The sequence below is a fragment of the Citrobacter freundii complex sp. CFNIH2 genome (genome assembly GCF_002880615.1).
Classification (GTDB): Bacteria; Pseudomonadota; Gammaproteobacteria; order Enterobacterales; family Enterobacteriaceae; genus Citrobacter_A; species Citrobacter_A amalonaticus_F.
The window spans coordinates 288,358-402,100 of record NZ_CP025757.1; the positions used below are offsets into that span (position 1 = coordinate 288,358).

113 protein-coding genes, 1 tRNA gene and 3 pseudogenes (2 of these 117 running past the window's edge) are annotated in these 113,743 nt (G+C 54.6%); 81 read left to right on the plus strand and 36 right to left on the minus strand.

All coding sequences use genetic code 11. The features are described from left to right. Positions 1-355: the 5' portion of a cyanase gene (cynS, locus tag WM46_RS01380; protein ID WP_061074868.1), read on the minus strand. Its footprint begins 116 nt before the window's first position; only the first 355 of its 471 coding nucleotides appear in the window; its start codon is at positions 353-355; its stop codon lies beyond the left edge, outside the window. A 32-nt stretch (positions 356-387) separates the two neighbouring features. Next, entirely contained in the window at positions 388-1,047 is a 660-nt protein-coding gene (locus tag WM46_RS01385) for a carbonic anhydrase (protein ID WP_102601230.1), read from the minus strand. A 110-nt stretch (positions 1,048-1,157) separates the two neighbouring features. Here WM46_RS01385 and cynR point away from each other — a divergent pair, with 110 nt between their 5' ends. The 4 genes from cynR to WM46_RS01405 all read left to right on the plus strand — a co-directional run bounded on the left by cynR (position 1,158) and on the right by WM46_RS01405 (position 4,465). Beyond that, positions 1,158-2,051, plus strand: a complete 894-nt coding sequence (gene cynR / locus WM46_RS01390; RefSeq protein WP_102601231.1) for a transcriptional regulator CynR — start codon at positions 1,158-1,160, stop codon at positions 2,049-2,051. A gap of 106 nt (positions 2,052-2,157) precedes the next feature. Then, a complete protein-coding gene (locus tag WM46_RS01395) occupies positions 2,158-2,925 on the plus strand; it encodes a basic amino acid ABC transporter substrate-binding protein (RefSeq protein WP_102601232.1) in 768 nt (255 codons plus the stop codon). Positions 2,926-2,991: 66 nt separating this feature from the next. After that, positions 2,992-3,756, plus strand: coding sequence for an amino acid ABC transporter permease (locus tag WM46_RS01400; protein ID WP_061074864.1), 765 nt, complete (start codon positions 2,992-2,994; stop codon positions 3,754-3,756). Beyond that, positions 3,743-4,465 carry an amino acid ABC transporter ATP-binding protein gene (locus WM46_RS01405; protein WP_061077914.1) on the plus strand — a complete coding sequence of 241 codons (723 nt, stop codon included), beginning with the start codon at positions 3,743-3,745 and terminating at the stop codon, positions 4,463-4,465. Before WM46_RS01400 ends, WM46_RS01405 begins: the two co-directional genes overlap by 14 nt. 48 nt (positions 4,466-4,513) lie before the next feature. Here WM46_RS01405 and WM46_RS01410 read toward each other — a convergent pair whose 3' ends face one another. After that, the gene (locus WM46_RS01410) at positions 4,514-4,846 is read right to left on the minus strand and encodes a YegP family protein (RefSeq protein WP_061074863.1); all 333 of its coding nucleotides are present in this window, start codon (positions 4,844-4,846) and stop codon (positions 4,514-4,516) included. Positions 4,847-4,973: 127 nt separating this feature from the next. Here WM46_RS01410 and WM46_RS01415 point away from each other — a divergent pair, with 127 nt between their 5' ends. Continuing rightward, positions 4,974-5,447, plus strand: coding sequence for a methyltransferase family protein (locus WM46_RS01415; protein WP_061074862.1), 474 nt, complete (start codon positions 4,974-4,976; stop codon positions 5,445-5,447). Positions 5,448-5,461: 14 nt separating this feature from the next. Here the strand turns inward: WM46_RS01415 and WM46_RS01420 are convergent, their stop codons facing one another. Then, the gene (locus WM46_RS01420) at positions 5,462-6,049 is read right to left on the minus strand and encodes a dienelactone hydrolase family protein (protein ID WP_102601233.1); all 588 of its coding nucleotides are present in this window, start codon (positions 6,047-6,049) and stop codon (positions 5,462-5,464) included. Positions 6,050-6,056: 7 nt separating this feature from the next. After that, the gene (locus WM46_RS01425; protein ID WP_102601234.1) at positions 6,057-6,308 is read right to left on the minus strand and encodes a zinc ribbon domain-containing protein; all 252 of its coding nucleotides are present in this window, start codon (positions 6,306-6,308) and stop codon (positions 6,057-6,059) included. A 292-nt stretch (positions 6,309-6,600) separates the two neighbouring features. Between WM46_RS01425 and WM46_RS01430 the strand changes: the two genes are divergently transcribed. Further along, positions 6,601-7,200, plus strand: a complete 600-nt coding sequence (locus WM46_RS01430; protein ID WP_102601235.1) for a DUF1062 domain-containing protein — start codon at positions 6,601-6,603, stop codon at positions 7,198-7,200. Between the two features lie 114 nt (positions 7,201-7,314). On the opposite strand, the gene WM46_RS01435 is transcribed toward WM46_RS01430, so the two are convergent. Continuing rightward, positions 7,315-8,193, minus strand: a complete 879-nt coding sequence (locus WM46_RS01435) for a nucleoside deaminase (RefSeq protein ID WP_061074859.1) — start codon at positions 8,191-8,193, stop codon at positions 7,315-7,317. A gap of 419 nt (positions 8,194-8,612) precedes the next feature. Between WM46_RS01435 and WM46_RS01440 the strand changes: the two genes are divergently transcribed. Continuing rightward, positions 8,613-9,845, plus strand: coding sequence for an NAD(P)-dependent oxidoreductase (locus tag WM46_RS01440; RefSeq protein ID WP_102601236.1), 1,233 nt, complete (start codon positions 8,613-8,615; stop codon positions 9,843-9,845). A gap of 2 nt (positions 9,846-9,847) precedes the next feature. Continuing rightward, positions 9,848-11,083: an NAD-dependent dihydropyrimidine dehydrogenase subunit PreA gene (gene preA, locus WM46_RS01445; RefSeq protein WP_102601237.1), complete on the plus strand. Its 1,236-nt coding sequence runs from the start codon at positions 9,848-9,850 to the stop codon at positions 11,081-11,083. A gap of 36 nt (positions 11,084-11,119) precedes the next feature. Here the strand turns inward: preA and WM46_RS01450 are convergent. Together WM46_RS01450 and WM46_RS01455 are read right to left on the minus strand one after the other, a co-directional pair. Continuing rightward, positions 11,120-11,194 (minus strand) — tRNA-Arg (locus WM46_RS01450). 75 nt (positions 11,195-11,269) lie between these two features. Continuing rightward, entirely contained in the window at positions 11,270-12,211 is a 942-nt protein-coding gene (locus WM46_RS01455; RefSeq protein WP_102603751.1) for a formate/nitrite transporter family protein, read from the minus strand. 291 nt (positions 12,212-12,502) lie between these two features. Here WM46_RS01455 and mlaA point away from each other — a divergent pair, with 291 nt between their 5' ends. Then, positions 12,503-13,258 (plus strand): phospholipid-binding lipoprotein MlaA, encoded by a 756-nt coding sequence (gene mlaA, locus WM46_RS01460; protein ID WP_042999958.1) that lies wholly within the window; start codon positions 12,503-12,505, stop codon positions 13,256-13,258. A gap of 61 nt (positions 13,259-13,319) precedes the next feature. Here the strand turns inward: mlaA and fadL are convergent, their stop codons facing one another. Next, complete coding sequence (gene fadL / locus WM46_RS01465; protein ID WP_061074856.1) at positions 13,320-14,660, minus strand: long-chain fatty acid transporter FadL; 1,341 nt, start codon at positions 14,658-14,660, stop codon at positions 13,320-13,322. 373 nt (positions 14,661-15,033) lie between these two features. On the opposite strand from fadL, the gene WM46_RS01475 reads away from it, so the two are divergent. The 4 genes from WM46_RS01475 (at position 15,034) to sixA (ending at position 19,642) form a co-directional block, all read left to right on the plus strand. Then, complete coding sequence (locus WM46_RS01475) at positions 15,034-15,318, plus strand: YfcZ/YiiS family protein (protein ID WP_042317736.1); 285 nt, start codon at positions 15,034-15,036, stop codon at positions 15,316-15,318. A gap of 179 nt (positions 15,319-15,497) precedes the next feature. Continuing rightward, entirely contained in the window at positions 15,498-16,808 is a 1,311-nt protein-coding gene (fadI, locus tag WM46_RS01480; RefSeq protein ID WP_102601238.1) for an acetyl-CoA C-acyltransferase FadI, read from the plus strand. Beyond that, positions 16,808-18,967, plus strand: coding sequence for a fatty acid oxidation complex subunit alpha FadJ (gene fadJ, locus WM46_RS01485; RefSeq protein WP_102601239.1), 2,160 nt, complete (start codon positions 16,808-16,810; stop codon positions 18,965-18,967). The genes fadI and fadJ overlap by 1 nt, the downstream gene beginning before the upstream one ends. Before the next feature lie 189 nt (positions 18,968-19,156). After that, the gene (sixA, locus tag WM46_RS01490; RefSeq protein ID WP_061074853.1) at positions 19,157-19,642 is read left to right on the plus strand and encodes a phosphohistidine phosphatase SixA; all 486 of its coding nucleotides are present in this window, start codon (positions 19,157-19,159) and stop codon (positions 19,640-19,642) included. A 53-nt stretch (positions 19,643-19,695) separates the two neighbouring features. Here sixA and smrB read toward each other — a convergent pair whose 3' ends face one another. Then, positions 19,696-20,247 carry an endonuclease SmrB gene (gene smrB, locus WM46_RS01495; protein ID WP_102601240.1) on the minus strand — a complete coding sequence of 184 codons (552 nt, stop codon included), beginning with the start codon at positions 20,245-20,247 and terminating at the stop codon, positions 19,696-19,698. 168 nt (positions 20,248-20,415) lie between these two features. On the opposite strand from smrB, the gene prmB reads away from it, so the two are divergent. The 6 genes from prmB to WM46_RS01525 are packed head-to-tail and all read left to right on the plus strand — an operon-like array spanning position 20,416 to position 24,952. Next, on the plus strand, positions 20,416-21,348 hold the full coding sequence (prmB, locus tag WM46_RS01500) for a 50S ribosomal protein L3 N(5)-glutamine methyltransferase (protein ID WP_061074851.1): 933 nt from the start codon (positions 20,416-20,418) through the stop codon (positions 21,346-21,348). 26 nt (positions 21,349-21,374) lie between these two features. After that, entirely contained in the window at positions 21,375-22,460 is a 1,086-nt protein-coding gene (gene aroC, locus WM46_RS01505) for a chorismate synthase (protein WP_061074850.1), read from the plus strand. A gap of 3 nt (positions 22,461-22,463) precedes the next feature. Further along, positions 22,464-23,288, plus strand: coding sequence for a penicillin-insensitive murein endopeptidase (gene mepA, locus WM46_RS01510; protein ID WP_102601241.1), 825 nt, complete (start codon positions 22,464-22,466; stop codon positions 23,286-23,288). Then, positions 23,288-24,097: a sulfite exporter TauE/SafE family protein gene (locus WM46_RS01515; protein WP_102601242.1), complete on the plus strand. Its 810-nt coding sequence runs from the start codon at positions 23,288-23,290 to the stop codon at positions 24,095-24,097. Before mepA ends, WM46_RS01515 begins: the two co-directional genes overlap by 1 nt. Next, complete coding sequence (locus WM46_RS01520; protein WP_061074847.1) at positions 24,097-24,645, plus strand: elongation factor P hydroxylase; 549 nt, start codon at positions 24,097-24,099, stop codon at positions 24,643-24,645. The genes WM46_RS01515 and WM46_RS01520 overlap by 1 nt, the downstream gene beginning before the upstream one ends. 31 nt (positions 24,646-24,676) lie before the next feature. After that, positions 24,677-24,952 carry a YfcL family protein gene (locus WM46_RS01525; protein WP_061074846.1) on the plus strand — a complete coding sequence of 92 codons (276 nt, stop codon included), beginning with the start codon at positions 24,677-24,679 and terminating at the stop codon, positions 24,950-24,952. 47 nt (positions 24,953-24,999) lie between these two features. On the opposite strand, the gene mnmC is transcribed toward WM46_RS01525, so the two are convergent. Further along, positions 25,000-27,012, minus strand: a complete 2,013-nt coding sequence (gene mnmC / locus WM46_RS01530; RefSeq protein WP_102601243.1) for a bifunctional tRNA (5-methylaminomethyl-2-thiouridine)(34)-methyltransferase MnmD/FAD-dependent 5-carboxymethylaminomethyl-2-thiouridine(34) oxidoreductase MnmC — start codon at positions 27,010-27,012, stop codon at positions 25,000-25,002. Positions 27,013-27,169: 157 nt separating this feature from the next. Between mnmC and fabB the strand changes: the two genes are divergently transcribed. Beyond that, positions 27,170-28,387: a beta-ketoacyl-ACP synthase I gene (gene fabB / locus WM46_RS01535; RefSeq protein WP_042317749.1), complete on the plus strand. Its 1,218-nt coding sequence runs from the start codon at positions 27,170-27,172 to the stop codon at positions 28,385-28,387. Positions 28,388-28,516: 129 nt separating this feature from the next. On the opposite strand, the pseudogene WM46_RS26540 reads toward fabB, so the two are convergent. Continuing rightward, positions 28,517-28,645: pseudogene (locus WM46_RS26540) on the minus strand (hypothetical protein); the annotation flags it as partial. Positions 28,646-28,840: 195 nt separating this feature from the next. Beyond that, positions 28,841-29,101: a transcriptional regulator gene (locus WM46_RS01540; protein ID WP_102601244.1), complete on the minus strand. Its 261-nt coding sequence runs from the start codon at positions 29,099-29,101 to the stop codon at positions 28,841-28,843. Between the two features lie 55 nt (positions 29,102-29,156). Between WM46_RS01540 and WM46_RS26545 the strand changes: the two genes are divergently transcribed. From WM46_RS26545 to WM46_RS01550, 3 genes and pseudogenes are all read left to right on the plus strand, one after another. Then, entirely contained in the window at positions 29,157-29,279 is a 123-nt protein-coding gene (locus WM46_RS26545; RefSeq protein WP_262360439.1) for a hypothetical protein, read from the plus strand. After that, positions 29,272-29,646: pseudogene (locus WM46_RS01545) on the plus strand (hypothetical protein). The gene WM46_RS26545 and the pseudogene WM46_RS01545 overlap by 8 nt, the downstream one beginning before the upstream one ends. Before the next feature lie 176 nt (positions 29,647-29,822). Next, positions 29,823-31,001 (plus strand): MFS transporter, encoded by a 1,179-nt coding sequence (locus tag WM46_RS01550; RefSeq protein ID WP_102601245.1) that lies wholly within the window; start codon positions 29,823-29,825, stop codon positions 30,999-31,001. Here WM46_RS01550 and flk read toward each other — a convergent pair. Continuing rightward, complete coding sequence (gene flk, locus WM46_RS01555; RefSeq protein WP_102603752.1) at positions 30,998-31,999, minus strand: flagella biosynthesis regulator Flk; 1,002 nt, start codon at positions 31,997-31,999, stop codon at positions 30,998-31,000. The genes WM46_RS01550 and flk overlap by 4 nt on opposite strands. Positions 32,000-32,102: 103 nt before the next feature. Here flk and pdxB point away from each other — a divergent pair, with 103 nt between their 5' ends. The 16 genes from pdxB to WM46_RS01640 all read left to right on the plus strand — a co-directional run bounded on the left by pdxB (position 32,103) and on the right by WM46_RS01640 (position 47,430). After that, positions 32,103-33,239 carry a 4-phosphoerythronate dehydrogenase PdxB gene (gene pdxB / locus WM46_RS01560; RefSeq protein WP_102601246.1) on the plus strand — a complete coding sequence of 379 codons (1,137 nt, stop codon included), beginning with the start codon at positions 32,103-32,105 and terminating at the stop codon, positions 33,237-33,239. 66 nt (positions 33,240-33,305) lie between these two features. Beyond that, positions 33,306-34,319 carry an aspartate-semialdehyde dehydrogenase gene (locus tag WM46_RS01565; protein ID WP_102601247.1) on the plus strand — a complete coding sequence of 338 codons (1,014 nt, stop codon included), beginning with the start codon at positions 33,306-33,308 and terminating at the stop codon, positions 34,317-34,319. Continuing rightward, positions 34,319-35,131, plus strand: a complete 813-nt coding sequence (truA, locus tag WM46_RS01570; RefSeq protein ID WP_102601248.1) for a tRNA pseudouridine(38-40) synthase TruA — start codon at positions 34,319-34,321, stop codon at positions 35,129-35,131. Before WM46_RS01565 ends, truA begins: the two co-directional genes overlap by 1 nt. Before the next feature lie 28 nt (positions 35,132-35,159). Further along, positions 35,160-35,819 carry a DedA family protein gene (locus WM46_RS01575; protein WP_102601249.1) on the plus strand — a complete coding sequence of 220 codons (660 nt, stop codon included), beginning with the start codon at positions 35,160-35,162 and terminating at the stop codon, positions 35,817-35,819. Between the two features lie 153 nt (positions 35,820-35,972). Next, positions 35,973-36,887 (plus strand): acetyl-CoA carboxylase, carboxyltransferase subunit beta, encoded by a 915-nt coding sequence (gene accD / locus WM46_RS01580; RefSeq protein WP_061074837.1) that lies wholly within the window; start codon positions 35,973-35,975, stop codon positions 36,885-36,887. A gap of 69 nt (positions 36,888-36,956) precedes the next feature. Then, entirely contained in the window at positions 36,957-38,225 is a 1,269-nt protein-coding gene (folC, locus tag WM46_RS01585) for a bifunctional tetrahydrofolate synthase/dihydrofolate synthase (RefSeq protein WP_102601250.1), read from the plus strand. After that, positions 38,215-38,904, plus strand: coding sequence for a cell division protein DedD (dedD, locus tag WM46_RS01590; protein ID WP_061074835.1), 690 nt, complete (start codon positions 38,215-38,217; stop codon positions 38,902-38,904). The genes folC and dedD overlap by 11 nt, the downstream gene beginning before the upstream one ends. A 247-nt stretch (positions 38,905-39,151) precedes the next feature. Next, positions 39,152-39,640, plus strand: coding sequence for a colicin V production protein (gene cvpA, locus WM46_RS01595; RefSeq protein ID WP_046483084.1), 489 nt, complete (start codon positions 39,152-39,154; stop codon positions 39,638-39,640). A 34-nt stretch (positions 39,641-39,674) separates the two neighbouring features. Continuing rightward, entirely contained in the window at positions 39,675-41,192 is a 1,518-nt protein-coding gene (gene purF / locus WM46_RS01600; protein WP_061074834.1) for an amidophosphoribosyltransferase, read from the plus strand. A 96-nt stretch (positions 41,193-41,288) separates the two neighbouring features. Beyond that, positions 41,289-41,858 carry a UbiX family flavin prenyltransferase gene (locus WM46_RS01605; protein WP_102601251.1) on the plus strand — a complete coding sequence of 190 codons (570 nt, stop codon included), beginning with the start codon at positions 41,289-41,291 and terminating at the stop codon, positions 41,856-41,858. Between the two features lie 288 nt (positions 41,859-42,146). Then, positions 42,147-42,929 (plus strand): lysine/arginine/ornithine ABC transporter substrate-binding protein ArgT, encoded by a 783-nt coding sequence (argT, locus tag WM46_RS01615; protein ID WP_061074829.1) that lies wholly within the window; start codon positions 42,147-42,149, stop codon positions 42,927-42,929. Between the two features lie 247 nt (positions 42,930-43,176). Continuing rightward, on the plus strand, positions 43,177-43,959 hold the full coding sequence (gene hisJ, locus WM46_RS01620) for a histidine ABC transporter substrate-binding protein HisJ (RefSeq protein WP_061074828.1): 783 nt from the start codon (positions 43,177-43,179) through the stop codon (positions 43,957-43,959). A 185-nt stretch (positions 43,960-44,144) separates the two neighbouring features. After that, positions 44,145-44,831 carry a histidine ABC transporter permease HisQ gene (locus WM46_RS01625; RefSeq protein ID WP_061074827.1) on the plus strand — a complete coding sequence of 229 codons (687 nt, stop codon included), beginning with the start codon at positions 44,145-44,147 and terminating at the stop codon, positions 44,829-44,831. Continuing rightward, on the plus strand, positions 44,828-45,535 hold the full coding sequence (gene hisM, locus WM46_RS01630; protein ID WP_061074826.1) for a histidine ABC transporter permease HisM: 708 nt from the start codon (positions 44,828-44,830) through the stop codon (positions 45,533-45,535). The genes WM46_RS01625 and hisM overlap by 4 nt, the downstream gene beginning before the upstream one ends. 13 nt (positions 45,536-45,548) lie before the next feature. Continuing rightward, entirely contained in the window at positions 45,549-46,322 is a 774-nt protein-coding gene (gene hisP / locus WM46_RS01635; RefSeq protein ID WP_102603754.1) for a histidine ABC transporter ATP-binding protein HisP, read from the plus strand. A 208-nt stretch (positions 46,323-46,530) separates the two neighbouring features. Then, the gene (locus tag WM46_RS01640; protein WP_102601252.1) at positions 46,531-47,430 is read left to right on the plus strand and encodes an Rpn family recombination-promoting nuclease/putative transposase; all 900 of its coding nucleotides are present in this window, start codon (positions 46,531-46,533) and stop codon (positions 47,428-47,430) included. A 23-nt stretch (positions 47,431-47,453) separates the two neighbouring features. Here WM46_RS01640 and WM46_RS01645 read toward each other — a convergent pair whose 3' ends face one another. The 4 genes from WM46_RS01645 to yfcG all read right to left on the minus strand — a co-directional run bounded on the left by WM46_RS01645 (position 47,454) and on the right by yfcG (position 50,011). Beyond that, the gene (locus WM46_RS01645) at positions 47,454-47,963 is read right to left on the minus strand and encodes a GNAT family N-acetyltransferase (RefSeq protein WP_102601253.1); all 510 of its coding nucleotides are present in this window, start codon (positions 47,961-47,963) and stop codon (positions 47,454-47,456) included. Between the two features lie 69 nt (positions 47,964-48,032). Beyond that, complete coding sequence (locus tag WM46_RS01650; RefSeq protein WP_102601254.1) at positions 48,033-48,926, minus strand: TIGR01777 family oxidoreductase; 894 nt, start codon at positions 48,924-48,926, stop codon at positions 48,033-48,035. Between the two features lie 20 nt (positions 48,927-48,946). Next, on the minus strand, positions 48,947-49,309 hold the full coding sequence (gene folX / locus WM46_RS01655; RefSeq protein WP_043000007.1) for a dihydroneopterin triphosphate 2'-epimerase: 363 nt from the start codon (positions 49,307-49,309) through the stop codon (positions 48,947-48,949). Positions 49,310-49,363: 54 nt separating this feature from the next. Further along, positions 49,364-50,011, minus strand: coding sequence for a GSH-dependent disulfide bond oxidoreductase (yfcG, locus tag WM46_RS01660; RefSeq protein WP_102601255.1), 648 nt, complete (start codon positions 50,009-50,011; stop codon positions 49,364-49,366). 138 nt (positions 50,012-50,149) lie between these two features. Here yfcG and yfcF point away from each other — a divergent pair, with 138 nt between their 5' ends. Genes yfcF through yfcD form a run of 3 tightly spaced genes read left to right on the plus strand, consistent with a single transcriptional unit; the run spans position 50,150 to position 52,024 of the window. Continuing rightward, positions 50,150-50,794, plus strand: a complete 645-nt coding sequence (gene yfcF, locus WM46_RS01665) for a glutathione transferase (protein WP_102601256.1) — start codon at positions 50,150-50,152, stop codon at positions 50,792-50,794. A 55-nt stretch (positions 50,795-50,849) separates the two neighbouring features. Continuing rightward, a complete protein-coding gene (gene yfcE, locus WM46_RS01670) occupies positions 50,850-51,401 on the plus strand; it encodes a phosphodiesterase (protein WP_187394490.1) in 552 nt (183 codons plus the stop codon). Positions 51,402-51,457: 56 nt separating this feature from the next. Then, entirely contained in the window at positions 51,458-52,024 is a 567-nt protein-coding gene (yfcD, locus tag WM46_RS01675; protein WP_042317782.1) for an NUDIX hydrolase YfcD, read from the plus strand. 4 nt (positions 52,025-52,028) lie between these two features. Here yfcD and WM46_RS01680 read toward each other — a convergent pair whose 3' ends face one another. Further along, positions 52,029-53,048, minus strand: a complete 1,020-nt coding sequence (locus WM46_RS01680; protein WP_061077909.1) for a LacI family DNA-binding transcriptional regulator — start codon at positions 53,046-53,048, stop codon at positions 52,029-52,031. A 246-nt stretch (positions 53,049-53,294) separates the two neighbouring features. Here WM46_RS01680 and WM46_RS01685 point away from each other — a divergent pair, with 246 nt between their 5' ends. The 5 genes from WM46_RS01685 to WM46_RS01705 all read left to right on the plus strand — a co-directional run bounded on the left by WM46_RS01685 (position 53,295) and on the right by WM46_RS01705 (position 57,325). Further along, positions 53,295-53,738 carry a PTS sugar transporter subunit IIA gene (locus tag WM46_RS01685; protein WP_102601257.1) on the plus strand — a complete coding sequence of 148 codons (444 nt, stop codon included), beginning with the start codon at positions 53,295-53,297 and terminating at the stop codon, positions 53,736-53,738. A 78-nt stretch (positions 53,739-53,816) separates the two neighbouring features. After that, positions 53,817-54,089: a PTS sugar transporter subunit IIB gene (locus WM46_RS01690; RefSeq protein ID WP_061074817.1), complete on the plus strand. Its 273-nt coding sequence runs from the start codon at positions 53,817-53,819 to the stop codon at positions 54,087-54,089. 71 nt (positions 54,090-54,160) lie between these two features. Further along, positions 54,161-55,552, plus strand: coding sequence for a PTS ascorbate transporter subunit IIC (locus WM46_RS01695; RefSeq protein WP_061074816.1), 1,392 nt, complete (start codon positions 54,161-54,163; stop codon positions 55,550-55,552). Next, positions 55,549-56,379 (plus strand): transketolase, encoded by an 831-nt coding sequence (locus WM46_RS01700; RefSeq protein ID WP_102601258.1) that lies wholly within the window; start codon positions 55,549-55,551, stop codon positions 56,377-56,379. Before WM46_RS01695 ends, WM46_RS01700 begins: the two co-directional genes overlap by 4 nt. Further along, positions 56,372-57,325, plus strand: a complete 954-nt coding sequence (locus tag WM46_RS01705) for a transketolase family protein (RefSeq protein ID WP_102601259.1) — start codon at positions 56,372-56,374, stop codon at positions 57,323-57,325. The genes WM46_RS01700 and WM46_RS01705 overlap by 8 nt, the downstream gene beginning before the upstream one ends. Before the next feature lie 46 nt (positions 57,326-57,371). Here WM46_RS01705 and yfcC read toward each other — a convergent pair whose 3' ends face one another. From yfcC to ackA, 3 genes are all read right to left on the minus strand, one after another. Next, positions 57,372-58,892 carry a putative basic amino acid antiporter YfcC gene (gene yfcC / locus WM46_RS01710; protein ID WP_061074813.1) on the minus strand — a complete coding sequence of 507 codons (1,521 nt, stop codon included), beginning with the start codon at positions 58,890-58,892 and terminating at the stop codon, positions 57,372-57,374. A 186-nt stretch (positions 58,893-59,078) separates the two neighbouring features. Continuing rightward, positions 59,079-61,220 (minus strand): phosphate acetyltransferase, encoded by a 2,142-nt coding sequence (gene pta, locus WM46_RS01715; protein ID WP_061074812.1) that lies wholly within the window; start codon positions 61,218-61,220, stop codon positions 59,079-59,081. Positions 61,221-61,414: 194 nt separating this feature from the next. Next, positions 61,415-62,617, minus strand: a complete 1,203-nt coding sequence (ackA, locus tag WM46_RS01720; RefSeq protein WP_042317795.1) for an acetate kinase — start codon at positions 62,615-62,617, stop codon at positions 61,415-61,417. Between the two features lie 338 nt (positions 62,618-62,955). Between ackA and yfbV the strand changes: the two genes are divergently transcribed. The 4 genes from yfbV (at position 62,956) to WM46_RS01740 (ending at position 66,568) form a co-directional block, all read left to right on the plus strand. Further along, entirely contained in the window at positions 62,956-63,411 is a 456-nt protein-coding gene (gene yfbV, locus WM46_RS01725; protein WP_042317796.1) for a terminus macrodomain insulation protein YfbV, read from the plus strand. 83 nt (positions 63,412-63,494) lie between these two features. Next, positions 63,495-63,989, plus strand: a complete 495-nt coding sequence (locus WM46_RS01730) for a YfbU family protein (RefSeq protein ID WP_042290698.1) — start codon at positions 63,495-63,497, stop codon at positions 63,987-63,989. After that, entirely contained in the window at positions 63,982-64,659 is a 678-nt protein-coding gene (locus WM46_RS01735; RefSeq protein ID WP_071887570.1) for a sugar phosphatase, read from the plus strand. The genes WM46_RS01730 and WM46_RS01735 overlap by 8 nt, the downstream gene beginning before the upstream one ends. A 76-nt stretch (positions 64,660-64,735) precedes the next feature. Further along, the gene (locus WM46_RS01740; RefSeq protein ID WP_061074809.1) at positions 64,736-66,568 is read left to right on the plus strand and encodes an SLC13 family permease; all 1,833 of its coding nucleotides are present in this window, start codon (positions 64,736-64,738) and stop codon (positions 66,566-66,568) included. A 46-nt stretch (positions 66,569-66,614) separates the two neighbouring features. On the opposite strand, the gene yfbR is transcribed toward WM46_RS01740, so the two are convergent. Together yfbR and alaA are read right to left on the minus strand one after the other, a co-directional pair. Then, positions 66,615-67,214, minus strand: coding sequence for a 5'-deoxynucleotidase (yfbR, locus tag WM46_RS01745; RefSeq protein WP_061074808.1), 600 nt, complete (start codon positions 67,212-67,214; stop codon positions 66,615-66,617). A gap of 243 nt (positions 67,215-67,457) precedes the next feature. Then, entirely contained in the window at positions 67,458-68,675 is a 1,218-nt protein-coding gene (alaA, locus tag WM46_RS01750) for an alanine transaminase AlaA (RefSeq protein WP_061074807.1), read from the minus strand. A 929-nt stretch (positions 68,676-69,604) separates the two neighbouring features. On the opposite strand from alaA, the gene lrhA reads away from it, so the two are divergent. The 14 genes from lrhA to nuoN all read left to right on the plus strand — a co-directional run bounded on the left by lrhA (position 69,605) and on the right by nuoN (position 86,351). Continuing rightward, complete coding sequence (gene lrhA / locus WM46_RS01755) at positions 69,605-70,543, plus strand: transcriptional regulator LrhA (protein ID WP_061074806.1); 939 nt, start codon at positions 69,605-69,607, stop codon at positions 70,541-70,543. Between the two features lie 630 nt (positions 70,544-71,173). Then, a complete protein-coding gene (nuoA, locus tag WM46_RS01760; RefSeq protein WP_042317806.1) occupies positions 71,174-71,617 on the plus strand; it encodes an NADH-quinone oxidoreductase subunit NuoA in 444 nt (147 codons plus the stop codon). A gap of 15 nt (positions 71,618-71,632) precedes the next feature. Next, a complete protein-coding gene (gene nuoB / locus WM46_RS01765; protein WP_003028075.1) occupies positions 71,633-72,295 on the plus strand; it encodes an NADH-quinone oxidoreductase subunit NuoB in 663 nt (220 codons plus the stop codon). An 89-nt stretch (positions 72,296-72,384) separates the two neighbouring features. Next, on the plus strand, positions 72,385-74,187 hold the full coding sequence (gene nuoC, locus WM46_RS01770; RefSeq protein ID WP_102601260.1) for an NADH-quinone oxidoreductase subunit C/D: 1,803 nt from the start codon (positions 72,385-72,387) through the stop codon (positions 74,185-74,187). 2 nt (positions 74,188-74,189) lie between these two features. Further along, complete coding sequence (nuoE, locus tag WM46_RS01775) at positions 74,190-74,690, plus strand: NADH-quinone oxidoreductase subunit NuoE (RefSeq protein ID WP_042317807.1); 501 nt, start codon at positions 74,190-74,192, stop codon at positions 74,688-74,690. Further along, positions 74,687-76,024 (plus strand): NADH-quinone oxidoreductase subunit NuoF, encoded by a 1,338-nt coding sequence (gene nuoF, locus WM46_RS01780; RefSeq protein WP_042317808.1) that lies wholly within the window; start codon positions 74,687-74,689, stop codon positions 76,022-76,024. Before nuoE ends, nuoF begins: the two co-directional genes overlap by 4 nt. 83 nt (positions 76,025-76,107) lie before the next feature. Continuing rightward, the gene (nuoG, locus tag WM46_RS01785; protein ID WP_102603756.1) at positions 76,108-78,834 is read left to right on the plus strand and encodes an NADH-quinone oxidoreductase subunit NuoG; all 2,727 of its coding nucleotides are present in this window, start codon (positions 76,108-76,110) and stop codon (positions 78,832-78,834) included. Next, positions 78,831-79,808, plus strand: coding sequence for an NADH-quinone oxidoreductase subunit NuoH (gene nuoH / locus WM46_RS01790; RefSeq protein ID WP_061074804.1), 978 nt, complete (start codon positions 78,831-78,833; stop codon positions 79,806-79,808). Before nuoG ends, nuoH begins: the two co-directional genes overlap by 4 nt. 14 nt (positions 79,809-79,822) lie before the next feature. After that, entirely contained in the window at positions 79,823-80,365 is a 543-nt protein-coding gene (gene nuoI, locus WM46_RS01795; protein WP_005129470.1) for an NADH-quinone oxidoreductase subunit NuoI, read from the plus strand. Positions 80,366-80,376: 11 nt separating this feature from the next. Further along, positions 80,377-80,931: an NADH-quinone oxidoreductase subunit J gene (gene nuoJ / locus WM46_RS01800; protein ID WP_042317811.1), complete on the plus strand. Its 555-nt coding sequence runs from the start codon at positions 80,377-80,379 to the stop codon at positions 80,929-80,931. Then, the gene (nuoK, locus tag WM46_RS01805) at positions 80,928-81,230 is read left to right on the plus strand and encodes an NADH-quinone oxidoreductase subunit NuoK (protein ID WP_000612644.1); all 303 of its coding nucleotides are present in this window, start codon (positions 80,928-80,930) and stop codon (positions 81,228-81,230) included. Before nuoJ ends, nuoK begins: the two co-directional genes overlap by 4 nt. Next, the gene (nuoL, locus tag WM46_RS01810) at positions 81,227-83,068 is read left to right on the plus strand and encodes an NADH-quinone oxidoreductase subunit L (RefSeq protein ID WP_061074803.1); all 1,842 of its coding nucleotides are present in this window, start codon (positions 81,227-81,229) and stop codon (positions 83,066-83,068) included. The genes nuoK and nuoL overlap by 4 nt, the downstream gene beginning before the upstream one ends. Positions 83,069-83,357: 289 nt before the next feature. Next, entirely contained in the window at positions 83,358-84,887 is a 1,530-nt protein-coding gene (gene nuoM / locus WM46_RS01815) for an NADH-quinone oxidoreductase subunit M (RefSeq protein WP_043000021.1), read from the plus strand. A gap of 6 nt (positions 84,888-84,893) precedes the next feature. Then, positions 84,894-86,351: an NADH-quinone oxidoreductase subunit NuoN gene (gene nuoN / locus WM46_RS01820; RefSeq protein ID WP_042317815.1), complete on the plus strand. Its 1,458-nt coding sequence runs from the start codon at positions 84,894-84,896 to the stop codon at positions 86,349-86,351. Positions 86,352-86,409: 58 nt separating this feature from the next. Here nuoN and WM46_RS01825 read toward each other — a convergent pair whose 3' ends face one another. Both WM46_RS01825 and rbn read right to left on the minus strand, forming a co-directional pair. Continuing rightward, positions 86,410-87,414: a chemotaxis protein gene (locus WM46_RS01825; RefSeq protein ID WP_044258510.1), complete on the minus strand. Its 1,005-nt coding sequence runs from the start codon at positions 87,412-87,414 to the stop codon at positions 86,410-86,412. A 63-nt stretch (positions 87,415-87,477) separates the two neighbouring features. Then, the gene (rbn, locus tag WM46_RS01830) at positions 87,478-88,395 is read right to left on the minus strand and encodes a ribonuclease BN (protein WP_102601261.1); all 918 of its coding nucleotides are present in this window, start codon (positions 88,393-88,395) and stop codon (positions 87,478-87,480) included. Between the two features lie 66 nt (positions 88,396-88,461). On the opposite strand from rbn, the gene WM46_RS01835 reads away from it, so the two are divergent. The 9 genes from WM46_RS01835 (at position 88,462) to pmrD (ending at position 96,751) form a co-directional block, all read left to right on the plus strand. Further along, positions 88,462-88,929: a GNAT family N-acetyltransferase gene (locus WM46_RS01835; protein WP_102601262.1), complete on the plus strand. Its 468-nt coding sequence runs from the start codon at positions 88,462-88,464 to the stop codon at positions 88,927-88,929. Positions 88,930-88,976: 47 nt separating this feature from the next. Continuing rightward, positions 88,977-89,282: a stress response protein ElaB gene (elaB, locus tag WM46_RS01840; protein WP_061074800.1), complete on the plus strand. Its 306-nt coding sequence runs from the start codon at positions 88,977-88,979 to the stop codon at positions 89,280-89,282. A gap of 97 nt (positions 89,283-89,379) precedes the next feature. After that, complete coding sequence (gene menF, locus WM46_RS01845) at positions 89,380-90,678, plus strand: isochorismate synthase MenF (protein WP_102601263.1); 1,299 nt, start codon at positions 89,380-89,382, stop codon at positions 90,676-90,678. An 84-nt stretch (positions 90,679-90,762) separates the two neighbouring features. Next, complete coding sequence (gene menD, locus WM46_RS01850) at positions 90,763-92,433, plus strand: 2-succinyl-5-enolpyruvyl-6-hydroxy-3-cyclohexene-1-carboxylic-acid synthase (RefSeq protein ID WP_102601264.1); 1,671 nt, start codon at positions 90,763-90,765, stop codon at positions 92,431-92,433. Beyond that, on the plus strand, positions 92,430-93,188 hold the full coding sequence (menH, locus tag WM46_RS01855) for a 2-succinyl-6-hydroxy-2,4-cyclohexadiene-1-carboxylate synthase (RefSeq protein ID WP_102601265.1): 759 nt from the start codon (positions 92,430-92,432) through the stop codon (positions 93,186-93,188). Before menD ends, menH begins: the two co-directional genes overlap by 4 nt. A 14-nt stretch (positions 93,189-93,202) precedes the next feature. Next, positions 93,203-94,060: a 1,4-dihydroxy-2-naphthoyl-CoA synthase gene (menB, locus tag WM46_RS01860; protein WP_044258523.1), complete on the plus strand. Its 858-nt coding sequence runs from the start codon at positions 93,203-93,205 to the stop codon at positions 94,058-94,060. Then, on the plus strand, positions 94,060-95,022 hold the full coding sequence (gene menC, locus WM46_RS01865) for an o-succinylbenzoate synthase (protein WP_102601266.1): 963 nt from the start codon (positions 94,060-94,062) through the stop codon (positions 95,020-95,022). Before menB ends, menC begins: the two co-directional genes overlap by 1 nt. After that, positions 95,019-96,389: an o-succinylbenzoate--CoA ligase gene (gene menE / locus WM46_RS01870; RefSeq protein ID WP_102601267.1), complete on the plus strand. Its 1,371-nt coding sequence runs from the start codon at positions 95,019-95,021 to the stop codon at positions 96,387-96,389. Before menC ends, menE begins: the two co-directional genes overlap by 4 nt. 110 nt (positions 96,390-96,499) lie before the next feature. Continuing rightward, positions 96,500-96,751, plus strand: coding sequence for a signal transduction protein PmrD (pmrD, locus tag WM46_RS01875; RefSeq protein WP_404979084.1), 252 nt, complete (start codon positions 96,500-96,502; stop codon positions 96,749-96,751). A 3-nt stretch (positions 96,752-96,754) separates the two neighbouring features. Here pmrD and arnF read toward each other — a convergent pair whose 3' ends face one another. Genes arnF through arnB form a run of 7 tightly spaced genes read right to left on the minus strand, consistent with a single transcriptional unit; the run spans position 96,755 to position 104,128 of the window. Then, a complete protein-coding gene (gene arnF / locus WM46_RS01880) occupies positions 96,755-97,141 on the minus strand; it encodes a 4-amino-4-deoxy-L-arabinose-phosphoundecaprenol flippase subunit ArnF (RefSeq protein WP_102601268.1) in 387 nt (128 codons plus the stop codon). Beyond that, positions 97,141-97,476 carry a 4-amino-4-deoxy-L-arabinose-phosphoundecaprenol flippase subunit ArnE gene (gene arnE / locus WM46_RS01885; RefSeq protein WP_102601269.1) on the minus strand — a complete coding sequence of 112 codons (336 nt, stop codon included), beginning with the start codon at positions 97,474-97,476 and terminating at the stop codon, positions 97,141-97,143. Before arnE ends, arnF begins: the two co-directional genes overlap by 1 nt. Further along, positions 97,473-99,128, minus strand: a complete 1,656-nt coding sequence (gene arnT, locus WM46_RS01890) for a lipid IV(A) 4-amino-4-deoxy-L-arabinosyltransferase (RefSeq protein WP_102601270.1) — start codon at positions 99,126-99,128, stop codon at positions 97,473-97,475. Before arnT ends, arnE begins: the two co-directional genes overlap by 4 nt. After that, positions 99,125-100,027 (minus strand): 4-deoxy-4-formamido-L-arabinose-phosphoundecaprenol deformylase, encoded by a 903-nt coding sequence (gene arnD, locus WM46_RS01895; RefSeq protein ID WP_102601271.1) that lies wholly within the window; start codon positions 100,025-100,027, stop codon positions 99,125-99,127. The genes arnT and arnD overlap by 4 nt, the downstream gene beginning before the upstream one ends. Then, positions 100,024-102,006 carry a bifunctional UDP-4-amino-4-deoxy-L-arabinose formyltransferase/UDP-glucuronic acid oxidase ArnA gene (gene arnA, locus WM46_RS01900; RefSeq protein WP_061074789.1) on the minus strand — a complete coding sequence of 661 codons (1,983 nt, stop codon included), beginning with the start codon at positions 102,004-102,006 and terminating at the stop codon, positions 100,024-100,026. Before arnA ends, arnD begins: the two co-directional genes overlap by 4 nt. Next, complete coding sequence (arnC, locus tag WM46_RS01905; protein WP_061074788.1) at positions 102,003-102,986, minus strand: undecaprenyl-phosphate 4-deoxy-4-formamido-L-arabinose transferase; 984 nt, start codon at positions 102,984-102,986, stop codon at positions 102,003-102,005. Before arnC ends, arnA begins: the two co-directional genes overlap by 4 nt. A 2-nt stretch (positions 102,987-102,988) precedes the next feature. Continuing rightward, the gene (gene arnB, locus WM46_RS01910; RefSeq protein WP_102601272.1) at positions 102,989-104,128 is read right to left on the minus strand and encodes a UDP-4-amino-4-deoxy-L-arabinose aminotransferase; all 1,140 of its coding nucleotides are present in this window, start codon (positions 104,126-104,128) and stop codon (positions 102,989-102,991) included. A 280-nt stretch (positions 104,129-104,408) separates the two neighbouring features. On the opposite strand from arnB, the gene WM46_RS01915 reads away from it, so the two are divergent. Then, positions 104,409-105,014 carry a histidine phosphatase family protein gene (locus WM46_RS01915; RefSeq protein WP_102601273.1) on the plus strand — a complete coding sequence of 202 codons (606 nt, stop codon included), beginning with the start codon at positions 104,409-104,411 and terminating at the stop codon, positions 105,012-105,014. Between the two features lie 48 nt (positions 105,015-105,062). On the opposite strand, the gene nudI is transcribed toward WM46_RS01915, so the two are convergent. After that, complete coding sequence (gene nudI / locus WM46_RS01920; RefSeq protein WP_061074785.1) at positions 105,063-105,488, minus strand: nucleoside triphosphatase NudI; 426 nt, start codon at positions 105,486-105,488, stop codon at positions 105,063-105,065. Positions 105,489-105,799: 311 nt separating this feature from the next. Here nudI and WM46_RS01925 point away from each other — a divergent pair, with 311 nt between their 5' ends. The 6 genes from WM46_RS01925 to yfaU all read left to right on the plus strand — a co-directional run bounded on the left by WM46_RS01925 (position 105,800) and on the right by yfaU (position 112,043). Next, positions 105,800-106,342 carry a YfaZ family outer membrane protein gene (locus WM46_RS01925; RefSeq protein ID WP_061074784.1) on the plus strand — a complete coding sequence of 181 codons (543 nt, stop codon included), beginning with the start codon at positions 105,800-105,802 and terminating at the stop codon, positions 106,340-106,342. Between the two features lie 114 nt (positions 106,343-106,456). Beyond that, entirely contained in the window at positions 106,457-107,653 is a 1,197-nt protein-coding gene (locus WM46_RS01930) for a nicotinamide mononucleotide deamidase-related protein YfaY (protein WP_061074783.1), read from the plus strand. Between the two features lie 212 nt (positions 107,654-107,865). Beyond that, a complete protein-coding gene (locus tag WM46_RS01935; RefSeq protein ID WP_043000045.1) occupies positions 107,866-108,648 on the plus strand; it encodes an IclR family transcriptional regulator in 783 nt (260 codons plus the stop codon). 14 nt (positions 108,649-108,662) lie between these two features. Next, positions 108,663-109,868, plus strand: a complete 1,206-nt coding sequence (rhmD, locus tag WM46_RS01940) for an L-rhamnonate dehydratase (RefSeq protein ID WP_046401879.1) — start codon at positions 108,663-108,665, stop codon at positions 109,866-109,868. A gap of 56 nt (positions 109,869-109,924) precedes the next feature. Further along, positions 109,925-111,214: an MFS transporter gene (locus tag WM46_RS01945; RefSeq protein WP_102601274.1), complete on the plus strand. Its 1,290-nt coding sequence runs from the start codon at positions 109,925-109,927 to the stop codon at positions 111,212-111,214. Between the two features lie 25 nt (positions 111,215-111,239). Then, entirely contained in the window at positions 111,240-112,043 is an 804-nt protein-coding gene (gene yfaU / locus WM46_RS01950) for a 2-keto-3-deoxy-L-rhamnonate aldolase (protein WP_061074781.1), read from the plus strand. 45 nt (positions 112,044-112,088) lie between these two features. Here the strand turns inward: yfaU and WM46_RS01955 are convergent. Beyond that, positions 112,089-112,595: pseudogene (locus WM46_RS01955) on the minus strand (Rpn family recombination-promoting nuclease/putative transposase); the annotation flags it as partial. Positions 112,596-112,670: 75 nt separating this feature from the next. Continuing rightward, positions 112,671-113,743, minus strand: partial view of an anaerobic glycerol-3-phosphate dehydrogenase subunit GlpC gene (gene glpC / locus WM46_RS01960; RefSeq protein ID WP_061074780.1) — the 3' portion only. Its footprint extends 118 nt past the window's final position; 1,073 of the gene's 1,191 nt are visible here — the last part of the coding sequence; its start codon lies off the right edge, out of view — the gene reads right to left on this strand; it ends in the stop codon at positions 112,671-112,673.

A 113,743-nucleotide genomic window follows, 5' to 3' on the forward strand; every position in this document is an offset into this window, starting at 1 on the left:
CGTCGCCAAATTTTTCGTGGACCAGCGCTTTTAGCGTCGTGCCGTAAACCTGCAACATCTCATAGAAACGGTACATCGTCGGGTCTGTCGGTACGCGATCGTCGATACTGCCGCGCAGGGGGATGGTTTGTAACAACAGTACCGCGTCGCTGTCGAGGGCCAGCTTCTCGCCGACGAGACGCGCAGCATCGGCCGGGAGAGCATGTTGACCGAGCAGCGCTGCGGTGACAAAGGCTTCGGATAAGCCGGTGCCGTCCGCAAGCTGGGCAAATGTGAGATCTTTTTTGGCTTTGCTCAGCAGGATCTGGTCAGCCAGGGCCAGGCGAATGTCACGGTTGATTTGCGACTGAATCATGATGAAACCTCTTTGATACGTTAAAAAATAGCTCAGGCTGCGGATGGCTGGCGGTAAGGCATCGCGCAGGTGTCTGGGTTGTTCGCCAGAGAGACGAACTGTCTGCTGGCACCGTCGTAAGCGGCAATCTCTGCGCTTTCAATGTCGTAAACCCAGCCGTGGAGCGCAATGCGCCCCTCTTCGAGCGCGAGGCGCACGGAAGGATGGGTCTGGATATTAGCGAGTTGCGCAATGACGTTTTCACGCACCATCGAGGCCGTTTTCTCAGCCAAAGAGGTGTGCGTTCGTGACTCATTGACGACGCGAGCGGAGTCCGCATAACGCAGCCAGTGGTTGACGGCGGGCATGTGATCCAGACAGTGACAGCCGGCAATGGCGGTCATCGCACCGCAGTCCGAGTGTCCGCAGATCACAATGTCGGTGACGCGAAGCGCAGAGACGGCGTATTCCACCGAGGCGGTCACTCCGCCGGGCTCCGGACCGTATGACGGCACAATGTTACCGGCGTTGCGGATCACGAACAGATCGCCAGGCTCGCGCTGCGTGACCAGTTCGGGAACCAGACGGCTGTCCGAACAGGAGATGAATAACGCCCGGGGGTTTTGCTGGGTGGCAAGGCGTCTGAACAATTCCGCGCGTTCAGGAAATACTTTGCGCTGAAACTTCAGGAAGCCATCAATAATCTCTTTCACGAATAATCCTCTGTCTCGCGATGCGATGAACACAGGCTACGCGCTTCGTATCATAAGATAAAAGACTCATTTATAATGGAGTCTATTGGAAAATCTTATAGGTAAAAGCGATGCTGGATCGACACACCCACTATTTTCTTGCCGTCGCGGAACATCACGGATTCACTCGTGCAGCGGCGGCGCTGCACGTTTCGCAACCGGCGCTTTCACAGCAAATCAGGCAACTGGAGGAGGCGCTGGGCGTTCAGTTGTTCGATCGTAGCGGGCGTTCGACCCGGTTAACCGATGCGGGAGAGGTTTATCTGCGTTATGCGCGTAGCGCGCTACAGGCGCTGGAAGAGGGCAAACGCGCCATTCATGATGTGGAGGATCTGAGCCGCGGCGCCCTGCGCGTAGCGGTGACGCCGACCTTTACCGCCTGGTTTATCGGCCCGCTACTGGCCGAATTCTATACCCGCTATCCCAATGTGACTTTACAGTTGCAGGAGCTCTCGCAGGACAAAATCGAAGAGATGCTGGTTAACGATGAACTGGATGTCGGCATTGCCTTTGATGAGATTCACTCTGCGGATATCGATGCCTGGCCGTTGCTGACCGAAAACCTGGCTCTGGTTGTGGCGAATCATCATCCGCTGGCGGCGCAGGCGTCGGTGGATTTAAGCGTGCTCAATAATGAAAAGTTAATTTTATTGAGCGCAGAGTTTGCTACCCGGGAACAGATTGATCGTTACTGCCGCCAGGCTGGACTGCGACCGCAGATCCTCATGGAGGTCAATTCCATCAGCGCGGTGCTGGAACTGGTGCGGCGCACGGGATTATCCACGCTACTGCCTGCACCTATCGCGACGCAAAGCAACGATCTGCGGGCCATTTCACTGACTCCACAACTGCTCGAACGCACGGCCGTATTATTGCAGCGCAAAGGTGCCTGGCGAACCGCCGCCACCAGGGCGTTTGTCGCGATGGCGCAAGAAGGCGTTAAGGCTGTGAAAGCGACGCGCTAAGCGGCGATTCGGCCAGGCAAGCCGCGGATCAGATTGTGATTGCATAAGGAAATCAGTTTGGGTATTTTTATGCAGTAAATGTGCATAAAAATAACAGGAGAAGGGAATGTTCAGTCAGTGGATAAAAGCAGGATGTTTGATGATGGCGTTGACCGGGGCCGCTTTTGCCGAACAAGAAACCTACGTGGTCGGCGCGGGTGGCACCTATCGCCCATTTGAATTTGAAAATAGCCAGAAACAGCTGGAAGGCTTTGATATCGATATTATTAAAGCCATTGCTAAAGCAGAAAATTTTGATGTCAAACTGGTCAATACGCCGTGGGAAGGTATCTTCGCGACGCTGGGTTCCGGGGATCGTGACATCATTATCTCGGGGATCACCATCACGGATAAACGTAAGCAGATGGTGGATTTTTCTCTCCCTTACTTCCCGGCGGAGCAGTCCATTGTCGTTCCGGCTGATTCAAAAGTGAGTTCTCTGGACTCGCTGAAAACGGAAAAGGTTGGCGTCGTTAACTCCAGCACCGGCGACATAGTGGTTTCTGGTGTTCTCGGGAAAAACAGCACCGCGATTAAGCGTTTCGATAATACCCCGTTAATGCTGCAGGAGTTGTTTGAGGATGGCGTCAGCGCGGCGGTTGGCGATGTTGGCGTGGTGAAATACTACATCAAGCAGCATCCGGAAAAACAGTTCAAGCTTGTGCCGGATGCCAAGTTTGAACGCCAGTATTTTGGTATTGCAGTCGCCAAAGGGAATACCGAATTACAGCAAAAAATTAACGCGGGATTGAAGAAAATCATCGCTGACGGTACCTACGATAAAATTTATAAAACCTGGTTTGACAGTGAAGTCCCGACGCTTCCGTCAGAGTAATTTGCATTATTAATTTATTTTTAGGCTGACACGCGGTCTGTGTCAGCTTTTTTGCAGGGGAAAACCATGACGGGATTTCGTTGGGAAATCATCCAGGAGTATGCGCCATTATTTATGGAAGGCGCGTGGATGACCATAAAATGCACCATCATCTGTGTCTGTCTTGGCACACTCTGGGGGCTGACGCTGGGGCTGGGCCGCATGGCGAAAGCCGAGCACGGCTTCTGGAAATACGCGCTCCGCTATCTTGTTCAATATCCCGTTCGTTTCTACGTCAGCGCCTTTCGCGGAACGCCACTGTTTGTTCAGATCATGGTCGTCCATTTTGCGCTGGTGCCATTGTTCATCAATCCTCGTGACGGAATGCTGGTCACCAGCGGGCTGATGAGCGCCGATTTTGCCCGCGAATTGCGCTCGGGCTACGGGGCTTTCTTATCCTGTATTGTGGCGATCACGCTGAATGCCGGGGCTTATGTTTCCGAGATCTTCCGCGCGGGGATCCAGTCGATTGACCCCGGCCAGATGGAAGCCTCGCGAGCGCTGGGGATGCCATGGTGGAAAACCATGCGCAAAGTTATTCTGCCTCAGGCTTTTCGCCGTATTCTTCCACCGCTGGGCAATAACGCCATTGCGATTGTCAAAGATTCCTCACTCGCCTCGGCGATCGGTCTTGCTGATTTGGCCTACGCGGCGCGTACGGTGTCAGGTGCTTACGCAACCTACTGGGAACCCTACCTGACCATTTCACTGGTGTACTGGGTACTCACCTTCCTGCTGGCGCAGCTGGTTAACCGTCTGGAAAAAAGGTTTGGTAAAAGTGATCCACATTAAAAATTTACATAAACACTTTGGTGACAACCATGTTCTGCGCGGAATTGACTGTGATATCAAACCGCAGGAAGTGGTGTGCATCATTGGTCCGTCAGGGTCCGGGAAAAGCACCTTTTTACGCTGTATGAATGCGCTTGAGACCGTCACCGAAGGCGAAGTGATGGTGAATGGTTTTGCCGTTCACGATCGCAAAACCGATCTCAATAAAATGCGCGAAAGCGTAGGGATGGTGTTCCAGCGTTTTAATCTGTTTCCGCACATGACGGTGCTGGACAACCTGATGATGGCGCCGCAGATGCTGTTGGGTCTCTCCCGCAGTGATGCGGTCAGTCGGGCTGAAATGCTGTTGGAAAAAGTCGGATTAAGCGATAAACGCGACGCCTGGCCTTCGCGCCTGTCGGGCGGTCAACAGCAACGCGTGGCGATTGCCCGTGCGCTGGCAATGAACCCCTCGATCATGCTGTTCGACGAGCCAACGTCGGCGCTGGATCCAGAGTTAGTCGGGGATGTGCTGGAGGTCATGAAGAACCTGGCCAACGAAGGCATGACCATGGCGATTGTCACCCACGAAATGGGGTTTGCCCGTGAAGTGGCTGATCGGGTCATCTTTATCGATCACGGTATTATCCAGGAAGAGGGCTCGCCTGACGTGCTTTTTACATCGCCAGTGAATCCGCGAACGGCTGAATTTTTAAGTAAGGTTCTCTGATTTAAGAGGCCAGATCGGTATTTCTCGATCTGGCCCATTACGTCAAAATCAGATCTGTTCTTTTATCGTTTTGCTGCTGCCGTTTGTTTTAACTGAGGCGATGCCCACATCACGCGATTGCGCGGAGGCATACATCTGGCTGGTGCCAATGATCTGATGATTGCCTGCTTTTAAATTAAAGAAGAACTTACCGTTCGACGCTGTCTTCATGTCGTAGCGCTCGTCCAGCGAGCTATTCGACTGAACGGAGGCAATACCGTTTTCTGCCGCCGCCTTCGTGGTATACAGTTCGCTCGTGAGGATCACCTCACCATTACCTGCTTTCAATACAAAACGGAACTGATCGTTTGTACTCTTACTTAATTCGAACCAACCGGCCATAATTATCACCTTTTTGAAAAGAGAGGAATTACCGCACCGTATTGAGCATAGTTTATTAATAATTTATCAGGCAATATTCGAAGGGATCTGAAAAGTCTCAAAATAGTCGCGGTGCAGAAGGAGAGAAATGAAACAGATCAACGTGCGTCTCGCAAAGCTCAGGAGTCGGTTTCCGCCGCCGGTCATTTTATTAATCTTTGTGGTCGGGGATTGTCTGACCGCAAATCCACATTTTACCTTTGGCCTGGTCACCCAGGTGCTGAGTCTGGCGATTGCCGCAGTAAGCCTTGGCGTCATCCTGACGACCGCGTGGCACATGCACGTGAGTCACACCACGCTCAATCCACTACAGGCGGATAAAACGACGACGCTGGTCACGCACGGATGCTATGCCTGGAGTCGAAATCCTATTTATCTTGGACTGACCGGTGTGCAACTTGCCGTTGCGCTCTGGATGGGCAGTCTGCCAGGCCTGATTGCCGTACCGTTCTTTATGTTGGCGGTGGCCCGATTGCATATCGATTTTGAAGAGTTCCAGCTACATAAGCGCTTTGGCGCACAGTGGGAGCACTACGCTAAACAGGTTCGCCGCTGGCTATAAAGGCCGCATGTCGACTATCCGCAGACCGCGTCAACAAATGCGATGGCATCGGCGACAGCATGACGCGCCTGCCACGCAAGGTATCCGGGACTGTCCGCGTCACAAAAACCGTGCTGCGCATCGTACATATGGCATTGCACCAGGGGCAATGTTTCCAGCTTCTGTTGTAGCACCGCAGGGTCGAATGACGGCTCATGGCGAGCCATGATCATCAGCGCAGGACAGTGCGGTAACTCATCGCTGTACTGACGAATGCGAGAGCCATAATGACAGATCACCCCGTCGCACAAGCCGCTTCCTGCGACCCGCCATGCGAGCGTTGCCCCGGTGCTGTAGCCGATGACAATCAGTTTGCGATGTTGCGCGCGCAGTGTGGTAAGCAACGTTAAGAGGGGTTGTGGATCAAAACCAACGTGGTGTGAAAAATAGCGATACGCCTCATCCTGCTGAGCATAGCCGTACGGCGCGTCATGCGGAAAAAGTGCGGGGGCGTAGACATCGAAACCGCGCGCCCGCCACATTTCACGGGTACGCCGTATATGCGCATTGATGCCGTAGATTTCATGCAGGATAACGACGGCATCCGACCGTTGGGTTGGCATCGACAGTTTAGTCGTCTGCTTTGTGTGCCCAGGCGGGCATAGACGTCAGGTAACGGATTGCGCGTTTACGTGACTCCTCAGGGCCAACTTTTTGCCAGGAATCCAGAAATCCCGCCAGACCGGAAACGGCTTCACCCCAGGGCTTCAGATTGCCTTCGGCATCGCTGCAATACGCACAGTATTTATCGCTCGCCCCTTTGGCATCGGGTGCGGAAAGTGGCATTCCGCAGGCATGGCAAAACTGTTCTTGCTGTGACATTTAACGCTCCTTGTATCCTGTGGTTGATGAATAAATATACGGTTATTTTTCGAGAAGAATCCGATGCCAGATCAAATAACCATGATAGTTGTGTCACAAATATTGATTTGATTTATGTATTGAGAAACCAGGGGTCTGTTAGTCTTGCTGGCTTATCGATAACTCAAGGGATTGTTGTGCTGGAAATCTTTTCTTAACCCACTGAAAAATATCTTTAAATATTTTTCGCATAGCAAAATTCATGGTTCGTCCAGGACGAATCCGTTTTTGTATGGGTTAAAAAAGGGTCAACATGCACGTCACATGGACCGTCAGTCCCGTGGGATATCAGCGCATTGCGAAGCGCTGTCCTGCCTGCAATATCAAACGCGATTTCATCCCTTCCGGGGCTTTCAGAATGAATTCGCAAAAGAAGCTGCTGGATGTCTGGAGCATCTATAAGTGCCTTCATTGCGATTATACCTGGAATATCAGTCTGTTCTCGCGACTCCCTGTCAGCCGTATTGACCGCGACCTTTATGCGCGGATCGTTGCCAATGACGCAAGCGCGATCCTGCTTTTCGCTCACGATCGCCAGGTTCTGAAGCGAAATAATGCCGAGCTCTCCGGGAGCCCGGACTTTTCTGTTCGCGAACAGTGGCGGGTGACGCTTGCCCGGCATCAACAGGTGAAGGTCACGATCAGCTTAACGACCGCTTTTCAGGTCAGTCTGTTGTCGGTAATGAAAAAGCAGTTGCGACTCAGTACAGGGGAGATCGCGCGACGGATTGCCGAAGGGAAGATTCGCGGCATTACGCTGCGTGAACTTAAGAATCGCAAAAATCATGATACGACGCATGAGTTTTGGATGAGCCCCGACGCGTTCTACGCGACCCGGAAAATGAAGCGCTAAACGACGACGCCCGGCCAGTCAGGCGGGCGTCGAAGACTGATGAGTGAACACGGCGGGGATATCGCGTTTCCGTGATGATGTCTTTCTATCTCACGGACGATTTCCCCTGAAATATCAATCTTCAAGTGAGATAAACTCTTCGCAAAAAGACGTATAGGGACGCAGATTCGCGTAATTCCGTGAGAAACGAAGTCTGCGGTCAATGTTTTTTACCAGCCTGTTTGTGGAATCTTCATTCAGGAGTTTACACACGTGCCGTGTATCCAGACGTAATATTTTGCACGCCTCCAGCGTTGGACAGAAATTCATGGAATGGAATGTGATCTGTTTTTCACTTCTCGCCACTACAGGCATTTCATCCACCGTGGCGTGAAACCGGCTTACCAGCAAGCGATGGGCTGCTTCTAACAGATTGCTGTGTTCAGTACGCAGTATCGCACTATTCTCACAGAACCAGGCCGTTCGACGCGCAATGGAATCTGCATTCAGCGCCTTAAGATCGTCATCGGTCGCCGAACGTAGTCTATTGATTTCATTTCGAACATCCGCGCGATAAAGGGTTGAGCATTCCCGCTGAAGAATACCTTTATGTACGGTAATATCCATTCCTGCTTTCTCAAACGCCTCGGTACAGAGGAATAAAATTCGCCGCCGCCCCTGATCCAACGCATCCTGAATAGAATAGCCATAAGCTATCTCTTTGATACCTGACCACGCAATGGCGAAGGCACACATCGGACAGGGTTCACTGGTCGAGAGAAGAAGGCAACCGGATAAATCTTTGCCGATCTTTTTCCCGGCGAGTTTAATAGCATTAATTTCAGCGTGTGATGTCGGGTCTGATTCTGTTTCCTCACCATCATGCGCAGAGGCAATGATTTCCCCATCCTTGATGATGACTGCACCAAATCCTTTATTTCCTTCACGCAGACTTTCCTCGGCCTCACATATAGCATGACGCATATAATATTCAAGTTGAATAATATCATCCATAAGTTATTTATTCCGTGGCGTATAATTATGAATTATTACACCGACGTTATTCCGCTGACAAGGAGCAATAACAGAATTCTCTGCCGCACAAAAACACGTTATTTACGTAGGAATTCGTGACTGATTATTTATCTGAAAAGAGATATTCCCGCATAAACGTGCCGATTGCCAGTGCGTAGTGCTGACAATGCGAGTCTTTTCGCAACCGTTTTTTTCGCATAACACAAACTAATACGTTCTTATTACAAAAATAGTTTCTATTCGCATCTTATCTATTCTTGCGATCGCGGTAATTCCACAGTTTTTATCCGGTTAACTGTGAATGCTTTCACAACATCCATTCAGGCATAAGCCTAGCCTCATACGTAACTATTTGTACTCAGTTTGCCTTACGTAAACTTATTATTAAGGAATGGCATATGTCGCAACGAGACTACCTGGATGAACTGATTCCTGGCTTCACGCCCTTGTTGGCTATCAAAGAAGCTTCCCGCTGCCTGCTGTGTCACGACGCACCGTGCAGCCAGTCCTGCCCGGCGGAAACCGACCCGGGGAAATTTATCCGCTCTGTTTATTTCCGTAACTTTAAGGGCGCGGCCGAAACCATTAGAGAAAATAATGCGCTTGGCGCCGTCTGCGCCCGGGTATGTCCCACGGAAAAACTCTGCCAGCAGGGTTGTTCCCGTTCCGGGATTGATAAACCTATCGATATCGCCCGTCTGCAACGGTTTGTTACCGATTTCGAACGACAAACACAGATGCAGATTTATCAGCCTGGCCGGAAAGATAAGGGCAAAGTCGCCATCGTGGGGGCGGGCCCTGCCGGGTTGCAGGCCAGCGTCACGCTGTGCAATCTGGGCTATGACGTCACGGTGTTCGAGAAAACGGCCCAACCCGGCGGTTGGCTGCGCCACGGCATTCCTGAATTCCGTCTGCCGCAATCGGTGCTGGACGCTGAAATTGCGCGTATTACGGAAATGGGTGTGACAATCCGCTGTGGTTGCGAGATTGGAAATACCGTCACGCTGGAGGCGCTCAAAGGCGAATATCGCGCGGTCCTGCTGACGGTCGGCCTGTCAAAAGGCGCGTCGCTGCCGTTATTCAATAACGCGGGTTCGGCAGAAATCGCCGTCGACTTTTTACAACGCACGCGTGGCAAGGCGGGTGACATATCCGTGCCGCAAAGCGCGCTGGTGATTGGCGGCGGCGACGTCGCCATGGACGTGTCCAGTACGCTGAAAATTCTCGGCTGTGAATCGGTTACCTGCGTGGCGCGCGAAGAGCTTGCCGAGTTTCCGGCCAGTGAAAAAGAGTTCACCACCACCCAGGCGCTGGGCGTCTCTATCATTGATGGCTTTACGCCAACGGCTGTTGACGGAAATAAGGTCATCTTCAGACATGTGCGCCTACCTGGCGAGCTGTCTCTGACCGCAGAAAAAATTATCCTCGCCGTCGGCCAGCATGCCGAACTGGAAGCCTTCTCCGGTATTCGGGTACAACGCAATACCGTCGACACTCGACATTACCAGACTGTAGTTCCGGGACTGTTCGCCGCAGGCGATATCGTTCAGGGAGATAAAACCGTGGTGTATGCCGTTAAAACCGGGAAAGAAGCCGCTCAAGCCATTCATCACTATTTAGAGGAGGCGTAATCATGCTAACCAAAGATCTCTCTATTACCTTCTGCGGCGTGACGTTTCCCAATCCGTTCTGCCTCTCCTCTTCCCCGGTCGGCAATTGCTATGAGATGTGCGCTAAAGCCTACGATAGCGGCTGGGGCGGCATCGTTTTTAAAACCATCGGTTTCTTTATCGCCAACGAAGTTTCTCCACGCTTCGACCATCTGATTAAAGAAGACACCGGATTTATCGGCTTTAAAAACATGGAGCAGATTGCCGAGCACCCGCTGGCGGAAAACCTTGCGGCGATTCGTCGGCTCAAACAAGATTATCCGAATAAGGTGTTGATCGCCTCGATCATGGGGGAAAATGAGCAGCAGTGGCAGGATCTGGCGCATCTGGTCGAAGAGGCCGGCGCGGATATGATTGAGTGCAATTTCTCCTGCCCGCAGATGACCTCTCACGCCATGGGGAGCGATGTGGGGCAAAGCCCCGAACTGGTAGAGAAATATTGCCTGGCGGTGAAACGCGGCTCTTCTTTGCCGATGCTCGCTAAAATGACGCCGAATATCGGTGATATGTGCGAGGTTGCGCTGGCGGCGAAACGCGGTGGCGCCGATGGTATTGCCGCCATCAACACCGTCAAGTCAATTACCAATATTGACCTCAACCGTAAAATAGGTCTGCCAGTCGTCAACGGCAAGTCCAGTATTTCGGGCTATTCAGGTAAAGCGGTGAAACCGATTGCCCTGCGCTTCATTCAGCAGCTACGCACCCATCCTGAGCTGAAAGATTTTCCGATTAGCGGTATCGGTGGAATTGAAACCTGGGAAGATGCTGCCGAGTTCTTGCTGTTAGGCGCGGCAACGCTGCAGGTGACCACTGGCATCATGCAGTACGGCTATCGCATCGTTGAAGATATGATCAGCGGCCTGTCGCACTATCTTAATGATCAGGGTTTCGACTCGCTGGATGAGATGGTGGGGCTGGCGAATGCCAATATCGTTCCGGCAGAAGAGCTCGACCGCAGTTATATCGTCTACCCGCATATTAATCAGGAAAAATGCGTCGGCTGCGGTCGTTGCTACATTTCTTGCTTCGACGGCGGTCATCAGGCGATGGAGTGGAACGAACAGACGCGAACTCCGCACTGCAATACCGAAAAATGCGTCGGTTGTCTGCTGTGCGGCCATGTTTGCCCGGTCGCGTGCATCAGCCTCGGAGAGGTAGCGTTCAAAACAGGTGAAAAAGTGCACGCGGTCACCCTTTAACACCTGACAATTTCCGGCTCACCGCGGTGGGCCGGATGGTGTCCCCTGCAGGAATCGAACCTGCAACTAGCCCTTAGGAGGGGCTCGTTATATCCATTTAACTAAGGGGACGAGGCGGCACGAGTATACCGGTTTTTGTTTGCCCCGGTAAGTGAGTGGCCGCCTGACTGTTCAAACCGTCGCCATTCAGGACTGTTTTTCCTCTTTTTTCTGCGCATTGTCTCTTTTTTGCGCCGCGATTCTGGCTTCTTCTTTGCGTGCGTTGCTCATATCGTTGCGGATCTGCGCGTGGCTCATCAGGGCAAAGATAAAGGTGCCGCCGCAAATGTTTCCCGCAAGCGTCGGTAAGGCAAACGGCCAGAGGAAGTCACTCCAGTGCAGCGTGCCGTTAAATACCAGATAGAGAATTTCGACCGACCCGACCACGATGTGGGTGGTATCACCCAACGCTATCAGCCACGTCATCAGGATAATCACCACGATCTTCGCTGCACCCGCCGCCGGGAACATCCAGACCATGGTTGCAATCAGCCAGCCGGAAATAATGGCGTTGGCAAACATCTCCGTGGGGGAGTTTTTCATCACGTCCATGCCGATTTTCACGAACGCATCGCGGGTCTCTTCGTTGAAAATGGGCATGTATTCAAAGGCCCACGCCGCGACGCCGGTGCCCAGCACGTTTCCCAACAATACGATGCCCCACAGTCGCATCAACAGGCCCGCGTTACTGAGCGTCGGATTCTGCATGACGGGCAGCACGGCGGTGACGGTGTTTTCAGTGAACAACTGCTGGCGAGCCATGATGACGATGATAAAGCCAAAGGTATAGCCGAGATTCTCCAACAAGAAACTGCCGGGTACTCCCTCCAGTTCGACGTGGAAGATCCCTTTTGCCAGCAGCGAAGCCCCCATCGAAAGCCCGGCGGCGATGGCGGACCACAGCAGTGCCATCGCATCCCGTTCCAGTTCTTTCTCCCCGTCCTGACGAATATGCTCATGAATCGCCATCGCCCGCGAGGGGAGGCGATCCTCATCCAGTTCTATCTTCTTCCCACTCTGTTTTTCTTCACTTTCGACGGCAAGCTCGTCGCTGTGCTTATCTATCTTATCGTTTTCATGTTCGACCATCATTCGTCTCCGGTATGCGCACTGACACGTTAAAGCGTAGCGGTTTTTAGCCTGACCCCCGTCAGGACATGTTCTGAAAACGCAAAAATGGTAACGTTTGTTTTTCTTCATCCCGCTAAAATAGAAGCGCGACGATTCTGGTGTGACCAGGCTATGATCAAATCAACAAGTTCGGTGATATAGACATCGTTTGACGTACTGTTACAATCGCTCACACCTTTACAGGCGGATACGGTAGCGTTCCGTCATGGATGGCAATCAGCGATAGCCATAATTAACAGGGAGACATTTATGAAGCTTCGCCTGTCGGCGCTTGCGCTGGGAACCACACTGCTGGTGGGGTGTGCGAGTTCCGGCACAGAACAGCAGGGGCGTTCAGACCCGTTTGAAGGGTTCAACCGCACCATGTACAACTTCAACTTTAATGTGTTGGATCCGTATATCGTTCGACCGGTGGCCGTCGCCTGGCGTGATTATGTTCCGCAGCCTGCCCGTAATGGTCTGAGCAACTTCACCGGCAACCTGGAAGAGCCGGCGGTGATGGTGAACTATTTCCTGCAAGGCGATCCGTATCAGGGGATGGTGCATTTCACCCGTTTCTTCCTCAACACTATCCTGGGGATGGGCGGCTTTATTGATGTCGCCGGTATGGCGAACCCGAAACTGCAGCGCGTGGAACCCCATCGCTTCGGCAGCACCTTAGGTCACTATGGCGTAGGCTACGGTCCTTACGTGCAGTTACCGTTCTATGGTAGCTGGACGATCCGTGATGATGGCGGCGATATGGCGGATACGTTATATCCGGTGCTTTCCTGGCTGACCTGGCCGATGTCTATTGGTAAATGGACGGTTGAAGGGATTGAAACCCGCGCCCAGTTGCTGGACTCCGATGGTCTGCTGCGTCAGTCCTCCGATCCCTACATTATGGTTCGTGAAGCTTACTTCCAGCGTCATGATTTTATCGCTGATGGTGGCAAGCTCAAGCCACAGGAAAATCCGAACGCGCAGGCGATTCAGGACGAACTGAAAGAGATCGATTCCGAGTAAGCCTGATTGGGCAAATAAAAAGGTGAGCTAAAAAGCTCACCTTTTTTACATCTGCAAGAAATCAGAATGCGTAGTTGAAGTTGGTACCGAACAGCCAGGCTTTACCTTCAGACTCGAACTGATACGGACCTTCGTTAATTTTAACGCTCTGGCCGTGCATGTAAGAGACGCCAACGTCCACAGACGCATCTTTATTGAAGGCGTAGGTGGTACCGGCGCTCAGCCAGAAGCGGTCCTGATCCGGAATCGAGATAGAACGGTTTTGTGCCGGAACCGGGCTATCATCGAAGGCGATACCGGTACGGAACGTCCAGTTATCATCGTAGTAGTAGGTGGTACCCAGTGCGATGCGGTAGGCGTCTTTAAAGCCTTCATCTTTCTGGAACAGCGTCTCACCACCGGTGGATTTCGCTTTCAGCTCCTGGAACTGACTCCAGCTGGTATAGGCCAGGCTGTAGTGGATAGCCCACTGTGGCGCCACGCGGTTATAACCGGACACTTCCCACATTTCTGGCAGGTTCAGCGTCAGGTAACCTGACTGAGTTGCGCCGCCGGTAGCGGTCGGGATACCCAGGTTGTAGTTGTTGATCGCCGGTGGCAGATCGCTGCTGTAGTTACCTTTAAAGTCAATTTTGACTTCAGAACGGTAGGTCAACGCGTAGCGGTTGTTTTTATCCAGTTCATACAGGATCCCGGCGTTCCATCCGAAGCCCCATTGGTTGCCGTTCAGGTGGGCAATTTTGGTATCGCTTGGGATGCCGTTTGCGGTGGCAGCCAGTTGCTGACCCTGCGGCGTTTGTCCGGCAGGAGAGTTCATCACCTGACCGGCGACCAGTTGACCCAGGTCACCGGCGAAGCGTTCGATTTTCGCCCGCGCATAAACGGCGTTCAGACCGAGACCGAAGCTCCAGGCGTCATCTAAGCGATAGGCACCGCTTAAGTTGAGGTTCATGGTTTCGAGGTCGGTGGTACCGCCGACAGAACCGCCTGCGTAGGTATCGTTGAACTCTGTTGCCAGACCGTAGTTGGAGGTAATGGATGCCCCCCAACCGAACTGATCGTTAATCGGCGCAACAAAGTGTGCGTTCGGCACCCATGCCGTCGGCGCGATGTTATCGGCATCAAGGCTACGGCCAGACGGTGAGCGTCCGCTGATGTTGACGTCCGGATCGATATAGACCGCACCCGCAGAGAACGTCGGGCGATCGAACATCGTGATCAGCGCTGGGTTACGGCTGACGTTACCTGCATCATCTGCGATAGCGCCTTCACCCGAATAGGCCCGGCCGAGGCCAGAGGAAGAAAATTCGTTTAACTGAAAGCCTGCAGACCAGGCCTGGGTGGAGATAATTGCCACTGCGACTGCGAGAGCAGACTTTGTTAACAGGGTTTTCTGGCTCATGACCATAACCTCAATTGATTTATTTTTATACAAACTATGTTACATGGTGTAACAGGAGCGCGAAGTGTAGGGTCTGCGGTACGACTTAGAAATCAGACCAGTGGCGTGAGTATAGGTCTGACCAGCTGAAATGTTGCAAGTATGTTTATAACTTTTTTCAATTGTGATCTTAAAAACGCGATCCAGCTGGCAAAATTGCCGGTTTGCGCACTCACCCTTTTAGGTGAAATTTGTTTTAGATCATTTTTAATTGTGATTTCGGTCACTTATCTCATTTCGCACAATTAACAACTGGAGAGGTGAATGTGGGGAGCGTAAAATATCCCCATCGTTTATCTGGCACCCTGGGTGCGAAATACAGAGGAAATCTACAATGAGTAAATGCAGTGCTGATGAAACCCCGGTTTGCTGCTGTATGGATGTTGGTACCATCATGGACAACTCCGATTGCACCGCATCATACAGCCGCGTGTTCGCTAACCGCGCAGAGGCTGAAGAGACGCTGGCGGCGCTGACCGAAAAAGCGCGTAGCGTGGAATCTGAACCGTGCAAAATCACCTCGACCTTCACCGAAGAGTCTGACGGTGTGCGCCTGGATATCGATTTTGTCTTCGCCTGCGAAGCCGAAACCCTGATTTTCCAGCTGGGTCTGCGTTAATCCCACCTCGTTATTTCTGATGCCCCGGTGAGTTTTCCCGGGGCATTTTCATTTCAGACAGTGATTATTCACTGTGCCGTAGCTCTCACTTTCTTTGCGCTCCGCTTGGCTAAATGTAAAAAATTGGTTAAGACTATGATCAGGTCAGACCACTTATTTATTTTTTACAGGGGAGTGTTATGAGTCAGGCATTACCGCTGGTCACCCGTCAGGGCGATCGCATCGCCATCGTGAGCGGATTACGTACGCCTTTTGCCCGTCAGGCGACCGCTTATCATGGCATTCCCGCCGTCGATCTCGGCAAAATGGTGGTTGGCGAACTGCTTGCGCGCAGTGAAATCCCTGCAGAGGTGATTGAACAACTGGTTTTTGGCCAGGTTGTACAAATGCCGGAAGCGCCGAACATCGCGCGTGAAATTGTGCTCGGGACCGGGATGAATGTGCATACCGATGCCTACAGCGTCAGTCGCGCCTGTGCGACCAGCTTTCAGGCTGTCGCCAACGTTGCCGAAAGCCTGATGGCCGGCACCATTCGTGCGGGTATCGCCGGTGGGGCGGACTCTTCTTCGGTGCTGCCTATTGGCGTCAGCAAAAAACTGGCGCGGGTGCTGGTCGATGTCAACAAAGCCCGCACGCTGGGGCAGCGTCTGAAACTCTTTTCCCGTCTGCGCTTGCGCGATCTGATGCCCGTCCCGCCTGCCGTGGCGGAATACTCCACCGGTTTGCGAATGGGCGATACCGCCGAGCAGATGGCGAAAACCTACGGCATTACCCGTGAACAACAGGATGCCCTGGCGCATCGTTCTCATCAGCGAGCCGCCCTGGCGTGGGCAGAAGGCAAGCTGACCGATGAAGTGATGACTACTTACACTCCGCCTTTTAAAGACCCCCTGTCTGAAGACAACAATATTCGCGGCAACTCCACGCTGGCAGACTACGCCAGGCTGCGTCCGGCATTTGACCGAAAACATGGCAGCGTTACGGCGGCAAACAGCACCCCGCTGACCGACGGCGCGGCGGCAGTCATCCTGATGACAGAATCTCGTGCCAAAGAGTTGGGGTTGGTTCCGCTTGGCTATCTGCGCAGCTATGCGTTTACCGCAATCGATGTCTGGCAGGATATGCTGCTGGGGCCGGCCTGGTCTACGCCGCTGGCGCTGGAACGTGCGGGCATCACGATGGCCGATCTGACGCTTTTCGATATGCACGAAGCCTTTGCCGCGCAGACGCTGGCCAATCTCCAACTGCTCGGCAGTGAGCGTTTTGCCCGCGACGTGCTCGGTCGAAGCCATGCCACTGGCGAAGTGGATGACAGCAAATTTAACGTACTTGGCGGTTCGATTGCCTTTGGACATCCCTTTGCCGCAACTGGCGCGAGAATGATCACGCAAACGCTGCACGAATTGCGTCGTCGTGGCGGCGGCTTTGGCCTGGTCACCGCCTGCGCGGCGGGTGGGCTGGGTGCGGCAATGGTTCTGGAGGCGGAATAATGGAAATGACATCGGCTTTTACGCTTAATGTGCGTCTGGATAATGTCGCGGTCATCTCCGTTGATGTCCCCGGAGAAAAGATGAATACCCTCAAGGCGGAGTTTGCCTCGCAGGTACGCATCATTCTTAAACAGATTCGCGAGAACAAGGCGATCCGCGGCGTCGTCATTATTTCCGCAAAAGCGGACAATTTCATTGCCGGGGCGGATATCAATATGATTGGCCGCTGTAAAAGCGCGCAGGAAGCAGAAACGCTGGCGCGACAGGGGCAGCAACTGATGGCCGAGATCAATGCGCTGCCGATCCCGGTGGTGGCCGCCATTCACGGTGCCTGCCTGGGCGGTGGGCTTGAGCTGGCGCTGGCCTGCCATACTCGCGTCTGCACGGACGATGTGAAAACCGTACTCGGGTTACCGGAAGTTCAACTCGGGCTGCTGCCGGGGTCGGGCGGCACCCAACGGCTACCCCGACGGGTGGGCGTCAGTACGGCGCTGGATATGATCCTCACCGGTAAGCAACTTCGCGCGAAGCAGGCGCTGAAAGCGGGGTTGGTGGATGAGGTGGTCCCGCAGACGATCCTGCTGGATGCCGCTGTGGAATGGGCGAAAAAAGATCGTCCCGTTCATCGTCCTCTGCCGGTTCGTGAACGTATTCTGGCGGGTCCGCTCGGGCGGGCGTTGCTGTTCCGCATGGTCAGCAAGAAAACAGAACAGAAAACCCAGGGAAATTACCCGGCGACAGAACGTATTTTACAGGTGATTGAAACCGGACTGGCGCAGGGTAGCAGCAGCGGCTATGACGCGGAAGCGCGCGCGTTTGGCGAGCTGGCGATGACGTCGCAATCGCAGGCGTTACGCAATATCTTTTTTGCCAGTACGGACGTGAAAAAGGATCCGGGCAGCGAGGTTCCGCCCGGGCCGCTTAACAGCGTCGGCGTTTTAGGCGGTGGGCTGATGGGGGGCGGTATTGCGTACGTCACAGCCTGTAAAGGTGGCTTGCCAGTTCGCATCAAAGACATTAATACCAAAGGAATCAATCACGCGCTGAAATACAGCTGGGATCAGCTTGAAACGAAGGTGCGTCGTCGGCATATCAAAGCCAGTGAACGTGACAAACAGCTGGCGCTGATTTCGGGTTCGGTCGACTATCGCGGTTTTTCCCATCGCGATCTGGTGATTGAAGCGGTATTTGAAGATCTGCCGTTAAAACAACAGATGGTGGCAGAAGTTGAGCAGAATTGTGCATCTCACACCATTTTTGCATCCAACACGTCATCTTTACCTATTGGCGATATTGCGGCAAAAGCGGCCAGACCTGAGCAGGTGATTGGTCTGCACTTCTTTAGTCCGGTAGAAAAAATGCCGCTGGTGGAAGTGATTCCGCATGCTACGACGTCGGGGCAAACCATCGCCACGACGGTTAAGCTGGCGAAAAAACAGGGCAAAACGCCGATTGTGGTGCGTGATAAGGCTGGGTTCTACGTAAACCGTATTCTTGCGCCGTATATCAATGAAGCGATTCGCCTGCTGACCGAAGGTGAGCGGGTCGAGCAGATCGACAGCGCACTGGTAAAGTTTGGTTTTCCGGTCGGGCCAATCCAACTTTTGGATGAGGTCGGAATTGACACAGGCACTAAAATTATACCGATACTGGAAGCCGCTTATGGCGAGCGTTTTAGCGCCCCTGCAAATGTTGTTTCATCAATTTTGAATGACGATCGCAAAGGTAGAAAAAATGGTCGGGGTTTCTATCTTTATGGGGCGAAAGGGCGTAAAAGCAAAAAACAGGTCGACCCTGCAATTTATACGCTTATTGGTGCACAGGGGCAGAGCCGACTCTCCGCTTCGCAGATTGCGGAACGCTGCGTCATGTTAATGCTTAATGAGGCGGCGCGCTGTTTCGATGAACAGGTGATTCGTAGCGCGCGCGATGGTGACATTGGCGCGGTGTTTGGTATTGGTTTTCCTCCGTTTCTCGGTGGCCCGTTCCGTTATATGGATTCTCTCGGGGCGGGTGAAGTGGTTGCGGTATTGCAACGTCTGGCTTCGCTGTATGGTCCGCGGTTCATGCCGTGCGATACGTTGTTACAGATGGCGGAGCGGGGTGAAAGTTTCTGGAAAGCAGATGCAACTGACCTGAATGAACATGGTCAAATGTAAGGTATATCCGCACTGAATGGCTGTAGGGTGGTTAAATTGTAAACACAGATTGACTATACTTACGCCATTGAGGTAAAACACAGCGTTTCATTCAGTGAACGGATAAGGCACAATGCCGGCCACTGCATTACAGCGACCCTGAGGGGTTTGGCTGGGGTGCGTGATTCTGGTTAACAAAAGCGGTGCAATATGCAAGTTTTTATCATGCGTCACGGCGACGCGGCCCTCGATGCCGCCAGTGATTCGGTTCGTCCCTTAACCTCCTGCGGTTGTGATGAATCTCGCCTTATGGCGAACTGGCTGAAAGGTCAAAAAGTGGATATCGAACGTGTTCTGGTGAGCCCGTTCCTGCGAGCCGAACAAACGTTGGATGTGGTAGGGGGATGCATGAACCTGCCAGGCGACGTGGATGTTTTGCCGGAGTTGACTCCCTGCGGCGATGTCGGTCTGGTCAGCGCCTATTTGCAGGCTCTGGCCAATGAAGGCGTAGCCACCGCGCTGGTGATCTCCCACCTTCCGTTAGTGGGTTATCTGGTGTCCGAGCTGTGCCCAGGCGAAACGCCGCCGATGTTTACCACCTCCGCGATTGCCAGTGTGACGCTGGATGAAAGCGGAAAAGGGGTGTTCAACTGGCAGATGAGCCCGTGTAACCTCAAAATGGCGAAAGCGATTTAACCTGTCGTCTTACCTTTAAAGAGCCGCTGATGCGGCTCTTGTTGTTTCTGCGCTCAGGGTAGTTCCGGCGGCGCCCACTCTTCCACTTCGATTAACACCAGCAGCGCGGCATCGCCGCCGTACTCTTTCGGTGCCTGATGGAAGGCCATGACGTGCGGATGCTGCGCCAGCCACAGCGGCGTCTGTTGTTTCAGCACATGTTTACCGTGACCGTGCATCACGCAGGCGCAAAACACATGTTCCCGGCGGCAGGCGGCAATCAGCGCGCCCAGTTCCTGCTTTGCCTGCAGCTGCGTCAGACCGTGTAAATCGAGAAACAGCTCCGGGGAGTAATCGCCACGGCGCATTTTCTTCAGCTCGAAATGGCTAACGTCAGGACGGAGATATTTCACCGGGCCTTCCGTATTCAGCAGCGGCTGAAACTCATCAGAGAAATAATGGCTGGCATCAGCCTGCTCCGAAAGCAGTCGCTTTACCGGCACCTCGCTGATCTTTTTACGCAGCGGGCGATGAACAATGGTGTCCTGCTTAATCTGACGGGTGCCGGTCATCAGCTGCCGGAACAGCGCCTGGTCCTCCTCGCTCAGCGATGTTTTCTTTTTCATTCTGCGGTCTCATCTTTTTTTATTGTCCGTTAGTTTACCCGACTCGATGCGGATGCGAATGCTCAAAACGCAATTTTCACCCGCAACCCCTGCGTGATTGCTGATTTATCGCCGTCTTCATGGCAAACTAGCCGCCGAAATTAATGCGAGCATGCCCTGGAGGAACAGGTGGATAAAATTTTCGTTGATGAAGCAGTGAGTGATCTGCATACCATTCAGGACATGTTGCGCTGGGCGGTCAGCCGTTTTAGTGCGGCGAACATCTGGTACGGTCACGGTACCGATAACCCGTGGGATGAAGCCGTGCAACTGGTGCTGCCATCGCTGTATCTGCCGCTGGATATTCCAGAAGATATGCGTACCGCGCGCCTGACCTCCAGCGAGCGCCACCGTATTGTCGAGCGCGTGATCCGCCGTGTGAACGAACGTATTCCGGTGGCCTATCTGACCAACAAAGCCTGGTTCTGCGGCCATGAGTTCTATGTTGATGAACGCGTGCTGGTGCCGCGCTCTCCGATTGGCGAGCTGATCAACAACCGCTTTGCGGGGCTGGTTAATGAACCGCCTCAGCTTATCCTCGATATGTGTACCGGCAGCGGCTGTATTGCGATTGCCTGCGCCTATGCCTTCCCGGAAGCGGAAGTAGATGCGGTAGATATCTCGACAGATGCGCTGGCCGTGACCGAACACAACATTGAAGAGCACGGTCTGATCCATCACGTCACGCCTATTCGCTCCGATCTGTTCCGCGATCTGCCTAAAGTTCAGTACGACCTGATCGTGACCAACCCGCCGTACGTTGATGCGGAAGATATGTCCGATCTGCCGAATGAATATCGTCACGAGCCGGAACTGGGGCTGGCGTCCGGCACTGACGGCCTGAAACTCACCCGTCGCATTCTGGGCAACGCGCCGGATTACCTGTCCGATGACGGTATTCTGATTTGTGAAGTCGGTAACAGCATGGTACATCTGATGGAACAATATCCGGATGTGCCGTTCACCTGGCTGGAATTCGACAATGGCGGCGATGGCGTCTTTATGCTGACCAAAGCCGAGTTGATTGCTGCCCGCGAGCACTTCAGCCTCTATAAAGATTAAACAACAACGACAATAACGAGACCGCAATGGCAGGAAATACAATTGGACAACTCTTTCGTGTAACCACCTTCGGCGAATCGCACGGGCTGGCGCTCGGTTGTATCGTCGACGGTGTGCCGCCAGGCATTCCGCTGACGGAAGCTGACCTGCAGCACGATCTCGACAGACGTCGCCCTGGCACGTCGCGTTACACGACGCAGCGCCGCGAACCGGATCAGGTGAAAATCCTCTCTGGCGTGTTTGAAGGCGTAACGACGGGGACCAGCATTGGTCTGCTGATTGAAAACACCGATCAGCGTTCGCAGGACTACAGCGCCATCAAGGACGTGTTTCGTCCGGGACACGCGGATTACACCTACGAGCAGAAATACGGCCTGCGCGATTATCGTGGCGGTGGACGTTCTTCCGCGCGGGAAACCGCGATGCGCGTGGCGGCTGGCGCAATTGCCAAAAAATACCTCGCCGAAAAGTTTGGCGTAACCATTCAGGGCTGTCTGACCCAGATGGGCGACATTCCGCTGGCGATCAAAGACTGGTCGCAGGTTGAGCAAAATCCTTTCTTCTGCCCGGACCCGGATAAGATCGACGCGCTGGATGAATTGATGCGTGCGCTGAAAAAAGAGGGCGATTCCATTGGCGCGAAAGTGACCGTGGTCGCCAGTGGCGTTCCGGCAGGGCTGGGTGAACCCGTGTTTGACAGACTCGATGCCGATATCGCCCACGCGCTGATGAGCATCAACGCGGTGAAAGGCGTCGAAATTGGTGACGGGTTTGACGTCGTGGCGCTACGCGGCAGTCAGAACCGTGATGAAATCACCAAAGACGGGTTTCAGAGCAACCATGCCGGCGGTATTCTGGGCGGGATCAGCAGCGGCCAGCAAATCGTGGCCCACATGGCGCTGAAACCAACGTCCAGTATTACCGTTCCGGGCCGCACGATTAATCGCTTTGGCGACGAGGTGGAGATGATCACTAAAGGTCGTCACGATCCGTGCGTGGGGATCCGTGCGGTACCGATCGCGGAAGCGATGCTGGCGATCGTGCTGATGGATCATCTGTTACGTCAACGGGCGCAAAATGCGGATGTCAAAACGGATATTCCACGCTGGTAAGAAATGAAAAAAACCGCGATAGCACTGCTGGCTCTGCTTGCCAGCACGGCCAGCCTGGCGGCGACGCCGTGGCAGAAAATTACCCAGCCCGTGCCGGGCAGCGCGCAGTCAATTGGTGGTTTCTCGAACGGCTGCATTGTGGGGGCGGACACGCTTCCCGTGCAGTCGGATCACTATCAGGTGATGCGCACCGATCAGCGTCGCTATTTCGGCCATCCCGATCTGGTGATGTTTATCCAGCGACTGAGTACGCAGGTGAGCAATCTTGGGCTGGGAACGGTGCTGATTGGCGATATGGGAATGCCCGCCGGCGGTCGATTTAACGGTGGACATGCCAGCCACCAGACCGGTCTGGATGTGGACATTTTCCTGCAGTTGCCAAAAAACCGCTGGACTCAGGCGCAACTGCTGCGTCCCCAGGCGCTGGATTTGGTCGCCCGTGACGGTAAACATGTCGTGCCGACCCTGTGGAAACCGGAAATCTCCAGTCTGATTAAGCTGGCGGCGAAAGATAACGACGTCACGCGTATTTTCGTGAATCCTGCCATAAAACAACAGCTCTGCCTGGATGCCGGTACCGATCGCGACTGGTTACGTAAAGTGCGACCCTGGTTCCAGCATCGTGCGCATATGCATGTACGATTACGTTGCCCTGCCGACAGCCTTGAGTGTGAAGATCAGCCTTTGCCTCCTCCGGGCGACGGTTGCGGCGCTGAGCTACAAAGTTGGTTTGAACCGCCAAAACCTGGAACAACAAAGCCTGAGAAGAAGACACCGCCTCCGTTGCCGCCTTCCTGCCAGGCGCTGCTGGATGAGCATGTACTCTAATGGATAATTTTGCGGACCTGTTTATGGTCTCTCCGCTGCTGTTGATGGTGTTGTTTTTTGTGGCAATGTTGGCTGGATTTATCGACTCACTGGCGGGCGGCGGCGGTCTGTTGACCATCCCCGCGCTGATGGCGGCAGGGATGTCTCCCGCGCAGGCGCTGGCGACCAATAAACTGCAGGCCTGCGGCGGTTCGATTTCTTCTTCAATTTATTTTATTCGCCGTAAAGTGGTGAACCTCGCCGACCAGAAATTCAATATCGCGATGACGTTTATTGGTTCGATGAGCGGCGCACTGCTGGTGCAACATGTGCAGTCAGACGTGTTGCGACAGATCCTGCCTGTTCTGGTGATCTGCATTGGTCTCTACTTTTTGCTGATGCCGAAAGTCGGCGAGGAAGACAGACAGCGTCGTCTGTACGGTCTGCCGTTTGCTCTGGTGGCTGGTGGCTGCGTAGGCTTTTACGATGGTTTCTTTGGCCCGGCGGCTGGTTCATTTTATGCGCTGTCGTTTGTCATGCTGTGTGGCTATAACCTCGCTAAATCGACTGCTCACGCCAAGGTGCTGAATGCCACCTCCAATATTGGCGGCCTGCTGCTGTTTGTCATCGGCGGGAAAGTGATTTGGGCCACCGGTTTTGTCATGCTGATCGGCCAATTTTTCGGGGCGCGGATGGGCTCCCGACTGGTACTGAGCAAAGGACAAAAGCTGATTCGGCCCATGATCGTCATTGTCTCGGCGGTGATGAGTATGAAACTTCTTTATGATAACCATGGACAGGAGATTCTCCACTGGCTGGGGATGAGTTAATGAACAGTACGCACCGCTACGAACAATTGATTGATATTTTTAACGGCTGCTTTGCCGATGATTTTAATACCCGTCTGATTAAAGGCGACGACGAACCGATCTATCTTCCTGCTGATGCGGAGATCCCATATCACCGGATTGTTTTTGCGCACGGCTTTTACGCCAGCGCATTGCATGAGATTTCGCACTGGTGCATTGCCGGAAAAGCGCGCCGCGAACAGGTGGATTTCGGCTACTGGTATTGCCCGGACGGTCGCGATGCGGCGACGCAGGGCCAGTTTGAAGATGTGGAAGTGAAACCGCAGGCGTTTGACTGGTTATTTTGCGTGGCGGCGGGGTATCCGTTTAACGTCAGTTGCGACAACCTGGAAGGCGATTTTGAACCGGACCGCGTGGTGTTTCAGCGTCGGGTTCATGCACAGGTGATGGCGTATCTGGAGGAGGGCATTCCCGAACGTCCGGCGCGCTTTATCAAGGCATTACAGGATTATTATCACACGCCTGAACTTACGGCGGAACAGTTCCCGTGGCCAGAAGCGCTCAACTGAAGCCAGTGCCACGTTACAATGAGGAAAGAAGATGATCGCGGAGTTTGAATCACGCATTCTGGCATTAATCGACGACATGGTAGAGCATGCAAGCGATGATGAGCTGTTTGCCAGTGGGTATTTGCGTGGCCACCTGACGTTAGCCGTCGCAGAACTGGAAGGTACCGATGACCATTCTGCTCAGGCCGTCTATGCCAACGTCACCCGCAGCCTGGAAAACGCTATCGGTGCCGGTGAGTTGTCGCCGCGCGATCAGGCGTTAGTCAAAGAGATGTGGGACGCGCTGTTCCAGAAAGCAACGCAATAATCACGACACCGTCATCCGGCATTTCAACCTGCCGGATGGCGCGTTTTTTATCCCATCTGTGTTTTAATCGTTTTTCCTTTTAACAACTTCCGCACCCATAAGCGATTTGGATTTAAGGCTGCAAGCGTAGCGGCATCCATCGGCACCGGTTCATCACTCATCTGCGAAGCCAGAATTTCTGCACACAGCGGAGCGGAGCACAGCCCGCGGGAACCCAGCGCACCCAGCATAAACAAATCGTCATACACCGGCGCACTTGCGGCGCCCGCTTTGTTGTCGGCTAAGTCGGCATACTGCGCCAGCGTGGCGCTATAGTCCGGAACGTTTCCCACCATCGGTAAATGATCGCGGGTGGCACAGCGCACGCCGCAGCGCGCCGCGTTGCCACTCACATCAACCTCTTTAGCCCATTCCACCGCCGGGAAACAATCAATCAGGCGCTGTCGGTTCTGCTGTTGATCGTCTTCCCGATACTGTGTTTCTTCGCTGCCGCGATGGTAGCTGGCCCCGATGCAGTGCTGCTGGTTGGCCGGGTTTTGCGGTGTAAGGTAGCCGTCATAACACAGTACCTGACGGATCCCGGAAAGCGCTGGTGTCGTCGGAATATGGCTGACCTGGCCGGCGACGGCGTAGACGGGCAGCGGTTGTGTCTGAGTAAAATGGGGAATCTGGTGGCCGTTAGCCAGCACCACTACGGCATGCTCTGCGCGATCGCCGTGGCTAAAGTGCAGATCCCAGCCGGAAGCAGAACGGTTAAGCGTCGCCAGCGAATGCTGATAGTGGCAGCGTAGTCCCTGTTTTTCGGCCAGCAGAAGCACGGCGGCAGTTAACTGCGCCGGGCACAGCCAGCCGCCCAGGGGATACGTCACGCCGCCGCAGCCGGTGTCAACACCGGTAAGGTGTCGCGCCTGTTCGGCATCGACTGCGCTCGCCAGCGCTGACGGTAAATCCAGCGACAACATCTGCGCGATTTTCTGCTGGCTTTTATCATCCCAACCCAGTTGCGTGACGCCGCACCAGTCATGATCGAAGCCCACGGGCAAGGCATCGTAGAGGCGACGCGCGAACGTAAACGCCGCAGGGAAAAAGAGATTGATCGCCGCATCGTGTTTGCTGAGAAGTGGATAGAGCGCACCCTGACGGTTGCCGGAGGCTCCCTGAGCAGGGCTTTCATCTGCGCAATAGAGCGTCACCTGCCAGCCACGGCGCAATAGCGCCAGTGAAAGCAGCGCGCTGGCAATCCCGCCGCCAATAAGGGCGACCTCGCGTTTGTCACTGCCCTGACGGGCAAACCACGGTGTTGACGCTGGAAGGGCGAGAGTGTGTTCCATCACGCCGCGCAGCATTTCCCGCTTGCGACCAAAGCCTTTGCATTTCTGCATGGTAAAACCAGCTTCCTGTAACCCGCGACGGACAAATCCGGCAGACGTAAAGGTCGCCAGCGTCCCCCCCGGGCGGGCCAGCCGCGCCATGGCGTTAAACAGCGTCGGCGTCCACATGTCCGGATTTTTGGCCGGGGCGAAGCCGTCGAGAAACCAGGCGTCGACTTTTTGATTCAGGCTGTCGTCGAGTTGGTCGGTGAGTTCATTGATATCGCCAAACCAGAGATCGAGCGTGACGCGTCCTTCATCCAGCAGCAGACGGTGGCAACCCGCCAGCGGCAACGGCCACTGGGCCTGAAGTTGTCCGGCAAATTCGGCCAACTCCGGCCAGTGCTGATGCGCCGCGGTGAGATCGTCACGGTTAAGCGGAAATTTTTCAAAACTGATGAAATGTAATCTTTGTAGCGTAGCCTCGGGCTGAGTGGCGCGAAATGCAGCGAACGCCTGCCAGAGCGTGAGAAAGTTCAGGCCTGTGCCGAAGCCGCTCTCCGCCACCACAAACAACGGGTGAGAATGTTCCACAAAGCGTTCTGTGATCCGGTTGCCTCCGAGGAAGACATAGCGCGTCTCTTCCAGACCGTTGTCGTTGGAAAAGTAGACGTCGTCAAAATCTCGGGAAACAGGTGTACCCTCAGCGTTGAATTCGAGGTTGGCGGGTTGTATAGCGTATTGTTTCACGTAAGTTACTCGTCTGACAGGCAGTGTCACGATCTTAGCGATGTGTGCCAGGCGGCGCAAATTTCAGTACAAATTGGCTGATCGGACTTGTTCGGCGTACAAGTGTACGCTATTGTGCCAATCGAAACTTATTATAGTGCGATTACAGAGGTATTGAATGAAACGTGCAGTGATTACTGGCTTGGGCATCGTTTCCAGCATCGGTAATAACCAGCAGGAAGTCCTGGCATCTCTGCGTGAAGGACGTTCAGGGATCACTTTTTCTGACGAGTTTAAAGATGCAGGAATGCGCAGCCACGTATGGGGCAACGTCAAACTGGACACCACTGGTTTGATCGACCGTAAGGTGGTTCGTTTCATGAACGATGCCTCTATTTATGCCTATCTCTCCATGCGTGAAGCGATTGCGGATGCAGGCCTGAGCGAAGAAGCCTATCAGAACAACCCGCGCGTTGGCCTGATTGCCGGTTCCGGCGGCTCGTCTAAAGCGCAGGTATTCGGTGCTGACGCAATGCGTAGCCCGCGCGGCCTGAAAGCGGTTGGCCCATACGTGGTCACCAAAGCGATGGGCTCTGCGGTTTCCGCTTGCCTCGCGACGCCGTTCAAAATTCATGGCGTAAACTACTCCATCAGCTCCGCCTGTGCGACCTCCGCACACTGCATCGGTAATGCGGTCGAGCAGATCCAACTGGGCAAACAGGACATCGTATTTGCTGGCGGCGGCGAAGAGCTGGGCTGGGAAATGGCCTGTGAGTTCGACGCGATGGGCGCACTGTCCACCAAATATAACGACCAGCCTTCTAAAGCTTCCCGTACCTATGATGCGCACCGTGACGGTTTTGTCATTGCAGGCGGCGGCGGTATGGTAGTGGTCGAAGAACTGGAACACGCTCTGGCGCGTGGCGCGCATATCTACGCAGAAATCGTGGGCTACGGCGCGACCTCTGATGGCGCTGACATGGTGGCTCCGTCTGGCGAAGGCGCGGTGCGCTGCATGCAGATGGCGATGCACGGCGTTGATACCCCAATTGACTACCTGAACTCCCACGGTACTTCTACGCCGGTTGGCGACGTAAAAGAACTGGGGGCGATTCGCGAAGTGTTTGGCGATAACAGCCCGGCGATCTCCGCGACTAAAGCGATGACCGGCCACTCTCTGGGCGCCGCTGGCGTACAGGAAGCGATCTACTCTCTGTTGATGCTGGAACACGGCTTTGTCGCACCAAGCATCAACATCGAAGAGATGGACGAGCAGGCGGCAGGTCTGAACATCGTGACCGAAACCCTCGATCGCGAACTGACCACCGTTATGTCGAACAGTTTCGGTTTCGGCGGCACCAACGCCACGCTGGTGATGCGTAAGCTGAAAGCGTAAGACGATTGCTGATGAGAAAGGGAGCCAAACGGCTCCCTTTTTACTTGTTAAGCGGTTCGTATTCTGCTGCGATTTTCGCAGACCACGTCCGGGCCTGGGCAATAGCGCCGGCGCTGTATAAGGGATGCTGTAAATAATATAGGTCGGTTTTGCTGCCCGATAACCCGGTCCTGCCCACATGTCGCGCTGTCTGAAGTCTGAATACCACTCTGAACCGTCGAAAATCGCCCTATGCCCACCAGGATTTCCGCCTGCATGCGATTTTGCATAATTAGTCGCAGCTGTTTTATCCCAACTCATAATAACCTCTGTTAATGAAACGCGTAAAAAGATTACGAGAAGCATTAACAATATTTTCTCCGTCAGGCATAACCTTTAGTGCTATTGGTGTCTACAATGTCTTTCGCTAATTTATTTATTAATTCCGGCAAAGAATAAAACAAACAGGAAATATTAGTTTTCATTATTCTCTGGTGATTCAGCGGCAGGAACAGGTGGCATATTGATATAACGGGTCGGCCATATTACGTCTGGCGTGGTTTCCAGCGCGTTAGCGATAATCTGCTCGGCGCGAGGCCAGTTGCGGGTAAAGACGTTCCGTAGCGAATCGGGTGACAAGCCCGCCGCGCGCGAAAGATCCCTGAGCGTAATACCTCTTTTTTCAAGTGCACTTTTAATATCTGCACGATGCCAGTCTTGGCTTTTTTCTCTCATTCTGTAATCCTACGAAGATGTGTTATCGGCGCCGATATTTTTTATGGTTTATATCATGGCGACAAAAGAAGGCGATTTTCTTTTGTCGGCTGAGTATTGCCAGAATAACCCTGAAATTTCGCGCAAGAAAGAAAAGTTATTTTTATTTCACTGGGGAAAGGAACGAAATGATGTCTAAAGAATGGCTCACGGTACAGGAATGTATTGGCCTACCGGGTTTTCCCGGTAGCATCCCCGCTGTTCGCAATCGGCTCAATATCCTGAGCGCAGGTAAAGAAGGCATTAAACGCAAGCGCAGTAAATCAAAGGCGTGGGAATACCACATTTCAATTCTCCCCGTTTATGTCCATCCCTATGTTGTGGATGGCGACACGGCATCGGTGCGCAATGAATCATCAGCCTAGGAAGCAGAACCGAAAGAGATTTGGGATATGATGTTCAGACTCCTGACGCCAGAACAGCAGCAACAGGTGACTTATCTGTTTGGGACCAAAGGCATCGGTGCCGTCTTGCCTTCACTCTTTGACGATGAAAACCTGTATTGATACGCGCTGATGGTTTGCGGTTGACAACTTTAGCCACTCACAGGCAGACTTCAGGCCCATCATTATCTTCCGGATAATGCGTAAGCGTTTGACGTTATCCAACGCACCTTAATCCTGACGGTCAGGTGGAGGGGGCGTGGCATTTCCTCGCCTTACTCTGCATTCTGGAGTAACGCATGACAGCAGTAACCCATAAAGAAAAAACCTCTGCAGCGAACACATCGCTTTTTCGTATCGCATTTGCGGTCTTTTTGACCTACATGACGGTCGGCCTGCCGCTACCCGTCATTCCACTTTTTGTTCACCATGAACTGGGCTACGGCAATACGATGGTCGGTATCGCCGTGGGGATTCAGTTTCTGGCCACCGTTCTGACGCGCGGCTATGCCGGACGTCTCGCCGATCAGTACGGCGCCAAACGTTCTGCGCTGCAGGGAATGTTTGCCTGCGCGCTGGCGGGCGGCGCGTGGCTACTGGCGGCATTGTTACCTGTTTCTGTACCGATCAAATTCGCGTTATTAATCGTCGGACGGCTGATCCTCGGGTTTGGAGAAAGCCAGCTACTGACCGGAACCCTGACCTGGGGACTGGGTCTGGTGGGGCCAGCACGTTCCGGTAAAGTGATGTCGTGGAACGGGATGGCGATTTACGGTGCGCTGGCGGCAGGTGCGCCGCTGGGCCTGTTGATCCACAGCCATTTTGGGTTTGCGGGTCTTGCGGGTACGACAATGGTGTTGCCGCTGCTGGCATGGGCGTTTAACGGAACGGTGCGTAAAGTACCGGCCCATGCAGGCGAGCGTCCCTCGCTGTGGAGCGTGGTAGGGCTTATCTGGAAACCGGGTCTGGGCCTCGCGCTGCAAGGCGTGGGATTTGCCGTGATCGGCACCTTTATCTCTCTCTATTTTGCCAGCCATGGTTGGGCGATGGCCGGCTTTACGCTGACCGCGTTTGGCGGGGCCTTTGTGATCATGCGCGTGCTGTTTGGCTGGATGCCGGACCGCTTTGGCGGGGTCAGAGTGGCTGTCGCTTCTCTGCTGATCGAGACCGTTGGACTGGTCTTGCTCTGGCTGGCGCCGACGGCCTGGTTTGCGCTGCTCGGTGCGGCATTAACCGGGGCGGGGTGTTCGCTGATCTTCCCGGCGCTCGGCGTTGAAGTGGTGAAACGCGTACCGTCACAGGTTCGCGGGACGGCGCTGGGAGGCTACGCCGCATTTCAGGATATCTCTTATGCGGTCACTGGCCCGCTGGCGGGGTTGCTTGCCACGTCCTGTGGCTATCCATCCGTGTTTCTTGCCGGTGCGATTTCGGCGGTGCTGGGAATAGCGGTGACGCTGCTGTCGTTTCGCCGGGGCTAGACGACCAGCCAGAAAATCAGTAACGCGACCAGCAGGGCGATGAACAGCAGTCCGGGACGCGCGGTGAACGAGCGCAGCGTGTCGATAACCGGCGCAAACGGACTGTAAATCGGCTGAATGTGGCGTGGATCGTTTAATTCCCGATCGCGTTCGACGCGGCGCAGGAAGATCTGATTCAGAAGATCCTGCACCTGCGCGGTGGTCAGTACCGTCTGCGGTTGGATCTGCCCGTTCTGCTGGGCGTACTCTTTCAGGCTGACCAGCTCATCGGCTTCCAGCGGTTGCTTTAGCGCCGCTTGTAGCGATTGCAGGGTAGGCGCATGTTGCAGACTCAGGGTCTGACGCGCCTGTAGCCAGGTCGCCAGATGGGTGAAATGCTTTGCCGGGATCAGCTCACCGCTTTTCACGCCGGAAAGTTCCAGCATCGATTGCCAGATCAGCTTGCTGGATTCCCCCGTTGCGGCGGCCAGTTTGGTCACCAGTTGATTTAACGTATTGTGTTCGGCTGGCAGCAGCGGGCGATCGGTCGCCGGGCGCTGCTGCGGCTGCGGGATCGACAACTGTCCCTGCTGTAAAAGCGTCAGCACGTTCTTAAGCTGTTCCGGTTTGAGTTGGCTGAGCGCCGTTTGCCCGTACTGCTGGCGAATAAAATCGCTCACTGCCTGGCGGTTATTTCCCTGATTCAGTAATTCTGTCAACTGTGAAAGCACCTGGCGGTTGGCATGATTTTGCTGGGCCACGCCGAGACGCTGGCTGAGGTTTTGTTCCGCCGCAGGAAAATGGCGCGACAGCAACGGAGTATCGCTTTTTACGCCGAGATCGTGCTTCATACCGGCCCACACTTCCGCACTTTGCTGTTGCGTCAGTGAAATCAGGCGCGTTATCAGGCGTTCCAGTACGGTCCGCTGTTGCGTGGAGAGCGGTTGTTCGCCCGCCGTGGAAACCGCAGGTTGCCCTTCACCGGGAGGGCGCGCGGGAGTACCGGAAATGGGTTGCATCATCACTTATCCTTAAACCATCAATCTTAGCAAAGTATGCCTGGCGGCCAGATTATGGCACACTTGCCCGGTTAACTCTCGTTCTCAAACAGGTACGACAGACGTGAAAATTCTCGTTGATGAAAATATGCCTTATGCCCGCGAATTGTTTAGTCGTCTGGGTGAGGTCAAAGCGGTTCCCGGACGTCCCATCCCTGTCGCTGAGCTGGATGATGCCGATGCGTTAATGGTGCGTTCGGTCACCAAAGTGAACGCGTCGCTGCTGGAAGGGAAAGCCATCAAGTTTGTGGGTACCGCAACTGCGGGCACTGACCATGTGGATGAGGAGTGGCTCAAGCAGGCGGGCATTGGATTTTCAGCGGCACCCGGCTGTAACGCCATCGCGGTGGTGGAATATGTTTTCTCCGCGCTGCTGATGCTGGCGGAACGTGACGGATTCGCGTTACGCGATCGTACCGTCGGGATTGTCGGCGTGGGTAACGTCGGCGGACGCCTGCAGGCGCGACTGGAAGCGCTGGGGATCCGCACGCTGTTATGCGATCCACCACGTGCGGATCGCGGAGACGAGGGCGATTTCCGTTCGCTTGATGCGCTGGTGCAAGAAGCCGATATCCTGACCTTCCACACGCCGCTGTTTAAAGAAGGACCTTACAAAACGCTGCATCTGGCCGATGACGCGCTGATTTCCCGTCTGAAACCGGGCTCTATTCTGATTAATGCCTGTCGTGGCGCCGTGGTGGATAACGCCGCGCTGCTGGCGCGTCTTAACGCCGGACAGGATCTGAGTGTGGTTCTGGATGTCTGGGAAGGCGAGCCGGACCTGAATGTTGACCTGTTGAACACGATCGATATTGGCACTGCGCATATTGCGGGCTACACGCTGGAAGGCAAAGCGCGCGGCACCACGCAGGTCTTTGAAGCCTGGAGCGCGTTTATCGGCCGCGAGCAACATATCGCGCTGGATACGCTACTGCCTGCGCCGGAATTTGGCCGCATTACGCTGCACGGCCCGTTGGATCAGCCGACGCTGAAAAGACTGGTGCATTTGGTGTATGATGTGCGCCGCGACGATGCGCCGCTGCGCAACGTTGCCGGAAAACCGGGTGAATTTGATAAACTGCGCAAAAATTACCTCGAGCGTCGTGAGTGGTCCTCACTGTATGTGATGTGCGACGACGCAGATGCGGCGGCGTTACTGTGTAAACTGGGTTTTAACGCAGTTCATCACCCGACACGTTAATGTCTTCTTAATGCCCCCTGACGAATAATCGGCAGGGAGGCTTATGCTTTTCTGGAGTAAACCACCATGTCTGAAGGCTGGAATATTGCCGTCCTCGGCGCGACGGGCGCCGTTGGCGAAGCGTTGCTTGAAACCCTGGCTGACCGTCAGTTCCCGGTTGGGGAAATTTTTGCGCTGGCACGTAATGAAAGCGCGGGCGAACATCTGCGCTTTGGTGGTAAGTCAGTGATTGTGCAGGATGCGGCCGAGTTCGACTGGACGCAGGCGCAACTGGCCTTTTTCGTCGCCGGCGTTGAGGCCACGGCGGCCTGGGTTGAAGAGGCGACAAATGCAGGCTGTCTGGTCATTGATTCCAGCGGTCTGTTCGCGCTTGAACCTGATGTTCCGCTGGTGGTGCCGGAAGTGAACCCGTTTGTGCTGGCGGATTATCGCAATCGTAACGTGATTGCTGTGCCGAACAGCCTGACCAGTCAACTGCTGGCCGCGCTGAAACCGCTTATCGATCAGGGTGGACTTTCTCGCATCACCGTAACCAGTCTGCTTTCGGCATCAGCGCACGGTAAAAAAGCGGTCGATGCGCTGGCCGGACAAAGCGCAAAACTGCTGAACGGGATCCCCATCGATGAAGATGATTTCTTTGGTCGCCAGCTGGCGTTCAACATGTTGCCGCTGTTGCCGGATCGCGAAGGCAGCGTGCGTGAAGAGCGGCGGATCGTCGATGAAGTACGCAAAATCATGCAGGATGACGGGTTGTTGATCTCGGCAAACTGCGTACAGTCACCGGTGTTTTACGGTCACGCGCAGATGGTGGCATTTGAAGCGCTGCGTCCACTGGCTGCCGAAGAGGCTCGTGATGCCTTTTCCCGCGGCGAAGACATTGTGCTGTCAGAAGAGAGTGATTTTCCGACCCAGGTTGGCGACGCTTCAGGCAGCGCGCATCTGTCGGTGGGCTGCGTGCGTAACGATTACGGCATGCCGGAACAGGTTCAGTTCTGGTCCGTGGCGGATAACGTCCGCTTTGGCGGCGCGCTGATGGCGGTGAAAATTGCGGAAAAACTGGTGCAGGAGTATCTGTACTGATGTCTGACCAGCAACAACCGCCGGTGTATAAAATTGCGCTGGGCATCGAGTATGACGGCAGCAAATATTATGGCTGGCAGCGTCAGAATGAAGTCCGCAGTGTGCAGGAAAAGCTGGAAAAGGCGCTTTCACAGGTCGCCAATGAGCCGATTAATGTCTTTTGCGCCGGACGCACCGATGCCGGTGTGCACGGCACCGGGCAGGTTGTGCATTTTGAAACCACCGCGCTGCGTAAAGATGCGGCATGGACATTGGGTGTAAATGCGAATTTGCCTGGTGACATTGCGGTGCGATGGGTGAAAGCTGTACCGGAAGATTTTCACGCGCGATTCAGCGCCACGGCTCGCCGATATCGTTACATCATCTACAATCATCGGTTACGTCCGGCGGTGTTAGGCAAAGGTGTGACGCATTATTACGAGCCGCTGGACGCCGAACGCATGCATCGTGCGGCGCAGTGTCTGGTTGGCGAGAATGACTTTACGTCATTTCGCGCCGTCCAGTGCCAGTCGCGCACGCCGTGGCGTAACGTGATGCACATTACGGTGTCGCGTCATGGGGCGTATGTGGTGGTCGATATCAAAGCGAATGCCTTTGTACATCATATGGTCAGGAACATTGTTGGCAGCCTGATGGAAGTAGGCGCCCACAACCAGCCGGAGAGCTGGATAGCAGAGTTGTTAGCGGCAAAGGACAGAACGCTCGCAGCGGCAACGGCGAAGGCCGAAGGACTGTATCTGGTTGCGGTGGACTACCCTGACCGGTTTGACCTTCCTAAACCGCCCATGGGCCCGCTCTTTCTGGCGGACTAATTTGCGTCGTACAAAGGTATAGGCAACTATGGACCTGATTTACTTTCTCATCGATTTTATCCTGCACATTGATGTGCACCTGGCGGAGCTGGTCGCAGAGTACGGCGTCTGGGTTTACGCAATACTGTTTCTGATTCTGTTTTGTGAAACGGGGCTGGTGGTGACGCCGTTCCTGCCAGGGGACTCCCTGCTGTTTGTGGCGGGGGCGCTGGCGTCGCTGGGCACCAACGATCTCAATGTGCACCTGATGGTGGTGTTGATGCTGATTGCCGCGATTGTCGGGGATGCGGTGAACTACACTATTGGTCGACTGTTCGGCGAGAAGTTATTCAGTAACCCGGACTCGAAGATTTTCCGCCGCAGCTATCTGGACAAAACGCACCAGTTTTACGAAAAACACGGCGGAAAAACCATCATTCTCGCCCGTTTTGTGCCGATCGTCAGAACATTTGCACCGTTTGTGGCGGGAATGGGACATATGTCGTATCGTCATTTTGCGGCGTATAACGTGATAGGCGCGCTGCTGTGGGTTCTGCTCTTTACCTATGCCGGTTACTTCTTCGGCACCATTCCGATGATTCAGAACAACCTTAAATTGCTGATAGTCGGGATTATTGTGGTATCGATCCTGCCGGGCGTGGTGGAAATTATTCGCCATAAACGCGCTGCGTCACGTGTAACAAAATAGAAACTAACTCGGCGGTTCGACCACTTTTTTGTCCAAAGTTTCGGGCTGTTATGTTTTAATGTGCAACATTCATGGTCTGTTGGGGGCAAAAATGGCATTATGCGCCCCCACGGCAAAACTGGAACACACCAGGTTCAGGCAGAAAGGTCATAAATGAGCTGGATTGAACGAATTAAAAGCAACATTACTCCCACCCGCAAGGCAAGCATTCCTGAAGGGGTGTGGACTAAGTGTGATAGCTGCGGTCAGGTTTTATACCGTGCTGAGCTGGAACGTAATCTTGAGGTCTGTCCGAAGTGTGACCATCACATGCGTATGTCGGCGCGTAACCGCCTGCATAGCCTGTTAGATGAAGGAACGCTGGTGGAGCTGGGTAGCGAGCTCGAGCCGAAAGACGTACTGAAGTTCCGTGACTCCAAGAAATACAAAGACCGTCTGGCGTCCGCGCAAAAGGAAACCGGCGAGAAAGATGCGCTGGTCGTGATGAAGGGTACGCTTCACGGCATGCCGGTCGTTGCAGCGGCATTTGAGTTTGCTTTCATGGGCGGCTCGATGGGTTCTGTCGTCGGCGCACGTTTTGTACGTGCCGTTGAACAGGCGCTGGAAGATAACTGCCCGCTGATTTGCTTCTCCGCCTCCGGCGGCGCGCGTATGCAGGAAGCGCTGATGTCGCTGATGCAGATGGCGAAAACCTCCGCAGCACTGGCAAAAATGCAAGAGCGCGGTCTGCCGTACATCTCCGTGCTGACCGACCCGACAATGGGCGGCGTCTCTGCAAGCTTCGCGATGCTGGGCGATCTCAACATTGCTGAACCGAAAGCGCTGATCGGTTTCGCGGGTCCGCGCGTTATCGAGCAAACCGTACGTGAGAAACTGCCGCCGGGATTCCAGCGCAGTGAGTTCCTGATCGAAAAAGGCGCTATCGATATGATCGTCCGCCGTCCGGAGATGCGCCTGAAGCTGGCGAGCATTCTGGCGAAGCTGATGAATCTGCCGGCGCCAAATCCGGATACCCCGCGTGAAGGCGTGGTGGTGCCGCCGGTGCCGGATCAGGAACCCGAGGCCTGATAACTGAAAAGGGCAGGGCCACAGGCGCTGCCCTTTTGCTTTTCTCAACGTAACGATTTTACGGGCATCATGAATAACAAACGTATTCCTAAAGCCACGTCGCCCCTGGCCTCGTGGCTTTCTTATCTGGAAAACCTCCACGCGAAAACGATCGATCTGGGCCTTGAGCGCGTAAGCCAGGTGGCGGCGCGACTGGGTGTACTGAAGCCTGCGCCGTTTGTCTTCACCGTGGCAGGCACTAATGGTAAAGGCACGACCTGCCGGACGCTGGAGTCCGTATTGACGGCGGCGGGGTATAACGTCGGGGTATACAGTTCGCCGCATCTGGTGCGTTACACCGAACGCGTCCGCGTGCGTGGCAATGAACTGCCCGAATCGGCTCACACCGAATCCTTTGCGGAGATCGAAGCGGCGCGTGGGGATATCTCGCTGACCTATTTTGAATACGGCACGTTGTCCGCATTGTGGCTGTTTAAGCAGGCGCAACTGGATGTGGTGATCCTGGAAGTTGGGCTGGGCGGACGACTCGACGCGACGAATATCGTCGATGCCGATGTTGGCGTAGTCACCAGCATCGCGCTGGATCATACCGACTGGCTGGGGCCGGATCGTGAAAGCATTGGCCGTGAAAAGGCTGGTATTTTCCGTGCGGGAAAACCAGCGATTGTCGGCGAACCCGAAATGCCCTATACCATCGCCGATGTCGCGCTGGAGAAAGGCGCGCGGTTACAGCGTCGTGGCGAAGACTGGCAGTTTACGGTAACGGAGACGGACTGGTCCTTTAGCGACCGCCACGGCACGCTGGTGGATTTACCGCTGCCGCAGGTCCCGCAACCCAATGCGGCGACCGCGCTGGCGGCACTGCGCGCCAGTGGCCTGAACGTCAGTGAGCAGGCGATCCGCGACGGGATTGCCCGGGCGATTCTACCGGGACGTTTCCAGATTGTGAGCGAGTCGCCGCGCGTCATCCTTGATGTCGCGCATAATCCCCATGCAGCGGAATATCTCACTGGACGGCTGAAAATGTTGCCGAAAAAGGGGCGCGTTCTTGCCGTTATCGGTATGCTACATGATAAGGATATTGCGGGAACGTTGGCCTGGTTGAAAAGCGTGGTCGACGACTGGTATTGTGCTCCGCTGGAAGGTCCCCGGGGCGCAACGGCAGAACAACTGCTGGAACATCTCGGTAAAGGCAGTGTCTATGACAGTGTCGCGCTGGCATGGCATGCCGCTCTGGCAGACGCGAGACCAGAAGATACCGTACTGGTGTGTGGTTCATTTCACACGGTTGCACATGTCATGGAAGTGATGGACGCGGGGAGAATCGGTGGCGAGTAAGTTTCAGAATCGTTTAGTCGGCACGATTGTGCTGGTCGCGCTGGGCGTCATTGTGTTGCCCGGGCTGCTCGACGGGCAGAAAAAACATTATCAGGATGAATTCGCGGCGATCCCGCTGGTCCCGAAACCGGGCGATCGCGATGAGCCGGATATGATGCCAGCGGCAACGCAGGCATTGCCGACCCAGCCGCCAGAAGGGGCGGCGGAAGAGGTACGGGCAGGCGATGCGGCGGCGCCGTCGTTGGATCCGTCACGCTATGCATCAGCGAATAATCCTGAGCTTGATACGACGCCAGCGCCGGTAGAACAGCCCAAACCAAAACCGGTTGAAAAGCCGAAGCCGCAACCGAAGCCACAGCCGCCTGTAGAGGCAACGCCTGCTCCGGTTCCCGCTCCTGCGCCAAAACCGGCGGCAGAAGAGAAACCGGCGCCGACGGGTAAAGCCTACGTTGTGCAGTTAGGTGCGCTGAAAAATGCCGATAAGGTCAATGAGATCGTGGGTAAACTTCGTGCCGCAGGTTTCCGGGTATATACTTCTCCGTCAACGCCAGTACAGGGTAAAATAACCCGTATTCTCGTGGGGCCGGATGCATCACGCGACAAGCTGAAAGGCTCGCTCGGCGAGTTACAGCAAATCTCCGGATTAAGCGGAGTGGTGATGGGGTACAGCCCGAACTAAGTGAGGGTGGTCTGACGACAGCGCTCGGCGTCTTATCAGGCTTCCCATCTTGTTGTATGTCGGCCGGATAAGGCGTTTCTACCGCCATCCGGCAGTGCCCGAAGAGGCATAAAACGGTATGGCGTTGAAGTTTTTTTCAGCGCCATTTTTATTTACGCGCGGGAAGGAAATCCCTACGCAAACGTTTTCTTTTTCTGTTAGAATGCGCCCCGAACAGGACGACAGGGCGTAAAATCGTGGGACACATATGGTCTGGATTGATTACGCCATTATCGCGGTGATTGGTTTTTCCTGTCTGGTTAGCCTGATCCGTGGCTTTGTTCGTGAAGCGTTATCGTTGGTGACATGGGGTTGTGCTTTCTTTGTCGCCAGCCATTACTACACTTACCTGTCTGTCTGGTTTTCGGGCTTTGAAGACGAACTGGTTCGAAACGGGATTGCCATCGCGGTGCTGTTTATCGCGACGCTGATCGTCGGCGCCATTGTGAACTACGTGGTAGGGCAACTGGTTGAGAAAACCGGTCTGTCAGGTACCGACCGGGTTCTGGGTGTCTGTTTCGGGGCTCTGCGCGGCGTGTTGATTGTGGCTGCCATTCTGTTCTTTCTCGACACCTTTACCGGCCTGTCGAAAGGTGAAGACTGGAGTAAGTCACAGCTGATCCCGGAGTTCAGTTTCATCATCAGATGGTTCTTTGACTATCTGCAAAGCTCGTCAAGTTTCTTGCCCAGAGCATAAGCGTTGGGTTGTAGCTTAACGAGGAAAAAGACGTATGTGCGGTATTGTCGGTATCGCCGGTGTTATGCCGGTTAACCAGTCGATTTATGACGCCTTAACAGTGCTTCAGCATCGTGGTCAGGATGCCGCTGGCATTATCACCATCGATGCAAATAACTGCTTCCGTTTGCGTAAGGCAAATGGTCTGGTGAGTGATGTATTTGAAGCTCGCCACATGCAGCGTATGCAGGGCAACATGGGCATCGGTCATGTGCGTTATCCAACGGCTGGCAGCTCCAGCGCCTCTGAAGCTCAACCTTTCTACGTCAACTCCCCGTATGGCATCACGCTTGCCCACAATGGCAACCTGACCAATGCCCACGAACTGCGTAAAAAGCTGTTTGAAGAGAAGCGCCGTCACATCAATACCACCTCAGATTCTGAAATCCTGCTCAATATCTTCGCCAGTGAGCTGGATAACTTCCGCCACTACCCGCTGGAAGCAGACAACATTTTCGCCGCGATTGCCGCGACCAACCGCCAGATCCGCGGCGCGTATGCCTGCGTGGCGATGATTATCGGTCACGGTATGGTTGCCTTCCGTGACCCGAACGGTATCCGTCCGCTGGTGCTGGGTAAACGTGATATCGGCGATGGCCGTACCGAATATATGGTAGCGTCTGAAAGCGTCGCGCTGGATACGCTGGGCTTTGAATTCCTGCGTGACGTTGCGTCGGGCGAAGCGGTTTATATCACTGAGAAAGGGCAGTTATTCACCCGTCAGTGTGCCGAAAACCCGGTCAGCAATCCGTGCTTGTTCGAGTATGTTTACTTCGCGCGTCCGGATTCCTTCATCGACAAGATTTCCGTCTATAGCGCCCGTGTGAACATGGGTACCAAACTTGGCGAAAAAATTGCCCGCGAGTGGGAAGATCTGGATATCGATGTGGTCATTCCGATTCCAGAAACCTCCTGTGATATCGCGCTGGAAATTGCGCGTATTCTCGGCAAGCCGTACCGTCAGGGGTTTGTGAAAAACCGCTACGTCGGCCGTACCTTTATCATGCCGGGACAGCAGCTGCGCCGTAAGTCTGTACGCCGCAAACTGAACGCCAACCGCGCGGAGTTCCGTGATAAAAATGTCCTGCTGGTGGATGACTCCATTGTGCGCGGCACCACCTCAGAGCAGATTATTGAGATGGCACGTGAAGCCGGGGCGAAAAAGGTCTATCTGGCCTCTGCGGCACCGGAGATTCGCTTCCCGAACGTGTACGGCATCGATATGCCTACCGCAAACGAACTGATTGCGCATGGTCGTGAAGTGGATGAAATTCGCCAGATCATCGGCGCAGACGGCCTTATCTTCCAGGATCTGGACGATCTGATCGACGCCGTCCGTACCGAGAACCCGGATATTCAGCAGTTTGAATGTTCCGTGTTTAACGGCGTATACGTTACGAAGGATGTGGATCAGCAATATCTCGATTTCCTCGATTCTCTGCGTAATGACGATGCCAAAGCGGTTCAGTTGCAGAACGAAGTTGAAAACCTCGAGATGCACAACGAAGGGTAATCCCTGACCTGTCAGGGGACGAATCCCGCCCCCTGACTTGCAACTCCCTATAAAATCCTGCAAAGTCAGCCCAGAAGTCAGACAGGGCGATAAATCATGAAACGACTCATTGTAGGGATCAGCGGCGCCAGCGGCGCCATTTACGGCGTGCGACTGTTACAGGTTTTGCGCGATGTACCGGATGTTGAAACGCATCTGATCATGAGCCAGGCCGCCCGCCAGACGCTTTCTCTCGAGACTGACTTATCGCTGCGTGATGTTCAGGCGCTCGCCGCCGTGACGCACGATGCGCGCGATATCGCCGCCAGTATCTCTTCCGGCTCTTTTCAGACCGCCGGAATGGTTATCCTGCCGTGTTCAATTAAAACGCTTTCTGGCATCGTTCACAGCTATACCGATGGCCTGTTGACCCGCGCGGCAGACGTGGTGTTAAAAGAGCGCCGCCCGCTGGTGCTGTGTGTTCGGGAAACGCCGCTCCATCTGGGGCATTTGCGCTTAATGACCCAGGCGGCGGAAATTGGTGCAGTCATTATGCCGCCGGTTCCGGCGTTTTATCATCGTCCTCAGACGCTGGATGATGTGATAAATCAGACAGTTAATCGCGTTCTCGATCTGTTTGATATCGCCCTCCCGCAGGACCTTTTTACCCGCTGGCAGGGGGCATGATACTGCCCCGTCGGCGTGCCTTTTTGCATCAATTGCCCTGTTTCAGGGCAATTTTGTAACCGCGATCATATCCTCAACATTTAATTCGCTAAATCCATTCGAAACGCTGCGGTTCATCCGTCAGACCTGCTATCTTCAACATCAGGACAATATTGCAACGTTTTATTAACATATTTAACGTCGAATATCCCGAGCGGCGCGAAAATGGCATAAGACCTGCATGAAAAAGCCTGCAAACACACAACACAACGTAAAACATAATAAAGTCATTCCACTTGAGGGTTATGTATGAAGAAGTCAATTCTCGCTCTGTCATTGCTGATTGGTCTTTCTGCTACAGCATCCAGCTATGCCGCGCTGCCGCAAACGGTGCGCATTGGTACGGATACCACCTACGCACCGTTCTCTTCGAAAGATGCCAAAGGCGACTTCATCGGCTTTGATATCGATCTGGGCAACGAGATGTGTAAGCGTATGCAGGTCAAATGTACCTGGGTCGCCAGTGATTTCGATGCACTGATCCCGTCGCTCAAAGCGAAGAAAATTGATGCCATTATCTCTTCGCTCTCCATTACCGATAAGCGCCAGCAGGAAATTGCCTTCTCTGACAAACTGTACGCGGCGGATTCGCGTCTGATCGCGGCGAAAGGTTCCCCGATTCAGCCAACGCTTGACGCGCTGAAAGGTAAACACGTTGGCGTGTTACAAGGCTCCACTCAGGAAGCCTATGCCAATGACATCTGGCGTAGCAAGGGCGTGGATGTGGTGGCCTATGCGAACCAGGACCTGATTTACTCCGACCTGACGGCGGGTCGTCTTGATGCCGCATTGCAGGACGAAGTTGCCGCCAGCGAAGGTTTCCTCAAACAGCCTGCGGGCAAAGACTATGCTTTTGCCGGTCCTTCCGTGAAGGATAAAAAGTACTTCGGCGATGGCACGGGCGTCGGTTTACGTAAAGACGATGCAGAACTGAAAGCCGCCTTTGATAAGGCGCTGGCCGATCTGCGTCAGGATGGCACTTACGACAAGATGGCGAAAAAGTATTTTGACTTTAACGTCTACGGCGACTGATACCTGAATACGGGGACCTGATTGCACCGTTCGGGTTGGCCATTGCGGTGCGAGACGGGTTAAATGCACCGTTATGGTGCAATTATTGCGGGTGAACAGAGCGGAAGTGCATATTTAAGCGCTTTTCATGCAAAATAAACCGGGTTGCAGGGCAGAATGTTTTGCCTTGTCGACCCGATTAATGGCACGATAACTGCACCTGGTCCTGTAAACATCCCCTATAAAAGACAGTCTGTTGAGGATAGTTATGAAAAAACTGGTGTTATCTCTTTCTCTGGTCCTGGCTTTCTCCAGTGCTACCGCAGCCTTTGCCGCCATTCCGCAAAAAGTTCGTATTGGTACCGATCCGACCTACGCCCCGTTTGAGTCGAAGAATGCGCAGGGTGAATTGGTGGGTTTTGATATCGATCTGGCGAAAGAACTGTGCAAACGTATTAATACGCAATGTACCTTCGTTGAGAACCCGCTGGATGCGCTGATCCCGTCGTTAAAAGCGAAGAAAATCGACGCGATCATGTCCTCGCTTTCGATTACTGAAAAGCGTCAGCAGGAAATCGCCTTCACCGACAAACTTTATGCAGCTGACTCGCGTCTGGTCGTGGCCAATTCATCGGACATTCAGCCGACCGTTGAGTCGCTGAAAGGCAAACGCGTCGGTGTGCTGCAGGGCACCACTCAGGAGACGTTTGGTAACGAACACTGGGCGCCAAAAGGCATTGAGATTGTGTCGTATCAGGGCCAGGACAATATTTACTCCGACCTGACTGCCGGGCGTATTGATGCCGCATTCCAGGACGAAGTCGCCGCAAGCGAAGGCTTCCTGAAACAACCCGTTGGCAAAGATTACAAATTCGGCGGCCCGTCTGTGAAAGACGAGAAACTGTTTGGTGTAGGGACCGGCATGGGTCTGCGCAAAGAGGATAACGAACTGCGTGAAGCCCTGAATAAAGCGTTTGCAGAAATGCGCGCTGACGGAACTTACGAGAAGCTGGCGAAGAAATACTTTGATTTTGATGTTTATGGCGGTTAATCCCCGCAGGTGCAGATAAAGCCCGAAGATGTTTGACAGACTTTATGCCGGATGACGGCTTCGCTTTATCCGGCCTACGACGATGTTCTGGTAGGCCGGATAAGCGTAGCGCCATCAGGCATCAATGAAGTGTGTCATCACTCAAAAGAGGCTTCTAACTCGCCACTCACGACAGGACAGGCAGCATGTTGTACGGGTTTTCAGGTGTTATTTTACAGGGCGCAATTGTCACGCTGGAACTGGCCCTCAGTTCCGTGGTGCTGGCCGTTCTGATCGGCCTCGTCGGGGCGGGGGCTAAACTCTCGCAAAACCGGGTGACGGGGCTTATTTTCGAAGGTTATACCACCCTCATTCGCGGGGTGCCGGATCTGGTGCTGATGCTGCTGATTTTTTATGGCCTGCAGATAGCACTTAACACGTTAACCGATGCGATAGGCATCAGTCAGATTGATATCGACCCGATGGTCGCCGGTATTATTACACTCGGTTTTATCTACGGTGCGTATTTTACCGAAACCTTTCGTGGTGCCTTTATGGCCGTCCCCAAAGGACATATTGAAGCGGCAACCGCCTTCGGTTTCACTTCTTCACAAACCTTTCGTCGCATTATGTTCCCGGCGATGATGCGTTATGCGCTGCCGGGGATTGGTAACAACTGGCAGGTGATCCTTAAAGCGACGGCGCTGGTCTCGCTGCTCGGTCTGGAGGATGTGGTCAAAGCCACGCAACTGGCCGGGAAGAGCACCTGGGAGCCATTCTATTTCGCCATCGTCTGCGGGCTTATCTATCTGGTATTTACTACGGTTTCCAATGGTGTGCTGCTGTTCCTTGAGCGCCGTTACTCCGTCGGCGTGAAGAGGGCTGACCTGTGATTGAGATTATTCAGGAGTACTGGAAATCCCTGTTGTGGACGGATGGCTACCGGTTTACGGGCGTGGCGATTACGCTGTGGCTGCTGATTTCCTCCGTGGTGATGGGCGGCATTCTGGCGGTGATCCTGGCGATTGGTCGCGTCTCCAGTAACAAGTTCATCCAGTTTCCCATCTGGCTGTTTACCTATATTTTCCGCGGGACGCCATTGTACGTTCAGCTACTGGTGTTCTATTCAGGGATGTACACGCTGGAGATAGTCAAAGGCACCGATTTTCTGAACGCCTTTTTTCGCAGCGGTCTGAACTGTACCGTTCTGGCGCTGACGCTGAACACGTGCGCCTATACCACAGAGATTTTCGCCGGGGCCATTCGCTCAGTTCCACACGGTGAAATTGAAGCTGCGCGCGCGTATGGCTTCTCCTCATTCAAAATGTATCGTTGCATTATTCTGCCTTCGGCGTTACGTATCGCATTACCCGCCTACAGCAACGAGGTCATTTTAATGCTGCACTCCACGGCGCTGGCTTTCACGGCAACGGTTCCGGATCTGCTGAAAATCGCCCGTGATATTAACTCGGCGACCTATCAGCCCTTTACCGCGTTCGGTATTGCCGCCGTGCTGTACTTAATCATATCGTATGTCCTGATAAGCCTGTTCCGCCGTGCGGAAAGGCGCTGGTTGCAGCATGTTTCCTCTAAATAATTCGGGTAACACGATGTCTGAGAATAAATTAAACGTTATCGATTTGCACAAACGCTACGGCGAACACGAAGTGCTGAAAGGGGTTTCACTGCAGGCCAACGCCGGAGATGTGATCAGTATTATTGGCTCATCCGGCTCGGGGAAAAGTACGTTTTTGCGCTGCATTAACTTCCTCGAAAAACCGAGCGAAGGGTCGATTGTGGTCAACGGCCAGAACATCAACCTGGTGCGTGACAAAGACGGTCAGTTGAAGGTGGCGGATAGAAATCAGCTTCGTTTACTGCGTACCCGCCTGACGATGGTGTTTCAGCACTTTAACCTGTGGAGCCACATGACGGTGCTGGAGAACGTCATGGAAGCGCCAATTCAGGTGTTAGGTCTGAGCAAACAGGAAGCCCGTGATCGGGCGATCAAATACCTGGCGAAAGTCGGCATTGATGAGCGTGCCCAGGGAAAATATCCGGTGCATCTTTCCGGTGGTCAGCAGCAGCGTGTGTCGATTGCGCGCGCCCTGGCGATGGAGCCGGAAGTGTTGCTCTTTGATGAACCGACCTCGGCGTTGGATCCTGAACTGGTCGGCGAGGTGCTGCGTATCATGCAGCAACTGGCAGAAGAGGGGAAAACGATGGTGGTGGTGACGCACGAAATGGGTTTTGCCCGCCATGTCTCCAGCCACGTGATTTTCTTGCATCAGGGGAAAATCGAAGAAGAGGGCAATCCAGATCAACTTTTCGGTAATCCACAAAGCCCACGCCTGCAACAGTTCCTGAAAGGGTCGCTGAAGTAACGGGTTTACGCGTATCGTCAAGGTAAGCCGGGAAAGGCAACACCGCCTCCCGGCTTTTTTGCGAGTGGCTTTCTGCAATCCCTGAAAATATTGCAGATCAACGCATTTCCCCTGGATTCATCACCGCAAAGCGCAACGTCTGTTGGTGTCGCAGACGATTAAAGCGCGTAACGTCATGTCATCGACTCACAGGGATGACGGTACGGCCATGACAACAGCTAAGGTTACAGCGCATGATGCGGTGTTTAAAACGTTCATGTGCCACCCGGACACTGCCAGAGATTTCCTGGAATTCCATCTGCCAGCTTCATTGCGGCAACTTTGCGATCTGGGCTCGCTGAAACTCGAGTCAGGTAGCTTTATTGAAGAGAATCTCCGTGCGTATTATTCCGACGTTCTTTGGTCGTTAAAGACGGCGGAAGGAGAGGGCTTTATCTATGTGGTGATTGAACATCAAAGTTCACCCGATGCTCATATGGCATTCCGACTTATGCGCTATGCAATGGCGGCAATGCAACGTCATCTCGATGCCGGACATAAAAAACTGCCATTGGTGATTCCGATGTTATTTTATCACGGCGCGGTGACGCCCTATCCCTTCTCGTTGTGTTGGCTGGACGAATTTTCCGATCCTGCCACGGCAAGACAGCTCTATACCGCCGCCTTCCCGCTAGTTGATATCACGGTTGTGGCGGATGATGAAATTATGCAGCATCGACGGATAGCACTCCTGGAGTTGATGCAAAAACATATCCGCAAGCGTGATTTAATGGGCTTGATGGAGCAACTAGTTGCCCTGTTGGTTAAGGGTTACGCTAATGACAGCCAGTTGAAAACGCTGTTTAATTATATGATGCAAACCGGTGACGCGACGCATTTCAGTGAGTTTCTTACAGAGGTTGCCCAGCGTTCACCCCACCACAAGGAGAGACTAATGACTATCGCCGACAGATTGCGTCAGCAGGGGGTAGATCAGGGGATTCAACAGGGCAAGCGCGATGAAGCCCAGCGGATCGCACGTATGATGCTGGCAGACGGTATTGATGCCCACACCGTCGCCAGGATAACCGGTCTTCCCGTTGACGAGCTTACCGCAACACGTGCATAAGGCTTTCTCGCGTCGATGGACGATTAATCTCGCGCACTCTCCAGACGGTATCCCCAGTCGTCATAGTGGATACCGTTGACCTCAAACGCTTTCTCCAGCACCTGCGTACGCACAAATCCCAGCTTTTCCAGTAGGCGGACTGAACCCCGATTCTCGGCAAGCACCCAGGCGTTGATGGCTTTCACGCCAGCTTCACGGAAGGCATAGTCGCAGACGGCACGAACGGCCTCGCTGGCGATACCGCGTCCCTGGACGGCGGGGATGACGCAATAACCGATATCGGCTTCCTGCGGAAAATGATGGCTGATCTGTAAGCCAATATCGCCCAGCGGCGTGGCATCGTGATGCTGGCGGATCACGAAGGTATGTTTTGAGGTAAGGCGACGGGCAAACAGCAAACGCGTTTCGCGTTCCGGGCAGAGGTTGCCCATAAAACGCATGATGTCCGGATTTTCACGAAGCGCGAGGAAAAAGGGCCAGTCTGTGGGTTGAAACGGGGAAAGCGTCAGTCGTTCGGTTGTGAGTCGTGCCATAAAATCGCCATTCCGGGAGCCAATGAGACTACCTTACCACCGGAATGGCGAGAGTGAACAGGGAAGACGTTAGCGAACGACATCCGCCAGCGCTTCTTCGAGGTCATACCAACGGAAGGGAAATCCGGCGGCTTCCAGCCGTTTGGGCAGGGCGCGCTGCCCACCCAGCACCAGCACCGATGATTCGCCCATCAGCAGGCGAATCACGGTTGCCGGTACGCGAAGAATGGCTGGCCGTTGCAGGGCATGTCCCAGCGCATGAGCAAATTGCTCATTGCGTACCGGATAGGGGGAGACCATGTTGAACGGTCCGCGCAGGTCGTTATCCAGCAGCCAGAGGATCGCATTGACCATATCATCAATGTGGATCCAGGCCAGATACTGGCGGCCGTTGCCAATGGGGCCACCGAGGCCCAGGCGAAACGGTGGGATCATTTTGCCGAGGATACCGCCCTTTGGCGCCAGCACCACACCGGTACGCAGCAGGCAAACGCGCGTTCTGTCGCTTTGTGCCTCGCAGGCAATTTGCTCCCAGCGAGCGCAAAGCTTATGAGTGAATTCGTTATGCGGCGGTTCTTCCTCGGTGACGACGACTTCGCCCAGATCGCCATAATAACCAGCGGCAGAACCGGAAATCAGAACCGATGGCGGCATTTCACTGGCGTTGATGAGGTCCGCCAGTTTCTGGGTGATGCGCCAGCGACTCTGACACAGGCGTTCTTTTTGCTCAGTCGTCCAGCGCTTGTCAGCAATGGGCTCACCGGCCAGGTTAATCACCGCGTCTATGCCGTCGAGATTCTGCTTGTCTTCCAGCGTATCCCACAGTGTCACCCGGTCATTGAGCTTTCCCCGGGCGTTATCGGGGCGGCGGGTCAGTACGGTCACCTGATGACCCAGTTCCTGCAGGCGCGGGACCAGGTGTCCTCCGATAAGGCCAGTCCCTCCGGTTACCAGTATCTTCATGCAGCCTCCCGTGATGGCGATTAGCGCTGCCAGCTCAACGTCATGGAGACGGAATCGGCATAACGCAACGCGTGTAGTTTGTCGACTTCCACTTCAGCATAAGTGACCCAGTGGTGTTCGCGTGCGATATCGAGCACATCCTGGGTTAATTTTTCTAACAATGAGAAGCGATTGTTCTCAACGTGCAGGATGATATTTTTGGTGATGGTGCGGTAATTCAACGCATCGTTGATATCTTCACTGACGCGAGCCTTGTCCGCCGGATAGTGAATCGCAACGTTGATGACAATATCCTGTCGGTTATTGATCTCTTCCTCTTTAATGCCGATGAAAGTGCGTAAGCGAAGGTTTTTTATACGAATTATAGCGTCATGATGTGACATTGCAGGTCTCCTCCATGTATGAACTCTCGCATGATACACGAGAACCCGGTCGCGTTATCCTTTTGCACTCGCAGGATCCTGTTGCGCCAGCATCATTGCGCGCGTCGTGGCGGGTCGACTGCGAATGCGCTCAAACCAATTCTTCACGGCGGGAAACATGTCCAGCTCGACGCGCTGCCGCTGCCAGGCGTTCACCCACGGCCAGCAGGCGATATCGGCAATGCTGTAATGCTCGCCACCGAGCCACGGCGACGTTTCCAGCCGTTTATTGAGGACGTTATACAGCCGTTGTGTTTCTACCTGATAACGCTCGATAGCGTAGGGGATGGCCTGCGGGGCGAAGTGGTTGAAATGGTGATTCTGGCCGAGCATTGGCCCCAGTCCACCCACCTGCCAGAACAACCACTGCAGCGTGGTATGGCGCTCGCGCAATTCGCCGCTAAGCAACCGGCCGCTCTTTTCTGCCAGATAGAGCAAAATGGCGCCGGACTCAAACAGGCTGAGCGGTGCGCCGCCATCGACCGGGTCATGATCGACGATGGCGGGGATTTTATTGTTGGGTGAAATGGCGAGGAAATCGGGACGGAACTGGTTACCCTTACTGATATCCACCTTAATGAGTCGGTAGTCCAGCGCAGTTTCTTCGAGGAAGATCGTAATCTTGTGCCCATTGGGGGTCGGGGCGTAATAGAGGTCGATCATTTCAGCTCCACAACGTGTTTATCGGATAAGCCAACCACAAGTATAGAAAGCCTGTCGTGCTGTGTGAGTTTTCATCAGGTGACAGCGAGCGAAAGACCCTCTATGTTGGGAGAAAAGCCTAATAACGACGAGGATGCCATGAGTAAACCCAACATCACGCTGTGGTCCGATGCAAACTATTTCTCCCCTTACGTGCTCTCCGCGTATGTCGCTTTGCAGGAAAAGGGACTGCCGTTTAGTCTGAAAACCGTCGATCTTAACAACGGTGAACATCTACAACCGGGCTGGCAGGGTTATGCACTGACTCGTCGGGTGCCGTTGCTGGAAATCGATGGCTTTGAGCTGAGCGAGTCCTCCGCGATTGCGGAATATCTGGAAGACAGCTTTGCGCCGCCCACCTGGGAGCGAATCTATCCTCACGACCTGCAAAAGCGCGCGCGTGCGCGACAGATTCAGGCATGGTTGCGCAGTGATTTAATGCCCATTCGAGAAGAGCGCCCGACGGATGTCGTTTTCGGTGGGGTAAAAAAAGGGCCGCTGAGCGAGGCGGGGAAAGTCAGCGCTGACAAACTGTTCGCCACGGCGGGAAATCTGCTGGCACACGACATGCCAAATCTTTTCGGTGAATGGTGTCTGGCTGATACCGATTTAGCCCTGATGCTCAATCGTCTGGTTCTCAATGGCGACGACGTCCCGCAGCGACTGGTGGAATATGCAGCATTTCAGTGGCAACGCGCCTCTGTCCAGCGTTATATTGCGCTTTCCGCGAAGCGTTCAGGCTGATAAAACGTCCGTTATCCAGTATCATAATGCGGTTTTTGATGACACGGAGCATATGATGAAACTGATGTTTGCATCCGATATTCATGGGTCCTTGCCAGCCACAGAACGCGTGCTGACCCTGTTTTCGCAGAGTGGCGCGCAGTGGCTGGTGATTCTGGGCGATGTCCTCAACCACGGGCCGCGAAATGCGTTACCCGAAGGCTACGCGCCCGCTCAGGTCGCTGAGCGACTCAATGAACAGGCGGCGCAGATTATCGCGGTGCGGGGAAATTGTGATAGCGAGGTGGATCAGATGCTGCTGCAGTTTCCAATCACCGCGCCCTGGCAGCAGGTGCTGCTGGAAAATCAGCGACTGTTTCTGACTCACGGTCATCTCTTTGGGCCGGATAACCAGCCGACACTGCGGGCCGGTGACGTGCTGGTATACGGGCATACACATCTGCCAGTGGCAGAAAAAAGAGGCGATATTTATCACTTCAACCCGGGTTCCGTAAGCATTCCGAAAGGCGGCTATCAGGCAAGTTATGGCCTGCTGGACGATAATGTTTTGAGCGTTATCGCACTCAATGATCAAAGTATTATTGCGCAGGTCGCGATTAATTCGTAATTTACCCCCACATATGTAAATGCGCCGTAAGAGCGCCAGAAAAAGAAGGTTTCCTGATGGTGGAACAGCGTCGTTTGGCAAGTACGGAATGGGTGGATATTGTGAATGAAGACAACGAAGTCATTGCACAATCCAGCCGGGAACAGATGCGAGCGCAGGGCCTGCGTCATCGTGCGACCTATATTGTTGTACACGACGGAATGGGCAAAATACTGGTGCAACGTCGTACCGAGACAAAAGACTTTTTACCCGGAATGTTAGATGCCACTGCCGGTGGCGTTGTGCAGGCTGATGAACAACTGCTGGACTCTGCCCGCCGTGAAGCAGAAGAAGAGTTAGGCATCGCCGGTGTGCCATTCGCCGAACACGGCCAGTTCTACTTTGAAGATAAGAACTGTCGCGTCTGGGGCGCGCTGTTCAGCTGTGTGTCGCACGGCCCGTTCGCCTTGCAGGAAGAAGAGGTCAGCGAAGTATGCTGGCTGACGCCGGAAGAAATTACTGCCCGCTGTGATGAATTCACGCCTGACTCCCTGAAGGCGCTGGCGTTGTGGATGACCCGCAACGCAAAAAATGAAGCCGCAAGGTCAGAGTCGCAACAGGAGAAGCAGGAAGAGGCGGAGTAAAAACTCAGCAACTTTCCCGCACGCTTAAACTGGAGGCGATCGGTTTTTGATCGCTCCAGTTACCATCCTCAAACCGCGCCAGTAACGCACGTCCGGCCTCAATACCAATCTTACGATGTGGCACCGCCATTGTAGTTAACGGCGGCTGGCAAACTTTGCTCACATCACTATCGCCAAATCCGACTACCGCCAGATCGTCAGGTACCTTGATGCGCCGTCGTTGGCATTCGTACAGCACACCGCAAGCCAGTTCATCCGACACGCAAACCAGCGCGTCGAGCTCGGGCCAGGCGAGAATAAACTCGGGAAGCTGCGAGGCCCCGGTGGAGAAGTTGGGGGGGAGTGCCGCATTAATAACCCGATTCGGCGACATGTGGTGGCGCAGCATTGCCTTATACCAGCCCTGCAAATGTTGCTGAAAAATCCACTGTTCCTGATTGGCGCAAAGCAGTCCGATGTTCTGATAGCCGCGCTGAATCAACATTTCGGTGAGTTCAAACATTGCTGCGACGTTATCGATACCAATGTTCATATCAATGGGATCGCTACGAATTGCCCCCATCTCCATGACCGGAATCCTGGCGTTTTTCAGCCAGTTGCGTACGGTGTCACTGTGCTCGACGCTGAGCAAAATGGCGGCGGCGATATTGGAGGCCAGCAGCGTCTCCAGCAGTTTTTCTTCCTGTTCCAGACGATGACGGGACTCTGCCAGCATAATCTGGTATCCGGCGGGCTGTAGTACCTCCTGCAATCCGGCAAACATTTCCGAGCAGCCAGCTTCTGAGAGATTCGGCACCACCATCGCAATGGTTCGTGATGACGCAGACGCCAGCGCGCTCGCCACCAGATTAGGCATATAGCCCAGTTCGTGCACGGCAGCGTCTATCTTTTCCCGGAGCTTATCGGAAACCTGTTCAGGTGTGCGCAATGCACGGGAGACGGTCATGGTGCCGACACCGGCAAGTTGAGCGACATCAGCAATGGTCACTTTGCCTGTACTACGTCGTTTTCGGGTCAGAGACATACACAATCCTGCGCAATTACAACCGGTTGAGCCGTTTTTTATCGTCATTTTTCTTCGTATGCGGGGCAAGTATACGCCTTTAATGACGTTGATTGCTGTGATTTTACCCGGCAATTGTATTTTGATAGCGCTATCACATATCTGAACGATATCTTTTGATAGCGCTATCTTTGTGAGAAAGATCGCAGATAAGGTTTCAGGGGTTGAATAAAGTTTGCTCACATCGAGTAAAAATAAGGAGCGGACGTGCTGAATAAATGGTTAACGGAGACAACCATCATGCTGCGCGAGAGCGTCGAAGACTGGCAACAGGCGCTTGAGTGGTGCGCCAGACCTTTGCTTGCTGCTGGGGTGATTACACCGGATTACCTCACCGCAATTGTCGCGCAGCATCATCAACTGGGACCTTATTACGTCCTGGCGCCAGGTCTGGCGATGCCGCATGCCAGACCGGAAGAAGGAGCAAGGACATTAGGGCTCTCGTTGTTAAAACTGAAACACGGTGTTTCATTTGACGCAGGCGAATTTGATCCTGTTGATATTATTATCATGCTGGCGGCGCCGGATAAACATAGCCATATTTCCATGATATCCGCACTGGCTGAATTATTTTCAAGTGACGAGGACCTGGCGCAATTACATCAGGCAACAACGCGGGAGGAAATTAAAAAAATCATTTCACGTTTCTGATGTAAGTCATTACGGCATTATCGATACATGACGCGAAAGCGTGATGCGGACATGCATTACTTAAAAAAGGGGATAACAATGAAAATCATGGCGATTTGTGGCTCGGGGCTAGGCAGCAGTTTTATGGTCGAAATGAATATTAAAAAAGTGCTTAAAAAACTGAATATTCAGGCTGACGTTGAACATTCCGATCTCTCCTCCGCCACGCCGGGGGCCGCCGATCTGTTTGTAATGGCAAAAGATATCGCTGCCAGCGCCAGCGTACCGGAAGCGCAACTGGTTGTGATTAATAATATTATTGATATCAATGAACTGGAAGCGCAATTGTGCGCATGGTTCGACAAACAATAACTGTGAATGCACGCAATCATGCAAACGGCCTGGGGCGGTTTGAGCGTTGACGTGCATAAAGCGAGGTGGATATGTTCATCCTTGAAACGCTGAATTTTGTTGTTGATATTCTTAAAGTCCCCTCCGTGCTGGTAGGGTTAATTGCATTAATTGGCCTGGTAGCACAGAAGAAAGCTTTTTCCGATGTGATAAAAGGAACAATTAAAACGATTCTGGGATTTATTGTTCTTGGCGGTGGTGCAACAGTGCTGGTGGGGTCATTAAATCCGTTAGGCGGGATGTTCGAGCACGCATTTAATATTCAGGGTATTATACCTAATAACGAAGCAATTGTTTCAATCGCCCTCGAAAAATATGGTGCCTCAACAGCGCTTATTATGGCATTCGGGATGGTGGCGAATATTATTGTCGCTCGCTTCACGCGTCTGAAATACATCTTTCTGACCGGGCACCATACGTTTTATATGGCCTGTATGATTGGCGTCATTCTGACCGTCGCCGGATTCGATGGGATCGGTCTGGTCTTTACGGGATCATTGATTCTGGGGCTGGTAATGGCCTTTTTCCCCGCACTGGCGCAGCGTTACATGCGCCGGATCACCGGCAATGACGAGATTGCCTTTGGCCACTTCGGTACGCTGGGGTACGTGCTGTCAGGCTGGATTGGCAGCATTTGTGGCAAAGGTTCCCGTTCGACTGAAGAGATGAATTTACCGAAGAACCTGAGCTTCCTGCGCGATAGTTCAATCTCTATTTCTCTGACAATGATGATCATCTACCTGATTATGGCTATCAGCGCCGGTCGGGAGTATGTCGAAAGTACCTTCAGCGGCGGGCAGAACTATCTGGTCTACGCCATTATCATGGCGATCACTTTTGCTGCCGGGGTATTTATCATTCTGCAGGGCGTCCGTCTGATTCTGGCGGAAATCGTCCCGGCATTTACCGGCTTTTCTGAAAAACTGGTGCCTAACGCGCGGCCTGCGCTGGATTGCCCGGTGGTCTATCCCTATGCCCCGAATGCGGTACTGATTGGCTTTCTGTTCAGTTTTCTCGGCGGGCTGGTGGGGCTGTTTCTGCTGGGACAGATGAAGCTGGTGTTGATCCTGCCAGGCGTAGTGCCACACTTTTTCACTGGCGCAACGGCCGGCGTATTTGGTAATGCCACCGGTGGGCGTCGCGGGGCCATGATTGGCGCGTTCGCCAACGGTCTGTTAATCACCTTCCTGCCGGTTCTTCTCCTGCCCGTGCTCGGCGCGATTGGTTTTGCCAACACTACTTTCTCGGATGCTGATTTTGGCGTCATTGGCATCGTTCTTGGAAACCTGGCGCGCTATCTGTCACCTTTCGCCATCACGGGACTGGTTGTGGCGTTGTTTGCACTGCTGGTGGCCTGGAATCTGTTCGCGAAAAAACGGACGGTGGCGGGTCAGACTGAGGAAAATAATGGAGTTAAATCATGAGTGTGAAGGAGATAACCCAACTGGCGCGAGAGATTCGCATCGCAACCCTGAAATCGCTCATTCATCTCGGCTTTGGCCATTTTGGTGGCTGTATGTCAGTGGTCGAAACGCTGGCGGTTCTGTATGGCGAAGTGATGAATATTGATCCTGCCAATCCGGACTGGCCTGAGCGGGACTATTTCGTGCTGTCAAAAGGCCATGCCGGGCCGGCGCTGTATAGCACGCTGGCGTTGAAAGGCTACTTCCCCGTGGCAGAGTTGATCACGCTGAATCAGAATGGCACGCGCCTGCCTAGTCATCCGGACAGACTTAAAACACGTGGTGTTGATGCGACAACAGGGTCGCTGGGACAGGGCATTTCTATCGCTGGAGGGATGGCGCTGTCGCACAAATTGGCGCAGCGGGTGAACCGGGTATTTTGCATTGTTGGCGATGGCGAGCTCAATGAAGGGCAATGCTGGGAAGCGTTCCAGTTTATTGCCCACCATCGGCTGAACAACCTGACAGTCTTCGTCGACTGGAATAAACAGCAATTAGACGGTGAACTGGATGACATTATCAACCCGTTTTGTCTTGAAGATAAATTCCGTGCGTTTGGTTTTGAGGCGTTCACGGTGAAAGGGGATGATATCCCAGGACTGCTGGCAGTGGTGCAACCGGTTCTGGATGAACAGGCACGCCCACGCGTCGTGATTCTTGACAGCATTAAAGGACAGGGGGTGGCATATCTGGAGCAATTACCCAACTCACATCACCTGCGCCTGACAGATGAGACAAGACAAATGCTGAACGATAACCTTCGCCAACTGGAGGCTACGTATGATTAAGCTCGCGCCCGCAGGGCAAAAAGACAGTGTGGAGATGCGCAAGGTATATGCCGGTTTTGTCGCTAAAGAAGTGGCGGCAGGCAGCCCGATTATTGCGCTGGAAGCGGATTTGATGAGCTCCATGGCGATGGATGGCGTGGCGCGCGACTATCCGCAGCACGTCATTAATTGCGGCATCATGGAGGCAAATGTCATCGGCACTGCAGCGGGACTAGCTCTGACCGGCCGCAAGCCATTTGTGCATACCTTTACGGCGTTCGCCAGTCGCCGCTGTTTTGATCAGCTGTTTATGTCACTCGATTATCAGCGGAGTAACGTCAAAGTGATCGCCTCCGATGCCGGCGTGACCGCTTGTCATAACGGTGGAACGCACATGTCTTTCGAAGATATGGGTATCGTTCGCGGGCTGGCACATTCGGTGGTGTTGGAAGTCACTGACGCTGTCATGTTTGACGATATTTTACGTCAGTTGATTGAACTCGACGGGTTCTACTGGGTACGTACCATCCGTAAGCAGGCACCGAGTATTTACGCCCCGGGCTCGACCTTTACACTGGGGAAAGGGAATGTGTTGCGTGAAGGCGATGATGTCACCTTAATCGCCAATGGGATTATGGTCGCTGAAGCGCTGGAAGCCGCGCGCCAGTTGGACCGTATGGGCGTCAGTACGGCCGTCATTGACATGTTCACTCTCAAGCCTATCGATCGCATGCTGGTGAAGAACTATGCTGAAAAAACGGGGCGGATTGTGACTTGTGAAAATCACAGTATTCATAACGGACTAGGGTCTGCGGTTGCGGAAGTCCTGGTCGAAACCTGTCCAGTTCCGATGCGTCGGGTTGGCGTCAGGGAACGCTACGGACAAGTCGGTACCCAGGATTTCTTACAGGAAGAGTATGGACTTACCGCAGCGTCGATTGTGGCTGCGGTAAAATCATTGCTTTAGAAAGGAAAAGCCGGATAAGCGTTAACGCTTATCCGGCCTTTTGGGATCAGTGGTAGCCCATGATCTGCGCGCCAATCACCACTACGCTGGACATGATGAACAGCAGCCCCAGCAGCGTCGCGCCCACTTTCAGCCAGTTACGGAAATCCACCCGACAGACGCCTAATGTCGCCATCAGCGATGCAGAGGTCGGGTAGATGATGTGGCTAAAGCCATCGCCAAACTGGAATGCCAGTACGGTGACCTGACGGTTAACGCCTACCAGATCGCCGAGCGGCGCTAACAGCGGCATGGTCAGCGCTGCCTGGCCCGAGCCGGAAGTCACAAAGAAATTAAACACCGCCTGGAAGAGCAGCATAAACCACGCGGCAACGGCGTTGTCGAGTCCGCTGATGCCGTTGGCAATGCTGTGCAACAGCGTATTGAGCACGCTGGCGTCACCTGCTTCGCCGTTACCTACCAGCAGTAAAATGCCTTTGGCAAAACCTACCAGCAGGGCGGGGGCGATCATCATGCGGGCGCCTTCGGTGAAAGAGGAGGCCATTATGTTGACCGTCATGCCGTTAAGGCGGAAGACAACGGCGATAATGCCAATGACCAGGCCCATGGTGAAGAACTGGCTGGCTATTTCTGGAATAAACCACGCGTTGACGATAACGCCCCAGACTACCCAAACCATCACCCCGGTCAGAACCAGCAACACCAGCCAGTCGCCGATTGTGAAGCGCCGCTCGACAACGTCATCCTGCTGTTCGCGAAAGAAACGGTCAGATTCATGCACGCGTGACAGAAGCGGATTCTTTTTCACCCGCGAGGCATAGACCAGCGTAAACGTCAGGCCGATCAGCGTCGAAATAACCCATACCACGATGCGCAGACCAGAACCGGAGAGGACCGGTACGCCGGCAATACCCTGCGCGACCACCACGCAGAAGGGGTTCATCCACGAACTGGCAAAGCCAATTTGCGTCGCAATATAGGTCACTAGCACAGTGGTGATGCTGTCATAACCCAGTCGCACCATCAGCGGTGCGATGATGATCGCAAAGGCAACTGCCTCTTCCCCCATGCCGAACACCGCGCCGCCCAGCGAAAAGAGAATAAACAGCACCGGGATAAACAGCACCTCGTTGCCCTTGGTATGACGGATTAGCGCCAGGATGCCGTTATCAATGGTTCCCGTGCGCATAACGATGCCAAACGCGCCGCCAATCACCAGCATAAACATGATGATACCGACGGCGGTACCGAATTTAGAGCCGGAGGTCAGCCCTTCGAACGGGAAGTTCATCAGGCCCGGGCTTTCCTCGCCGGTAGTGAAGAACTTAACCGGATGATACTGCGCTTCACCGGCCTCGTTGGTCAGAATACGGAAAGAGTGGGGATCGACCACTTTACGGGTTTTTGTCTGACCATCTACCTGGTATTGCACCTCCTGGCTGTCGAACATCCCGACGGGGACAACCCAGGTCGCAAGGCTGGTTAAAATGGCGACAAAGAAAATAATGACCAACGTGTCGGGCATGGCCCATTTTCTGGTTGGCTGTGTTTCGGTTACTGCAGACATGAAAGACTATCCCTGTTGCAAAGCAAAGAGGCTAAGTATGCAAACAGGCGAATGGTTATTCATTGATACAGCGCAGTTAAGCGAAAAAATCAGATTTTACAGGGCTGAAAAGGAAGGAATAAAAAATCCGGAAACCATGACGATTTCCGGATTTGACTGGGCCCGTCAGAGCCCAGAGGAGGCAGCTTACTGCTGTTGTGAAGACTGAATCGCGGTCAGGGCGATGGTGTAGACGATATCGTCAACCAGCGCGCCACGGGACAGGTCGTTCACCGGCTTGCGCATACCCTGCAGCATCGGCCCGATGGAGATCAGGTCGGCAGAACGCTGTACCGCTTTGTAGGTGGTGTTACCGGTGTTCAGATCCGGGAAGATGAACACGGTAGCGCGACCCGCAACCGGAGAGTTCGGCGCTTTGGATTTTGCAACATCAGCCATCACTGCGGCATCGTACTGCAGCGGACCGTCGATCATCAGGTCAGGACGTTTTTCCTGCGCCAGACGGGTTGCTTCACGCACTTTCTCTACGTCGCTACCCGCACCAGAGGTGCCGGTGGAGTAGGAGAGCATCGCGACGCGCGGTTCGATACCAAAGGCAATGGCAGAGTCAGCAGACTGGATAGCGATTTCTGCCAGCTGTTCAGCGGTCGGATCCGGGTTGATCGCGCAGTCGCCGTAAACGTAAACCTGTTCCGGCAGCAGCATGAAGAATACGGAGGAAACCAGAGAACTGCCTGGCGCTGTTTTGATCAGCTGCAGCGGCGGACGAATGGTGTTAGCCGTAGTGTGAACGGCGCCTGATACCAGACCGTCAACTTCGTCTTGTTCCAGCATCAGCGTACCGAGAACCACGTTGTCTTCCAGCTGTTCGCGAGCAACGGTTTCGGTCATGCCTTTGCTCTTACGCAGTTCAACCAGACGCGCGACATAGCTTTCGCGAACCACTTCCGGGTCCACGATTTCGATGCCAGCGCCGAGTTCAACGCCCTGAGACGCCGCAACGCGGTTGATCTCTTCCGGGTTACCCAACAGCACGCAGGTTGCGATACCACGTTCAGCACAGATGGCTGCCGCTTTCACGGTACGCGGTTCGTCGCCTTCCGGCAGCACAACGCGTTTACCGGCTTTACGCGCCAGTTCGGTCAGCTGATAACGGAAGGCTGGCGGAGACAGACGGCGGCTACGCTCAGAGGTGGCGGTCAGAGACTCGATCCAGTCCGCGTTGATGTAGTTTGCCACGTATTCCTGAACTTTCTCGATGCGCTCGTGATCGTCAACCGGCACTTCCAGGTTGAAGCTCTGCAGGCTCAGAGAAGTTTGCCAGGTGTTGGTGTTCACCATGAATACCGGCAGGCCGGTTGCGAAAGCGCGTTCACACAGTTTAGAGATGCGCGCATCCATTTCGTAACCGCCGGTCAGCAGCAGGGCGCCGATTTCAACGCCGTTCATCGCGGCCAGACACGCGGCAACCAGCACGTCCGGACGGTCAGCGGAGGTGACCAGCAGGGAACCGGCACGGAAGTGTTCCAGCATGTGCGGAATGCTACGCGCACAGAAGGTTACAGACTTCACGCGACGTGTATTGATGTCGCCTTCGTTGACGATGGTGGCATTCAGGTGACGCGCCATGTCGATCGCACGGGTCGCGATCAGATCAAAGCTCCACGGTACTGCGCCGAGAACCGGCAGCGGACTGGTTGCGGTGAGCTGCGCCGGATCAACTTTTACGATCTGCGCTTTGGATGAGTCGTCGAAAATCTCAGACAGATCCGGGCGGGTACGGCCTTGTTCATCAACCGGGGCGTTCAGTTTGTTCACGATAACGCCGGTGATGTTGGTATTTTTTGCGCCGCCGAAGCTGCTGCGAGTCAGTTCAATACGCTCGTTCAGCTGTTCCGGCGTATCGGTGCCCTGAGACATTACGAAGACGATTTCCGCGTTCAGCGTTTTAGCGATTTCGTAGTTCAGAGACTGCGCGAACTGGTGTTTACGGGTTGGGACCAGGCCTTCAACCAGTACCACTTCTGCGTCTTTGGTGTTCGCATGGTAATTTGCGATGATCTCTTCCATCAGCACATCTTTCTGATTGCTGGACAGCAGAGACTCTACGTGGCTCATCTTCAGCGGTTCAGCCGCAGTGACAGAAGAGTTTGCACGAACGATAGCGGTGGTCTGGTCTGGCGCATCGCCACCGGCGCGTGGCTGGGCGATTGGCTTAAAGACACTCAGACGAACGCCTTTGCGTTCCATAGCGCGGATGACGCCGAGGCTGACGCTGGTCAGACCGACGCTGGTTCCGGTAGGGATCAGCATAATAATACGGGACACGGTTTATCCTCTTTCGTTACCGCCCGTTGGGCGGGTTACAAAACGGCACCACCAGCTCCCGTCATACTTCAAGTTGCATGTGCGTTAGCTTTCTTCGCTCACCCCAGTCACGTACTGGTGTACGCTCCTGGGGATTCGCTACGTCGCCGCCTTCCTGCAACTCGAATTATTAGGGTGTAGCTGGCGGTGTGAAATCAGGCAGTCAGACGGCTCGCGTCTTGCGCGATAACCAGTTCTTCGTTGGTTGGGATCACCACCGCAGGACGGGTACCTTCTTTGTTGATGAAACCGGATTTGCCGAAACGGGCAGCCAGGTTACGTTCATGATCAACTTCAAAGCCCAGCACGCCCAGTTTACCCAGGGACAGCTCGCGAACCATGGCCGCGTTCTCACCGATACCGCCGGTGAAGACAACCGCGTCCAGACGACCGTCCATCAGCGCCGTGTAGGAACCGATATACTTCGCCAGACGGTGGCAGTAAACGTCCATTGCACGTTTTGCGTCTTCTTTGGTGGTGTAGTTGTCTTCAACATAACGGCAGTCGCTGGTTACTTCGGTCAGACCCAGCAGGCCGGATTCTTTGGTCAGCATTTTGTTGATCTGATCAACGCTCATGCCCAGCGTGTCGTGCAGGTGGAAAATGATTGCCGGGTCGATGTCACCAGAGCGGGTACCCATCACCAGACCTTCCAGCGGGGTCAGGCCCATAGACGTATCAACACATTTACCATTGCGGATAGCAGAAACAGAACCCCCGTTGCCCAGGTGGCACGTGATGATGTTCAGTTCTTCTACCGGTTTGTTCAGCATTTTGGCCGCTTCCTGAGTAACGAAGAAGTGGCTGGTACCGTGCGCGCCATAACGACGAACGCCGTGTTCTTTGTACAGGCTGTACGGCAGGGCATAGAGGTAAGACTCTTCCGGCATGGTCTGATGGAACGCGGTGTCAAACACAGCCACGTTTTTGTCTTTCAATTGCGGGAAGGATTTCAGTGCTTCTGCAATCCCGATCAGGTGAGCCGGGTTATGCAGCGGTGCGAAAGAGGCAGAATCTTTGATGCCCTGAATAACAGAGTCATCAATAACCACGGAGCTGGTATACTTCTCGCCGCCGTGTACGATACGGTGACCGATTGCAGTCAACTGCGCAGACAGTTCTGGTTTTTGTGCCAGAATAGTATTAACGATAAAGTTCAGCGCTTCACTGTGAGCGGCGCCTGCACCTAAAGCCGCTTCTTGTTTACCGCCGTCCATTTTCCATTTGATACGTGCTTCTGGGAGATGGAAACATTCGGCTAAACCAGAAAGGTACTCTTCACCATTAACTGCATCGATGATTGCAAATTTCAGTGAGGAGCTACCGCAGTTCAGAACCAGTACTAACTTACTCGACATGGAAGTACCTATTATTGATACGTGGCTAAAAAAACGTCAGGGAGCCATAGAGCGTAGCGCAGTGTGACGCTGACATTTATGATTAACATCATGCCAGTTGTCTTTTTTGGCATGATGGAAGAAATACCTTTGAGTCTATGCCATTTTGCGTATTTTTCAGCCAATGGCATACTATATGTAAATTTGACGACTCAATGATTTTGGACTACAGGCCTTTTACAGGCCGCTACAGGATACCCGATAGTGGGTATCAATGACAAAATGTTTTGAACGTTGTCCCGTATAGTTGTTGTTTTGCACAAATATTTGAAATTTTATATGTGAAGTTGAGGTAAGCCATGTCGACGCCGGATCATCGCTCCGTAAATTTTTTTAGCCTTTTTCGTCGGGGGCAGCATTACTCAAAGACGTGGCCAATGGAAAAGCGCCTTGCACCCGTCTTTGTTGAGAACCGCGTGATACGGATGACACGTTACGCGATCCGCTTTATGCCGCCGATCGCCATCTTTACTCTGTGCTGGCAGATAGCACTGGGCGGCCAGTTAGGGCCTGCCGTCGCCACCGCGCTGTTCGCGCTCAGCCTGCCGATGCAGGGGCTGTGGTGGTTAGGAAAACGTTCCGTTACGCCACTGCCGCCCTCTATCCTGAACTGGTTCTATGAAGTCAGAGGCAAATTACAGGAGGCGGGGCAAGCGCTCTCCCCGGTTGAAGGGAAGCCAGATTATCAGGCGTTAGCTGACACGCTTAAGCGTGCCTTCAAACAACTGGATAAAACTTTCCTTGATGATTTGTAATTGCCCCCTGATTACGCATATAAAAGAAGGCATGTTAATGCCTTCTTTTTTTTCACCGTTGTAGAGTGATACAGGAGTCCCAAATGGAAATGACCAACGCTCAACGTCTTATTTTGTCTAATCAATACAAAATGATGACTATGCTCGATCCGACTAACGCCGAGCGTTATCGTCGTCTGCAGACGATTATTGAACGCGGTTACGGTCTGCAAATGCGCGAGCTGGATCGGGAATTTGGCGAGCTGAAAGAGGAAACCTGTCGTACGGTTATCGACATCATGGAGATGTATCACGCTCTGCACGTCTCCTGGGCCAATCTGAAAGATGCGCAAAGCATTGATGAGCGCCGGGTGACCTTCCTGGGCTTTGATGCCGCAACGGAAGCGCGCTACCTCGGCTATGTTCGCTTTATGGTGAATGTGGAAGGACGTTATACCCATTTTGATGCCGGCACGCACGGTTTCAACGCCCAGACCCCAATGTGGGAAAAATACCAGCGGATGTTAAGCGCGTGGCATGCCTGCCCGCGTCAGTATCATTTGAGCGCTAACGAAATCAACCAAATCATCAATGCCTGAGGAGGTGAACGTGCAGTGCAAGGGCTTTCTGTTTGACCTGGATGGAACGCTGGTTGACTCATTACCTGCAGTGGAACGCGCATGGTGTAACTGGGCCGATCGTTTTGGGCTGACGCATGACGAAGTGTTGAGTTTTGTTCATGGCAAACAGGCGATTACCTCTTTGCGCCATTTTATGGTGGGCAAGCCTGAGGCGGAAATCGCCGCGGAGTTTACGCGTCTGGAGCAAATTGAAGCGACAGAAACGGCGGGTATCACCGCGCTGCCTGGTGCGGTTGCGCTGCTTAACCATCTGAACAAGGCCGGGATCCCGTGGGCGATTGTGACATCAGGGTCGATGCCGGTCGCGCGCGCACGTCATCAGGTGGCTAACCTGCCAGCGCCGGAGGTTTTCGTGACCGCTGAGCGGGTCAAACGCGGTAAGCCTGAGCCGGATGCCTACCTGTTGGGCGCGCAACTGCTCGGTTTAGCGCCGCACGAATGTGCGGTGGTGGAGGATGCCCCCGCGGGCGTGCTCTCGGGACTGGCCGCAGGCTGCCATGTCATCGCGGTGAATGCCCCGGCGGACACGCCGCGTCTGGATGAGGTCGATTTCATCCTGACCAGCCTGGAGCAGCTTTCGGTGACCAAACAACCGAATGGTGATGTGGTTGTATTAAGAAATACCTGATCATGATTTAGCCCCGGCTTGTCGGGGCTTTTTTATGGCAGAATCATTCCATCTTCTCATCTGACAAGGATAGGTTGTGAACGGTGAATTGATCTGGGTTCTCTCGCTGTTGGCGATTGCCGTTATTTTGTTTGCGACGGGCAGAGTGCGTATGGACGCGGTAGCTCTGTTGGTCATTGTAGCCTTTGTTCTGAGTGGAACATTGAGTATCACCGAAGCCTTCTCTGGTTTCAGCGACCCTAACGTGGTGTTGATCGCCGCGCTGTTTATCATCGGCGACGGGCTGGTGCGCACCGGCGTAGCGACCGTCATGGGCACCTGGCTGGTGAAAATGGCGGGCAGTAGTGAAATCAAAATGCTGGTCCTGCTGATGTTGACCGTTGCCGGGTTGGGCGCGTTTATGAGTTCAACCGGCGTCGTTGCCATCTTTATCCCCGTGGTACTCAGCGTCTCGATGCGTATGCAAACGTCGCCGTCGCGCCTGATGATGCCGCTCAGTTTCGCCGGGCTTATCAGCGGCATGATGACGCTGGTGGCCACCCCGCCAAACCTGGTCGTTAACAGTGAATTGTTGCGCGAAGGCCACGCCGGTTTCAGTTTCTTCAGCGTCACGCCTATTGGCCTGGTCGTGCTGGTGCTGGGCATTATTTATATGTTGCTGATGCGTTTTATGCTCAAAGGGGACGATCCGCAACAACAGCGTGATGGCTGGAAACGCCGCACCTTTCGCGATCTGATCAAAGAATATCGCCTGACCGGGCGGGCGCGTCGACTGGCGATTCGTCCGGGGTCACCGATGATCGGTCAACGCCTCGACGATCTCAAACTGCGTGAGCGCTATGGCGCCAACGTGATCGGCGTCGAACGCTGGCGGCGTTTTCGGCGAGTGATCGTCAACGTGAATGGGGTTTCGGAGTTTCGCGCCCGTGACGTCTTGTTGATTGATATGTCCGCCGCCGATGTCGATCTTCGTGAATTTTGTAGCGAGCAATTGCTGGAGCCAATGGTGCTGCGTGGGGAGTATTTCTCTGACCAGGCGCTGGATGTGGGAATGGCGGAAATCTCGCTGATCCCGGAATCGGAGTTGATTGGCAAGTCGGTGCGGGAAATTGGTTTTCGTACCCGCTATGGGCTGAACGTGGTCGGTCTGAAACGTGACGGCGTGGCGATCGAAGGTTCGCTTGCCGATGAGCCGCTGCTGATGGGCGATATCATCCTGGTCGTCGGTAACTGGAAACTGATCGGTATGCTGGCGAAGCAGGGGCGAGATTTTGTCGCGCTGAACCTGCCGGAAGAGGTGAGCGAGGCTTCCCCGGCGCACAGCCAGGCCCCGCACGCGATTTTCTGTCTGGTGCTGATGGTCGCGCTGATGCTGACTGACGAAATTCCTAATCCCATCGCGGCGATTATTGCCTGTCTGCTGATGGGGAAATTTCGCTGCATTGACGCCGAAAGCGCCTACAAAGCCATTCACTGGCCAAGCATCATTTTGATCGTCGGCATGATGCCCTTTGCACTGGCGCTGCAAAAAACCGGCGGCGTGGATCTGGTGGTGAAAGGACTAATGGATGTGGGAGGCGGTTATGGCCCGTACATGATGCTGGGCTGTCTGTTTGTGCTGTGCGCGACCATTGGCCTGTTTATCTCAAATACCGCGACGGCGGTATTAATGGCACCTATTGCGTTGGCGGCGGCGAAGTCGATGGGCGTCTCTCCCTATCCGTTTGCGATGGTGATCGCGATGGCGGCGTCGGCGGCCTTTATGACGCCGGTTTCATCACCGGTCAACACGCTGGTGTTAGGGCCAGGGAATTACAGCTTTAGCGACTTTATTAAGCTGGGTGTACCGTTCACCATCATCGTTATGGTGGTATGCGTGGTGATGATCCCGATGTTGTTTCCGTTTTAATGTTGTGTCGCATTGCCGGATGCGCTGGCGCGCATCCGGCAAACCGTTACAGCGGAGAGTCCTGGCTAATTTCATCGAGAGACAGGTGGAAACTGGGGACGAAGACTTCCATAAAGTAATCCATCTCCGGGCTGCGGCGTGACTCCAGCGTTCTTTCCAGTCGCGTCTTTGCCAGCAGGAATTCATTATTTCCTGCCGACAACTCTTCCAGACACTTCAGATACGCACACAGCGCATCGGCCTGTTTCACAATTGACTTTTCTTCTTCGCTATACGCATGTTCATCAATCAGCGGCGCAAAAATATCCCGCAGCTCATCGGGCACCATATCGACCAGTTTCTGCTGAGCGATTTTCTCAATAGCCTTATATTCCTGGGCGATTTGCGAATTGAAATATTTCACCGGCGTGGGCAGATCTCCGGTCAGCACTTCTGAGGCATCGTGATACATCGCCAACAGCGCAATGCGTTCGGCATTAACCTGACCGGCAAACTTGCGGTTTTTGATCGCCGCCAGCGCGTGAGCCACCATCGCGACCTGGAGACTGTGCTCAGAGACGTTTTCTGTGCGCACATTGCGCATTAAAGGCCAGCGGTTAATGAGTTTGAGGCGGGAGAGGTGGGCAAAAAAATGGCTCTGCTTCATAGTGACCTTTTCATGATGACAACCTGGAGGTCATTGTGCGCAGAGAAGGCCGCTGGATGCAAATACTCGTCTCATCCATGAGACTCACCCTTTCGGGCCGTCGCTCCGCGACGTTCAAATCTGTTCCTGACAGATTTGTCATTCACCCCAGTCACTTACGTGTGTAAGCTACCGGGGATTCACTGCGTCGCCGCCTGCCTGCGACGCGAATTATGTAGAGTATTCTGGCAGTTGATTTTTGGGTTAAAGCTGGTGATATCCCGACAGGAAGCGTTCAAATTTGCTCAGCGACATTTCTATGTCGTCGATGCGGGGCAGGGTGACGATGCGCACGTGATCCGGCCACGGCCAGTTAAATGCCGTACCCTGAACCAGCAGGACTTTTTCCTGTAACAGAAAATCGAGCACCATTTTCTGGTCGTCATGAATATTGAAGCGTTTAGCGTCAATTTTCGGGAACATATACAGCGCGCCGCGCGGCTTCACGCAGGAGACGCCCGGAATATCGTTGATCAATTCCCAGGCGCGATTGCGCTGCTCATACAGGCGACCGCCGGGCATGATGAATTCACTGATACTCTGGTAACCGCCCAGCGCCGTCTGAATAGCGTGCTGTGCTGGCACGTTGGCGCAAAGACGCATCGATGCCAGCATCTCCAGCCCTTCGATATAACCTTTCGCATGCTTTTTCGGCCCGTTGAGAACCATCCAGCCCTGACGGAATCCGGCCACGCGATAGGTTTTGGACAGACCGTTAAAGGTTACGGTCAGTAGATCCGGTGCCATCGCGGCGATGGAATGGTGCTCGGCGTCGTCATACAGGATCTTATCGTAGATCTCGTCGGCAAAAATAATGAGGTCATTCTGCCGCGCGATCTCAACGATCTCCATCAACAGCTCTTTGGAATAAACCGCGCCGGTCGGGTTGTTCGGGTTAATGATAACGATCCCACGGGTGCGCGGCGTGATTTTTGCGCGGATGTCATCAAGGTCCGGGAACCAGTCGGATGACTCATCGCACAGGTAATGCACCGCATTGCCGCCGGAGAGCGCGACCGCCGCCGTCCACAACGGATAATCCGGCGCGGGCACCAGCATTTCGTCCCCACTGTTCAGTAATGCCTGCATCGCCTGCACAATCAACTCTGAAACGCCATTGCCGATGTAGATATCTTCGACGGTGACGTCACGCATGCCACGCGCCTGATAGTGCTGCATGATGGCTTTACGTGCGGAATAGAGGCCTTTGGAATCGGAATAACCCTGCGCAGTCGGCAGATTACGGATGACATCCACCAGAATTTCATCGGGGGCGTCAAAGCCAAAAGGGGCGGGGTTACCAATGTTCAGTTTCAGAACCTTATTGCCTTCTTCTTCAAGGCGCTTCGCTTCCTTCAGAACAGGACCACGGATGTCATAACAGACGTTATCTAATTTGCTGGATTTCTCAATGGGGGACATGAACCTTGACCTTTATGCTGTTATCACCACTTCCTGCCGTGGAAGTCAGTTTGGAACAATGTACTCCCCCGGCGGGGCGTTTTGAAGGCTTTGCAGAAGAAGATTTTGCTGAATGGTGACATGCTATTGTGTTGTTATTGACTGGTTTTTTCTTATTTTGTAGATATAAAAGCAGATTATGTTAATTTTTACAGCATGATATTTTGATTTTACCACTCACTGGCGGCCGATTCTCTTGCTTGTAAAAAGGTTCTGCGCTCGTGAAATTTCGGGGAAAATTCTTACGTCATTTAATAATTCGTAAATACTGAAAGATTAATCGCTGGCCGTGTTATCGGGATGTACGGGAACCCTGGCGGTGTAAATCTAATGTTAAGCAGGATTTATGAATGACCAGGAATCTCATTAATTATTATTTAATAATTAAAAAGGCTTTACGCAAGGCGCGAATAATAGCTAGTTGATTTGAGAAACATAACAAAACTTTGCATCAGATCATTCGCATTAAAGCTTATAAATAAAAAGGTTTTAGGTTAAGATACGCATGATGAAATGACATGTGGTCGCATGATTTGTTAATATCCCGGTTGGGTCTTTGTGGCTAACTTACTGCCATGTATGCTTATTTCTCGTTGATGTATGCCCGGTTCCATTCTTTACATTTACACTTTTTACATCCAGACAATGGCAGAAATCTGCATACGCTTTAATAGGTCAGCCCGTTCTTAACGAAATAACCTGAGAGGTCGCGTAAGGTATTATTACGTAAGAAAGAGGGTAGCATTTCGTCAGTCACATGATATACCTATTTACTTTCACCTGCTGTCCGCGGGTGACTCTGCTAAGGAAGCGCATTACAAACGGAATTGCTTGATTTTGTATGCACAGCATTAACAAGCTCAGTATGAGCCGCCAGTAAGTGAAAAATTATGATAAATGCAAATCGTCCGATAATTAACCTCGACCTCGATCTGCTGAGAACATTTGTTGCTGTTGCCGATCTGAACACATTTGCAGCTGCGGCTGCAGCGGTGTGTCGTACTCAGTCTGCGGTGAGCCAACAGATGCAGCGCCTTGAGCAGCTCGTGGGGAAAGAACTCTTCGCTCGTCACGGTCGTAACAAACTGTTGACTGAACACGGCATTCAACTGCTGGGTTACGCCAGAAAAATTTTACGTTTCAATGATGAGGCTTGCTCATCATTGATGTTCAGCAATCTTCAGGGAGTATTAACTATTGGGGCTTCTGATGAATCCGCCGATACGATACTGCCTTTCCTTCTGAATCGCATTAGCTCGGTTTATCCGAAGCTTGCGCTGGATGTCAGGGTGAAGCGAAATGCTTTCATGCTCGACATGCTGAAATCGCAAGAGGTGGATCTGATTGTCACCACCAACCGTCCCGGGGCGTTTGAGAGCCTGACGCTGCGTACCTCGCCGACACACTGGTACTGTGCCGCAGAGTATGTGCTGCAAAAGGGCGAACCGGTTCCGCTGGTGCTGTTGGATGATCCCAGTCCGTTCCGCGATGTGGTCCTTGCCACCCTGAATGCGGCGAACATCCCGTGGCGACTGGCCTATGTAGCGTCAACACTGCCAGCCGTGCGCGCGGCGGTGAAGGCCGGTCTCGGCGTGACGGCGCGCCCGGTAGAAATGATGAGTCCGGATCTGCGCGTGCTGGGAGCGGTTGATGGATTGCCGCCGTTGCCGGACACCGAATACCTGCTGTGCCGTGACCCGGCATCGAAGAACGATCTGGCGCAGGTTATCTATCAGGCGATGGATACCTGGCAGAATCCGTGGCAGTACAGCCCCATTACCCCAGAAGGGGGAGATGATTCTGTGCTGGTCCAGGGAGACTATGAGTAACGGGTCACAAAAAAAAACATTAAAAATGGCAAGTGTAAAAAAGAGCCACTGGAGATTAAAAAACATCCAGTGGTTCTTTTTTTGTACTAATATCCTTAACGGACAGGAGGGAAAAGGTAAAAATCCTCATAAATCAGCGAGTAGACGTTGCAATTAAAAAACGCGTAAAAAATAAGCGAAATTTGCAACGCAACGCTCTCATGTTAAAAAACGCGAGAAATTGTTGCTGTTTTTTGAGGTGGATTAACAAAAGCGTGTCACAGATCAAGAAAATACTCCCTTTTAGGGGAAGGCTTTTGGATCAATTCCTGTCAAAATAGGCGCGTTTTTTCCTACTTACTTCACAACGGACACGATTCAACAACATCCACATTTAGCCTGTGAATCGATCGACACAGTGCTAAAGCGCATTAAATGTTAAGGGTGTTGTTATCATGTAAATTAATGTGAGGAAACTTTTGTTAAAGTTGACAAAAGGTTATAGAAAGGAGTAAAAAACCCCATCAATTGGCTGTCTAAAACATTTTCTGCAGCGATTGTAAGGTTTTTTTTATTCCTCCCCATGAATCGATGTGGCGTTCATCTGCCGAAAAGAGCAGAGAATTTGGCGCTACTTTTGATGAGTAAGCAATGAGTATGTCAACATCCACTGAAGTCATCGCTCATCACTGGGCATTCGCTATCTTTCTTATTGTTGCCATTGGCCTGTGCTGCCTGATGCTTATCGGCGGTTGGTTTTTAGGCGGTCGCGCACGCGCGAGGTCAAAAAACACCCCGTTTGAATCAGGTATCGACTCGGTCGGCACCGCCCGCTTACGCCTGTCTGCCAAGTTTTATCTGGTAGCCATGTTCTTCGTTATCTTCGACGTTGAAGCGCTGTATCTGTTCGCATGGTCGACCTCTATCCGCGAAAGTGGTTGGGTAGGCTTTGTGGAAGCTGCAATTTTTATTTTTGTGTTACTGGCAGGTCTGGTTTATCTGGTGCGTATTGGCGCGCTGGACTGGACGCCCGCGCGTTCACGCCGCGAGCGTATGAACCCGGAAACGAACAGTATCGCTAATCGTCAACGCTAACCGCGAGGCATTAAGATGGATTATACGCTCACCCGCATAGATCCTAACGGTGAGAACGACCGTTACCCCCTGCAAAAACAGGAGATCGTAACCGACCCCCTGGAACAGGAAGTTAACAAAAACGTGTTCATGGGCAAACTGCATGACATGGTTAACTGGGGTCGCAAAAACTCAATCTGGCCTTATAACTTCGGCCTTTCCTGCTGCTACGTTGAGATGGTGACCTCATTCACCGCCGTGCATGACGTGGCGCGCTTTGGCGCGGAAGTCCTGCGTGCTTCACCGCGTCAGGCTGACCTGATGGTGGTAGCGGGGACCTGCTTTACCAAAATGGCGCCGGTCATTCAGCGTCTCTACGATCAGATGCTGGAGCCGAAATGGGTGATTTCCATGGGCGCATGTGCCAACTCCGGCGGTATGTACGATATTTATTCGGTAGTGCAGGGCGTTGATAAGTTTATCCCTGTGGATGTTTACATCCCGGGTTGCCCGCCGCGTCCGGAAGCGTACATGCAGGCGTTAATGCTGTTGCAGGATTCCATTGGCAAAGAACGTCGTCCGCTCTCCTGGGTGGTTGGCGATCAGGGCGTTTATCGCGCCAACATGCAGTCAGAGCGCGAGCGTAAGCGCGGCGAACGCATTGCAGTAACGAATCTGCGTACACCAGACGAGATTTAATTTGCGCCTGTCGGCAGCAGCATTTTACTTCGCCTATCACTACATAAATCGCGCGAAGCTCTGTCGACAGTCACCACGGACCATTTGCAATGGTGAACAATATGACCGACTTAACCGCGCAAGAAGCCGCATGGCAGACCCGGGATCACCTTGATGACCCGGTCATCGGCGAACTGCGCAACCGTTTTGGGCCGGATGCCTTTACCGTTCAGGCGACTCGCACCGGGGTACCCGTTGTTTGGGTCAAGCGTGAACAATTACTGGAAGTGGGCGATTTCTTAAAGAGATTGCCGAAACCTTACGTCATGCTGTTTGACTTACACGGCATGGACGAACGTCTGCGCACACACCGCGAAGGGTTACCCGCCGCGGATTTTTCCGTTTTCTACCACCTGATTTCCATTGAACGCAATCGCGATATCATGCTCAAGGTGGCATTGTCTGAAAACGATCTGCGTGTGCCGACCTTCACCAAACTGTTCCCGAACGCCAACTGGTATGAGCGTGAAACTTGGGAAATGTTTGGTATTGATATCGAAGGTCACCCGCACCTGACGCGCCTGCTGATGCCACATACCTGGCAGGGCCATCCGCTGCGTAAAGACTACCCGGCGCGCGCCACCGAATTCGATCCGTTTGAGCTGACCAAAGCGAAGCAGGATCTGGAAATGGAAGCGCTGACCTTCAAACCGGAAGACTGGGGCATGCAGCGCGGTACTGAAAACGAGGACTTCATGTTCCTCAACCTCGGTCCGAACCACCCGTCTTCACACGGTGCATTCCGTATTGTTCTTCAGCTTGATGGCGAAGAGATTGTCGACTGTGTGCCTGATATCGGTTACCACCACCGTGGTGCTGAAAAGATGGGCGAACGTCAGTCCTGGCACAGCTACATTCCGTATACCGACCGTATCGAATACCTCGGCGGCTGCGTCAACGAGATGCCGTACGTGCTGGCAGTGGAAAAACTGGCGGGTATTACCGTACCGGATCGCGTTAACGTGATTCGCGTGATGCTCTCCGAGCTGTTCCGCATTAACAGCCATCTGCTGTATATCTCGACGTTTATTCAGGACGTCGGCGCTATGACGCCGGTCTTCTTTGCCTTTACCGACCGTCAGAAAATCTACGACATCGTAGAAGCGGTCACCGGCTACCGTATGCATCCGGCCTGGTTCCGTATTGGCGGCGTGGCGCATGACCTGCCGCGCGGCTGGGACAAACTGCTGCGTGAGTTCCTTGACTGGATGCCGAAGCGTCTGGCTTCTTACGAGAAAGCCGCACTGCAAAACACCATTCTGAAAGGGCGTTCGCAGGGCGTGGCCGCTTACGGCAAGAAAGAAGCGCTGGACTGGGGCTGCACCGGCGCGGCGCTGCGTGCGACCGGTATTGATTTCGACGTGCGTAAAGCACGCCCTTACTCTGGCTACGAAAACTTTGACTTTGAAGTGCCGGTTGGCGGCGGGGTTTCCGACTGCTACACCCGCGTAATGCTGAAAGTGGAAGAGTTGCGCCAGAGTCTGCGCATCCTTGAGCAGTGCCTCAACAACATGCCGGAAGGCCCGTTCAAAGCGGATCATCCGCTGACGACGCCGCCGCCGAAAGAGCGCACGCTGCAACATATCGAAACCCTGATCACCCACTTCCTGCAAGTGTCGTGGGGCCCGGTTATGCCGGCGAATGAGTCCTTCCAGATGGTGGAAGCGACCAAGGGTATCAACAGTTACTACCTGACCAGCGATGGCAGCACCATGAGTTATCGTACCCGTATTCGTACCCCGAGCTACGCGCATTTGCAGCAGATCCCGGTGGCAGTACGTGGCAGCCTGGTGTCCGACCTGATCGTCCATCTGGGTAGTATCGATTTTGTTATGTCAGATGTGGACCGCTAATTATGCACGAGAATCAACAACCACAAACCGAGGCTTTTGAGCTGAGTGCGGCAGAGCGTGAAGCCATTGAGCACGAGAAGCACCACTACGAAGACCCGCGTGCGGCGTCCATTGAAGCGCTGAAAATCGTTCAGAAGCAGCGTGGCTGGGTGCCGGACGGTGCGATCCATGCGATCGCCGATGTGCTGGGGATCCCGGCCAGCGATGTCGAAGGTGTCGCGACGTTCTACAGCCAGATCTTCCGCCAGCCGGTGGGCCGCCACGTGATCCGCTATTGCGACAGCGTGGTGTGCCATATCAATGGTTACCAGGGAATTCAGGCTGCGCTGGAGAAAAAGCTCAACATCAAGCCGGGGCAGACGACCTTCGACGGTCGCTTTACGCTGCTGCCGACCTGCTGCCTGGGGAACTGCGATAAAGGGCCGAACATGATGATCGATGAGGATACTCACGCTCACCTGACCCCGGAAGGCATTCCTGAACTGCTGGAGCGGTATAAATGAAAGACATTATCCGTACTCCCGAAACGCATCCGCTGACCTGGCGTCTGCGTGATGACAAACAGCCCGTGTGGCTGGATGAATACCGTAGCAAAAACGGCTACGAAGGTGCGCGTAAGGCGCTGACCGGTTTGTCTCCGGACGAGATCGTCAACCAGGTCAAAGACGCTGGCCTGAAAGGGCGCGGCGGCGCAGGCTTTTCCACCGGTCTGAAGTGGAGCCTGATGCCAAAAGACGAATCCATGAACATCCGCTACCTGCTGTGTAACGCTGATGAAATGGAGCCGGGCACCTATAAAGACCGCTTACTGATGGAACAGCTGCCGCACCTGCTGGTGGAAGGCATGCTGATCTCCGCGTTTGCGCTGAAAGCATACCGGGGCTACATCTTCCTGCGCGGTGAATACATTGAAGCCGCTGTGCATCTGCGCCGTGCGATTGCGGAAGCGACCGAAGCCGGTCTGCTCGGCAAAAACATTATGGGCACCGGTTTTGACTTCGAACTGTTTGTTCACACCGGGGCAGGGCGCTATATCTGCGGTGAAGAGACGGCGCTGATCAACTCTCTTGAAGGCCGCCGCGCTAACCCGCGCTCGAAGCCGCCGTTCCCGGCGACCTCCGGCGCGTGGGGCAAACCGACCTGCGTCAATAACGTGGAAACGCTGTGTAACGTTCCGGCGATCCTCGCCAACGGCGTGGAGTGGTACCAGAACATTTCGAAGAGCAAAGATGCTGGCACCAAGCTGATGGGCTTCTCGGGTCGCGTGAAGAATCCGGGACTGTGGGAACTGCCGTTCGGCACGACCGCGCGTGAGATCCTCGAAGACTACGCGGGCGGCATGCGCGATGGACTGAAGTTCAAAGCCTGGCAGCCCGGCGGCGCGGGAACTGACTTCCTGACCGAAGCGCACCTCGATCTGCCAATGGAATTTGAGAGCATTGGTAAAGCCGGCAGCCGTCTGGGTACGGCGCTGGCGATGGCGGTTGACCACGAGATTGGCATGGTGCCGCTGGTGCGTAACCTGGAAGAGTTCTTTGCCCGTGAATCCTGCGGATGGTGTACGCCATGTCGTGACGGCCTGCCGTGGAGCGTAAAAATTCTGCGGGCGCTGGAGCGTGGTGAAGGCCAGCCTGGGGATATCGAGACACTTGAGCAACTGTGTCGTTTCCTCGGTCCGGGTAAAACCTTCTGTGCACACGCACCGGGCGCGGTTGAGCCGCTACAGAGCGCCATTAAATATTTCCGCGAAGAATTCGAAGCTGGCATCAAGCAGTCGTTCAGCAATACCCACGCGATTGGTGGTATTCAGCCGAACCTGCTGAAAGAGCGCTGGTGATTGCAGGCCTCTGAGCCTGTATCGCGATATGAAATTCGATTAACGCTTAGTCCCTGACTAAGCCAACTGGAAGCATGCTGACTATGGCTACGATTCATGTAGACGGCAAAGAATATGAGGTCAACGGAGCGGACAACCTGCTGGAAGCTTGTCTGTCTCTCGGCCTTGATATTCCGTACTTTTGCTGGCATCCGGCGCTGGGAAGCGTTGGTGCTTGCCGCCAGTGTGCGGTGAAGCAATACCAAAACGCGGAAGACACGCGTGGTCGCCTGGTGATGTCTTGTATGACACCGGCAACCGAAGGCACGTTTATTTCGATTGACGACGAAGAAGCGAAACAGTTCCGCGAAAGCGTGGTGGAGTGGTTAATGACCAACCACCCGCACGACTGTCCGGTTTGTGAAGAGGGCGGTAACTGCCACCTTCAGGATATGACCGTGATGACCGGCCACAGTTTCCGTCGCTATCGTTTCACCAAACGTACTCACCGCAACCAGGACCTGGGGCCGTTCATCTCTCATGAAATGAACCGCTGCATCGCCTGTTATCGCTGTGTGCGTTACTACAAAGATTATGCAGACGGCCAGGATCTGGGCGTGTATGGCGCGCACGATAACGTCTATTTCGGACGTCCGGAAGACGGTACCCTGGAGAGCGAATTCTCCGGTAACCTGGTGGAAATCTGCCCAACCGGCGTATTCACCGATAAAACGCACTCCGAACGCTATAACCGTAAGTGGGACATGCAGTTTGCGCCAAGCATCTGCCAGCAGTGTTCCATTGGCTGTAACACCAGCCCGGGTGAGCGCTACGGTGAACTCCGTCGTATCGAAAACCGTTATAACGGGACCGTTAACCACTACTTCCTCTGCGACCGCGGTCGTTTTGGCTATGGTTACGTGAACCTGAAAGACCGTCCGCGTCAGCCGGTACAGCGTCGTGGCGATGATCTGATCACCCTCAATGCCGAACAGGCGATGCAGGGCGCGGCAGATATTCTGCGTCAGTCGAAGAAAGTGATTGGCATCGGCTCACCGCGTGCCAGCGTTGAGAGCAACTTCGCGTTGCGTGAACTGGTCGGGGCGGAAAACTTCTATACCGGAATTGCACAATCCGAGCAGGAACGTCTGCAACTGGCACTGAAAGTGCTGCGTGAAGGCGGTGTGCATACCCCGGCGCTGCGTGATATCGAATCTTACGATGCGGTGCTGGTGCTGGGCGAAGACATCACCCAGACCGGGGCCCGCGTTGCGCTGGCCGTGCGTCAGGCGGTGAAAGGTAAAGCACGCGAAATGGCGGCAGCCCAGAAAGTGGCTGACTGGCAGATTGCGGCAATCCTCAACATCGGTCAGCGCGCGAAGCATCCGCTGTTCGTCACCAACGTGGATAACACCCGTCTGGATGATATTGCGGCCTGGACCTACCGTGCGCCGGTTGAAGATCAGGCGCGTTTAGGCTTCGCGATTGCCCATGCGCTGGACAACAATGCGCCAGCCGTTGACGGCATCAGCAGCGATCTGCAAAACAAAATCGACGTGATCGTCCAGGCGCTGGCCGGGGCGAAAAAACCGCTGATCATTTCCGGTACGAACGCCGGTAGCGCTGAAGTGATTCAGGCGGCTGCCAACGTGGCGAAAGCGCTGAAAGGTCGTGGTGCTGACGTCGGCATCACGATGATTGCCCGTTCGGTTAACAGTATGGGCCTGGGTATTATGGGCGGCGGTTCGCTTGATGATGCGTTGACGGAACTGGAAACCGGCCGTGCAGACGCGGTGGTGGTGCTGGAAAACGATCTGCATCGTCATGCGTCGGCAACGCGCGTGAATGCTGCGCTGGCAAAAGCGCCGCTGGTGATGGTGGTTGACCATCAGCGTACGGCGATCATGGAAAACGCCCATCTGGTGCTTTCCGCCGCCAGCTTTGCCGAGAGCGACGGTACGGTCATCAACAATGAAGGCCGCGCTCAACGTTTCTTCCAGGTTTACGATCCGGCGTACTACGACAGCAACACCATTATGCTGGAAAGCTGGCGCTGGCTGCATTCGCTGCACAGCACCGTGCAGAGCCGCGAAGTAGACTGGACGCAGCTTGACCACGTGATCGACGCTGTCGTGGCTGCGATGCCTGAACTGGCCGGTATTAAAGATGCTGCGCCGGATGCCACCTTCCGCATTCGTGGACAGAAACTGGCGCGTGAGCCGCACCGTTACAGCGGTCGTACGGCGATGCGCGCGAACATCAGCGTTCACGAACCGCGTCAGCCGCAGGACAAAGACACGATGTTTGCCTTCTCAATGGAAGGGAACAACCAGCCGTCTGCGCCGCGTTCACAGATTCCATTTGCCTGGGCTCCGGGCTGGAACTCTCCACAGGCGTGGAACAAGTTCCAGGATGAAGTGGGCGGGAAACTGCGCCATGGCGATCCGGGTGTGCGTCTGATCGAAGCATCAGAGGACGGTCTGGATTACTTCACGACCGTTCCGGCGAGCTTCCAGGCGCAGGACGGACAGTGGCGTATCGCGCCGTACTACCATCTGTTTGGTAGCGATGAACTGTCTCAGCGTGCGCCGGTCTTCCAGAGCCGCATGCCGCAACCGTACATCAAACTCAACCCGGCTGATGCCGCGAAGTTGGGCGTGAATGCCGGTACCCGCGTCTCCTTTAGCTACGATGGCAACACGGTCACGCTGCCGGTTGAAATCGCCGAAGGTCTGACGGCAGGGCAGGTCGGTTTGCCGATGGGCATGCCGGGCATTGCTCCTGTTCTGGCGGGAGCGCGTCTTGAGGATCTGCAGGAGGCACAACAATGAGTTGGATAACACCGGATCTTATCGATATCCTGCTGACCATCCTCAAAGCGGTGGTGATCCTGCTGGTGGTGGTCACCTGCGGGGCGTTCATGAGCTTTGGCGAACGTCGTCTGCTGGGCCTGTTCCAGAACCGCTACGGACCGAACCGTGTCGGCTGGGGCGGTTCGCTCCAGCTGGTCGCGGACATGATCAAGATGTTCTTTAAAGAAGACTGGATCCCGAAATTCTCGGATCGCGTCATCTTTACCCTTGCGCCAATGATCGCCTTTACCTCACTGCTGCTGGCGTTTGCCATTGTGCCGGTGAGTCCGGGTTGGGTGGTTGCGGATCTGAACATCGGGATCTTGTTCTTCCTGATGATGGCGGGTCTGGCGGTGTATGCGGTGCTGTTCGCCGGTTGGTCGAGTAACAACAAATATTCGCTGTTGGGTGCGATGCGTGCCTCTGCGCAAACGCTCAGCTACGAAGTGTTCCTCGGACTTTCCCTGATGGGCGTGGTGGCGCAGGCGGGTTCATTTAACATGACCGACATCGTCAACAACCAGGCTGATATCTGGAACGTTATTCCGCAGTTCTTTGGTTTTGTCACCTTCGCTATCGCGGGCGTGGCGGTGTGTCACCGTCATCCGTTTGACCAGCCGGAAGCCGAGCAGGAACTGGCCGATGGTTACCACATTGAATACTCCGGGATGAAATTCGGTCTGTTCTTTGTGGGGGAATACATCGGTATCGTCACCATTTCTGCGCTGATGGTTACCCTGTTCTTCGGTGGCTGGCATGGCCCGTTCTTACCACCATTCATCTGGTTCGCGCTGAAAACCGCGTTCTTCATGATGATGTTCATTTTGATTCGTGCGTCGTTACCGCGTCCTCGTTATGACCAGGTAATGTCCTTCGGCTGGAAGATCTGCCTGCCGCTGACGCTCATCAACTTGCTGGTAACGGCGGCTGTCATTCTCTGGCAGGCGCAATAAGGGGCACAAAGACCATGACCTTAAAAGAATTGTTAGTAGGCTTCGGCACCCAGGTACGCAGTATCTGGATGATAGGCCTGCATGCGTTCGCGAAACGCGAAACGCAGATGTACCCGGAAGAGCCGGTCTATCTACCGCCCCGTTTTCGTGGTCGCATTGTTCTGACGCGCGACCCGGACGGCGAGGAACGCTGCGTTGCCTGTAACCTGTGTGCGGTAGCGTGTCCGGTAGGCTGTATCTCTCTGCAAAAAGCAGAGACCAAAGACGGTCGCTGGTATCCGGAGTTTTTCCGCATTAACTTCTCACGCTGCATTTTCTGCGGTCTGTGCGAAGAAGCCTGTCCGACAACCGCGATTCAGCTTACGCCAGATTTCGAACTGGGTGAGTACAAGCGCCAGGATCTGGTTTACGAGAAAGAGGATCTGCTGATCTCCGGTCCGGGTAAATATCCGGAATATAACTTCTACCGGATGGCAGGTATGGCAATCGACGGCAAAGATAAGGGCGAAGCAGAGAACGAAGCCAAGCCTATCGACGTCAAGAGCCTGTTACCGTAAGGAGAGGGGCAATGGAGTTCGCTTTTTATATCTGTGGCCTGATCGCCATTCTCGCAACCTTGCGGGTGATCACCCATACCAATCCGGTGCACGCGCTGCTGTACCTGATTATTTCGCTGCTGGCGATTTCTGGGGTGTTCTTCTCGTTGGGCGCTTACTTCGCGGGTGCGCTGGAAATTATCGTTTACGCGGGCGCCATTATGGTGCTGTTCGTGTTTGTGGTGATGATGCTCAACCTGGGCGGTTCTGAAATCGAACAGGAACGGCAGTGGCTGAAGCCGCAGGTGTGGATTGGCCCGGCAATTCTGTCGGCCATCATGCTGGTGGTGATTGTTTACGCCATTCTGGGTGTTAACGATCAGGGTATCGACGGCACGCCAATCAGCGCGAAAGCGGTAGGTATTACCCTGTTCGGGCCTTACGTACTGGCGGTTGAACTGGCATCCATGCTGCTGCTGGCAGGTCTGGTTGTTGCCTTCCACGTTGGACGCGAAGAGCGTTCGGGTGAAGTGCTGAGCAACCGTAAAGACGACAGCGCGAAAAGAAAAACGGAGGAGCACGCATGATCCCCTTACAACATGGACTGATCCTCGCTGCGATTTTATTCGTTCTGGGTTTAACCGGTCTGGTTATCCGCCGCAATCTGCTGTTTATGCTGATTGGTCTGGAAATCATGATCAACGCTTCCGCGCTGGCCTTTGTGGTCGCCGGTAGCTACTGGGGCCAGACCGATGGTCAGGTGATGTATATTCTCGCCATCAGCCTTGCGGCTGCCGAAGCGAGTATTGGACTTGCGCTGTTGCTGCAACTTCATCGCCGTCGCCAGAACCTGAACATTGATTCAGTAAGTGAGATGCGTGGATGAACATGCTTGCCTTAACCATCATTCTGCCATTGATTGGCTTTGTCCTGCTGGCGTTCTCTCGCGGACGCTGGTCAGAAAATCTCTCCGCAACCGTGGGCGTAGGCTCCATTGGTCTGGCGGCGCTGGTCACTGCCTTTGTCGGTATGGACTTCTTCGCCAACGGCAAGCAGGCGTTCAGCCAGCCGCTGTGGACGTGGATGTCTGTCGGTGACTTCAACATTGGTTTCAACCTGGTACTGGACGGCCTGTCGCTGACCATGCTGTCGGTCGTCACCGGTGTCGGCTTCCTGATCCACATGTTCGCGTCCTGGTATATGCGCGGCGAAGAGGGCTACTCCCGCTTCTTCGCTTACACCAACCTGTTTATCGCCAGCATGGTTGTTCTGGTGCTGTCCGATAACCTGCTGTTGATGTACCTCGGCTGGGAAGGCGTGGGCCTCTGCTCTTATCTGCTGATCGGCTTCTACTACACCGATCCGAAGAATGGCGCTGCGGCGATGAAAGCGTTTGTCGTGACCCGTGTGGGTGACGTGTTCCTCGCGTTCGCACTGTTCATTCTGTACAACGAGCTGGGCACCCTGAACTTCCGTGAAATGGTTGAACTGGCGCCAGCACACTTCGCCGCAGGCAACAATATGTTGACGTGGGCGACGCTGATGTTGCTGGGTGGTGCGGTCGGTAAATCGGCACAGCTGCCGTTGCAGACATGGCTGGCTGACGCGATGGCGGGCCCGACGCCTGTCTCCGCGCTGATCCACGCCGCAACGATGGTTACCGCCGGTGTCTACCTGATCGCCCGTACGCATGGCCTGTTCCTGATGACCCCGGAAATTCTTCATCTGGTCGGTATCGTGGGTGCGGTGACGCTGGTGATGGCAGGTTTTGCCGCACTGGTGCAAACCGACATCAAACGCGTACTCGCCTATTCCACCATGAGCCAGATCGGCTACATGTTCCTGGCACTGGGCGTTCAGGCTTGGGATGCGGCGATTTTCCACCTGATGACGCACGCCTTCTTTAAAGCGCTGCTGTTCCTGGCATCCGGCTCTGTCATTCTGGCCTGCCATCACGAACAGAACATCTTCAAGATGGGCGGTCTGCGTAAGTCCATTCCGCTGGTTTATCTCTGCTTCCTGGTGGGCGGTGCGGCGCTGTCGGCGCTGCCGTTGATTACCGCAGGCTTCTTCAGTAAGGATGAGATTCTGGCAGGCGCGATGGCAAATGGTCATATCAATCTGATGGTGGCAGGTCTGGTCGGTGCGTTCATGACCTCCCTGTATACCTTCCGTATGATTTTCATCGTGTTCCACGGTAAAGAACAAATTCATGCTCATGCAGGGAAGGGGATTACTCACCACCTGCCGTTGATTGTCCTGATGATCCTGTCCACCTTCGTAGGCGCGCTGATTGTGCCGCCGCTGCAGGGGGTACTGCCACAGACAACTGAACTTGAGCATGGCCGCGTGATGACCCTGGAAATAACTTCTGGCGTGGTAGCGATTGCGGGCATCCTGATTGCCGCATGGCTGTGGCTGGGTAAACGTACGCTTGTGACCTCGATTGCCAACAGTGCACCGGGCCGTCTGCTGGGGACCTGGTGGTATAACGCCTGGGGCTTCGACTGGCTGTACGACAAAGTGTTTGTTAAGCCGTTCCTTGGCGTCGCCTGGCTGCTTAAACGCGATCCGCTCAATGCCCTGATGAACGTGCCGGCAATCCTTTCCCGCTTCGCAGGTAAAGGCCTGCTGTTCAGCGAGAACGGTTATCTGCGCTGGTATGTCGCGTCAATGAGCATCGGTGCGGTTGTCGTGCTGGCACTGCTGATGGTACTGCGTTGAGTTTGCGGGTCGGGATTGTGCCCGGTGGCACTGCGCTTACCGGGCCTACGAGGCCGTAGGTCGGGTAAGCGTTAGCGCCACTCGACACAACAAACCCAAAAATAATTTTTAGAATTCGTTGAAAATCTGTTCCTGATGTACAGGCGTCATCGGCAAAGTCAAACCGGAGACCGCCAGCGCAGAGCAACCGGAGCGTACTGAAGTACGTGAGGATTGCGAGCACTGCCGGGATTTGGGTTGACGAGTGAGATAGCCTGAGCAGGAGTAAATATAAGGGACATACTTAGCTATGTTATTACCCTGGTTGATACTAATCCCCTTTATCGGTGGCTTCCTGTGCTGGCAGACCGAACGCTTTGGCGTGAAGGTGCCGCGCTGGATCGCGCTGATCACCATGGGGCTGACGCTCGCGCTTGGCCTGCAACTGTGGCTACAGGGCGGTTATTCGCTGACGCAGTCTGCTGGCATTCCGCAGTGGCAATCTGAATTTGTCCTGCCGTGGATCCCACGCTTTGGCATCTCGATTCACCTGGCCATCGACGGCTTGTCGCTGCTGATGGTGGTGCTGACCGGTCTGCTTGGCGTTCTGGCGGTGTTGTGTTCCTGGCGAGAAATCGAAAAATACCAGGGCTTCTTCCACCTGAACCTGATGTGGATCCTGGGCGGCGTGATCGGCGTGTTCCTTGCCATCGACATGTTCCTGTTCTTCTTCTTCTGGGAAATGATGCTGGTGCCGATGTACTTCCTGATCGCGCTGTGGGGCCACAAGGCGTCCGACGGTAAAACGCGTATCACGGCGGCAACCAAGTTCTTCATTTACACCCAGGCGAGCGGTCTGGTGATGCTGATTGCCATCCTGGCGCTGGTGTTCGTTCACCACAATGCGACCGGCGTGTGGACCTTCAACTATGAAGACCTGCTGAAAACCCCGATGTCTCACGGCGTCGAATATCTGCTGATGCTGGGCTTCTTCATCGCGTTTGCGGTGAAAATGCCGGTGGTTCCGCTGCACGGCTGGCTGCCGGATGCGCACTCCCAGGCACCAACCGCAGGTTCCGTTGACCTCGCCGGTATTTTGCTGAAAACCGCCGCTTACGGTCTGCTGCGTTTCTCCCTGCCGCTGTTCCCGAACGCGTCAGCGGAGTTCGCGCCTATCGCGATGTGGCTGGGCGTCATCGGTATCTTCTACGGTGCATGGATGGCGTTCACGCAGTACGACATTAAACGTCTGATCGCCTACACCTCGGTTTCACACATGGGCTTCGTGCTGATTGCCATCTACACCGGCAGCCAGCTGGCGTACCAGGGGGCGGTGATTCAGATGATCGCGCACGGCCTGTCCGCTGCGGGTCTGTTCATCCTGTGTGGTCAGCTGTACGAACGACTGCATACTCGCGACATGCGCATGATGGGCGGTCTGTGGGGCAAGATGAAATGGCTGCCAGCACTGTCCATGTTCTTCGCGGTGGCGACGCTGGGTATGCCAGGCACCGGTAACTTCGTTGGCGAATTTATGATCCTGTTCGGCAGCTACCAGGTGGTTCCGGTTATCACCGTGATTTCGACCTTTGGTCTGGTGTTTGCCTCTGTTTACTCGCTGGCGATGCTGCATCGCGCTTACTTCGGTAAAGCGAAGAGCCAGATTGCACAACAAGAACTGCCAGGGATGTCGCTGCGTGAGCTGTTTATCATCCTGTTGCTGGTTGTGCTTCTGGTACTGCTTGGCTTCTATCCGCAGCCGATTCTGGATACCTCGCATTCTGCGATGAGCAACATCCAGCAGTGGTTTGTTAATTCCGTTACTACTACAAGGCCGTAAATCGCCATGACAATAACTCCACAACACCTGATTGCGCTGCTACCGCTGCTGATCGTCGGCTTGACGGTGGTGGTTGTGATGCTCTCCATTGCGTGGCGACGCAATCACTTCCTCAATGCCACGCTGTCGGTCATTGGGCTTAACGCCGCGCTGGTTTCGCTCTGGTTTGTTGGCCAGGCTGGCGCGATGGATGTCACCCCGCTGATGCGGGTTGACGGTTTCGCGATGCTCTACACCGGACTGGTTCTGCTGGCGAGTCTGGCGACCTGTACTTTTGCCTATCCGTGGCTGGAAGGCTATGACGATAACCGGGAAGAGTTCTACCTGCTGGTGCTGATTGCCGCGCTGGGTGGCATTCTGCTGGCGAACGCGAATCATCTGGCGGCGCTGTTCCTTGGTATCGAACTGATCTCCCTGCCGCTGTTTGGTCTGGTGGGCTATGCCTTCCGTCAGAAACGTTCGCTGGAAGCCAGTATCAAATACACTATCCTGTCTGCCGCCGCCTCTTCATTCCTGCTGTTTGGTATGGCACTGGTGTACGCGCAGTCTGGCAACCTGTCGTTTGTGGCGCTCGGTAAGAGCCTCGGCGACGGTATGCTGAACGAGCCGCTGCTGCTGGCAGGCTTCGGGATGATGATTGTTGGTCTGGGCTTTAAACTCTCTCTGGTTCCGTTCCACCTGTGGACGCCAGATGTCTACCAGGGCGCACCGGCTCCGGTTTCCACCTTCCTGGCGACGGCGAGCAAAATCGCTATCTTCGGCGTGGTGATGCGTCTGTTCCTGTACGCGCCGGTTGGCGACAGTGAAGCGGTTCGCGTGGTGCTGGGCGTGATTGCCTTTGCCTCCATCATCTTCGGTAACCTGATGGCGCTGAGCCAGACTAACATCAAGCGTCTGCTGGGTTATTCGTCGATCTCTCACCTCGGCTACCTGTTGGTGGCGCTGATTGCTCTGCAAAGCGGCGAGATGTCCATGGAAGCGGTCGGCGTTTACCTTGCCGGTTACCTGTTCAGCAGTCTCGGCGCGTTTGGCGTGGTCAGCCTGATGTCCAGTCCGTACCGCGGCCCGGATGCCGATTCTCTGTTCTCCTACCGTGGACTGTTCTGGCATCGTCCGATCCTCGCGGCAGTGATGACGGTAATGATGCTGTCTCTGGCGGGTATCCCGATGACGCTGGGCTTTATCGGTAAGTTCTACGTGCTGGCCGTCGGCGTGCAGGCGCACCTGTGGTGGCTGGTTGCCGCTGTGGTGGTCGGTTCCGCGATTGGTTTGTACTACTATCTGCGTGTTGCCGTGAGTCTGTACCTGAGTGCGCCGCAGCAGCTTAACCGCGATGCGCCGTCTAACTGGCAGTACAGCGCGGGCGGCATTGTGGTACTGATCTCCGCATTGCTGGTGCTGGTGCTGGGTATCTACCCGCAGCCGCTGATCAGTATTGTGCAGTTAGCTGCACCGCTGATGTAAGCGACAAGCCATAAACGAAAAACCCGCCGAGGCGGGTTTTTTTATGGGTGAAGAATCATCAGGCAATCAACTGACGGCTGACCAGCGGGCCGCTGATGTTTTGCGCCGCGCGGTCCATCACTTCCTGAATAACGGATGACAGTTCATTCACTTCAAACTTCGCCACGTAGCCATCGGCTTTCACTTTACGGACGTGATCTTCGTTGGCGCTGCCGGAAAGGGAAGAGTGGATCACCACCGGGATTTTCTTCAGCCGCTCGTCGGTTTTGATTTTTCGGGTCAGGGTGAAACCATCCATTTCCGGCATTTCCAGATCGGTTAGCACCAGCGCGATCTTCTCGCTAATCGCTTTGCCTTCCGCTTCCGCTTCCTGCGCCAGTTGCTGAATTTTGTCCCACGCATCTTTACCGGTGACGTGCATTTGATGAGGAATGTCCATGGCCGTCAGACCTTTCTCCAGCATCGCGCGGGCCACGCGGGAGTCTTCCGCGACGATGGCGACGGCTCCGGGGGTGATGTTGAACTTATTGGTTTTCAGTTCCGTCGCGCGCAGGTCGTGATTCGATGGCACGATGTCATACAGGATCTGTTCCACGTCGAGCACCAGCGCCAGGTTGTTGGTCTCTTTGTCTTCATCCAGACAGGCGATGCTGGTGATATAGCGGCCGTTAACCGCTTTCTCTGCGGTGTGTACCTGCTTCCAGTCCAGACGCATGATGTTCTCTACCGACTCGACGGCGAAGGCCTGCACGCTACGGGCGTATTCGGTGATTAACAGAATGTTGAGCCCATTCTCCGGCTTACAACCGGCAACGGCGGGGAGATCAATGACCGGAATCACCTGGTCGCGAATGTTGACCATGCCCAGCAATGGCGCCTTCATCCCCGCCGGACGTGTAAAGGCAGGCATGGGTACAATTTCGCGCAATTTGAACACGTTAATGCCAAACAGCTCTGATTTCTGTTCGTGCAGGGAGTTTCCCAGACGAAACAGCAGCAGTTCAAAGCGGTTGGACAGGGTCAGATTCGCCCTGTCATCGATATCTTTCTGGAAATTGTCCATGCTGTCCTCAGTGTGAATACTGCGTTTTTACTGTTATCGGCACTGAGAGCGAAAAATGGAGCACTAAACCGTGAAAATGGCGAAATCGTCGGCAAGTTCAGTGGAGGGAAAGATAGCCTGACACTCTGCCAGCAGTCGCTGGCAACCCGCGGCGTCATAGCGTGAACTGACGTGCGTCATGATAAGTTTGCCGACTGCAGCTTCCCGTGCCAGCAGCGCCGCCTGGCGGGTAGAACTGTGTCCACGGCTGTTGGCCTTTTCTTCCATTGACGTATCCAGCGTGGTCTCGTGAATCATCACGTCGACCCCTTTCGCCAGCGCAAGCGCGGATGCGCAGGGAGCGGTATCGCCAAAAATCGCGACCGTTTTACCGGGCGTCGCCGGGGCAAGGAAATCGGCCCCGCGTATTACGCTGCCGTCTTCCAGGGTGACCGTTTTGCCAGCTTTCAGATCCTGGAACCAGGGACCGGCTTTCACCCCTGCGGCTTTCAGCGCTCTGGCGTTTAGCGCGCCGGGTTTATCATGCTCCTCAACGCGGTAGCCGTAACACTCCAGCGGGTGTTCAAGCGGGTAAGCTGTCACTTTTCGCAGTCCGTCATCGAGAATTTCCCCGGCGGTGATTTCGACGATTTCCAGCGGATAGTCAGTCCAGGAGCCGCTCAGACGCAGTGCGGTTTCAGTAAACTCACGCAGTCCCTTCGGGCCGTAAAGTGTCAACGGGTGAGCATTGCCCGCCATCGAACGACTGCACAGTAAACCCGGTAAACCAAACAGATGATCGCCGTGCAGATGGCTGATGAAAATCCGTTCAATTTTGCCGGGATGATATGCCGTGTTCAACATCTGATGCTGCGTGCCTTCACCACAGTCAAACAGCCACAGCGCGGGCTGCGTCGGGTGCTGATGATGCAGCAAAATGGCCGTCACGTTTCGCGCACGCGTGGGCACGCCAGCCGAGGTACCTAAAAAGAGAAATTCCATTATTTCATTACACTTTTGAAAAATAATCTGGCTAGTATAAATCGTTTACGGAAAAAGGAGCGCACGATGATTACCTGGCAAGACCTGCATCATTCGGAATTAACCGTCCCACAGCTTTATGCGCTGTTAAAACTGCGCTGTGCGGTGTTTGTTGTGGAACAGAACTGTCCCTATCTCGACGTGGACGGCGACGATCTGGTGGGTGAAAACCGCCATATTCTTGGCTGGCATGACGGCGAGCTGGTGGCGTATGCGAGGATTCTGAAAAGTGCTGAAGAACTGGAGCCCGTAGTGATTGGACGGGTGATCGTCAGTGAAGCGTTACGCGGTGAAAAACTGGGCCAAAACTTGATGGCGCAGACGCTGGCATCCTGTCAGCAACACTGGCCGGAGAAGGCGCTGTATCTGGGCGCACAGGCGCATTTGCAGGCATTCTATGCACGATTTGGTTTTGCACCGGTCACCGACGTCTATGAGGAAGATGGCATCCCTCATGTGGGGATGGCGCGCGAAGCGGTTCAGGCGGGATCCTGAGTCATTGTCTATAGTTAGGGGCAGGTTTACTAACATGGAGAACGAGAATGTCTTATCAATTTGGTGATTCGCGTATTGATGACGACCTGACGTTGCTGAGTGAAACGCTGGAAGAGGTGCTACGTTCCTCAGGAGATCCTGCCGATCAAAAGTACATCGAACTGAAAGCGCGGGCGGAACAGGCGCTGGATGAGGTCAAAAATCGCGTAAGTCAGGCTTCAGATAGCTACTATTATCGTGCCAGACAGGCCGTTTATCGTGCGGATGACTATGTGCACGAAAAGCCCTGGCAGGGGATTGGCGTTGGCGCGACGGTCGGACTGGTGCTCGGCTTACTGCTGGCACGACGCTAACCTGGAAGCGAGATCGCATTGACTCCCTAAACTGGGGTACTGCTTTTTTTCCGCAGTACCCCGTATAATGTGAGGTTTTTAACAGGGAGAGGTCCGCGTGCATTCACTCACTACTGCGCTGGAAGGTCTGACGCGTCTTTTGTCGCAGGCGATCCCGGCGGCACCTGGCATTCGGGTTCTCGATGTTCCTTTTCCCCTTAATGACGCTTTCGATGCGTTAAGCTGGCTGACAAGTCAGTCCATTTATCCGCAATTTTACTGGCAGCAGCGCAACGGTGATGAAGAGGCCGCCGTGCTGGGCGTCGTTGCGTCCTTTTCTTCTCTCGATGAGGCGCAATGCTTTCTTCGTCAACATCCGCAGCAAACCGACCTGCGTATCTGGGGACTGAACGCGTTCGATCCTCAGCAGGGCAACCTGGTGTTACCGCGTCTTGAGTGGCGGCGCTGCGCAGGCGTGGCGGTGCTGCGCCTGCATCTGTGGAGTGATGTTTCTCTGCGCGAGGATGCTGACCGGGCGCTGACTTTTCTCGCCTCGCTGGCGAGTGTAAAACCGTTGCCGACATTGCGGCTGAGCAAAACCGGTGAACAGCACTGGCCTGAAAAAGCGGGCTGGATCAACCTGATTGAGCAGGCCACTCAGACGATTGCTGAAGGCGAACTGGAGAAAGTGGTGCTGGCGCGCGCCAGCGATCTGCACTTTTCTCGCCCGGTGAATGCCGCTGCTGTGATGGCTTCAAGTCGCCGTTTGAATCTGAACTGCTACCATTTTTACATGGCGTTTTCTGCGCAGAGCGCGTTCCTGGGCTCGTCTCCTGAACGTCTCTGGCGACGCCGCGATACTGCGCTCCGTACCGAGGCGCTCGCCGGGACGGTAGCGAATCATCCTGACGATTATAAAGCCTGGCAACTGGGCGAATGGCTGATGAAGGACGACAAAAATCAGCGCGAAAATATGCTGGTGGTCGAGGATATCTGCCAGCGCCTGCAGGAGTACACGCATTCGCTGGACGTTTTACCGCCGCAGGTGCTGCGGTTGCGAAAAGTGCAGCATTTGCGACGCTGCATCTGGACGGCGCTGAATCAGGCGGATGACACGCTGTGTTTACTGCAACTGCAGCCGACGGCTGCCGTCGCCGGGATCCCACGCGAACGGGCGCGGGCGTTTATTCAGCAACATGAACCTTTTGCGCGGGAATGGTACGCCGGGTCGGCGGGCTATCTGTCATTACAGCAAAGTGAATTTTGTGTTTCGCTGCGCTCGGCGAAAATCAGCGGTAACGTGGTTCGACTGTATGCCGGCGCGGGTATCGTTCGCGGGTCAGATCCTGAGCAGGAGTGGCAGGAAATCGACAATAAAGCCGCTGGCCTGCGATCTTTGTTACAGATGGATGGATAATGAGTTACATATTCCCGACTCATATCAATAATCCCTTTTTCCCGTTCTTTATACTGAGTCGCAATATTGATACCGGACAATCTCATGTCAGTAAGCGCATTTAACCGACGCTGGGCGGCGGTCATTCTGGAAGCATTAACTCGCCACGGTGTCAGGCATGTTTGCATTGCCCCTGGCTCTCGTTCAACGCCGCTCACCCTGGCGGCGGCGGAAAATTCGGCTTTTATTCACCACACCCATTTCGATGAGCGTGGTCTTGGCCATCTGGCGCTGGGACTGGCGAAGGTGAGTAAACAGCCTGTTGCCGTGATCGTGACCTCCGGTACGGCGGTCGCTAACCTCTATCCGGCGCTGATTGAAGCGGGGCTGACCGGTGAAAAACTGATCCTTCTGACGGCCGATCGTCCCCCTGAACTGATTGACTGCGGCGCAAACCAGGCGATTCGTCAGGCGGGCATGTTTGCGTCACATCCGTCACAAACGCTTTCCCTTCCGCGCCCGACGCAGGACATTCCGGCCCGTTGGCTGGTGTCGACTATCGATAATGCGCTGGCCTCGCTGCATGCCGGCGCGGTCCATATCAACTGCCCGTTTGCTGAGCCGCTGTATGGCGAGATGGACGAAACCGGTCTGGCCTGGCAGCAGCGCCTCGGTGACTGGTGGCAGGATGACAAACCCTGGCTACGCGAAGCGCGTCGGCTGGAGAGTGACAAACAGCGCGACTGGTTCTTCTGGCGGCAAAAACGTGGTGTTGTCGTTGCCGGGCGAATGAGTGCGGAAGAGGGTAAGAAAGTTGCGCAATGGGCGCAGACGTTGGGCTGGCCGCTGATTGGCGATGTGCTGTCGCAAACCGGACAGCCGCTCCCCTGTGCCGACCTCTGGCTCGGCAACCCGAAGGCCGTAACGGAACTGCAGCAGGCGCAGATTGTGGTGCAACTGGGCAGCAGCCTGACCGGAAAGCGCTTACTGCAATGGCAGGCAAGCTGTGATCCGCAAGAGTACTGGATTGTCGATAATATCGAAGGGCGGCTGGATCCGGCGCATCATCGCGGTCGCCGTCTGGTGGCAAAAATCGGCGACTGGCTGGAACTGCATCCTGCGGAAAAACGTCAACCGTGGTGTGTGGATATCCCGCGTCTGGCGGAGCAGGCCTGGCAGGCCGTCGTAGCGCGTCGGGATACCTTTGGCGAGGCGCAACTGGCTCATCGCATTCGCGACTATCTGCCTGAGCAAGGGCAGCTTTTTGTCGGCAACAGCCTGGTGGTGCGCCTGATTGATGCGCTGTCAAAACTCCCGGCAGGTTACCCGGTTTACAGCAATCGCGGGGCCAGCGGTATCGATGGCTTAATATCAACGGCCGCAGGCGTACAGCGCGCCAGCGCGAAATCGACGCTGGCGATCGTGGGCGATTTATCGGCGCTGTACGATCTCAACGCGTTAGCCTTGTTGCGCCAGGTTTCCGCACCGTTCGTACTGATTGTGGTGAACAATAACGGCGGGCAGATTTTCTCGCTACTGCCCACGCCGCAGAGCGAACGTGAACGCTTCTATCTGATGCCGCAGAATGTCCATTTTGAACACGCGGCCGCAATGTTCAACCTCAAGTATCATCGTCCGGAAAGCTGGGATGAACTGGAGACGGCGCTGGCGGGCGCATGGCGTACTCCTGCGACCACGGTGATTGAACTGGTGGTCAATGACACCGACGGCGCACAAACCCTGCAACAGCTCCTGGCGCAGGTAAGCCATCTATGATCCTGCACGCGCAGGCAAAAGACGCGCAGCCAGGTTCACCCTGGCTGGTTTTTCTGCACGGCTTTTCAGGCGATGGTCAGGAGTGGCAGCCGGTTGGCGAGCAGCTTACGGGCTTTTCCCGGCTGTATATCGACTTGCCCGGTCATGGCGGTTCAGCGCAGATTCGCGTCAGCGGATTCGCTGATGTGCTTGCCTTACTGCATAATACTCTTCTTAGTTACAACATACTAAGCTACTGGCTGATAGGATATTCCCTTGGCGGCAGAGTGGCGATGATGGCGACCTGTCAGGCGATGCCGGGGCTTTGCGGCCTGGTGGTTGAAGGTGGGCATCCGGGGCTGCAAAGCGACGCTGAACGTGATGCTCGCCGAGATTCTGACCACCACTGGGCGGAACGTTTTCGCCATGACGCACTGACTGACGTTTTTTATGACTGGTACCAGCAGCCGGTTTTTGCTTCGCTGAACGCGCAACAACGAGAAGCATTGGTTGCGCTGCGTAGCCAGAATAACGGTGAAACGCTGGCGGCAATGCTGGAGGCCACCTCGCTGGCGGTCCAGCCCGATTTACGCGCGGTGCTCAACGCGCGCGCGTTTCCGTTTTATTATTTATGTGGTGAACGTGACAGCAAATTCTGCGCTCTCGCGACGGAGTTAGCGGCGACCCGCCATGTGATTCGTAACGCCGGACACAACGCGCATCGGGAAAACCCCGCAGGCGTGGTGGACTGTCTGGCGCAGATTCTGCGTCTCTGACTAAAGGACACACTATGATCTATCCTGATGAAACAATGCTTTACGCACCGGTAGAATGGCACGATTGCTCCGAAGGCTACACCGACATTCGCTATGAGAAATCGACCGACGGTATCGCAAAAATCACCATTAATCGTCCGCAGGTGCGCAACGCATTCCGTCCTCTGACCGTCAAAGAGATGATTCAGGCGATGGCAGACGCCCGTTACGACGATAACGTGGGTGTGATTATTCTGACTGGCGCAGGCGACAAAGCCTTCTGCGCTGGCGGCGACCAGAAGGTTCGCGGCGATTACGGCGGCTATCAGGATGACTCCGGCGTGCATCACCTGAACGTGCTGGACTTCCAGCGCCAGATCCGTACCTGTCCGAAGCCGGTCGTGGCGATGGTGGCCGGTTATTCTATCGGCGGCGGCCACGTGCTGCATATGATGTGCGACCTGACGATTGCGGCGGAAAATGCCATCTTCGGTCAGACCGGCCCGAAAGTCGGCTCCTTTGACGGCGGCTGGGGCGCGTCTTACATGGCGCGGATCGTTGGGCAGAAGAAAGCGCGTGAAATCTGGTTCCTGTGCCGTCAGTACGATGCCAAACAGGCGCTGGATATGGGCCTGGTGAATACCGTTGTCCCGCTGGCCGAACTCGAAAAAGAGACCGTGCGCTGGTGTCGTGAAATGCTGCAAAACAGCCCGATGGCGCTGCGTTGCCTGAAAGCGGCGCTGAACGCAGACTGTGATGGTCAGGCCGGTTTGCAGGAGCTGGCGGGTAACGCCACCATGCTGTTCTACATGACGGAAGAAGGTCAGGAAGGCCGTAACGCCTTCAACCAGAAACGTCAGCCTGATTTCAGCAAATTCAAACGGAATCCGTAATGCGTAGCGCGCAGGTATACCGCTGGCAGATCCCCATGGACGCGGGGGTGGTTCTGCGCGACAGGCGGTTAAAAACGCGTGACGGGCTGTATGTTCGTCTGCACGACGGCGAGCGTCAGGGATGGGGAGAGATCTCCCCGCTGCCGGGCTTCAGTCAGGAAACCCAGGAAGAGGCGCAGACAGCGCTGCTGGCCTGGGTTGACGGCTGGCTGCAGGGAGACGACGCATTGCCGACGATGCCTTCCGTGGCTTTTGGCGTCAGCTGCGCGCTGGCGGAAATCGCCGGAACGTTGCCTGAAGCGGCGGATTATCGGGCGGCACCGCTGTGTACCGGTGATCCGGACGATCTGGTGCTGCAACTGGCAGACATGCCCGGCGAAAAAGTCGCGAAGGTGAAGGTCGGATTGTACGAAGCCGTGCGCGACGGGATGGTGGTCAACCTGCTGCTGGAAGCGATCCCGCAATTGCGACTGCGTCTGGATGCCAACCGTGCCTGGACGCCGTTGAAGGCGCAGCAGTTCGCGAAGTACGTGAACCCGGACTACCGTAACCGCATCGCCTTCCTCGAAGAACCGTGCAAAACGCGCGATGACTCGCGCGCCTTTGCCCGGGAAACCGGTATTGCCATCGCCTGGGACGAGAGTCTGCGTGACGCTGATTTTGTCTTTGAGGCGGAAGAGGGCGTACGTGCGGTGGTGATCAAACCGACGCTGACCGGATCGCTGGAGAAAGTACGCGAACAGGTACAGGCGGCACATGCACTGGGACTGACGGCGGTGATCAGTTCGTCCATCGAGTCGAGCCTGGGCCTGACGCAGCTGGCGCGGATTGCCGCGTGGCTGACGCCGGACACCATTCCGGGACTGGATACGTTGAGTCTGATGCAGGCGCAGCAAATTCGCCGCTGGCCGGGCAGTTCATTGCCGTTGGTTGACGACGCTTCCCTGGAACGACTGCGATGACCTTTCCTGACTGGCCGTGGCGTTACTGGCGGCAGGTTCAGGGAGATGCGCCAGCCTTACGCCTGAATGATGAGGGGCTAAGCTGGCGCACGCTCTGTACCCGTATTGATGCCCTGGCGAGCGGTTTTGCCGCCCAGGGCGTTACCGAAGGCTGCGGCGTTATGCTGCGCGCCTGGAATCATCCACAGACTCTGCTGGCATGGCTGGCGCTGTTACAGTGTGGGGCAAGGATCCTGCCGGTCAACCCGCAGCTTCCCCAATCCTTGCTGACGACACTGTTGCCCGATCTCACGCTGCAGTTTGCGCTGGATCTGGAGGGTGACAACCCTTTTCCCTTTCTGATCTCGCTGGACTGCCAGGACGCGAATGGGCAGCATGCCGTCGACTGGCAGCCGCAGCGCCTGTGTTCCATGACTCTGACCTCCGGTTCGACCGGCCTGCCGAAAGCGGCCGTTCATACCTGTCAGGCGCATCTCGCCAGTGCTGAAGGCGTGCTGTCGCTGATGCCGCTGGCAAAAGACGACGACTGGTTGCTCTCTCTGCCGCTGTTTCATGTTTCCGGACAGGGGATTCTGTGGCGCTGGTTAGTGGCCGGTGCGCGGATGACCGTGCGGGATAAACAGCCGCTGGAACAGATGCTGGCCGGATGCACCCATGCTTCGCTGGTGCCGACGCAACTCTGGCGACTGCTGGTGAACCAGACACCGGTGGCGCTGAAAGCGGTCTTGCTGGGGGGCGCGGCGATTCCGGTGGCGTTAACCAGGCAGGCGCGCGCGCAGGGCATTCGATGCTGGTGCGGTTATGGCCTGACGGAATTTGCTTCGACGGTGTGCGCAAAAGAGGCGGACGGCCTGGCTGATGTTGGTATGCCCTTACCGGGACGAGAAGTCAGAATCGTGAATGATGAAGTCTGGCTGCGGGCGGCCAGTATGGCGGAAGGCTACTGGCGAAACGGTAAACTGGTTCCACTGGTCAATGATGAAGGCTGGTTTGCCACACGCGATCGCGGCGTGCTGAATGACGGAAAACTGACCATCGCCGGGCGTCTGGATAATCTCTTTTTTAGCGGTGGAGAGGGGATTCAGCCGGAAGAGGTGGAACGGGTTATTGTTGCTCATCCTCACGTGCTGCAGGCGTTTATCGTCCCGGTTGAAGATGCCGAATTTGGTCATCGTCCCGTGGCGGTGGTTGAATATGACGCCGATGTTGCACAACGCGAGCTCAGTGACTGGGTGAAAGACAAACTGGCGCGTTTCCAGCAGCCGGTACATTGGCTTTCTCTGCCAGCGGAACTGAAAAATGGGGGGATCAAGATTTCCCGGCGAGCCGTTGTTGATTGGGTAAATGAAACACTACGAAAACATTGATTTCACCTCGCGGTTTTACCAATTGATGCCTATTGCCACTTTGTTTATCTGCTACTGTGTAACGTAATGTAAAAGTTCCCGATAAGTAAAGGTATGCAATGGAGTGGCAGGTGAAGAAGTCATGCTATGACAAAACGTCAGGGAAGCATGCATTAGTGTTGAGTGATGCCGGTGGTTCACTAAAAATGATCGCTGAAGTCCAGTCTGACATTGTTGTGAATGCCGGTGATATCCTTTCCCCACAGAAGGATGCGCTGTATTCCGTTAACCGTGACAGCGGGCGGACGGTGAAGATTCTGGATGCCAGGAGCTATACCTGCGATGAGTGGGAGCGTCTGAAGAACCTGCTGGGAAACAAATAATCGTCAGCGCGTTTTTCGCTGTGCAGGCAGAAAAATGAACATCAGTCCGGCCATAATGCATAAAACACCCAACAACGCTTTCAGGGAAAACGCGCCCTGCCAGCCGGGTAAGGTCATCGACGCCACCCACACCAGCACATAGCTCAGGCTAAGCAACGCGTACGCCTTGCTCAGCGCAAGATGATGCAGTGCGTTATGCCAGCAGAAAACCGACAGCAGATAGCCCACTAAGCCAGCAAAAAGCGCGAGAGTACCGGTGTGGATGGCGAACAGCGCCGGGATAAAGGTTTGCCATTGCTCCATCGGCGGCAGGTTCTCCATTGCAAATCCCAGACCCAGTTGCGCGACGGACGTGATGAGCACGCTGCACAGTCCCCACAGTAATCCCATTACGCCGCGCTCCCCAGAATAAAAATACCGCCGATGATCAAGACGATGCCCAGCCAGTGACGAAGCGCCACCGGTTCACGCCAGATTTTCCATGCCAGCAGTGTGACCCAGACAAAGTTCAGACTGAGCATCGGGTAAGCGATACCCACGGGAATGTTCTGCAATACCAGTAACCACAGGATCATCGCCAGGCCGAGGCAGGCAAGCGCCAGTCCCAGCCACAGGGTAACATGGCGTCTCCGCGCGCTTGTCGGCACGCGGAGCGTAGCCTGCTTCTGGCATAACTGCCCCGCGACGCTGAGCAGGCTGGCCATCACTAATACCAGCCAGATCATTTGGGACGATACTGAATCAGCACCAGACGCCCCTGATTATCAATCTTATCGGCAGGCGGAATGGCAAGGCGGTTGATGTCTTCATCCTTCGCGATGGTGAGCACGAGCGTAATAATCCCCTCCTGACGGTGCTGGCTGAGCCAGTCCGCAAAATCGGCATAGCGAATAAACCGGCCTTTGGCATCGGGATAGTTAAGGCCATATTTCAGCTCGCCGGTTTGCCCATACATTAAAATGTCATCCCGGTTCAGACTCCAGGCCAGACCGGCGGCGACGCCTACGCTGTCGGTAAGAATGTAGCGGCTTGGCGCCAGGTTTTCCCGGGTCATCTCGACAAAAAACTGCGGCTGTTTAGATTCCATTACCCGATCGGGAACGGAAAAGCCAAACAACAGCGCCAGCGCCACGGGACACAACGCGGCATAAATCCAGCTCTTTTCGGTGTTAGTCAGCGTATACCAGCCGAAAAGGGCCCACAGGGTAAAAATGCCCAGCGAACAGAAGACCTTATACACCTCAATGTGCATCCAGACCGGCGATTTCAGCGGTCCCCACGGCGAGACAACCAGCGTGGCGATGATCCCGATGACGCCGAACAGAATATTGATCCAGCCGTTGATGCGCAGTGCGGCAAAGCCCTTTTCCGCCGCGTTCAATCCATATCTCGCCATCAGTATGGCGAGCGGGGCGAAACAGGACAGAATGTAGGTCGGTAATTTGCCTTTCGCGATGCTAAAAAACATCAGCGGCATTACGATCCAACCGAGCAGATAGAGCGCGCTGCGCGATTCATCGCGCTCCTGCCAGCCGGTCTTTAAGGCGCCCGGAAGCAGCGCTAGCCACGGCAGGCTTCCGGCGATCAGCACCGGCAGATAGTACCAGAACGGCGCTTTGTGCTGGGCGTCATCCATCGCGAAACGCTGGATATGTTCGACCCAGAAAAAGTAGTGCCAGAAATCGGGTTCGCGTTGGGCGATAGCCAGCCCCCACGGCAGAATGACGACGACACAGCTAATGACCGCTAATCCGCCGTAGAGGAATAGATCTTTCCAGCGCTTCTGCGCGGCGACCCACGGCAGAACGCTGAGCACCGGTACTGCAAGCGCCAGAAAGCCCTTGGTCATGACCCCCATCCCGCAGGTGACGCCCAGCAGCAGGAATCCTACGCTTTTCCCTTGCCAGGTGGTGGCCTGCATCGCCTGCCAGAAGCAGCACAGTCCCGCCATGAGCCAGAGCGCAATCAGCGGATCGAGCACCGCGTAAGTGCCAATCCCGTAGACAATAAACAACGACAAGAAAATGATGGCCGACAGCAGGGCAGTACGCATATCGCGCCATATGCGCATGGCAAGCCATCCCACCAGCGCGGCGGTGACCAGTGTCGCAAAAATCGCCCCAGCGCGAACGCCGAAATTGTTCGCACCAAACAACCACTGCCCGATGCTGTTAATCCAGTATCCGGCAATCGGTTTTTCAAAGTAACGGACGCCAAGAAAATGAGGAACAAGCCAGTCGCCGGAGGCCAGCATTTCACGACTGATCTCGGCATAGCGCGTCTCGTCAGGTTGCCACAGCAGGCGCAGGTTGATGGGGATGATGTACCAGAACGCGATTAGCGCGGCCAGTATCTGATAATAACGGGTGTTTTTCATCGTATGACACTCATTGCTTGCTGGCAGCCTAACCATCCTTCTCTTCCCGCGAGGTTACCGCGAATAATCTCTCCCGGCGGCAAGGTGTTGCGATCGTCAGGCAGTAGATCGCCAAGCGGGCAGAAGGTGATGCCCGCATCAGCCGCACGCTGGAGCAGTTCCTCAAACTGGCTGTGCCAGGCACCGCCTTCGACTTCGGCATGAATGGTATACACCGGCGTACCGGTATCCCGCTGTATTCGGGAGAGGATCCAGTCGTTGAAATCCTCCGCCTGAACGTCGCGACCCACCGCTTCATCCCACGTGGGCAGCGTAACCGGAATTTGTGGCGTAGCGAACGCATCAGCCCCGAGAACCGGACGGAACGGCGCCCAGCCGCGGCAGTCGCTGTTGTAACGCAGAGAAAATGTCTCTTTGGCGAGCACCACACGCTGGTCGGCACGCCAGCCCGCGACGGCTGAACAGGTCACGGGCTGGCCGGTGATCGCCTCCAGGGCGGTTATCCCGTGTGAAATATCAGCGATGAGCTGCTGTTCGCTCCACTGAGGACTCCGGGACTGCCAGGCGTGGTGATCCCAGGCGTGCAGCCCTGTTTCATGCTGGCGCGCCGCTTCACGGATAATCTCTGCGTTTGCGCGGCCGATTTCTTTTCCCGGCCAGGCAGTACCGGCCAGCAGAATATCCCAGCCGTAAAGAGACGCGGCGTTTGAACGCAGCATCTTCCACAGAAACTGCGGTTTAATCAGGCGCCAGAGATGGCGCCCCATGTTGTCTGGTCCAACGCTAAAGAAAAAACTTGCCCGAATGTGGTATCGGCTCAATGACGCTAACAGGCGCGGCACGCCTTCGCGGGTGCCACGGAAGGTATCGACATCAATACGCAAGCCGACTTTTGTCATGATGAATGTTCCGTGAGATCTACACTGCGCAGGAAGAAATCCAGCGTCTCGTCAACCGTTTCGCGCATATCAATGGTAGGCTCCCAGTCCAGGCAACGTTTTGCATTACGGATGTTGGGCTTACGGTGCTCCACATCCTGATAGCCTTTGCCATAATAGCTGCTGCTCTCAACCACCCGTAACCCGGCAAACGGTGGAAAATGATTGCGCAGCGGATGTTTGTCGAAACTCTCCAGCAGCATTTCCGCCAGCTCTTTGATGCTGGCTTCGTTTTCTGGGTTGCCGATGTTGATGATTTCACCGTCACAGCGGCCGCCCGCATTTTCAATGATCCGGTACAGCGCTTCGATACCGTCGCGGATATCCGTAAAGCAGCGTTTTTGTTTTCCGCCTTCAATCAGCTTAATTGGCGAGCCTTCCACCAGGTTAAGGATCAACTGCGTAATGGCGCGTGAGCTGCCAATTCGCGCGGAATTCAGGCTGTCGAGTCGCGGCCCCATCCAGTTGAACGGGCGGAAGAGGGTAAAGCGAAGCCCTTCTTTTTCACCATAGGCCCAAATGACGCGGTCGAGAAGCTGTTTGGACACCGAGTAAATCCAGCGGGGTTTATTGACCGGCCCGACAATCAGATTCGAGCTGTCTTCATCGAACACTTTGTCGGTACACATCCCGTACACTTCAGAAGTCGATGGGAAAATGATCCGTTTACGGTATTTCACACAGTAGCGAATGATTTTCAGGTTTTCTTCAAAATCCAGTTCAAAGACGCGCAGTGGGTTGCGGGTATATTCAATAGGCGTGGCAATGGCCACCAGCGGCAGCACCACGTCGCATTTCTTAACGTGATATTCGATCCATTCAGAGTGAATGCTGATGTCGCCTTCCACAAAATGAAAACGCGGATGGTTGAGGAAGCGACCAATCGCATCGCTGCCGATATCCAGACCATAGATTTCGTAGTGGTCTTCGCGCAGCAGGCGTTCGGTAAGATGGTTGCCAATAAAGCCATTCACGCCGAGGATCAGTACGCGGGTACGGCGCTTACTGGTTGCCAGCGACTGACTGTTTAAACGAGAACCCGCAACCAGGCCAAGAACCTGCGCTAACTGTGCCCCCTGCATGGTGATGCCGTTACCCGCCTGTCCGGTCACGACCTCCAGCGCGCCTTCGGCACAAGCGATCAGCAGGGGGGCGACGGAAATCACGGTACCCGGTTGCGCGGTCTGGGTCTGCGGGTGGACACGGGATGACCAGATGGTGAATTTTTGCGTGCCGGAATAGCTGAATGCGCCCGGCCAGGGGGCCGCAACCGCCCGCACCATGTTGTGCAGCGTCGTTGCCGGTCGGTTCCATGTCAGGAAACTGTCTTCAGGCGTGCGGCGACCAAAGTACGTTGCGTCGCTCTCGTTCTGCGCAACGTCGTGGGTCTCTCTGCGTTTGATCGCGGGCAATGCCTGTTCCAGCACCCGTCGGGCGGTCTGGCAAAGCTTATGATGTAGCGTAAGGGCCGTATCGTCAGGCGAAATAGCGACACGCTGTTGCTCGATAATGGCGCCTGCATCGGCGCGTTTGACCATGCGGTGCAGCGTCACGCCGGTTTCACTTTCGCCATTCACCAACACCCAGTTCAGCGGGGCGCGACCGCGATACTTCGGCAGGAGTGAACCGTGCAGGTTGAATGCGCCAGCCGGGGCCAGTTCCAGAATCGCATCGCTGAGCAGATGACGGTAATAGAAGGAGAAAATAACGTCGGGAGCGAGTTGACTGATACGCTCGGCCCAGATGGGGTGGTTGACGTCATCAGGGGCGTAGACCGGGATCCCCGCATCAGCGGCCAGGCGAGAAACGGAGCCAAAAAATGCGTTTTCTCCTGGGTTATCCGCATGTGTAAAAATGGCGGCAATGTCATAACCGGCGTCGAGCACGGCCTGAACGCCCAGACACCCCATATCGTGATACGCGAAGACAACGGCTTTCATTGTTGATTTTCCTGTGTAGAGTGCGGGCTTTCCGGACGAATAACTTGCTGGACGAAATAGCGGGGGCGGGCACGGACATCGTTGTAAATTCGACCGATATATTCGCCGAGTAATCCCATGCCGATGAACTGTGCGCCGATAAAAGTAAACAGAACGGCAAACAGCATGAATACCCCTTCTGCCGCCCATTGTGGCCCCAGCGTCAGGCGGAGAATGACGAGGAGTATCGACAGGGTAAATCCGGTAACGGCAATGACGCTGCCGAGCAGGCTCAGCATGCGCAGAGGCGTTGTCGTCAGGCAGGTCACCAGGTCGTACATCAGGTTAATCAGCCGCATAAAGCTGTATTTGGAATCACCAAATTCACGTTCCGCGTGATGAACGGGGATCTCCGTGGCGCGGCGGGCAAAAATATTCGCCAGAATCGGGATAAATGTGCTGCGTTCGTGACAATGCAGCATGGCATCGATAATGTGACGGCGATAGGCGCGAAGCATGCAGCCGTAGTCGCCCATCGCTTTGCCCGTGGTGCGTTGAATCAGATGGTTGATCATCTTCGAGGCGGTCTTACGGAACAGACTGTCCTGACGATTCTGGCGCACGGTGCCAACGACGTCATACCCTTCATCGGCTTTTGCCACCAGACGCGGGATCTCTTCCGGCGGGTTTTGCAGATCGGCATCGAGCGTAATGATCAGGTCGCCGGTGACGTGACTGAACCCCGCCATGATGGCGGAATGCTGCCCATAGTTGCGATTCAGTAAAATCGAAACAATGTGGCTGCCTTCGGCTTCTGATGCGTTGATCAACAACTGGGCGGAGTGGTCGCTGCTACCGTCATCAATCAACAGGATTTCATAGTCTTTTCCCAGACTCTCGCAGGCCGCAGTGGTTCGCCTGAGCAGTTCCGGCAGGCTTTCCTGTTCGTTGTAGACAGGGATCACCACCGACACTTTCGTAATCGGAAGGGCTTCAAACATGGTTATTTTCCTGCAATCTGGCGAAGCGCGGTGATGACACGGGCGGTATCCGCCGGGGTCATATCAGGAAACAGCGGTAGCGAGCAGATACGTGCGCTGTTCCATTCGGTATTGGGGAGCGACAGGGTGTTAAAGCGCTCGCGGTAATATTTCTGCGTGTGTGCCGCGCGAAAATGCAAACCGGTCCCGATCCCCTGGTTTTTGAGCGCCTCCATCAGCGCGTCGCGACTGATGCCACAGCGCTCTTCGTCGGTACGAATAATAAACAGATGCCAGGCATGAACGTGGGGCCATGACGGCAGGCTCAGCGGTTGAAACGGGAGATCGGCCAGTGCCAGTTGGTACGTGTGGGCGATGGATGCCCGGCGACGGTTTAGTGTCTCTAGCTTGTCTAACTGAACCAGCGCCATCGCCGCGTTAATATCGGTCAGATTGTATTTGTAACCTGGCGTCAGCACCTCTGCCTGAGGCGCGCGCCCCCAGGTCTGGCGATCGTAGGCATCCACGCCGAGTCCGTGGAATTTCAGCTTACGCAGCTCCCGGGCGAGTGGCTCGTCGTCGGTGACAATGAGTCCTCCCTCTGCGCAGGTGACATTCTTGATGGCGTGAAAGGAGAAAATTGCGGTGCCCCGCGCGCCGACGTGACGGCCCTGATAATAAGTCCCGACTGCGTGGGCAGCATCTTCGATAACCGCAATGCCGTGACGTTCTGCAAGGGCGTAAATGGCATCCAGATAGGCCGGCGCGCCAGCGTAATGGACGGGAATAATGGCTTTCGTGCGCGGGGTAATGGCGGCTTCAATGTGTTCAGCGGTGACCATCAGTGTGTCGCGGTCGACATCCACCATCACCGGAGTGGCTCCCAGTAGCACAATCATGTTCAGGGTGGAAACCCAGGTCATTGACGGGGTGATGACTTCATCACCGGCACCGACTCCCAGCGCCATGAGGGCGATATGCATACCCGCCGTGGCGGAGCTGACGGCAATGGCGTGGTGGTTTCCCGTCAACTGGCAGAAGGCCTCTTCCAGTTGCTGATTTTTCGGGCCGGTTGTAATCCATCCGGAATCAAGAACCGCTTTGATTGCGGCAAGTTCTTCCGTACCTACCGCCGGGCGAGAGAAAGGCAGAAAATCAGACATTATATTTCCTTTAGCCATTTGGATACTGCGATCCTCTTATTTATTGAGTCATAAACAGGAGGCTAAATGAGGATTATCCAGTTAGAGCCAAATAATAGTGGCTGAATATTAATTTAACCTTAAGAACTTAACGTTATGGAAATATATCCTTTTTTCCTCGTGTTGCATTTGCATTGGTCGTGGTTTTCGGGCATTTTGCCCACATAAATGATCATGCCTTTGATTAAGCAGTACGTCGCAAAGTTATATTTCTGTTCGCCGGTAACGGGTGGAGTTTAATGTGTTTATCGTGTCCCAATATTTCATTAAATACAAAAAATATACGGTTATTTTGTTATCGGCGCTGGTGATGATGGTGGGGCTGGGTAGCCATTTCGCCTGGAGTAGTAACGGACTGCCGCGAATCGATTCCCGTACCCTGGCGGTACTGGCAAAACAGCATCCGGTGGTGGTGTTGTTTCGTCATGCTGAGCGCTGCGACAGGTCAGACAATACCTGCCTGTCGGATAAAACCGGCATTACCGAGCATGGCGCGAAGCAAGCCCGTGCGTTGGGTGCCGCGTTTGGTAAAGAGATAAAAGACTACGATCTTTATGCCAGCGATACGGTGCGTACCATTCAGTCAGCGACCTGGTTTTCTGCGGATAAAAAACTGACGGTGGATAAAGGCATGCATGCCTGTGGCCGGGGTACTTATCAGGCCATTGAGCGCTTAGCCAATAAGTCGGAAAATAAAGATGTGGTAATTTTTACTCACAATCATTGTCTGACCTATCTGGCAAAAAATATGCGGAGTGTAAAATTGACCCCGGATTATCTGGACGGTCTGGTGATGCATGTCGATAAAGGGAAATTGTTCCTTGACGGTAAACTGGTGTCACCCTAATCCCTATTATGAATAAAGAATGACAGCCGTACCGGCTGTCATCGGATATTACAATAACCCTTTCAGTGTTAAGGTTTTCACCGTCGCAACGTTCAGATCGTATTTCACTAAATCTTCCGGTTTGACCCAGGCAAACGCCTGAAACTCGTCATTGATATGCACCTCACGATTGGCGGCGATGCAGTCGAATATCAGGTAAATCATATAGATCTCTTCCTGACGGCCATCGGGGTAGGTTTTGGTACGGATATCGTCGCTGAAGGTCCAGGGTTTGATATCAGTCAGAACCAACGCAGTGCCCAGTTCTTCGCGAATCTCACGGCGCAGGGCCTCTTCAATACGTTCCCCGGGTTCGACGCCACCACCAGACAGCGCCCATTGGCCCGGGAAAACGCCCCGGTCGTCGGCCATCTGGCACAGGAGATAACTTCCAGCATTCTGTATTAAGGGGCAAACAATAGTCCTTTGACGCACGGTAATGTTCCTTGAAGCGGAGGGAGTGTTAGCACGGAAAAGTTTATCCCCTGGCAACAGCAGAGAAAATGTTTATTTTCTATTCATATGAGAAATGTACTGCACTGGATTGTTATGAATAAGAAATAGTATCCGGGCGTTTTTCCGAACGATAGGGAAGGTTAACAATACTCTTCTCGCCCCTGAACGGTATTATTTAGTTACAAAATGCCGCACGATCGCTTTTTTAGCTCATTGATTCCTTTAACACTGGCAGTACAATCCTGCGGTTTTGGGGAACTTTACGTATTTGCTTGCTGGAAAGGGTAAAAATGAAAAAAAGCGTATTATTTGGAATAGCTGGAATGCTGTTCGTTTCCGCCTCTGCGAGTGCAATGAGCATCAGCGGTCAGGCGGGTAAAGAATATACCAACGTTGGCGTCGGCTTTGGCACCGAGTCCACGGGCCTGGCGCTGAGCGGCAACTGGATGCATAGCGATGACGATGGCGACGTCGCGGGTCTGGGACTGGGGCTGAATCTTCCGCTCGGTCCACTGATGGCGACGGTGGGCGGCAAAGGGGTCTATACCAACCCGAACGACAGTGATGAAGGCTATGCTGCCGCGGTTGGCGGTGGACTACAGTGGCCAATAGGCGATAGCATCCGTCTGTTCGGCGAGTACTACTACTCTCCGGACTCGTTATCCAGCGGGATCCAGAGCTATGAAGAGGCGAATGCCGGTGCACGTCTGACGATCATGCGTCCGCTTAGCATCGAAGCGGGTTATCGCTACCTGAACCTTGCGGGTAAAGATGGCAATCGCGATAACGCCATTGCGGACGGCCCGTATGTTGGGGTTAACGCCAGCTTCTAATTTTGGTGGCGCGGTCTTCTGCCGCGCCACTTTTGTTTCCTTCCGGATATTTCTCTACCCCGTCACTTCCCCCTTTGCGTTATAGTGTTTTCATCTTAAAAGCAGGAGAACACGATGTTAAACGTGGAGATGTTATCCACCGGGGATGAAGTGTTGCACGGGCAAATCGTCGACACGAATGCTGCCTGGCTGGCCGATTTTTTCTTTAATCAGGGATTGCCTTTAACCCGCCGTAATACGGTGGGCGATAACCTCGACTGCCTGGTCGCCATTTTGCGCGAGCGGAGTCAGCATGCTGACGTACTGATCGTCAACGGTGGACTGGGGCCGACCAGCGACGATCTCAGCGCGCTTGCTGCGGCGACGGCGAAAGGGGAAGGGCTGGTTCTGCACGAAGCCTGGCTTGCCGAGATGGAACGATTTTTCCGCGAGCGCGGCAGAGTGATGGCGCCCAGCAACCGCAAACAGGCGGAACTGCCCGCCAGCGCTGAATTCATCAATAATCCCGTCGGTACCGCCTGTGGTTTTGCCGTGCAGCTTAATCGTTGCCTGATGTTCTTTACGCCGGGCGTACCGTCAGAATTTAAGGTAATGGTAGAACATGAGATCCTGCCGCGTCTGCGCGAGCGTTTCTCTCTCTCCGAGCCGCCGCTGTGTCTGCGTCTGACCACCTTTGGTCGTTCGGAAAGCGATCTGGCGCAAAGCCTCGACTCGCTTTCATTACCGGAAGGGGTGACGCTGGGTTACCGTTCTTCGATGCCGATTATCGAGCTGAAATTGACCGGACCGTATGTCCAGCGTGAAGCGATGCGCAGTCTGTGGCAGGAGGTCAAACGCGTTGCCGGTCAAAGCCTGATTTTTGAAGGTACCGAGGGACTTCCGTTACAAATCGCCCGCGAGTTGCAGAAAAGGCAGCTCAGCCTGACGCTGAGCGAACAGTTCACCGGCGGGCTGGTGGCATTGCAGCTCTCCCGCGTGGGTGCGCCGCTGCTGGCCAGTGAAGTGGTGCCTTCGCAGGAAGAGACGCTGGCGCAGACCGCGCACTGGACGACAGAACGGCGCGATAACCATTACGCCGGGCTGGCGCTGGCGATCTCCGGGCTGGAAAACGATCACCTGAACTTTGCGCTGGCGACCCCGGACGGGACGTTTGCCCTGCGCGTGCATTTCAGCGTGACCCGTCACAGTCTGCTGGTCCGTCAGGAGGTCTGTGCGATGATGGCGCTTAACATGCTGCGTCGCTGGTTCAACGAGCAGGATATTGCCAGCGAACACGGCTGGATTGACGTGGTTGAATCCCTGACGCTGTAGTCTTTACATCGCCCGAAAGCGCTGAGTTTTTCGGGCGGATTCTTTTTTTGTCCAACCCATTGTACTCCCCGCGAAAAAATCCGTGCGTCATCTCACACTTCTGCACGTAATTTCTCCATTCTGCTGGAAGAAAGGCGCGACATGACGCGCTTCACAAATTTACCTGGCTCGACCGACCACACTGATTCCAGTATCTCAGACTGGAGTCCAGTATGTTGGAATCAAGCAAAGTTCCGGCGCTCACCCGCGCCATCGATATTCTTAATCTGATTGCGCGGATTGGCCCCTGTAGCGCCGCCACGATTATCGAAACGCTGGGTATTCCCAAAAGCACGGCGTACCTGCTGTTGAGCGAACTGAAGCGTCAGCGGTTTATCAGTGTCGATCACCAGGAGAACTTTTGTCTGTGGACCAAGCTGGTGGAACTTTCCGGCCATGCGCTCAGCAAAATGGATCTGCGTGAGCTGGCGCGCCCGCGCCTGACGCAACTGATGGATGAAACGGGGCTGCTCTGCCATCTGGGGATCATTGACCATGAAAGCGCGTATTACATCCTGAAGGTGGAATCGTCTTCGACCATCAGCGTGCGCTCCCATGAAGGGAAAAGCCTTTCGTTATATCGCTCTGGTATTGGTAAATGCCTGTTGGCCTGGCAACCCGCCGCCGTGCGCAACGCCATTATTGAACAACTGGTATGGGAGCAGGCGACCCCCACCACGATCACCCAACCTCAGCAACTTAGCGATGAACTGGAACGCATCCGCCAGCGCGGCTGGAGCTTCGATAACGGAGAGGATTATCCGGATGTACGCTGTGTTGCTGCCCCTGTATTTAATGCCAATAACGAACCCGCCGCCGCCATTTCGGTGGTTGGCACTCGCTTAGAAATCAACGAAGAGAATCGTGATTATCTTGCCGGCAAAGCCATTGCCTGCGCGAAAGATATTTCACGTCTGTTGGGATGGAAAAGTCCCTTCGATTCACTCGCATCATAATAATGGAGAACATCATGACCCTACCCAAAATTAAACATGTCCGCGCCTGGTTTACCGGTGGCGCTACAGCAGAAAAAGGTGCTGGCGGCGGTGATTATCATGACCAGGGAGCGAATCACTGGATTGACGATCATATCGCCACGCCGATGAGCAAATATCGTGAGTACGAGCAGTCACGCCAGTCCTTTGGGATTAACGTGCTGGGTACGCTGATTGTCGAAGTCGAAGCCGAAAACGGACAGACGGGTTTTGCGGTCTCCACGGCAGGGGAGATGGGGTGCTTTATCGTTGAAAAACACCTCAATCGCTTTATCGAAGGGAAATGCGTCAGCGATATCAAACTCATTCACGATCAGATGCTCGGTGCGACCATGTATTACTCAGGCTCTGGCGGTCTGGTGATGAACACCATCTCCTGCGTCGATTTGGCGCTGTGGGATCTGTTTGGCAAGGTGGTCGGCCTGCCGGTCTACAAACTGTTGGGCGGCGCGGTGCGCGATGAAATTCAGTTCTATGCCACCGGGGCCCGACCGGATCTGGCAAAAGAGATGGGCTTCATTGGCGGCAAAATGCCGACGCACTGGGGGCCACACGATGGCGATGCGGGGATCCGCAAAGATGCCGCGATGGTGGCGGAGATGCGTGAGAAGTGCGGCCCGGATTTCTGGTTGATGCTGGACTGCTGGATGAGTCAGGACGTGAATTACGCCACGAAGCTGGCTCATGCCTGCGCGCCATCTAACCTGAAGTGGATCGAAGAGTGTTTACCGCCGCAGCAGTATGAAGGCTATCGCGAACTGAAACGCAATGCGCCGGCAGGGATGATGGTCACCAGCGGTGAGCACCACGGCACGCTGCAGTCCTTCCGTACGCTGGCGGAAACCGGCATCGATATCATGCAGCCGGATGTCGGCTGGTGCGGCGGCCTGACCACACTGGTCGAGATTGCTGCGATTGCGAAATCGCGCGGACAACTGGTCGTGCCGCACGGTTCGTCGGTCTACTCCCATCATGCGGTGATTACCTTCACCAACACGCCGTTCAGTGAGTTCCTGATGACCAGCCCGGACTGCTCAACCATGCGTCCGCAGTTTGACCCGATTCTGCTTGATGAACCGGTACCGGTGCAGGGCCGCATTCATAAGTCCGTGCTGGATAAACCAGGATTCGGCGTCGAGTTGAACCGCGACTGTAATCTGAAACGGCCTTATAGCCACTAATGACCCGTGCGTTGCCGCAGCGACGGCAACGCCCTCATCTCTTTGAGGATCTTGCTATGAGTACCACTCTTCTTGACGGCGTGGTGAAGAAAAACCGCGCGCGTTTGATCCCGTTCATGCTGGCACTGTATGTCCTGGCGTTTCTGGACCGTTCGAACATTGGCTTTGCCAAAGAGACCTATCAGATTGATACCGGGCTGAGCAACGAGGCCTATGCGCTTGGCGCGGGGATTTTCTTTGTGGTTTACGCTTTTCTTGGGGTGCCCGCCAACCTGTTGATGCGCAAGCTGGGGGCCAGAACCTGGATTGGCACCACCACGCTGTTGTGGGGATTCCTCTCCGCTGCGATGGCGTGGGCGGATACCGAGGCGAAATTCCTGATTATCCGTACCCTGCTGGGAGCGGCAGAAGCCGGTTTCTTCCCCGGCATGATCTATCTCACCTCGCAATGGTTCCCGCAGCGTAACCGCGCCAGCATTATGGGGCTGTTTTACATGGGGGCGCCGCTGGCGTTGACGCTGGGATCGCCGCTGTCCGGCGCGCTGCTGGAGATGCACGGCTTTATGGGCCATCCCGGCTGGTTCTGGATGTTCGTTATCGAAGGTTTACTGGCGGTAGGCGCCGGAGTCTTCACCTTCTTCTGGCTGGATGATACCCCGCAGCAGGCGCGTTTCCTCAGCGCAGAAGAGAAAGCGGCGCTCATAAGCCAACTGGCGAGTGAAGAAGAGAAGAAGACCACGTCAAAACTGACGGATGCCCTGCGTAACGGACGCGTCTGGCAACTGGCGATTATCTATCTGACGATTCAGGTGGCGGTGTACGGGCTGATTTTCTTCCTGCCGACTCAGGTTGCGGCGCTGCTGGGAACCAAAGTGGGCTTTACGGCGTCGGTGGTTACCGCCATTCCATGGGTTGCCGCTCTGTTCGGGACCTGGCTGATCCCTCGCTACTCCGACCGTACGGGTGAGCGCCGCAATGTCGCCGCGCTGACGTTGCTGGCTGCGGGGATTGGCATCGGCGTATCCGGGCTGGCCTCTCCGGTAGTGGCGATTCTGGCGCTTTGCGTGGCGGCGGTCGGTTTTATCGCCGTACAACCGGTGTTCTGGACCATGCCGACTCAGTTACTTTCCGGCACGGCGCTGGCGGCGGGGATCGGTTTCGTGAACCTGTTTGGCGCGGTGGGCGGGTTTATTGCGCCAATCCTGCGTGTGAAGGCGGAAACGATGTTTGCCAGCAGTGCTGCGGGACTGTTGACGCTGGCGGGCGTCGCCATTATCGGCTCATTGATTATCTTCACGCTGAGCGTGAACCGTCCCACGTCGCAACCGGGTGCTGCGCATCAATAATTTTATCCACGTTGTAAGGATCATTATGAACGCATTGTTAGCGAACCCTTTTAAGGACGCGCTCCGCAAAGGGGAAGTACAAATTGGACTGTGGTTAAGTTCGACCACCTCTTATATGGCGGAAATCGCCGCAACGTCGGGTTATGACTGGCTGCTGATCGACGGCGAACACGCGCCGAACACGATGCAGGATCTCTATCATCAGTTGCAGGCGATTGCCCCTTACGCGAGCCAGCCGGTGATCCGTCCGGTAGACGGTGCTAAGGCGCTGATCAAGCAGGTACTGGATATCGGCGCGCAGACGCTGTTGATTCCGATGGTGGATAGCGCGGAACAGGCGCGACAGGTGGTTGCTGCAACCCGTTACCCGCCTGTGGGTGAGCGCGGCGTCGGGGCCAGCGTGGCGCGGGCGGCACGCTGGGGTCGTATTGAGAACTATATGGCGCAGGCCAATGCGTCACTCTGTCTGCTGGTGCAGGTTGAAAGTAAAGCCGCGCTGGATAATCTGGATGCGATCCTCGACGTAGACGGGATTGACGGTGTGTTTATTGGTCCTGCCGATCTTTCGGCTTCGTTGGGGTATCCGGACAACAGCGGACACCCGGAGGTGCAGCGGATTATCAAAGAGAGCATCCAGCGCATTCGCGCAGCCGGGAAAGCGGCGGGCTTTCTCGCCGTCGATCCGCTGATGGCGCAGAAATGTCTGGAGTGGGGGGCGAACTTTGTTGCTGTCGGCGTCGATACCATGCTGTATACCGACGCGCTGGACCAGCGGCTGGCAATGTTTAAGTCCGGCCAGACGATGCCGAAACTGAAAAGCAGTTACTAAATCCATAGCCCGGCGGCGCTGTGTCACCGGGCTATCTGTCAGGCTTTACGGACTGTTTGCCATGATATCGTCGAGTGACAGCCCGGTTATCACCAGTACCTTGTCGCGTTCGATCCCGCTTTTCAGCATCATCCGCGCGATACGTAATGCCTCCTCCCGGGTGCCTTTTTGTAATCCTTCCTGTAGACCCTTCTGCAGCCCCGTGTGGTGGCCTTCCTGCCGAAGCCTTTCTGCAATCGTCATCAATTTCTCCTTGTGATGGGGAACGCGTCTGGCAACGTCATGAATAAAGTCACTGAAGCGGGACGCATCGCCGTACTGCACCAGATAATTAAACAGCGTATGCAACTGGCTGTCATTAGCGGTACCGGTTATTAAAAGCGAAACCAGTCGGTCAACCAGCCCCATCAAATCACGATCGTGGATATGTTTTTGCATCAGTTCAAGCAGGGCTATGCGCTTATGCTGCATGATTTCGTTGTCAGAGATGACCGTGATATCAACCAGCGGAAAGGCTTCCGTATAGAGTTGCCGCGCCAACTGCGGGTCGTCCGACGGTAACGCATTCAATTTTGTGGAAGGCTAAACGCAAAAACGCCCGGGGCATTGTGCCGCCGGGCGAGTCATTTAGCCTAATGCTTTCGCCAGCAGGGTAATCGGATGTTCGCAACGCTTGCTGGTGGACATCTCGATTTGCCATTTGCAGGTCTCGCAGTCGGTCACCACAATATCCGCGCCGCTGTCTTCAATCTGTTTAAACAGCGGCGCGCCAATGGCCTGCGAGGTGGGGTAGTTCTCTTTTTTAAAGCCGTAGGTACCGGCAATCCCGCAGCACTGGGAATCCAGCACCGTGAGCTCGAGCCCCGGAATACGGCGCAGCAGTTCAAGGGTGTACAGCGTCCAGCCCATTTTTTCCATATGGCACGGAGTGTGGTAAACCACTTTCAGCGGCAGCGTTTTTAGCGGCAGCGTTTTTCCTTCGTCCAGTTTGCGCCACAGCCAACGGGTCGCCAGTTCGATATGCTCTCGCAGACCGCTGTTGTCGACGTCCAGCACTTCCGGGTACTCGTCGCGCAGCGCAAAGGTACAGGTCGAGGAGGTGGCAATCACCGGAATCCCCTTCACGCCAATCGCTTCACGCAGTGATTCGACGTTGGTTACCGCCTGTTTACGCGCCTTGTCGGTAAATCCGTTGGCAATCAGCGGCACGCCGCAGCACTTCTCTTTACTCAATAACTGGACGCCTGTGCCCATCGCGTTCAGCACGTTGATCAAATCTTTGCCGAGCTGCGGATGGTTGTAATTCACAAAACAACCGTGGAAGAAGGCAACCTGATCGTTGTACTGCGCCTGCTGGGCCGCCACGCTGCGATACCAGCGGCGGAAGGTGCCGAAAGAGTATTTTGGCAACGTCCGGCGATGGTCGATTTTCAGCGCGTAATCGAGCAACTGACGCACCGGTTTCAGCGAGGTCGCCGTGTTGACCACCGGCGCGAACGGTGTGGAAACGCTGCCCATCAGGTCGGTGTGGCTTAAGACAAAGTTACGCAGCGACGGCCGCGAGGTGTCATATTTAGCGCGCGCACGCTGAATGATATCGCCGATTTTGACATCCGACGGACAGGCCACTTCGCAGCGTTTGCAGTTAATGCAATATTTCAGCGCGTCGTCGTACAGCGCGCCATCTTTCAGACGCAGGC

Coding starts and splice junctions, on each gene's coding strand:
- cynR (WP_102601231.1), top strand. CDS start 1,158: ATGCTGGATCGACACACCCACTATTTTCTTGCCGTCGCGGAACATCAC.
- WM46_RS01395 (WP_102601232.1), top strand. CDS start 2,158: ATGTTCAGTCAGTGGATAAAAGCAGGATGTTTGATGATGGCGTTGACC.
- WM46_RS01400 (WP_061074864.1), top strand. CDS start 2,992: ATGACGGGATTTCGTTGGGAAATCATCCAGGAGTATGCGCCATTATTT.
- WM46_RS01410 (WP_061074863.1), bottom strand. CDS start 4,846: ATGGCCGGTTGGTTCGAATTAAGTAAGAGTACAAACGATCAGTTCCGT.
- WM46_RS01415 (WP_061074862.1), top strand. CDS start 4,974: ATGAAACAGATCAACGTGCGTCTCGCAAAGCTCAGGAGTCGGTTTCCG.
- WM46_RS01420 (WP_102601233.1), bottom strand. CDS start 6,049: ATGCCAACCCAACGGTCGGATGCCGTCGTTATCCTGCATGAAATCTAC.
- WM46_RS01425 (WP_102601234.1), bottom strand. CDS start 6,308: ATGTCACAGCAAGAACAGTTTTGCCATGCCTGCGGAATGCCACTTTCC.
- WM46_RS01430 (WP_102601235.1), top strand. CDS start 6,601: ATGCACGTCACATGGACCGTCAGTCCCGTGGGATATCAGCGCATTGCG.
- WM46_RS01435 (WP_061074859.1), bottom strand. CDS start 8,193: ATGGATGATATTATTCAACTTGAATATTATATGCGTCATGCTATATGT.
- WM46_RS01440 (WP_102601236.1), top strand. CDS start 8,613: ATGTCGCAACGAGACTACCTGGATGAACTGATTCCTGGCTTCACGCCC.
- preA (WP_102601237.1), top strand. CDS start 9,848: ATGCTAACCAAAGATCTCTCTATTACCTTCTGCGGCGTGACGTTTCCC.
- WM46_RS01455 (WP_102603751.1), bottom strand. CDS start 12,211: ATGGTCGAACATGAAAACGATAAGATAGATAAGCACAGCGACGAGCTT.
- mlaA (WP_042999958.1), top strand. CDS start 12,503: ATGAAGCTTCGCCTGTCGGCGCTTGCGCTGGGAACCACACTGCTGGTG.
- fadL (WP_061074856.1), bottom strand. CDS start 14,660: ATGAGCCAGAAAACCCTGTTAACAAAGTCTGCTCTCGCAGTCGCAGTG.
- WM46_RS01475 (WP_042317736.1), top strand. CDS start 15,034: ATGAGTAAATGCAGTGCTGATGAAACCCCGGTTTGCTGCTGTATGGAT.
- fadI (WP_102601238.1), top strand. CDS start 15,498: ATGAGTCAGGCATTACCGCTGGTCACCCGTCAGGGCGATCGCATCGCC.
- fadJ (WP_102601239.1), top strand. CDS start 16,808: ATGGAAATGACATCGGCTTTTACGCTTAATGTGCGTCTGGATAATGTC.
- sixA (WP_061074853.1), top strand. CDS start 19,157: ATGCAAGTTTTTATCATGCGTCACGGCGACGCGGCCCTCGATGCCGCC.
- smrB (WP_102601240.1), bottom strand. CDS start 20,247: ATGAAAAAGAAAACATCGCTGAGCGAGGAGGACCAGGCGCTGTTCCGG.
- aroC (WP_061074850.1), top strand. CDS start 21,375: ATGGCAGGAAATACAATTGGACAACTCTTTCGTGTAACCACCTTCGGC.
- mepA (WP_102601241.1), top strand. CDS start 22,464: ATGAAAAAAACCGCGATAGCACTGCTGGCTCTGCTTGCCAGCACGGCC.
- WM46_RS01515 (WP_102601242.1), top strand. CDS start 23,288: ATGGATAATTTTGCGGACCTGTTTATGGTCTCTCCGCTGCTGTTGATG.
- WM46_RS01520 (WP_061074847.1), top strand. CDS start 24,097: ATGAACAGTACGCACCGCTACGAACAATTGATTGATATTTTTAACGGC.
- WM46_RS01525 (WP_061074846.1), top strand. CDS start 24,677: ATGATCGCGGAGTTTGAATCACGCATTCTGGCATTAATCGACGACATG.
- fabB (WP_042317749.1), top strand. CDS start 27,170: ATGAAACGTGCAGTGATTACTGGCTTGGGCATCGTTTCCAGCATCGGT.
- WM46_RS01540 (WP_102601244.1), bottom strand. CDS start 29,101: ATGAGAGAAAAAAGCCAAGACTGGCATCGTGCAGATATTAAAAGTGCA.
- WM46_RS26545 (WP_262360439.1), top strand. CDS start 29,157: ATGGCGACAAAAGAAGGCGATTTTCTTTTGTCGGCTGAGTATTGCCAG.
- WM46_RS01550 (WP_102601245.1), top strand. CDS start 29,823: ATGACAGCAGTAACCCATAAAGAAAAAACCTCTGCAGCGAACACATCG.
- flk (WP_102603752.1), bottom strand. CDS start 31,999: ATGCAACCCATTTCCGGTACTCCCGCGCGCCCTCCCGGTGAAGGGCAA.
- WM46_RS01565 (WP_102601247.1), top strand. CDS start 33,306: ATGTCTGAAGGCTGGAATATTGCCGTCCTCGGCGCGACGGGCGCCGTT.
- truA (WP_102601248.1), top strand. CDS start 34,319: ATGTCTGACCAGCAACAACCGCCGGTGTATAAAATTGCGCTGGGCATC.
- WM46_RS01575 (WP_102601249.1), top strand. CDS start 35,160: ATGGACCTGATTTACTTTCTCATCGATTTTATCCTGCACATTGATGTG.
- accD (WP_061074837.1), top strand. CDS start 35,973: ATGAGCTGGATTGAACGAATTAAAAGCAACATTACTCCCACCCGCAAG.
- folC (WP_102601250.1), top strand. CDS start 36,957: ATGAATAACAAACGTATTCCTAAAGCCACGTCGCCCCTGGCCTCGTGG.
- cvpA (WP_046483084.1), top strand. CDS start 39,152: ATGGTCTGGATTGATTACGCCATTATCGCGGTGATTGGTTTTTCCTGT.
- purF (WP_061074834.1), top strand. CDS start 39,675: ATGTGCGGTATTGTCGGTATCGCCGGTGTTATGCCGGTTAACCAGTCG.
- WM46_RS01605 (WP_102601251.1), top strand. CDS start 41,289: ATGAAACGACTCATTGTAGGGATCAGCGGCGCCAGCGGCGCCATTTAC.
- argT (WP_061074829.1), top strand. CDS start 42,147: ATGAAGAAGTCAATTCTCGCTCTGTCATTGCTGATTGGTCTTTCTGCT.
- hisJ (WP_061074828.1), top strand. CDS start 43,177: ATGAAAAAACTGGTGTTATCTCTTTCTCTGGTCCTGGCTTTCTCCAGT.
- WM46_RS01625 (WP_061074827.1), top strand. CDS start 44,145: ATGTTGTACGGGTTTTCAGGTGTTATTTTACAGGGCGCAATTGTCACG.
- hisP (WP_102603754.1), top strand. CDS start 45,549: ATGTCTGAGAATAAATTAAACGTTATCGATTTGCACAAACGCTACGGC.
- WM46_RS01640 (WP_102601252.1), top strand. CDS start 46,531: ATGACAACAGCTAAGGTTACAGCGCATGATGCGGTGTTTAAAACGTTC.
- WM46_RS01645 (WP_102601253.1), bottom strand. CDS start 47,963: ATGGCACGACTCACAACCGAACGACTGACGCTTTCCCCGTTTCAACCC.
- WM46_RS01650 (WP_102601254.1), bottom strand. CDS start 48,926: ATGAAGATACTGGTAACCGGAGGGACTGGCCTTATCGGAGGACACCTG.
- folX (WP_043000007.1), bottom strand. CDS start 49,309: ATGTCACATCATGACGCTATAATTCGTATAAAAAACCTTCGCTTACGC.
- yfcG (WP_102601255.1), bottom strand. CDS start 50,011: ATGATCGACCTCTATTACGCCCCGACCCCCAATGGGCACAAGATTACG.
- yfcF (WP_102601256.1), top strand. CDS start 50,150: ATGAGTAAACCCAACATCACGCTGTGGTCCGATGCAAACTATTTCTCC.
- yfcE (WP_187394490.1), top strand. CDS start 50,850: ATGAAACTGATGTTTGCATCCGATATTCATGGGTCCTTGCCAGCCACA.
- yfcD (WP_042317782.1), top strand. CDS start 51,458: ATGGTGGAACAGCGTCGTTTGGCAAGTACGGAATGGGTGGATATTGTG.
- WM46_RS01680 (WP_061077909.1), bottom strand. CDS start 53,048: ATGTCTCTGACCCGAAAACGACGTAGTACAGGCAAAGTGACCATTGCT.
- WM46_RS01690 (WP_061074817.1), top strand. CDS start 53,817: ATGAAAATCATGGCGATTTGTGGCTCGGGGCTAGGCAGCAGTTTTATG.
- WM46_RS01695 (WP_061074816.1), top strand. CDS start 54,161: ATGTTCATCCTTGAAACGCTGAATTTTGTTGTTGATATTCTTAAAGTC.
- WM46_RS01700 (WP_102601258.1), top strand. CDS start 55,549: ATGAGTGTGAAGGAGATAACCCAACTGGCGCGAGAGATTCGCATCGCA.
- WM46_RS01705 (WP_102601259.1), top strand. CDS start 56,372: ATGATTAAGCTCGCGCCCGCAGGGCAAAAAGACAGTGTGGAGATGCGC.
- yfcC (WP_061074813.1), bottom strand. CDS start 58,892: ATGTCTGCAGTAACCGAAACACAGCCAACCAGAAAATGGGCCATGCCC.
- ackA (WP_042317795.1), bottom strand. CDS start 62,617: ATGTCGAGTAAGTTAGTACTGGTTCTGAACTGCGGTAGCTCCTCACTG.
- yfbV (WP_042317796.1), top strand. CDS start 62,956: ATGTCGACGCCGGATCATCGCTCCGTAAATTTTTTTAGCCTTTTTCGT.
- WM46_RS01730 (WP_042290698.1), top strand. CDS start 63,495: ATGGAAATGACCAACGCTCAACGTCTTATTTTGTCTAATCAATACAAA.
- WM46_RS01735 (WP_071887570.1), top strand. CDS start 63,982: ATGCCTGAGGAGGTGAACGTGCAGTGCAAGGGCTTTCTGTTTGACCTG.
- yfbR (WP_061074808.1), bottom strand. CDS start 67,214: ATGAAGCAGAGCCATTTTTTTGCCCACCTCTCCCGCCTCAAACTCATT.
- alaA (WP_061074807.1), bottom strand. CDS start 68,675: ATGTCCCCCATTGAGAAATCCAGCAAATTAGATAACGTCTGTTATGAC.
- lrhA (WP_061074806.1), top strand. CDS start 69,605: ATGATAAATGCAAATCGTCCGATAATTAACCTCGACCTCGATCTGCTG.
- nuoA (WP_042317806.1), top strand. CDS start 71,174: ATGAGTATGTCAACATCCACTGAAGTCATCGCTCATCACTGGGCATTC.
- nuoB (WP_003028075.1), top strand. CDS start 71,633: ATGGATTATACGCTCACCCGCATAGATCCTAACGGTGAGAACGACCGT.
- nuoC (WP_102601260.1), top strand. CDS start 72,385: ATGGTGAACAATATGACCGACTTAACCGCGCAAGAAGCCGCATGGCAG.
- nuoE (WP_042317807.1), top strand. CDS start 74,190: ATGCACGAGAATCAACAACCACAAACCGAGGCTTTTGAGCTGAGTGCG.
- nuoF (WP_042317808.1), top strand. CDS start 74,687: ATGAAAGACATTATCCGTACTCCCGAAACGCATCCGCTGACCTGGCGT.
- nuoG (WP_102603756.1), top strand. CDS start 76,108: ATGGCTACGATTCATGTAGACGGCAAAGAATATGAGGTCAACGGAGCG.
- nuoH (WP_061074804.1), top strand. CDS start 78,831: ATGAGTTGGATAACACCGGATCTTATCGATATCCTGCTGACCATCCTC.
- nuoI (WP_005129470.1), top strand. CDS start 79,823: ATGACCTTAAAAGAATTGTTAGTAGGCTTCGGCACCCAGGTACGCAGT.
- nuoJ (WP_042317811.1), top strand. CDS start 80,377: ATGGAGTTCGCTTTTTATATCTGTGGCCTGATCGCCATTCTCGCAACC.
- nuoK (WP_000612644.1), top strand. CDS start 80,928: ATGATCCCCTTACAACATGGACTGATCCTCGCTGCGATTTTATTCGTT.
- nuoL (WP_061074803.1), top strand. CDS start 81,227: ATGAACATGCTTGCCTTAACCATCATTCTGCCATTGATTGGCTTTGTC.
- nuoM (WP_043000021.1), top strand. CDS start 83,358: ATGTTATTACCCTGGTTGATACTAATCCCCTTTATCGGTGGCTTCCTG.
- nuoN (WP_042317815.1), top strand. CDS start 84,894: ATGACAATAACTCCACAACACCTGATTGCGCTGCTACCGCTGCTGATC.
- WM46_RS01825 (WP_044258510.1), bottom strand. CDS start 87,414: ATGGACAATTTCCAGAAAGATATCGATGACAGGGCGAATCTGACCCTG.
- rbn (WP_102601261.1), bottom strand. CDS start 88,395: ATGGAATTTCTCTTTTTAGGTACCTCGGCTGGCGTGCCCACGCGTGCG.
- WM46_RS01835 (WP_102601262.1), top strand. CDS start 88,462: ATGATTACCTGGCAAGACCTGCATCATTCGGAATTAACCGTCCCACAG.
- elaB (WP_061074800.1), top strand. CDS start 88,977: ATGTCTTATCAATTTGGTGATTCGCGTATTGATGACGACCTGACGTTG.
- menD (WP_102601264.1), top strand. CDS start 90,763: ATGTCAGTAAGCGCATTTAACCGACGCTGGGCGGCGGTCATTCTGGAA.
- menH (WP_102601265.1), top strand. CDS start 92,430: ATGATCCTGCACGCGCAGGCAAAAGACGCGCAGCCAGGTTCACCCTGG.
- menB (WP_044258523.1), top strand. CDS start 93,203: ATGATCTATCCTGATGAAACAATGCTTTACGCACCGGTAGAATGGCAC.
- menC (WP_102601266.1), top strand. CDS start 94,060: ATGCGTAGCGCGCAGGTATACCGCTGGCAGATCCCCATGGACGCGGGG.
- menE (WP_102601267.1), top strand. CDS start 95,019: ATGACCTTTCCTGACTGGCCGTGGCGTTACTGGCGGCAGGTTCAGGGA.
- arnF (WP_102601268.1), bottom strand. CDS start 97,141: ATGGGATTACTGTGGGGACTGTGCAGCGTGCTCATCACGTCCGTCGCG.
- arnE (WP_102601269.1), bottom strand. CDS start 97,476: ATGATCTGGCTGGTATTAGTGATGGCCAGCCTGCTCAGCGTCGCGGGG.
- arnT (WP_102601270.1), bottom strand. CDS start 99,128: ATGAAAAACACCCGTTATTATCAGATACTGGCCGCGCTAATCGCGTTC.
- arnD (WP_102601271.1), bottom strand. CDS start 100,027: ATGACAAAAGTCGGCTTGCGTATTGATGTCGATACCTTCCGTGGCACC.
- arnA (WP_061074789.1), bottom strand. CDS start 102,006: ATGAAAGCCGTTGTCTTCGCGTATCACGATATGGGGTGTCTGGGCGTT.
- arnC (WP_061074788.1), bottom strand. CDS start 102,986: ATGTTTGAAGCCCTTCCGATTACGAAAGTGTCGGTGGTGATCCCTGTC.
- arnB (WP_102601272.1), bottom strand. CDS start 104,128: ATGTCTGATTTTCTGCCTTTCTCTCGCCCGGCGGTAGGTACGGAAGAA.
- WM46_RS01925 (WP_061074784.1), top strand. CDS start 105,800: ATGAAAAAAAGCGTATTATTTGGAATAGCTGGAATGCTGTTCGTTTCC.
- WM46_RS01930 (WP_061074783.1), top strand. CDS start 106,457: ATGTTAAACGTGGAGATGTTATCCACCGGGGATGAAGTGTTGCACGGG.
- WM46_RS01935 (WP_043000045.1), top strand. CDS start 107,866: ATGTTGGAATCAAGCAAAGTTCCGGCGCTCACCCGCGCCATCGATATT.
- rhmD (WP_046401879.1), top strand. CDS start 108,663: ATGACCCTACCCAAAATTAAACATGTCCGCGCCTGGTTTACCGGTGGC.
- WM46_RS01945 (WP_102601274.1), top strand. CDS start 109,925: ATGAGTACCACTCTTCTTGACGGCGTGGTGAAGAAAAACCGCGCGCGT.
- yfaU (WP_061074781.1), top strand. CDS start 111,240: ATGAACGCATTGTTAGCGAACCCTTTTAAGGACGCGCTCCGCAAAGGG.